The organism is Cupriavidus lacunae (genome assembly GCF_003353055.1).
Taxonomy (GTDB): Bacteria; Pseudomonadota; Gammaproteobacteria; order Burkholderiales; family Burkholderiaceae; genus Cupriavidus; species Cupriavidus lacunae.
Window position 1 is genome coordinate 55575 of record NZ_QKWJ01000013.1, and the last position, 87110, is coordinate 142684.

Here is an 87110-nt window from a genome sequence, read left to right on the forward strand (position 1 = left end):
CGGGGTCATTGGCATAGCCCGCGCGGATCTGCGCCATCAGTTCGGCGATGCGGGGCAGTGCCTTGTAGTACGGCTCCAGGTAGTTTTCCTTGCCGGTCAGCAGGAAGCCGCGCTGGCCGGCCTCGGCGTTGACCAGCTCGCCGTTGAGCGCGGCCAGCTCGGTCTGCAGGCGCTGCGAGCGGATCACATCGGTATAGCTTTCACGCAGGCGGATATTGCCGGTTTCCGACGCCATCAGCACCGCCAGCGTCAGCAAGATGCCGCCCGCCAGCAGCAGTGTGTGGGGAAGAAAGGACTGCTTGAACATGGGGCAATTCCTGTAGTGAAGGCGCGCCGCTCGCCCGCCGCAGCGCCAGGGAGCGCCCATGGAATCACATCGATCGCCATGGGTCAACCTGGAAACGGCGCCCGCGTGGGGCGTTGTCCGGGCGTTTGTAGGACTCGGCTGACAGCGGAATCGGCTCGCTGTCAGTATTGGTGCGCGGCCTGGCTTTCTACGATGAGGCTATGAGCTTGCACCCTTCGGCGCAAGCCCTCACATGGGCCCCGCCAGTGCGCCTGGCCTGGTCCGAAGTCTTCGGGAGCCTTGCCATGCTGCAATATGCACTCGTATTTTTCGTCATCGCCCTGATCGCCGCGATCTTTGGCTTCGGTGGCATTGCCGCCGGCGCCGTGGAAATCGCCAAGATCCTGTTCTTTATCTTCCTGGTCGTGGCGCTGGTCGCCGCGGTCATGGGCCTGGTGCGCAGGGGACGATAGCCGGCGCAAGCCGGCATTGCCCCGCACCGACCGAACCTGAGGAGACCGTATGCTGACGCAGAACCCGAAAGTCCGGAAGGAACTGAACCACCTGTCCGACAGTGCAGACAGTGCCATCCGTCATATCAGGCATGCCGCGCGCGACACGCGCGCTGCGGCAGCGCCGGTATCCAGCGAGGTCAAGGCACTGATAGCCCAGCTCGAGCACACCATCCAGGTGCTGGCACGCGAGGGCTCCGCCGAGAGCCTGCAAGCGGGCCAGCGCCTGCGCGATCGCGCCGGCGAGATGGCGCAGCGCCTGCGCGCCCAGACCACCGATAGCATGATGCGCGCCCGCGAGCGCATGGATGGTGCGGTAGAGCACGCCCAGCACCGTGTGGCGGAGTCGCCGCTGAAGGCGGTGGCGCTCGCCGCGGCCGTGGGTGCGCTGATCGGGCTGCTGCTGGCCAATGGCCGGAGCCGCTCAGAGGAGGAGTAGCCCGCCTGGCTAAAAGACGTTAAGACGTTACTGGGATCCGCCTGGCATGCCGGGCGGGTTCCGCAGGCATTTCCCCCTTTCCGGAATCCTCGTCCGGAAGCCCGGCAGCCTACTGCGGTGCCGGGCGTTTTTTTGGCGCGGCACGCATAGGAAAGGTGGCGTCAGTGCGGGTCAGACACCCCAGAGGATGTTGGCACCTTCGCGCTGCGAGGCACGCAGCATGTCCAGGAACGGGTAGGCGCGCTGGCCCAGGTGCAGCGGTTCCTCTTCTTCCTCGTCGGCGGGCTTTGTTTCGACAGCGGTGTCGGCGGGAGGGGCGCGGCGCGCATCGGCGACGGCCGCTTCCAGCTTGTGGATCGCGTGCGGCAGTTCTTCGACCGTGATCACCCCTCGTTCCCCGAGACGCTTGCCGATGATGCCCAGCAGCGTCACAGCCAGATCCCTCATCATGATCAGGTCCTGCGCAGCGTGGGATTTGAAGGTGATCAGCATGATGTTTTTCCTTTCACGGACGGCCGGTCTGGCCAGGATTTGTGGCCCGGATTGTGGTCCGCAGCCATCCTCGCGCATGATGTCAGCATAGCACCTGATAAAATTCGGCGTTCCCGATTCCCATGCCTGTCACGCGGCGCGGCGTTGATTTGCCGTCACTTGCCGTATTCCGGGCGCCGGCGCTGCCCCATGGGCTGCGCCTGAACTCCTTGCCCACAGGGCTTCCGACATCCATGCTGCCTGTTCAGACCTCCAATCTTGCCGCCGCGTTCACTGATGCGGTGCGCGCGCTCGCCCCGGCCGATGCCACCCTGCCCGCCGTCACCTTCGAGCGGCCCAAGGTGGCCGCCCACGGCGACCTTGCCTGCAATGTCGCCATGCAGGTCGCGCGTGCGCTCAAGAGCAATCCGCGCGAGCTGGCCCAGCGCATCGTCGATGCCGTGCAGACCGACGCCCGTGCGCAGGGCCTGGTCCAGGCCATGGAGATCGCCGGCCCCGGCTTCATCAACCTGCGCCTGACCCCGGCCGCCAAGGCCGACGTGCTGCGCGCGGTGCTGGCCGAGGGCGACCACTACGGCGCGCGCGAGCGCGGCGTGCATGGCCAGGTGCTGGTGGAGTTCGTCTCGGCCAACCCGACCGGCCCGCTGCACGTCGGCCACGGCCGCCAGGCGGCGCTGGGCGATGCGCTGGCCAACCTGCTGTCGTGGCAAGGCTGGCACGTGCACCGCGAGTTCTACTACAACGACGCCGGCGTGCAGATCCAGACCCTGGCGCTGTCGGTACAGGCGCGCGCGCGCGGCCTGAAGCCGGGCGACGCCAGCTGGCCCGAGGCCGCCTACAACGGCGACTACATCGCCGACATCGCCGCCGACTTCCTGGCCGGCAAGACCGTCAGCGCCTCGGACGGCGAGCCCGTGACCGCGTCGGGCAATGTCGAGGACATCGACTCGATCCGCAAGTTTGCCGTCACCTACCTGCGCAACGAGCAGGACATCGACCTGCAGGCCTTCGGTGTCAAGTTCGACCGCTACTATCTGGAATCGTCGCTGTACAGCGACGGCCGCGTCGAAGCCGCGGTGCAGTCGCTGATCGGCAAGGGCAAGACCTACGAGAGCGAGGGCGCGCTGTGGCTGCGCACCACCGACGACGGCGACGACAAGGACCGCGTGATGAAGAAGAGCGACGGCACCTATACGTACTTCGTGCCGGACGTGGCCTACCACACCACCAAGTGGGAGCGCGGCTTCACCAAGGTCATCAACGTGCAGGGCAGCGACCACCACGGCACCATCGCCCGCGTGCGCGCCGGCCTGCAGGGCCTGGACATGGGCATCCCGCAGGGCTACCCCGACTACGTGCTGCACAAGATGGTCACCGTGATGAAGAACGGCGAGGAGGTCAAGATCTCCAAGCGCGCCGGCTCCTATGTCACCGTGCGCGACCTGATCGAATGGTCCAATGGCGGCGATGAGACCATCCGCGGCTGCCTGGACGCCGGCGTGGCCGACTGGCCCGGGCACTTCACCCGCGGCCGCGACGCGGTGCGCTTCTTCCTGCTGTCGCGCAAGGCCGATACCGAGTTTGTGTTCGACGTCGACCTGGCGCTCAAGCAGAACGACGAGAACCCGGTGTATTACGTGCAGTACGCCCATGCCCGCATCTGCTCGATCTTCGAGTCGTGGGGCGGCGCGGACTGGGAAGCGCGCCTGGCCGAACTGGCCGGCGCCGACCTGTCCGCCGTGACCGGCCCCGAAGCCAGCGCCCAGGCGCAGGCGCTGGGACAGCGCCTGGCCGAGTTCCCGGACATGCTGTCTGCCGCCGCGACCGAACTGGCCCCGCACGCGGTGGCCTTCTACCTGCGCGACCTGGCCGGCGACTTCCACGCCTTCTACAACGCCGACCGCGTGCTGGTCGACGACGAGGCCGTCAAGCGCGCCCGGCTGGCGTTGCTGGCCGCCACGCGCCAGGTGCTGTGCAACGGCCTGGCGGTGATCGGCGTGTCCGCCCCGCGCCGCATGTAAGCAGGCGTGCGGTGTCCCCGCGCGGGACGCACGGGGCCATCCGGCCCCGGGGACGATGCCAGTGCGGCCGTTGGCGGCACTGGCCCTATAATCCCGGCATCACCGAAGAGGACTTCATGCAACAGCAACGCAAGCGCGAGTCGCGCAAGGTCCGCCGCAACCAGCAACGCGGCGGTACGTTCCTGGGCCTGGTGCTAGGGCTGATCGTCGGGCTGGCCATCGCCGTGGTGGTCGCCCTGTACATCACCAAGTCGCCGACCCCGTTCCATCAGAAGAACGCCCCGCGCCCGAGCGAGCCGGGCAACGTCGCCAGCCAGCTGCCGCCGCCGGCCCAGCGCGCCGAGGAGGGCCCGAGCGACCCCAACAAGCCGCTGTGGAGCAAGACCCCGGCCAAGCCGGTGGGCCAGCCGCCGGAGCCGGAACCGAAGCAGAACGGCCAGCCCCAGCCCCCGGTGGCGGTGGCCCGTCCGGCCGAGAAGCCGGCCGAGAAGCCTGTGGAAAAGCCCGTGGAGAAGCCGGCTGACAAGCCTGTCGCCAGCAAGCCGGCCGAGAAGCCGGCCGAAAAGCCGGTGGTCGACCCGATCGCCGAGATCGCCCAGGCCGACGCCCACAAGGTGGGCTACCTGCTGCAGGTGGGGGCGTTCCGCTCGTCGGACGACGCCGACCGCCAGAAGGCCAACCTGGCGATGCAGGGCTTCGAGGCCAAGATCACCGAGCGTGACGTGAACGGCGTCAAGATGTACCGGGTGCGCCTGGGGCCGTACAACCGCATCGACGACATGAACAAGGCGCGCGACCGGCTGCAGTCGTCGGGCTTCGAGTCCTCGGTGATCCGCTTTACCAAGCAGTAAGCCGGACCGCAGGGTCGGGCGTTATCCGGTTATCCCGGGCGGGCGCGGCGGATTGCCGCGTCGCTTAATACCCGGTAACCGCCGCAACACCGCCGCAACACGTTGTCACCAGACGCGGCCGGCGTTCCGCTGAACCGGACGCCGCCGCCGCTGTCATACGCTCATCGTCCAAACCGCAAGGCCGCACCAAGATGAAAAAACTCGCCGCACTGTTCGCCATGTTCGCCGCCGTGGGCGGCCTGCTGATGTCCGCCCCGTCCCAGGCGGCGCCCGCCGAGGGCAAGGAATACCAGGTGCTGAAGGCGCCCCAGCCGGTCGCCGCGGGCAAGATCGAGGTGACCGAATTCTTCTGGTACGGCTGCCCGCACTGCTTCGATTTCGAGCCGGAGCTGGAAGCCTGGGTCAAGAAGGAGGGTACTAACATCGTGTTCAAGCGCGTGCCGGTCGCGTTCCGTGAAGACCTGCTGCCGCACACCAAGATCTTCTATGCGCTGGAAGCCATCGGCAAGCTCGACGCCATGCACACCAAGGTCTTCAACGCCATCCACGTGGACCGCAAGCGCATGACGGACCCCAACGAGATCGCCGACTTCATGGCCAAGAACGGCGTGGACCGCAAGGCCTTCCTGGATGCCTACAACTCGTTCACGGTGACCACCAACTCGCAGCGTGCCAACAAGATCGCCGACGCCTACAAGATCGACGGCGTGCCGACCGTGGTGGTGCAGGGCAAGTACGTGACCTCGCCGTCGGTTGCCGGCAACAAGCAGGGCGCGATCCAGACCATGGATTACCTGGTTGAGCAGGTGAAGGCCAAGAAGATGTAATGGATGCCGGCGGCTTTGCACGGCCGCCGGTTTTCTCCCCTCTCCCGCTTGCGGGAGAGGGGCAGGGGGAGAGGGCAGGCGCAGGCATACCACCGGGCTGTACTTCGTGGACATTCCGGCCCTCTCCCCAACCCTCTCCCGCACGCGGGAGAGGGAGCCTTCCAGTGGTATTGTCAGGGTATCTGAACACTCTCCCCTCACCCCGACGATGCGTCCCCTCAAAGTCTTCCTCACCGGCGCCTCCAGCGGACTGGGCCAGGCCCTCGCGCGCGAGTACGCGGCGCAGGGCGCCATCCTCGGGCTGGTGGCGCGCCGCGAGGACGCGCTGCGCGAGTTCGTCGCCACGCTGCCCAACCCGGGCGCGGTGCGCGTCTACGGCGCCGATGTGCGCGACGCCGACGCCATGGCGCGCGCCGCGGAGGACTTCCTTGGCCATTTCGGCTGCCCGGACGTGGTGATCGCCAATGCCGGGGTCTCGGTCGGCACCGTTGCCAGCGAGCGCGAGGACCTCGACGCCTTCCGCTAGGTGATGGATACCAACTGGTTCGGCGTGCTGACCACCTTCCAGCCCTTCATGCACGCGATGCAGGCGCGCGAGCCCGGCCACTTCGGGCGCCGCGGCACGCTGGTCGGCCTTGCCAGCGTCGCCGGCGTGCGCGGCCTGCCGGGCGCGGGCGCCTACAGCGCGTCCAAGTCGGCGGTGATCAAGCTGCTGGAAAGCCTGCGGCTGGAGCAGCGGGGGTACGGCATCCGCGTGGTCACGATCGCGCCCGGCTATATCCGCACGCCAATGACCGCCCGCAACCCGTACCGCATGCCGTTCCTGACCGATGCCGACGTGTTCGCGCGCAAAGCCGTGCGCGTGATCGCGGCCGGCCGGCGTTTCCGCGTGATTCCGTGGCCGATGGGCGTGGTGGCGGCGCTGCTGCACGTCATGCCGCGCTGGCTCTACGACGCGCTGGCCGCGGGCGCGCCGCGCAAGCCGCGGCGCGTCGATCCGCCGCAGGGGGACTGAACATGTGGCGCGACGCCATCGGCCAGCAGCACGCCGCCGCCACCGGCGTGGTGCGGATCGCATCGCTGGTGCCGTCGGTGACGGAGTTGCTGTTCGCGCTCGGGCTGGCCCGGCAGATGGTGGCGCGCACCGGCTTCTGCATCCACCCGGAACCGGCCGTGCGCGCGCTGCCCAAGGTGGGCGGCACCAAGGACGTGAACGTGGCGCGGCTGCGCGAACTCGCGCCCACGCACATTGTGGTCAATATCGACGAGAACCGGCGCGAGACCGTGGATGAGATCCGTGCCTTCGTGCCCAATGTGATCGTCACCCATCCGTGCGCGCCGGAAGACAACCTCGGGCTGTACCAGCTGCTGGGCGGCATCTTCGGCTGCCATGCCGAGGCCGAGGCGCTGTGCACCGCGCTGCAGGTGCAGCTGGACGCGATCCGCGTGCGGCCCTGGCCGGTGCGCCGCGTGCTGTATGCGATCTGGCAGGACCCGTGGATGACGGTGTCGCGCGACACCTATATCAGCCGCATGCTGGCGCTGGCCAACTGGCAGACCTGGCCGGACGGCAGCGCTGCGTTGCAGGCCTGCGTCGACGGTGATTGCAGCCGCCCGAACGCGGCCGGCGAGCGCTATCCCACCTTCCGCTGGAGCGATGCGCTGGTGCGCGAGCTCGACCTGGTGCTGCTGTCGACCGAGCCCTACCGCTTCACCGAGGACCACGCCGACGCGCTCGAGCGCCAGCTCGGCAAGCCGGTGCTGCTGGTCGATGGCGAGATGCTGTCCTGGTACGGCAGCCGCGCCATCGACGGCGTGCGCTACCTGGCGGCGCTGGCGGCCGCCAACTAGCCAACCGGATCAGGCCGCGCGGAAGCGGACCACGCCGTCGTCGCCGGTTTCCCGCACTAGCTCGCCGCGGTGCCACAGGCAGTGCAGGTGGGCCAGCGACTCGCCCATGGCGAAGGTCATCTGATGGATGTCGAACTGGCGCTTGAAGATCACGCTGACAATGTCGTGCGCGCTGCAGGCCTTCTCGCGGCAGGCGTCGACCGTTTCGGCTAGGCGGTCGGCATGGTGCTCGCGCAGCTGCATGATGCGGGTATGCAGGTTGCGGAAGGGGCGGCCGTGCGAAGGCAGGATCAGCACGTCCTGCGGCAGCGGCTCATACTTGCCGAGCGAATCCAGGTAGAGCTGCAGCGAATTGCCCTCGGGCTCCATGTCGAACACGCTGACATTGGTCGAGATCCGCGGCAGCACCATGTCGCCGGAGATCAGCACATTGGTGGCTTCGTTATACAGCGCCACGTGCTCGGGCGAATGGCCGAAGCCGGTGATCACGCGCCAGGCCGAGGTGGCCGCATCGGTGCCGATCCGCACCGTGTCGCCCTCCATCATGCGGCGGTACTGCGCCGGCAGGTCCGGCACCAGCGAGGGGTAGTAGGTCTTGCGCGCGCGCAGCTTTTCCTGGCTGTCGGCATCGGTCAGGCCGTGCAGCGCGAAGTGCGCGGCGGCGGCGTCGCCGCCAGCGCTGGAGCCGGCACCGGTGCCGCTGCCCATCACGCGCGCGCTCATGTAGTCGCCCAGGCTCATCCACAGCCGCACGCCGAAGCGCTTGCACAGCCAGTGCGCCAGGCCGACGTGGTCGGGATGGCTGTGCGTGACCAGCACGCGCACCACCGGCAGGCCTTCCAGCTCATTGGCGAAGATGGTTTCCCAATGGCCCTTGATGATGTCGTTGGTGATGCCGCAATCGATGATGGTCCAGCCGTCGCGGCCGTCAAGGCGGTCGCGCAGCAGCCACAGGTTGATATGGTCGAGCGCGAACGGCAGCGGCATGCGCAGCCAATAGACGCCGGGGGCGACTTCCTGCTTGGAGCCGGGCTCGGGCATGGTGTCGCCGAACGGGTATTGGAGCTGGTGTTCGAGTGCGTTCATGAGGAGTCTCGTGGTCGAAGCCTGGCGCCAGGGCGCGGGCTTTCTCGTTCTGCCGCCACGCCGGTCTGCATGAGCAGGGGCGTGAAAGCACCGGTTGCCAGCCGTCCTGGTTGACGCTAACGTAAACGTCAATCATACGGCTCGTTTCCATCTTAAGCGAAAACTTGACTTCACAACGAACGACCGTTCACTTTCTTTGGGCAGGCTATGTCAGCGACGCCAGCGGCGGCTTCCGCCACTTACACCATCACCGACCTCGCGCGTGAATTCGACGTCACGCCGCGGGCCATCCGCTTCTATGAGGACCAGGGCCTGCTGGCGCCGGAACGCGAAGGGCCGGGCGGGCGCAAGCGCGTCTACAACGGCCGCGAGCGGACCCGCCTGAAGCTGACGCTGCGCGGCAAGAGGTTGGGGCTCACTCTCAATGAGATCCGCGAAATTCTTGACCTCTATGAGTCGCCGCGCGACACCGCCCCGCAACTGGAGCGCTTCCTGCACTCGCTGGCCGCGCACCGGAGCGCGCTGGAACGGCAAATGGAGGACCTGCAGGCGCAACTGGCCGAGATCGACCAGCATGAGCGCCAGTGCAAGGCCTTGCTGGCGGCGCAGACCGGCAAGCAGCCAGCGGACTCGGAAGGCGGCGATGCGCCGGCCCGGGCCACCGCCGCCTGAAGCGCCACTTCCGCTGGCATCCGTGCCGCTCGGGATTGACGTTTACGTAAACGTAAATAGAATAGCCGGACATCGCGCCAGGCTTGTGCGCTGCCCGGCAATCCAAGCTCTTCATCCGGAACCCTGCCATGACCCCATCCAACGCCAGTGCCGTACCCGCAGAACCGGAATCATTGTCCGCCGCGCGCGCCGACGCCATCGCCACCAGTTTTTCGCGCCAGGGGCTGATGACCACCTTTGGCGCCACCCTGCAGCGGGGGGACCGCGGTGAGGTTGAACTGGCGATGCCGTGGTCCGAGGGCGTGACCCAGCAGCACGGCTTCTTCCACGGCGGCGTGGTGGGCGCGCTGGCCGACAGCGCCTGCGGCTATGCCGCGCTGACGCTGGTGGGCGAGGATGAGGCGGGTCTGACCGCCGAGTACAAGATCAACCTGCTGTCCCCCGCCCAGGGCGAACGCCTGGTGGCGGTGGGGCGGGTCCTCAAGCCCGGGCGCACGCTGATCGTGGCGCAGGGCGATGTCTATGTCGAGCAGGACGGCCGCCGCAAGCAGGTGGCCACGATGCTGATGACGCTGTGCGTGGTCAAGACTCTGGGCCACGTCTGAACCGATTGATCCGGCAACCATCCGGAAAACCCGACACACACACCGATTCCTACAGGAGACCATCATGACCGAACTGCCAGGCCTGAGATTCGATCTGGGCGAAGACATTGAGATGCTGCGCAGCGCCGTGCGCGACTGGGCCCAGGCCGAACTGGCCCCGCGCGCCGCCGAGATCGACCGCACCGACCAGTTCCCGATGGACGCCTGGAAGAAGATGGGCGACCTGGGCGTGCTGGGCATCACCGTGGCCGAGGAATACGGCGGCGCCAACATGGGCTACCTCGCGCATATGATCGCGATGGAGGAAATCAGCCGCGCTTCGGCGTCGGTGGGCCTGTCCTATGGCGCCCACTCCAACCTGTGCGTGAACCAGATCCACCGCAACGGCACCGCCGCGCAGAAGGCCAAATACCTGCCCAAGCTGGTCTCGGGAGAATGGATCGGCGCGCTGGCGATGAGCGAGCCCAATGCCGGCTCCGACGTGGTCAGCATGAAGCTGCGCGCTGAATTCAAGGGCGACCGCTACGTGCTCAACGGCACCAAGATGTGGATCACCAACGGCCCGGACTGCGACGTGCTGGTGGTCTACGCCAAGACCGAGCCGGACCTGGGCGCGCGCGGCATGACCGCCTTTATCGTCGAAAAGGGCATGAAGGGCTTCTCGGTGGCGCAGAAGCTGGACAAGCTGGGCATGCGCGGCTCGCACACCGGCGAGCTGGTGTTCCAGGACGTGGAAGTGCCGGTGGAGAACATCCTGGGGGCCGAGAACGGCGGCGCCAGGGTGCTGATGAGCGGGCTGGACTATGAGCGCGCGGTGCTGTCGGGCGGCCCGGTCGGCATCATGCAGGCGTGCATGGATGTGGTCACCCCGTATATCCACGACCGCAAGCAGTTCGGCCAGAGCATCGGCGAATTCCAGCTGATCCAGGGCAAGGTGGCCGACATGTACACCACGCTGCAGGCGGCGCGCAGTTACCTGTACACGGTCGGCAAGAACCTGGACGCGCTCGGCACCGACCACGTGCGCCAGGTGCGCAAGGACTGCGCCGCGGTGATCCTGTACACCGCAGAGAAGGCCACCTGGATGGCGGGCGAGACCGTGCAGATCCTGGGCGGCAACGGCTATATCAACGAATACCCGGCCGGCCGCCTGTGGCGCGACGCCAAGCTGTACGAGATCGGCGCCGGCACCTCGGAGATCCGCCGCATGCTGATCGGCCGCGAGCTGTTCGCGGAAACCATGTAACGGCACCGCGGGGGCGCCGAAATCACCCGGAGCCCCCGCCCGAACCCCATTACAATCTCAGTACCCGTCGCAAGACCACTCGTTGTACTGCTCCCGGCTCCCGTCGACCCATGTCCCACTTCCCCAAACTGCTCTCCTCGCAGATTGCCTTCGATGTGGCGAGAACGATGCTCGACGGGTTCGACAAGCACTACCGCCTGTTCCGCGAGGTCAGCCACCAGGCCAAGCTGAAGTTCGAGGCCGGCGACTGGCACGGGCTGCAGCAGATCCAGCGCGACCGCATTGCGTTCTACAACGAGCGCGTGCGCGAATCCAGCGTGATCCTGGAAGACGAGTACGACGCCAAGAATATCGAGGACGAGATCTGGCAGCAGATCAAGCTGCACTACATCGGCCTCCTGACCAACCACCACCAGCCCGAGCTGGCCGAGACCTTCTTCAACTCGGTCTGCACGCGCATCCTGCACCGTTCGTACTTCAACAACGATTTCATCTTCGTGCGCCCGGCGATCTCGACCGAATACATCGAGAACGAGGAATCGCCCACGCGCCCGACCTTCCGCGCCTACTACCCGGGCAGCCGCGAGGGCATGGCCGCGTGCTTCGAGCGCGTCGTGCACAACTTCCAGCTGGAGCGCCCGTTCGAAGACCTGCAGCGCGATATCGGCTACGTGGTGCGCGCGGTCAGCGAGCATTTCGGCGACCTGCGCATCGCGCCGAATTTCCAGGTCCATACGCTGTCGTCGCTGTTCTTCCGCAACAAGTCGGCCTATATCATCGGCCGCATCCTGAACGGCGACCGCACCTTCCCGCTGGCGATCCCGATCCTGCATGGCCCCGGTGGCAAGCTGACGCTGGACACGGTGCTGCTGGAGAAGGAACAGCTGCTGATCCTGTTCTCGTTCACGCACTCCTACTTCATGGTCGACATGGAGATCCCGTCGGCCTACGTCACCTTCCTGCGCGACATCATGCCGCGCAAGCCGCGCGCGGAGATCTATACCTCGCTGGGTTTGCAGAAGCAGGGCAAGAACCTGTTCTACCGCGATTTCCTGCACCACCTGCAGCATTCGTCGGACAAGTTCATTGTCGCGCCCGGCATCCGCGGGCTGGTGATGCTGGTGTTCACGCTGCCGTCGTACCCGTACGTGTTCAAGGTCATCCGAGATTTTTTCCCGGCGCCCAAGGAAACCACCCGCGAGCTGGTCAAGTCCAAGTACCAGCTGGTCAAGCAGCACGACCGCGTGGGTCGCATGGCCGATACGCTGGAATATTCCGACGTGGCCTTCCCGCTGTCGCGCTTCGACGATGCGCTGGTGCGCGAGTTCGAGCAGCACGCGCCGTCGATGATCGAATACCAGCGCGGCAAGCAAGGCGGCGAAGAGATCGTGGTGCGCCATGTCTATATCGAGCGCCGCATGACGCCGCTGAACATCTACCTGACGGAGGGCTCCGACGCGCAGGTCGAGCATGGCGTGATGGAATACGGCAACACCGTCAAGGAACTGATTGCCGCGAACATCTTCCCGGGCGACATGCTGTACAAGAACTTCGGCGTCACGCGCCACGGGCGCGTGGTGTTCTACGACTACGACGAGATCGAATACCTGACCGACTGCAACATCCGCCACGTGCCGCAGCCTCGCAACGAGGAAGAGGAGATGTCGGGCGAGGTCTGGTACACGGTGCGTCCGCACGACATCTTTCCCGAAACCTACCGCACCTTCCTGCTGGGCGATCCGCGCGTGCGCGCGGCGTTCCTGCGCCACCATGCGGATTTTTTCGACCCTGCCATGTGGCAGAGTCACAAGGACCGGCTACTGGCCGGACACGTCCATGACTTCTTTGCCTATCACAGTTCACAGCGATTCATTCACCGCTACGGCGAACACGGCGCCGAGCCCACTGCTGTTTCCAAGCCTGGTCCTGAAAGGAGGGTCGCATGACTGACGCCATCGCCCAGCTGTTCCGCAACAACCGCGAGTGGGTCGACCGCGTCAATGCCGAAGACCCGACCTTCTTCATGCGCCTGGCCAACCAGCAGGCGCCCGAGTACCTGTGGATCGGCTGCTCCGATTCGCGCGTGCCGGCCAACCAGATCCTGGGCCTGGCCCCCGGCGAGGTGTTCGTCCATCGCAATATCGCCAACGTGATCGCGCACAGCGACCTGAACGCGCTGTCGGTGATCCAGTTCGCGGTGGAGGTGCTCAAGGTGCGCCATATCACCGTGGTGGGCCACTACGGCTGCGGCGGCGTCAAGGTCGCGCTCAAGCGCGAGCGCATCGGCCTGGCCGACAACTGGCTGCGCCATGTGCGCGACGTGGCCGACAAGCATGAGGCTTATCTGGGCACGCTGCTGCGCGAGGACGACGCCCATACCCGGCTGTGCGAGCTCAACGTGATCGAGCAAGTTAACAACGTCTGCCAGACCACCGTGATCCAGGACGCCTGGGACCGCGGCCAGGCCGTGACCGTGCATGGCTGGGTCTACGGCGTGTCCGACGGCCTGCTGCGCGACCTGGGCATGGCCGCCAGCAACAACAACGAGCTGCATGAACAGCTGGCCGCGGCCTACCGCCAGTACGGCGACCCGCCGCAAGCGTCGATCCGCTGACCGGCGCAGCACCGAACACCGCTTCCTCATACACCGATCCAGGAGACCCGACATGGAAGAGATCGTCATCGTTTCAGCCGCCCGCACGCCAATGGCTGCGTTCCAGGGCGAATTCGCCAGCGTCACCGCGCCGCAGCTCGGCGCCGTGGCCATCCGCGCCGCCGTCGAGCGCGCCGGCCTGAAGCCCGAGCAGGTGGAAGAAGTCGTGTTCGGCTGCGTGCTGCCCGCCGGCCAGGGCCAGGCCCCGGCGCGCCAGGCCGCGCTGGGCGCGGGCCTGCCGCTGGGCGTGGGCTGCACCACCGTCAATAAGATGTGCGGCTCGGGCATGCGCGCGGCCATGACCGTCTACGACGGCCTGATCGCGGGCTCGTTCGATATCGCGATCGCCGGCGGCATGGAGAGCATGACCAACGCGCCGTACCTGATCCCGAAGGGCCGCGGCGGCTACCGCATCGGCCACGGCATGATCTACGACCACATGATGCTGGACGGCCTGGAAGACGCCTATGACAAGGGCCGCGCCATGGGCACCTTCGGCGAGGACTGCGCCGCCAAGTACGGCTTCACGCGCGAGCAGCAGGACGAATTCGCGATGGACAGCGTGCGCCGCGCCCAGCAGGCTACGGAGAACGGCGACTTCCGCTGGGAAATCGCGCCGGTGACCGTGTCCGGCAGGGGGGGCGACACCGTGATCGACACCGATGAAGGCCCGCGCCGCATCAAGCTCGACAAGATCCCGTCGCTCAAGCCCGCGTTTGCAAAGGACGGCACCATCACCGCCGCCTCGTCGTCGTCGATCAACGACGGCGCCTCCGCGCTGGTGATGATGCGCGCCTCCACCGCGAAGCAACTGGGCCTGCAGCCGATCGCGCGCATGCTGGGCCACACCACCCACGCGCAGGCGCCGGGCTGGTTTACCACCGCGCCGGTCGAGGCCATCGCCAAGCTGTATCGCAAGCTGGACTGGACCACCGACAGCGTCGACCTGTTCGAGATCAACGAGGCCTTCGCCGTGGTGCCGATGGCGGCCATGCACGACCTCAAGATCCCGCGCGACAAGGTCAATATCCACGGCGGCGCCTGCGCGCTGGGCCACCCGATCGGCGCCTCGGGCGCGCGCATCATGACCACGCTGATCGGCGCGCTGCGCAAGACCGGCGGCAAGCGTGGCGTGGCCAGCCTGTGCATTGGCGGTGGTGAAGCCACGGCGGTGGGGATCGAGATCCTCTGACCTATCTCGTCCTACTTGTTTTCTCCCCTCTCCCGCCTGCGGGAGAGGGGCCGGGGGAGAGGGCAGGCACCGGCATACCGAACGCCTTACCTCGAGCCAGCGCCCGCCCTCTCCCCAACCCTCTCCCGCAAGCGGGAGAGGGAGCAAGACAGAGGCACTTTGCTTAACCCGCGGAGCACCACGTTCCGCCCGACAAAGGAGCACAGCCTTGCCAACCGTCCTGATCCTCGGTGCCTCGCGCGGCATCGGCCTTGAATTCGTGCGCCAGTACCGTGCCGACGGCTGGCGCGTCATCGCGGCGGCGCGCACGCCCGAAGGCGTCGGCGCGCTGCAGGCGCTGGGCGCCGAAACCCACCAGGCCGACCTGTCCGATGCCGGCGCGGTCGCTGGCCTGGGCTGGAAGCTCGATGGCGAGGCGCTCGACGTGGCGATCTACAACGCCGGCGTGCTGGGCCCCCGCACCGAAGGCGCACAGCCGGTCACGCCGCAGGAGTTCGACCAGGTCATGCATGTCAACGTGCTGGGCCCGATGATGGCGCTGCCGCTGCTGCTGCCCTATGTCGAAGCCGGCCAGTCCGGCCACGGCGGCGTGCTGGCGGTGCTGTCTTCGCGCATGGGCAGCATCACCGCGATGGAGCACAACGCCAGCTGGCTGTACCGCGTCAGCAAGGCCGGCGCCAACGCCGCGCTGCGCGCGGTCTCGCTCGATGCGCGTCACGCCACCTGCGTTGCGCTGCACCCGGGCTGGGTCAAGACCGACATGGGCGGACAGGAGGCCGACCTGACCGTGCAGCAGAGCGTCAAGGGCATGCGCCAGGTGCTGGCCAGCGTCAAGCGGCGCGACAACGGCACCTTCCACAATTACGACGGCACGCCCATCCCCTGGTAAGCGCGCCCGCACACCTCATCACCGAACCGACATGCTGCTGACCCCCGAACAGGAAATGATCCGCGACGCCGTGCGCCAGTTCGCGCAGGAAGTGATCGCGCCGCAGGCCGCGCAGTGGGACCGCGACAAGACCTTCCCCAAGGACGTGCACCGCGAACTGGCCGCGCTGGGCGCCTATGGCGTCGCGGTGCCGGAGGAATACGGCGGCGCCGGCCTCGACTACCTGTCGCTGGCGCTGATCCTGGAAGAGATCGCGGCTGGCGACGGCGGCACCTCCACCGTCATCAGCGTCAATAACTGCCCGGTATGCAGCATGCTGATGTCGTTCGCCAGCGAAGCGCAGAAGCAGCAGTGGCTGGTGCCGCTGGCGCGCGGCGAGATGCTGGGCGCATTCTGCCTGACCGAGCCGCACGTCGGTTCGGACGCGTCGGCGCTGCGCACCAGCGCGGTCCGCGACGGCGACCACTACGTGCTCAACGGCGTCAAGCAGTTCATCACCAGCGGCCAGAACGCCGACGTGGCGATCGTGCTGGCCGTGACCGACAAGGCCGCCGGCAAGCGCGGCATCAGCGCCTTCATCGTGCCGACCTCCACCCCGGGCTATGTGGTGGCGCGGCTGGAAGACAAGCTTGGCCAGCATTCGTCGGACACCGCGCAGATCCTGTTCGAGGACTGCCGCGTGCCGGCGGCCAACCTGCTGGGCGAGGAGGGCGGCGGCTACAAGATGGCACTGTCGGGCCTGGAAGGCGGGCGCATCGGCATCGCCTCGCAGAGCATCGGCATGGCGCGCGCCGCGTTCGAGGCGGCGCTGGCCTATGCCAAGGAACGCGAGAGTTTCGGCCAGCCGCTGTTCCAGCACCAGGCGGTGCAGTTCCGCCTGGCCGAGATGGCCACCCGCATCGACGTGGCGCGCCAGATGGTCTGGCACGCCGCCGCGCTGCGCGACGCCGGCCGCCCGTGCCTGAAGGAAGCGGCGATGGCCAAGCTCTTTGCCAGCGAGATGGCCGAGCGCGTGTGCTCGGATGCGATCCAGGTGTTCGGCGGCTACGGCTACGTCAGCGACTTCCCGGTGGAGCGCATCTACCGCGACGTGCGCGTTTGCCAGATCTACGAGGGCACCAGCGATATCCAGAAGATCCTGATCGCGCGCGCGCTGGCCTAGGCCAGGCCACTGGCATACAGCGAGCATTCACGCGTACGATGAGGGGGCGTGCCGCGTAAGCGTCACCCCTTCCCGAACCCGGACCTGCAACCACAAGAATAGGGCCCCGACATGACCGCAGCGATCGACTTCTACTTTGATTTCTCTTCGCCGTACGGCTACTTTGCCAGTACCCGCATCGACGACCTGGCGCAGAAGTACGGGCGCATCGTCGCCTGGCATCCCATCCTGCTGGGCGTGGTGTTCAAGACCACCGGCGCCTCGCCGCTGCCGCAGCTGCCGCTCAAGGGTGACTACTCGTGGCGCGACTTCGAGCGCACCGCGCGCTTCCACGGCATCGAATACAAGCGCCCCACGCACTTCCCGCTGCCCACCACGCACGCCGCGCGCGCCATGCTGTGGCTGCAGAACCACCATGGCGACGACATCGCCGCGGCCTTTGCCAGGTCGGTGTACCGCGCGCTGTTTGTCGACGACATCAATATCGCCGAGCCGGCCGAGATCATGAAGCTGGCCGAGCCGCTGGGCGTGGACGTGCAGGCGCTGGATGCCGGCGCCACCAGCTACCAGATCAAGGACCAGCTCAAGGCCGAGATCGACGTGGCGATGGCCAAGGGCGTATTCGGCTCGCCTTTTGTCATCGTCGACGGCGAGCCGTTCTGGGGCTTCGACCGTTTCGACCAGATCGAGGCCCACCTGAAGAGCCGTCGCCAGACCGAACTCCGGGCTGTGCCGAACCTGGTCACCAAGGAAAAGAAACCCGCATGACTGCAGTAACCCGTGGCCATTCCGGCCGATTCGATTGCGTGATCTTCGACTGCGACGGCGTGCTCGTCGACAGCGAGCCCATCGTCAACCGCGTGCTCAACCAGATGCTGAACGAGCTCGGCATCGAGATCTCGCTGGAAGACTCGACGCGCCTGTTCCTCGGCCGCGCCGTGCGCGAGGAGCTGGACATGATCGCGCGCATGCGCGGCGCGCCGCTGCCCGATAACTGGCTGTCGACCTGGCTGGCACGCCGCAACGCGGTGCTGGAAGAGGAAGTCGCGGCGGTGACGCATGTGCGCGAGGCAATCCGCGCGGTGGCCGCCACCGGCATGCCGGTGTGCGTGGCTTCCGGCGCGGACCGCGTCAAGGTCAAGCTGCAGCTGACCAAGACCGGGCTGGTGGAACTGTTCCAGCAGGATGAGCGCGAGCATATCTTCTCGGCCACCGAAGTGGCGCGCAGCAAGCCCGCGCCGGACGTGTACCTGCTGGCCGCGCGCACCATGGGCGTTGAGCCCGCACGCTGCGCCGTGGTGGAAGACAGCCCGACCGGCGTGACCGCCGGCGTGGCCGCCGGCATGACGGTGTTCGGCTACGCCGAGCGCAACGATGCCGCGCTGCTGCGCGAGGCCGGTGCGCGCATCATCTTCACCGATATGCGCGACCTGCCGGAGCTGGTGGGATGACGGCGAAGGCGGCACGCCGCCTGCCCAAGGCCGGTCCCGTGCCGTGCCCGTGCGGCAATGCGGACTATGCCGCCTGCTGCGGCCGCTTTCATCGCGGCGAGGCGCTGCCGCCCAATGCCGAGGCGCTGATGCGCTCGCGCTACAGCGCCTATGTGCTGAACGACATGGACTGGCTGCGGCAGACCTGGCATGCCTCCACCTGCCCGGCCGACCTGTTGCCCGATACGGCCACGCGCTGGCTGGGGCTGACGGTCAAGGCGCATGCGCAGCAGGACGGCACGCATGCCGAAGTGGAATTCGTGGCGCGCTACAAGGTAGGCGGGCGCGCCTGGCGGCTGCATGAGCGCAGCCGCTTTGTCTGCGAAGCGCGCGTGCCCGGCGAGGCGCCGCGCTGGCTTTATGTGGATGGTGACATGATCGGGGAGGCACCATGAGCGTCGAGAAGCGGAAAGAGCCTGAGTACCTGCTGTATTGCTTTGCCCAGTCCGGCAATGCCTACAAGGTGGCGCTGTTGCTGGAAACCGTCGGCGTGCAGCGCGGCCAGCAGCTGTGGCAGCCGCGCTTTGTCGATTTCTTCAACGGCGAAACCCGCACGCCCGAGTACCGCGCCATCAATGTGATGGGCGAGGTGCCAGTGCTGGAATTCGCCGGCCAGCGCCTGACGCAGTCCGGCGCCATCCTGGAAACGCTGGCCACGCGCCTCGATATCTACGGCCCGCGTGACGAGGCCGAGCGTGCCGAGGCGTTGCGCTGGCTGCTGTTCGACAACCACAAGTTCACCTCGTACACCGCCACCTATCGCTTCATGCGCAACTTCGCCAAGGCGCCGGACCCGGCCGTGCTGGAGTTCTTCCGCGCGCGCTGCGAAGGCGCGTGGAACGTACTCAACGCGCACCTGGCCGGGCGCGCGTTCCTGCTGGGCGAGCGCACCACCATCGCGGACTTCTCGCTGGCGGGCTACGTCTTCTTCGATGACGAGATTGGTGTGCACTGGCGCAAGGAGTATCCGCATATCCACGCCTGGACCGAGCGTATGCGTGCATTGCCGGGATGGAAGCATCCCTACGACCTGATGCCCGGGCATCCGTTGCCGAAGGCAGCAGGCTGAGTCCCGCCGCAGGCAGGACGGCATAAAGCGGCACAAACCAAATCTAGCAGGAAGACCGAGATGCCTACGCTGGAAACCAAACTCAACGCCCGCTCGGAATCCTTCAAGGCCAACGCCGAGGCGATGCAGGCCCTGGTGGCCGACCTCAAGGCCAGGATCGCTAAGCTGGCCGAAGGCGGCGGCGAAGACGCGCGTAACAAGCACCTGTCGCGCGGCAAGCTGCTGCCGCGCGAGCGCGTGCAGCAACTGCTCGATCCGGGCACGCCGTTCCTGGAGCTGTCGCAGCTGGCCGCGTACGACATGTACGACAATGCCGCGCCCGGCGCGGGCATCATCACCGGCATCGGCCGTGTGGCCGGGCAGGAATGCGTGATCGTCTGCAACGACGCCACCGTCAAGGGCGGCACCTACTACCCGATGACGGTCAAGAAGCATGTGCGCGCGCAGGAGATCGCCGAGGAGAACAACCTGCCGTGCATCTACCTGGTGGATTCCGGCGGCGCCAACCTGCCCAACCAGGACGACGTATTCCCCGACCGCGACCACTTCGGCCGCATCTTCTACAACCAGGCCAACCTGTCCAAGCAGGGCATCCCGCAGATCGCGGTGGTGATGGGCTCTTGCACCGCGGGCGGCGCCTATGTGCCGGCGATGAGCGATGAGTCCATCATCGTCAAGAACCAGGGCACCATCTTCCTGGGCGGCCCGCCGCTGGTGAAGGCAGCCACCGGCGAGGAAGTCAGCGCCGAGGACCTGGGCGGCGCCGACGTGCATACGCGCTTGTCGGGCGTGGCCGACTACTTCGCGCAGAACGACCACCATGCGCTGAGCCTGGCGCGCAATATCGTGCAGCACCTGAACCGCCGCAAGCCGGACCAGATCCGCCTGCACGAGCCGGTGGAGCCGCTGTACCCGGTGCAGGAGCTGTACGGCGTGATCCCCACCGACACGCGCAAGCCCTACGACGTGCGCGAGGTGATCGCGCGCCTGGTCGACGGCTCCGAGTTCGACGAGTTCAAGGCGCGTTACGGCACCACGCTGGTCTGCGGTTTCGCGCGCATCTGGGGCTACCCGGTCGGCATCGTCGCCAACAACGGCATTCTGTTCTCTGAATCGGCACTGAAGGGAGCGCACTTCATCGAGCTGTGCTGCCAGCGCAAGATCCCGCTGGTGTTCCTGCAGAACATCACCGGCTTCATGGTGGGCCGCAAGTACGAGAACGAAGGCATTGCCCGCAACGGCGCCAAGATGGTGACCGCGGTGGCCACCGCGCAGGTGCCCAAGTTCACGGTGATCATCGGCGGCTCGTTCGGCGCGGGCAACTACGGCATGTGCGGGCGCGCGTATTCGCCGCGCTTCCTGTGGATGTGGCCGAACGCGCGCATCTCGGTGATGGGCGGCGAGCAGGCGGCCAGTGTGCTGGCCACGGTGCGCCGCGATGGCATCGAGGGCAAGGGCGGCAAGTGGAGCGCAGAAGAGGAAGACGCCTTCAAGCAGCCGATCCGCGACCAGTATGAGCACCAGGGCCACCCGTACTACGCCAGCGCGCGCTTGTGGGACGACGGCGTGATTGACCCGGCGCAGACCCGCACGGTGCTGGGGCTAAGTCTTTCGGCCAGCCTCAATGCGCCGATCGACGACATGAAGTTCGGCGTGTTCCGCATGTAATTGCGGCCACGCCATTACTGCCTTCCACCCCATGCGCAGCGCCGCCCGCCTGCTTCGCAGCCTCGCCCTGGTCACGGCGCTCACCATGCTGGCGCCGCTGTGCGGGCATGCGCAGACGGCGAACGGCAATGGCCACGCGGCGCCGCGCATGCGCTTCCAGGAGCAGGTGGTGATGCTGCCCAAGGCGGCGATCCCGTCGCGCATCGACCTGGAGGCCACCGTGTTCAAGCCGGCCGGCGAAGGGCCGTTTCCGCTGGTGGTGATCAACCACGGCAAGGCCCCGGGCCGGCCCGGGGTGCAGGGGCGCGCGCGCTTTCCGGCGCAGAGCGTGGAATTCCTGCGCCGCGGCTACGTCGTGGTGCTGCCGATGCGGCAGGGCTTTGCGCGCTCGGGCGGCGCCTATGTGGGCGGCAGCTGCGACATCGAGAGCAACGGCATGATGCAGGCCGACGACGTCGTCGCCACGCTCGACTTCATGGCCACGCAGCCCTACGTGGACATGGAGCGCATTGTCGTGATCGGCCAGTCGCATGGCGGCCTGACCACGATGGCCTTCAGCACCATCGGCTATCCGGGGGTGCGGGGCGTGGTCAACTTTGCCGGCGGGCTGCGCAACCTGAACTGCCCGGACTGGGAAGAGCGCCTGGTCGATGCCTTTGCCGCCTACGGCAGCCTGGCGCGCTACCCGTCGCTGTGGGTCTACGGCGACAACGACAGTTACTGGCCGGTGCCATTGCCGAGCCGCATGTTCAACGCCTTCAAGGCGCGCGCCACGGGCCCCGCGGCCAGGGCCCGGCTCATCGACGTGGGCGAGTTCGGCGCCGACTCGCACCGGCTGTTCAGCGCGCGCGAAGGCATCCCGGTGTGGTTGCCGGAGGTCGGTAACTTCTTCCGCGCGCTGGGGATGCCGTTCGATACTGGCACCTGAGCGGCACCTGAGCGGGACCTGAACCGCACCACACAACTATCTGCCAACGGAGCGAACCATGGATTTCACTGCCCTGACCGTCAATATCGCCAGCCACGTTGCCACCGTCACGCTGAACCGGCCCGATGTGCGCAACGCCTTCAACGAGACCGTGATCGCCGAGCTGACTGGCGCCTTCCGTGCGCTGGGCGACATGGACGAGGTGCGCGCCATCGTCCTGGCGGGCAACGGCCCGGCCTTCTGCGCCGGCGCCGACCTGAACTGGATGAAGAAGATGGCCGGCTACTCCGACGACCAGAACCGCGCCGACGCGCTGACGCTGGCGCAGATGCTGCACACCATCTGGTCGTGCCCGCGCCCGGTGATCGCGCGCATCCAGGGCGACACCTACGCCGGCGGCGTGGGCCTGGTGGCCGCCTGCGATATCGCGGTGGCGGCCGAGCACGCGCACTTCTGCCTGTCGGAAGCGCGCCTGGGCCTGCTGCCCGCCACCATCAGCCCGTATGTGATCCGCGCGATGGGCGAGCAGGCCGCGCGCCGCTACTTCATTACTGCCGAACGCTTCGACGCGGCCGAGGCGCTGCGGCTGGGCTTTGTGCACACGGTGGTGCCGGCCGAGGCCCTGGACGCCAAGGTCGCCGAACTCGCGACCGCGCTGGTGACCAACAGCCCGAATGCCGTGCGCGAGAGCAAGCGGCTGGTGCAGGACATCGCGGGCCGTGTGATCGACAACGATTTGCTGGCCGATACCGCGGACCGGATTGCGAAGATCCGGGCGTCGGAAGAGGGGCGTGAAGGGGTGAAGTCGTTCCTGGAGAAGCGTACGCCGTCGTGGCGGCCGGCTTGATGTCTCTGGCTCGCCGCTGGTTTTCCCCCCTCTCCCGCAAGCGGGAGAGGGGGGGCTCCGCAGCAGCATGGGACAGCACACCGCACGGAAAAAAAGACTTTGCGTGGAGATCGCAGCACGCTAGCGACAAAAACAAAGCTTCATCCCGGTAACGTCAGTCAAGTTACGCTAAAGCGCCGCTAACCTGAAAATCCCGCCGTCATTGCCAACCTGGAAGATACCTTCCTAACATGACCCTCCCCAACCTGTCCGCCACCGTCGCACTGCCTGGCCTCGCCGGCAGTGGCGCCCGCGCGGACGGTCAACAAAGGAGGGCTATCTTGGATCACCTGTCCCTTTCCCAAGGCAGCGGCGCGCCGGCACTTGGCCAGCGCAGCCGCGACGCCGTCTGGCATCCGTGCACGCGCCTGCGCCCCGACGACGACGCCGTGCCACTGGCAATCGTGCGGGGCGTTGGCCCGTGGCTGCACGATGCCGACGGTCGCCGCTATTTCGACGCCACCAGCTCGTGGTGGGTCAACCTGTTCGGCCACGCCAACCCGCGCATCAACGCCGCGCTGGCAAACCAGCTGGAGACGCTGGAGCACGTGATGCTCGCCGGCTGCACCCACGCTCCGGCAGTGGAGCTGGCCGAGCGCCTGTCGGCGCTGACCGGCGGTGCGCTCGGCAATGTCTTCTATGCGTCGGACGGCGCCTCGGCGGTCGAGATCGCGCTGAAGATGAGCTTCCACTACTGGCGCAATACCGGCCTGCCGGCCAAGCGCGAGTTCGTCTGCCTGCGCCACGGCTATCACGGCGAAACCGTGGGCGCGCTGGCGGTGACCGATGTAGAAGTCTTCCGCGATGCCTACGATCCGCTGATCCGCCGCGCACATGTGGTGATGTCGCCGGATGCCCGCCAGGCGGCGCCCGGCGAGAGCGCCGCGGACGTAGCCGCGCGCGCGCTGGCCGAGCTGGAAACGCTGCTGCGCGAGCGCGCCGGCCAGATCGCCGCGCTGATCGTCGAGCCACTGGTGCAGGGCGCCGCCGGCATGGCGATGTATGACCCGTCGTATCTCGATGGCGCGCGCGCATTGTGCGACCGCTACCGCGTCCACCTGATCGCCGACGAGATCGCGGTCGGCTGCGGGCGCACCGGCACCTTCTTCGCGTGGGAGCAGTCGCGCGGCGAGGAAGCACCGCTGCCCGCGCACCTGTGGCCCGACTTCCTGTGCCTGTCCAAGGGCATCAGCGGCGGCTACCTGCCGTTGTCGCTGGTGCTGTCGCGCCCCGAGATCCAGCGCGCCTTCGTTGCCGACGACCTGGCGCGCAGCTTCCTGCATTCGCATTCGTACACCGGCAATCCGCTGGCCTGCCGCGCCGCGCTGGCCACGCTGGACCTGTTCGCGCAGGACGACGTGCTCGCGCGCAACCGCGAGCGCGCGCACTGGCTGGCCGACGGCATGGCCGCGCTGGCCGCCGACGCGCGGCTGCGGCACGTGCGCCAGCGGGGGCTGATCTGGGCCGCGGATGTGCGCGATGACATCGCCGGCGCTGACTTCGCCTCGCGCTTCCACCACGCCGCGCGCGCGCGCGAGCTGCTGGTGCGGCCGATCGGCAATACGCTGTATGTGATGCCGCCCTACATCTTCGATGCCGCGCAGGCGCGCTGGCTGGGCGAGCAACTGCTGGCCACGCTCGACGATGTGACCACCGATGTGACCACGAGCGGGGAGGTGCGCCATGCTGCTTGAACAACTGAAACAGGCCGCCGAACAGCGCCACGCGCTGGCCCTGACGCGCCGCCGCCGCATTGCGCACACCGCCTGCGCGCCGCACCAGGCCGTGGGCGAGGACGGGGCCGAGCCGGAATCGCTGCTGACCTTCTGCAGCAACGACTACATGGGGCTGGCCAACCACCCGGACGTGATCGCCGCGCTGGTGGAAGGCGCGCAGCGCTACGGCGCGGGCAGCGGTGCCTCGCACCTGGTCAGCGGCCATTCGCTCGCGCACGCGCAGCTGGAGACCGAGCTGGCGCGCTGGCTCGCGCCGCATATCCCGCACGCGCGCACGCTGTATTTCTGCACCGGCTACATGGCCAACATGGCGGTGCTGACCGCGCTGGGCACGGCGGGTGCGACGCTGTTCTGCGAATCGCTCAACCATGCCTCGCTGATCGATGGCGCAAGGCTGGCGCGCGCCGACGTGCAGCGCTACCCGCATTGCGACACCGCCGCGCTGGACGCGCTGCTGGCGGCCAGCACCAGCGAGCGCAAGCTGATCGTCACCGACAGCGTGTTCAGCATGGACGGCGACGTCGCGCCGCTGCGCAAGCTGCTGGAACTGGCCGAGCGCCATGACGCGTGGATCATCGTCGACGATGCCCACGGCTTCGGCGTGCTGGGCGAGCAGGGCCACGGCGTGCTGGAAGGGCTGGGGCTGTCGTCCGAACGCTTCATCTACATCGGCACGCTTGGCAAGGCCGCCGGCGTGGCGGGCGCCTTCGTTGCCGCGCACGAGACCATTATCGAACACCTGGTCAATACCGCGCGGCCCTATATCTACACCACGGCCGCGCCGCCGGCGGTCGCGCATGCGCTGCTGGCCAGCCTGGCCATCATCGAAGGAGCAGAGGGCAGGCAGCGCCGTGCACAACTGACGCGCTGCATCGCCAAGCTGCGCGAGGGGCTGGCCCAGCTCGCCGCGATTGCCGGCTGGACGCTGGGTGAGAGCCAGACCGCGATCCAGCCGCTGATCGTCGGCGACAACGGCGCGTCGCTGGCGTTGTCGGCCACGCTGGAGGCGGATGGCATCCGCGTCGGCGCGATCCGGCCGCCGACCGTGCCCGAGGGCACCGCGCGGCTGCGCATCACGCTGTCGGCGTCGCACACCGAAGCCGACGTGCGGCGCCTGCTGGATGCCCTGGGCGCCGCGGTGGCGCAGCGGGAGGCCGCATGAGCACGCGCGCGCCTTTCGCCTGCTTTGTCACCGGCACCGATACCGGCATCGGCAAGACCCACGCCAGCGCCACCCTGCTGCACGCGCTCTATGCCGCCGGCTACCGCACCGCGGGCATGAAGCCCGTGGCCAGCGGCAGTGATTGGCGCGACGGCCACTGGCACAACGACGACGTGGCACAGCTGCGCGCCGCCAGCTCGGTGGCGGTGCCGCTGGGGCAGACCTGCCCGTTCCTGCTGCGCACCCCGTGCTCGCCCCACCTGGCCGCCGCGCACGAGGGCGTGCGCATCACGCGCGCGCCGATCCGCATGGCCTTCGACGCGCTGCGCCGCCAGGCCGATGCCGTGGTGGTCGAGGGCGTGGGCGGTTTCAACGTGCCGCTCGACGCCGGCGCCGTGCGCTGGAACACCGCCGACCTGGCGGTGATGCTCGCGGTACCGGTGGTGATGGTGGTCGGTATCCGGCTCGGCTGCCTGAACCACGCCGTGCTGACCGCCGAGGCCATCCGCGCGCGCAGCCTGCCGCTGGCCGGCTGGATCGCCAACCGGGTCGACCCGGACATGCTGCTGGCCGACGAGAACATCGCCACGCTGCACGCGTCGCTGGACGCGCCTTGCCTGGGTGAACTGCCCTGGCAACTGGCGCCCGCCGCCGCCGCGGGCCGGCTCGACCTGGCGCCGCTGTTTGCCGCCGCCACCCAATACCAAGCCGAGGCCGCCGGCCTTGCAGCCTGAACCAGAATTCAATTGATCATGACCCAAGCTCACACCGTTACCACCATCTCCGCCGAATCGCTGCGCCAGACCGCGCGCCCGCATGCCCTGCCCGAAGACGCCGCATGGCGCGTCGACGACGTCGCCGCGCTGTTCGCGTTGCCATTCAACGACCTGCTGTTCCGCGCCCAGCAGGTGCACCGCGAGAACTTCGACGCCAACACTGTGCAGCTGTCCACGCTGCTGTCGATCAAGACCGGCGGCTGCGAAGAGGATTGCGGCTACTGCCCGCAGAGCGCGCACCATGACGCCGGCGTGAAGGCCGAGAAGCTGATGGCGCTGGACGAAGTGCTGGACGCCGCGCGCGCGGCCAAGGCCAACGGCGCCACGCGCTTCTGCATGGGCGCCGCCTGGCGCAGCCCCAAGGACCGTCACCTGGAGCCGGTGATGGACATGGTGCGGGAGGTCAAGGCCATGGGCCTGGAGACCTGCGTGACGCTGGGCATGCTCAAGGCCGAGCAGGCGCAGCAGCTGAAGGATGCCGGGCTGGACTACTACAACCACAACCTGGATACCTCGCCCGAGTTCTACGGCAAGATCATCACCACGCGCACCTACCAGGACCGGCTGGACACCATCGGCCATGTGCGCGACGCCGGCATCAACGTCTGCTGCGGCGGCATCGTGGGCATGGGCGAGTCGCGCGAGGCGCGTGCCGGCCTGATCGCGCAGCTCGCCAATATGGACCCGTATCCGGAGTCGGTGCCCATCAACAACCTGGTGCAGGTCGAGGGCACGCCGCTGGCGGGCACCGAGGCGCTGGACCCGTTCGAGTTCGTCCGCACCATCGCCGTGGCACGCATCACCATGCCGCGCGCCATGGTGCGCCTGTCCGCCGGCCGCGAGGCCATGGACGAAGCGTTGCAGGCGCTGTGCTTCATGGCGGGCGCCAATTCCATTTTCTACGGTGAAAAGCTGCTGACCACCGGCAACCCGCAGGCCGACCGCGATCGCGCCCTGCTGGCCCGCCTCGACATCCGCGCGGAGGGTTACGCCGGATGACGAAGTAGGAGATCGCCCGCTGGACAGCTCGCCGCCGTAAGATCCCGATAACAGGGATAACAAGGAGGGAGCTATGTTCAACAAGATCCTGATTGCCAACCGTGGCGAGATCGCCTGCCGCGTGGCCGCCACCTGCCGCCGGCTCGGCATCCGTACCGTCGGGGTGTACTCGGATGCCGACGCGGAAGCGCGCCACGTCGCCTTCTGCGACGAGGCCGTGCATATCGGCGGCGCGGCCGCGCGCGACAGCTACCTGCGCGCGGACCACATCATCGAGATGGCGAAGGAGGCCGGCGCCCAGGCCATCCACCCGGGCTACGGCTTCCTGTCCGAGAACGAAGCCTTTGCCGAGGCCTGCGCCGCGGCGGGGCTGGTCTTCATCGGCCCGCCCGCGTCGGCCATCCACGCGATGGGCAGCAAGAGCGCGGCCAAGCAGTTGATGGAAAAAGCCGTGGTGCCGCTGGTGCCGGGCTACCACGGCGAGGACCAGGATCCGGTGCTGCTGCGCCGCGAGGCCGACCGCATCGGCTACCCGGTGCTGCTCAAGGCCAGCGCGGGCGGCGGCGGCAAGGGCATGCGCGTGGTCGAGTCGGGCGACGGCTTCGAGGCCGCGCTGGCCGCGGTCAAGCGCGAGGCGTCGGCCAGCTTCGGCGACGACAAGGTGCTGGTGGAGAAGTACCTGACGCGCCCGCGCCACATCGAGATCCAGGTGTTTGCCGATACCCACGGCAACTGCGTCTACCTGTTCGAGCGCGACTGCTCGGTGCAGCGCCGCCACCAGAAGGTGCTGGAAGAAGCCCCGGCACCGGGCATGACCGAGGAGCGCCGCCGCGCCATGGGCGAAGCGGCCGTTGCCGCGGCCAAGGCGGTCGGCTATGTCGGCGCCGGCACGGTCGAGTTCATCGCCAACCAGGACGGTTCGTTCTATTTCATGGAGATGAACACGCGCCTGCAGGTGGAGCACCCGGTCACCGAGATGATCACCGGGCAGGACCTCGTCGAATGGCAGTTGCGCGTGGCCGCAGGCGAAGCGCTGCCGCTCACGCAGGAGCAGCTGCGCATCGACGGCCATGCGCTGGAAGCGCGCATCTACGCCGAGAATCCCGACAAGCAGTTCCTGCCGTCCACCGGCACGCTGCGCTTCCTGCGCACGCCGCCGGCGGTGCAGTTCATGCGCGGTGAGGATGCACACGGCCCGGCCGGGATCCGCATCGATGCCGGCGTGCGCGAGGGCGACACCATCAGCCCGTTCTACGACCCGATGATCGCCAAGCTGATCGTGTGGGGCAAGGACCGCGACGAGGCGCTGGCGCGCATGCGCCAGGCGCTGGCGGCCTACCACGTGGTGGGGCTGTCGACCAATGTGGCCTTCCTGCAGCGGCTGGTGTCGTCACAAGCCTTCCGCACCGCCGATCTCGACACCGGACTGATCGAGCGCAACGAGAAGGTCCTGTTCCCGCCGCCGGCGCCGGTCGGCATGGAGATCATTGCGCTGGCGGTGGCGGCGCTGATGGATCGCGAGACGCGCGAGCGCCGCATCGATGCCGCCGACCAGCATTCGCCGTGGACACATGGCGGGACGTGGCGGCTGAATGGTGGCGTGTCGCGTACGCTGCGGTTCGGCTATGGCGATCACGTGCTCGACGTGACGTTGAACACCAACGAACGCGGCAGCACACTGATCTATGCGGACCAGGCCACGCCTTTTGCCTGTACCTGCCAGGCCGACGATATCCGCATCAACCTTGGCACGCGGCGGGCGCATGGGCAAGTGCATGCGGATGGGGAGAACTTTCACGTCTTCTATGCCGGGCGGCATGTGAGCCTGGCTTGGCTCGATCCGCTGGCGCATGCCGGCGAGGCTGAAAGCGAGGGGGGCAAGCTGACTGCGCCGATGCCTGGGAAGGTGATTGCCGTGATGGTCGAGGCTGGCAGCGCGGTCACGCGCGGGACGCCGTTGCTGGTGATGGAGGCGATGAAGATGGAGCACACCATCAGTGCGCCGGTGGATGGGGTGGTTAGCGAGGTGTTGTTTGGGGTGGGGGAGCAGGTGGCTGAAGGGGCGCAGTTGTTGGCGTTTGAGGGGAAATAGGGGGTTGGGCTTCTTGCGCGTTAGCTTGGTTATGTAGGTCGGGTTCGATGTTGTCGTAGGTTTAAGCGCCTGGTTCCGCCCTGCTGGGCGGGTCACTTTTTGTCCGAGCGACAAAAAGTAACCAAAAAGCGCATCGCCTCTGGCGGCTGGCCACCAATTTGGCGGTGGGGGTGGTTCGGGCGGTGGTGATTTCAGTTCGATGGGGTTGGTGGTTCGGGCCTGCTACGCACCCTGTCTGTGCCCACATCGACGGACTATTGGACGAACCCGACTTTAGGCCGTTGGCAGCCTGCTAACCACCGCATCGGTCGGACGCCTTCGGCTGCGCTTCGCGCGGGCCCTAACGTGGCAGACGGACGGCCACGTTCAAATTTGTGCCTTTGGCCAGACATAACGACGGCGCCGTGCGAGCGCAGCGACGCACTCCGTGCCCGGGCACCCAACCTACGATACTGAGTGCGCGCAGCGCAGCCGAAGGCGTCCTACCGATGACCTGCTTAGCAGGCTGCCAATAGCCTAAAGTCGGGTTCGTCCAATAGTCCGTCGACGCAGGCACCGGACAGGGAGCGTAGCTGGGTCGAACGGCCAACCACGCAAAACGGAAATCACCGCCGTTTGAACCACCGACGCCGTGGAATGAATGGCCAGCCGCCAGAGGCGACGCGTTTTTTGGTTACTTTTTGTCGCTCGGACAAAAAGTGACCCGCCCAGCAGGGCGGAACCGGGCCGTCAAACCTACGACAACATCGAACCCGACCTACATAACCAAGCCAACGAGCAAGAAGCCCCGCCGGCTACGCCGGCGAAACCGCCCACACCCCCCAACCCCAACACCCATATCAACAAACGAATCCCCCATTCCTCTGCCAAAATACCCCTTTAACCCCCACCAGAAATCCCCCTGGAGACAAAATGAAGTTGCAGTTGTACGTCCCCGACGGCCGCTACGACCCTTGGATCGTAGGCTTCGCCGAGGCACTGCCCGAAGCCCAATGCGTGACCTGGGAGGACAGCCGTGGCGAACCGGCCGATTACGCCGTGGTCTGGCGCCCGCCGGTGGAGATGCTGCGTGGCCGGTCCGACCTCAAGGCGGTCTTCAACCTGGGCGCCGGGGTCGACGGCATCCTGCGCCTGCGCGATGAGGCCCCGGATGCCTTGCCCGCGGGCGTGCCGATCGTACGGCTGGATGATGCCGGCATGGCCGCGCAGATGGCGGAATACGTCTCCCATGCGGTGCTGCGCTATTTCCGCAAGCTCGATGCCTACGAGGGTCAGCAGCGCGCGGGCAACTGGAAGTTCCTCAAGCCGCATCGCCGCGCCGACTTCACCATCGGCGTGATGGGGGTGGGCACGCTCGGCACGCATATCGCCCGCACGCTGGCGGGCTTCGGCTTCCCGGTGCGCGGCTGGAGCCGTACCGCGCGGGCGATCGAAGGCGTGAGCGGCTTTTATGGCGATGCCGGGCAGGCGCCGTTCCTCGACGGCCTGCGCGTGCTGGTCAATGTGCTGCCGCTGACGCCGCAGACCGAGAACGTCCTCAATGCCGGGCTGTTCGCGCGGCTGGCAAAGGGTGCCTATGTGATCAACGTCGCGCGCGGGCAGCACCTGGTCGAGGAAGACCTGCTGGCCGCGGTGCAGTCGGGGCAGATCGGTGGCGCCACGCTCGACGTGTTCCGCACCGAGCCGCTGCCGGCCGAACACCCGTTCTGGCAGGAGCCGCGCATCACCATCACGCCGCATATCTCGGCGCTCACGCTGCGCGAGGACAGCATCACGCAGATCGCCGGCAAGATCCGCGCGCTGCGCGCGGGCCAGCCGATCGCGGGCGTGGTCGATGTGCAGCGGGGGTACTGAGCGCCCCGGCCAGAACGAACCAACACAGGAGACAACCATGACCATGCCGAACTACGTGAAGATCGTTGAAGTCGGCCCGCGCGACGGCCTGCAGAACGAGAAGGCGATGGTGCCGACCGAGGTCAAGGTCGAACTGATCAACCAGCTCACCGATGCCGGTTTCGTCAATATCGAGGCCGCATCGTTCGTGTCGCCCAAGTGGGTGCCGCAGATGGCCGACGGCGCCGAGGTGATGGCGCGCATCCAGCGCCGCGCGGGTACGCTGTATTCGGCGCTGACGCCGAACATGAAGGGATTCGAAGGCGCGATCGAGGCCGGTGCCGACGAGGTGGTGATCTTTGGCGCGGCCAGCGAGGCGTTTTCGCAGAAGAACATCAATTGCTCGATCGCCGAATCGATCGCGCGCTTTGCGCCGGTGGCCGCCGCCGCCAAGGAAAAGGGCGTGCGCCTGCGCGGCAGCATCTCGTGCGCGATGGGCTGCCCGTACCAGGGCGAGGTGCCGGTGCACGCGGTGGTCGACGTGGTGCGGCGCATGCGCGAGCTGGGCTGCGACGAGATCGATATCGCCGACACCATCGGCGTGGGCACCCCGGTGCGCGTGCAGGAAGTGATGCGCGCCGCGGCGGCGGAATTTGCAATGGACCGCCTGTCGGGCCATTTCCACGATACCTACGGGCAGGCGCTGTCCAATATCCTGGCCAGCCTGGAAGTGGGCATCTCGATCTTCCATGCGTCGGTGGCGGGGCTGGGCGGCTGCCCGTACGCCAAGGGCGCGACCGGCAACGTGGCGACCGAAGACGTGCTGTACATGCTGCACGGCATGGGCATCCACACCGGAATCGACCTGGAAGCGGTAGTGCGCACCGGCGACTATATCTCGCAGGCGATTGGCCGCGCCAACAGTTCGCGCGTGGGCAAGGCCCTGCTGACCAAATGGGCCGCCGCCGGCGATGCGGCGCCTGCCTGCGCGTGAGTGCGGATCAAGCGCGGGCCACACGACAAGGAGAAGCACGCATGGCGGTGAATGACGAAGCGCTGCCCGAGTCCGCGCAGCGCGTGGCGGACCTGCTGGCCGAACTCGGCCACGACCGGCCCGTGGTGATGCTGCCGGCCACCGGCAAGACCTCGGCCGAGGCCGCGGCGGGGCTGGGCTGCAGCGTGGCGGAGATCGCCAAGTCCATTATCTTCCGGCGCGTGGCCGATGATGCGCCGGTGCTGGTGATCGCCAGCGGCAGCAACCGTGTGGACGAAGCCAAGGTGGCCGCGCGCGTGGGCGCGCTGGGCAAGGCCGATGCGCGCTTCGTGCGCGAGAAGACCGGCTATGCCATCGGCGGCGTGTGCCCGATCGGCCATGCGGTGGCGCCGGTGATGCTGCTGGACCAGGACCTGTTCCGCTATGACAGCCTGTGGGCCGCGGCGGGGCATCCCCATGCCGTGTTCAACCTGACGCCGCACCAGCTGCAGCAGATGACGGGCGCTGAAGTGGCCGACGTCGCGGCAGGATCTGCGGCATGAGTCCCGACCTGCGCCCGGGCCTGACCTTCAGCTGGCAATACACGGTGCCGCCCAAGGCCACGGTGCCGCGCCTGTACGACGATATCCCGGGCTGCCCCGAGATGCCCGACGTGCTGGCCACCGGCTATCTGGTCGGCATCATGGAATGCGCCTGCCTGCAGATGCTGCGCGAGCACCTGGACTGGCCGCGCGAGCAGTCGCTCGGCACGCTGGTCAGCTTCTCGCACCTGGCGCCGACGCCGCCAGGCATGACGGTGACGGTCAGGGGCGAGCTGGTCGCGGTGGACGGGCGCCGGCTGCGCTTCCAGCTGAGCGCCTGGGACGGCGAGGACAAGATCTCCGAGGGCGTGCATGAGCGCCACCTGATCGACGCCGGCCGCTTCAACGAGAAAGTGGCCGCCAAGGCCGCGCGCGCGGCGGGCTGAATGGCAAGCGAGCGCAACGCCATGGCCCCGGCGCCCCCCACACCCATCACGCCTGCCTTGCTGGCTGCGGAACTGGCCGCGCAGGCTGAAACCGCGCTGCAGGCCTCGCCAGTGCCGTCGCCGTGCCGCAACGTCTGCCGCATGGACCCCGCCAGCGGCTATTGCGAGGGCTGCCTGCGCACCATCGAAGAGATTGCCGGCTGGTCGTCAGCCGGTGACGAAGACAAGCGCCGCATCTGGGCGCAACTGCCGCAGCGCGCCGCATGGCTGGCAGGCGAGGAGGCATCTCCTTGAGCGAACACCCGGTCCCGACGTTGCCGCCCGCCATGCGCGTATTCGAGCGCGGCTGGCTGTCGGCCAACAATATCCTGTTCGTGGAGGGCGACGATACGGTGCTGGTCGACACCGGCTACGTCACTCACGCGCCGCAGACCGTGGCGCTGGTGGCGGCGGCGCTGCAGAGGCGGCCGCTCGCGCGCATCGTCAATACCCACCTGCATTCCGACCACTGCGGCGGCAACGCCGCGCTGCAGGCGCGCTGGCAGCCGCGCACCGCGATCCCCGCGGCCGAGGCCGCAGCCGTTGCCGCGTGGGATACGGAAGCGCTCAGTTACAAGGCCACCGGCCAGCAGTGCGACCGCTTTACCTTTGACAGCGTGCTGAATGACGGCGACACGCTGCGCCTGGGTGGCATGGACTGGCAGGTGGTGGCCGCACCCGGCCATGACCCGCACGCGGTGATGCTGTTCGCGCCGGCCAAGTGCATCCTGATTTCCGGCGATGCGCTGTGGGAGAACGGTTTCGGCGTGATCTTCCCCGAGCTGGAGGGCGAGAGCGGCTTTGCCGAGCAGGCGGCGGTGCTGGAACGCATCGCGCAACTGGACGCGCGGCTGGTGATCCCCGGCCACGGCCGGATGTTCACCGATGTGGCGGCGGCGGTCGGGCGCGCGCAAGGGCGCCTGGGCTACCTGAGCGCCGATCCCGCGCGTAATGCCAGCCATGCGGTCAAGGTGCTGGTGAAGTTCAAGCTGCTGGAGCAGCAGCGCATGGCGCACGACGCGCTGGTGGCATGGATGGAGGCCGCGCCGCTGATGGTGCGCATGCGGCAGCGGTTCATGCCGGGGCTGGAGATGGCCGAGATCTGCGCGCAGACACTGCGCGCGCTGGCGGGGGTGAAGGCGCTGGCGGTGGAGGGGGAGTGGGTGGTGAATCGGGATTGATTCACCACGCCTGCCCTGCCTTCCTCCTTCCCTCAGAACGACGTCCTGAACCCCACCTTCACGCTGCGCCCCGCCAGCGGCGCGATATCCCGCAGGATCGACGCCGAATTGCGCGCATCCTGGTTGGTCAGGTTATCGCCGCGCAGGTACACCAGGGTCTGCGTGCCCGCCACCTTGAACTTGTAGGTCAGCGCCAGGCTCAGCAGCGTATAGGCGTCGGTCGGAGTGTCGTTGCTTGGCACGCGGGTTTGCTTGGCCGCGTAAGTCACGTCCACGCGCGCCCCCCACGGGCCCGCGCCATACACCAGGGCACCGCCCAGGCGCAGCGGCGCGAGGCGCGGCAGCGGTTCGCCGGTATTGCGGTTCTCGCCGCGCACGTAGTCGGCGCGCGCCTCGAAGTCGAGCGTGTCGCTGGTGGTCAGCATTTTCTGCAGCAGCCGGGTCTTGCCTTCCGCCTCGAAGCCATACAGCGTGGCCGGCACGCCCAGGTACTGGAATTCCGGCAGCGCACCCGGGCTGCCGGCGGCGACCACGTCGCCCGCGTCGTCGCGCGCGCGGCCGGTCGCGCTCAGCGCCAGGTAGTTGGCAAAGCGGCTGTAGTAGCCTGATACACCGGCGCTGTGCGCGCCGGACTTGAAGCGCACGCCCAGGTCGATCGAGGTGGCCCGTTCCTTGTTGGCGTTGGGGTCGCCCAGCTCCCAGGCGCCGGTGGCCACGTGGGGGCCGTTGGCATACAGCTCGTAGAAGGTCGGCGCGCGCTCGGTGTACGACAGGTTGCTGGTCAGCGACCACAGCGGGTTGACCTTGTAGAGCAGGCCCGCCGAGGCGCTGGTCGCGTTGAAGCTGCGGTTGGCGTCGGTAAAGCGGTCGTTGCCGTTGGCGCTGGCCTTGACGCTGCTGTGGTCCAGGCGCCCGCCCAGGTTCAGCTTGAAGTCGCCCGAGGCCGTCAGCGGCAGTTCCTCGAACACGAACAGCGCGGCGTTGTCGGTGTTGGTGCTGGGCACGAAGGCCTCGTCGCCCAGCGCCGAGAAGTCGGTATGGCCGAACTGCGTGCCGATCACACCGGTCATGTTGCCGATCTTCGCGTGCCTGGCCTCGAAGCGGGCATCCCAGCCCCGGTTCTTGAAGATCGTGCCGGTCTCGCCGTCCGTGATCTCCCTGTGCTCGTAATCGGTGTAGCTGAACTTGCCCTTGACCGATTCAAGCCAGCCGCCGGTGGTGCCGGCCAGGTTGCGCGCCTCGCCTTCCAGCGCAAAGCGGTCCTGGCGCATCTTCAGCCGCACGTCGTCCTCGGCGGGCGTGCCGTACTCATTGCGGTAGGTGCTGTAGTTGGCGCCGACAAAGCCGTCGGCCCAGGTGTAGGAGCCGCCCATCGAGCCCCCTTCCTGCTGCGCGCTGGTGTTGGGCAGGCGGCCGTAGGCCTCGGTCTCGCCAGCGGGCAGCGGCTCGGCCGCGCGCAGGCGGTCGCTGCGCGCAAAGCCGGGGATGCGCAGGTCGCTGGTCTTGCGCGCGAAGGCGTCGGCGTGCACGGCAAACTTGCCGTTGCCGGCCTCGATCAGCGCGCTGGCGTTGCGCGCCTGGTCGCCGCCCGCGGTGGCGCTGGCATCGACCGCGCCGCCGATGCCTTCGATCTGATCCTTCGGAATGCGGTTGTCGATCACGTTGACCACCCCGCCAATGGCGTTGCCGCCGTACATCAGCGCGGCCGGGCCGCGCACCACCTCGATGCGCTCGGCTACCAGCGGGTCCACCGGCACGGCGTGGTCATAGGACAGCGTGGAGGCGTCGACCGTGGTGCCGCCGTTCTGCAGCACCTTGATGCGGTCGCCGTCGAGGCCGCGGATCACCGGCCGGTTGGCATTGGGGCCGAAATAGCTGGACGAGACCCCGGGCAGCTTGTCGAGCGTGTCGCCCAGCGTGCTGCCCTGGCGCACGGCCAGCGCGTCGCCGCCCAGCGTCGATACCGGCGCCACCATGTCATTGAGTTCGCTGCCCAGCGGGTTGGCGGTGACGATGACTTCGCGCAGCGTGGCGGGAGCAGTGGCCGTGGCGGGTGCGGTATCGGCGGCCGGCGCCGTGACGGTCTGTGCCAGCGCGGCGGGTGCCACCAGGGCAGTGGCCATGGTGGCGGTGAGGGAGGCGGCAAGGGCCGCCAGCGGGGTCAGGCGCGGTGCCCTGGTTTGCGGGGTGTAACGGTTTTTCGACATGGCGCGCGGAGCGAGGCAATGGCAATCGGCCCGGCTGGCACGGCACTGCCTGGCAATGCGCCGGCCACCCGCGATGGGCGTGGCCGCGCTGCCGGAATGGGCAGGCGTTCAGCTCGGAATCGGTAAGACCGGGGGGCGGCGACGGCCGCGTCCCGGATCAGGCGAGGGCGATGGCCGGCGCCGGCGGCGCGCGCGATTGGAAGGGGTGGGCGGATGGCAGGTCGGGCCAGCGCCAGGCCAGGTTGGCCGGCTTGACCGGTTTGCCGAAGGCAAGCTGCGGCAGCGGCAGCTTGCCGCACAGGGTGTCGGCAATGGTGGCGCCATCGAACAGCACGCACGAGTGGCCGCTGAACTTCTGCGCCAGCGGGTGCAGGTCGGCGTCGGCGACTGCCTTGCCGTCGGCCGTTGCCGCGATGGCAGCCGTCGCGGCCGCCGGCGTGAGCAAGCCCCCATGCACGATGCGGTGGGTCAGCCCGGCATGCTGCGCCAGCAGCAGGCACAGCGCCAGCCACAGCGCGGAGCAGAGGCCCGGGCCGTGCGCGCGCAGGCGGACGAACCAGTCAGTGCGCATGCGGATGGTCGCCATGGTGGTGGTCGGGATCGCCGCAGCCGCAGTCGTTGCCATGGTCATGGTCGTGACCATGGGCATGATCGTGGTCGTCGTCGAATTCATCGACCCAGCCGGGGAAGGGGTCCGCGTAGGTGGCCCAGGCTTCTGCGCCCGCGGCCATCTCGGCATCGGTCAGCAGGCAGGCGTCGAGCCGGGCCTGCAGCGCTGCCTGGTTCATGTCCAGGCCGATCAGCACCAGTTCCTGGCGGCGGTCGCCGAAGGGCGCCGGGGCGCCGCCGATCTGCATATCGGCTTCCACTTCGGCGCGTTCGGCGGTGTCGGCCGGCCATTCGGCCGGATCCAGCGCCGCCCACCACGCGCCGGCGCCGCCATGGCGGCACACGCCGCCGGACTGGTTCCAGTCGCCCGCGGTGTCCATGCGGCTGGCCAGCCAGAACAGGCCCCTGGAGCGCAGCACGCTGCCGTGCTCGCGCAGCCATTCGGTATGGATCAGGTCGGCGAAGCGCTGGGGGTGGAACGGGCGGCGGCGGCGGTAGACCAGCGTGGAGACGCCGCTGGCGTTGTTGGTGGGCACCTCGCCGCGCAGCGCGGCAAGCCATCCCGGGGCATCCGCGGCGGCTTCAAAGTCGAAACGGCCGGTGCCCTGCACGCGCTCGGGCGGCACCTTGCCGAAGCTGGCTTGGACGATGTCGGCGCGCGGGTTCAGCGCCTGCAGCACGGCGTGCAGTTGCGCCAGGTCAGCGGCGCCGGCGAGGTCGGCCTTGTTCAGCACGATCACGTCGCAGCATTCGACCTGCGCCACCAGCAGTTCGGCCACGGTGCGGTCATCGTCCAGGCCCTCTGCCAGGCCGCGGTCGGCCAGGAACTCGGCCTCGTTGAGGTCGCGCAGGAAGGTGGCGGCATCGATCACCGTCACCAGGGTGTCGGGCTGCACTGCCGCCTCGGGCCCGGCGCCGTGCTCGGCCTCGAACAGGAAGCCTTCGGCAATGGCCAGGGGCTCGTCCAGGCCGTCGGCTTCCACCAGCAGGGCGTCGAAACGGCCTTCGGCGGCAAGCCGGGCGGTTTCGGCGAGCAGCGCCTCGGCCGACGGCAGCACGGTGGCCTCGCAGCCGGGCGGCAGCGGCGCCAGTGTCTGTCCACCCTGCGCGCCGCAGACCAGCACGCCGACACGGCCGCCGGCGCCATGCGCGAGCAGGTGGTTCAGCAGCGAGGTCTTGCCGGCGCCGGGGAAGCCGGACAACACGGTGACGGGCAGGCGATCAGCCATGGCAGGAAAGCAGGAAGGTTACGACGCTAAGGGGGCACAGCACGGCGCGCCTTGGCGGCGACGGCCCGTTGTTGCAACAAAGTTGCGAATTTACCAGAAAGGCCGGGTCGGCAACAGCCGGACGCGTCTCAATGGTAGGCCGTGGCAACGGCACGACAAAGCGTGCGCAGCCAGCCGAGGCGCGCGCGCCCACAAAAGCAAACGGCCCGGGTACCCGGGCCGTCACGTCACGCCTGCCACGCCGGCGGTGCCGGCGCGCGGCGCTTCAGTCGCCAAACAGCTTCTGGCGCAGTTCGCGGCGTTGCTGCGCTTCCAGCGACAGCGTGGCCGTGGGACGGGCCAGCAGGCGCGGCACGCCGATCGGCTCGCCGGTTTCCTCGCACCAGCCGTAGTCGCCGGACTCGATGCGCTGCAGCGACTGCTCCACCTTCTTCAGCAGCTTGCGCTCGCGGTCGCGCGTGCGCAGTTCCAGCGCATGCTCTTCCTCGATGGTGGCACGGTCGGCCGGATCCGGCACGATGACCGTTTCGCGCAGGTGTTCCGTGGTCTGGTCAGCGTTCTTCAGGATGTCGTCGCGCAGCTGCTCAAGGCGGTGCTTGAAGAAGGCGAGCTGCGCTTCGTTCATGTAATCCTTGTCGCTCATCTTCAGGATTTCAGCTTCAGTCAGAAGTTTGTTGCTGCTCATGGTTGCTGCTGATTCTCTTGTTGATGCGGCCGGCGGCGTCTGGGTCCGCTCGGGTGCGCTGTCCGCGCGCTTGCGCGCCTCGGTTGTTTCACTCTGGCTGGCTGCAGTCTTGCTGCTTCGCGGGCCTCCCTTCGTTGCGCCCGCTTCGGCGTTCGCCGTACTGCCGCGGGGAGCGGGCGCGGCCTTCACAGGCTGCGCCTTGAGCGTCTCTGCCGCGGCACTACCAGTCTTGCTGCGGCTTTCTTTCGTCTTCGTTGCGGCTGTCATGGGGACACCTCTCTCTCGCGTCAGTCAGTGACGGCGCGCGTCGGGGCACCCCAGGCGGAACAGGCAGTCTCCGCACGAAGCACTGCGACCGCACCTGCCGGCGGCCTGCCTCATGCTGACGACAACCGCCGCCTTGCAAGTCCACCTGCATTCGGTGGACCAGAATACCGGCGGCGGGAAAAAGGTGCGCCACCGGTATCAAATCCGGCCTATTGTACTTGAACAAATTTTTCCGAGATACGGGGAAAACCGGCTGACGCTTCGGTATTTCCCCGGTACCCCGAACGGGGGGCGGCCGCGGAGCGGTGTCTGGAGGGGTGCCGCCCATGGGGCGGCTGGTGCACTCAGGCCAGGCAGTTCTCCAGGCCCTTGAGGATGGCGTCGCGGGGCAGGTCCACGCCGATGAACACCATGCGCGTGCCCGGGGTCTCGTCTTCCCACTTGGCGCCGATATCGCTGCCCATCAGCTGGTGGACACCCTGGAACACCACTTTGCGGTCCACACCCTCCATATATAGTACGCCCTTGTAGCGCAACAGTTTTTCCCCGTACACGGCCAGGATGCCGGACAGGAATTCCTCCAGCTTGCCGTAGTGGAAGGGCTTGTCGCTGCGGAAGACGAACGACGCGATGCGGTCGGTATGGTTGTGGTGATGGTGGTGGTCGTGCGCGTGGCCATGGCCGTGGTCATGATCGTGACCGCAGTCGTCGCCGCAGTGCTCGCCGTGCTCGTGGTCATGATCGTGCTCATGCTCGTCGGCGCGCAGGAATTCCGGGTCGATCTCCAGCTTGGCGTTCAGGTTGAAGCCGCGCAGGTCGAAGATGGTGTCGATCGGCGCCTCGCCAAAGTTGACCAGGCGGATCGGCGCGCGCGGGTTCATGTGCAGCAGGCGGTGGCGCAGCTCGGCCACGTCGGCTTCGGTCACCAGGTCTGACTTGGTGATGAAGATGGCGTCGGCAAAGCCCACCTGGCGCTGCGCCTCTTCCTGCTGGTCCAGCTGCAGGTGGGCGTGCTTGGCATCGACCAGCGTGATCACCGCGTCGAGCAGGTAGCGCGAGGCGATTTCCTCGTCCATGAAGAAGGTCTGCGCGACCGGGCCCGGGTTGGCCACGCCGGTGGTCTCGATCACCACGCGGTCGAAACCGATCTCGCCGGCGTCGCGGCGCGTCAGCAGCGTTGACAGGGCCTGCACCAGGTCGCCGCGGATGGTGCAGCAGATGCAGCCGTTGCTCATCTGCACGATCTGCTCGCGGCCGTCCTGCACCAGGATTTCGTTGTCGATGTTCTCTTCGCCGAACTCGTTCTCGATGACGGCGATCTTCATGCCGTGCTGCTCGTTCAGGATGCGCTTGAGCAGGGTGGTCTTGCCGCTGCCGAGGAAGCCGGTCAGGATCGTGACCGGAATCAGTTTGGACATTGTTGTTCTCCGGGTATGTGAGAAAGCTGTTCTGTAAGCCGCTCAGTGCGCCGTTCAGTGCGAGGCACCGCCAGGCGCGGCGGGCGCACGCTTGCCGCACTCGGCGCAGACGCCGTTCACGGTCAGTTCGACATGTTCGATGGCAAAGCCGCTGGGCACGCGCGGCGCGGCCGGCTGCAGCGGGGCGCTGGCATCGTCCAGGCAGAAGGTGCGGTCGCAGCGCGTGCAGTGGAAATGGCTGTGCTGGCGGTGCTCCTGCGCGCGCGCGGCCTCATGCTCGACCAGGCTGAAGCGGAACACCCGGTCGTTGCCGGCGCGCTTCTGCGCCATGCCCTGGTCCACCAGCCAGTCCAGCACGCGATAGACGGTGACGCGGTCGATGGTCTCGCCCGCTTCGGGCAGGCGGTCGATCACGGCCTGGTGGGTCAGCGCCTCGTCGCTGCCGATCAGGCAGGCCAGGATGCACAGCCGCGGCTGGGTCACGCGCGCGCCCAGCTGGCGCAGGCGTTCACGGGCGGCCTCCAGGGCCGCCGGGGTCGGGATTGCCGGTTCCGGCGCCATGGCCGGCCGGTCCGGACTGGGACGGGTCATGGCCGGATTTAACCATAGGCCTCCGGTTGATGCAATTCAGTTGCGTCAGCCGGGGCGGCAGTTTGCGCCTATGATCGGCACAGGACCACCCCAAAAGCGGAGACCACCCATGCTGAACGACGCCAGCGCGCTGCTGTTCCCGAATTTCGAACCCTTCCGTCAGCATGTCGGCGAGGTCGAGATCGCCGGCGTGCGCGGCGGTTCGGGGCCGCCGCTGCTACTGTTGCACGGACACCCGCAGAGCCACCTGATCTGGCACCGGGTGGCGCCGGCGCTAGCCGACCACTTCACTGTGATCGCCACCGACCTGCGCGGCTACGGCAGCAGTTCGGCCCCGCCGGGCAACGCCGGCCATGAGCACTACAGCAAGCGCACCATGGCGCAGGACCAGGTGGCGCTGATGGCGGCCTTCGGCTTCGAGCGCTTTGCGCTGTGCGGCCACGACCGCGGTGCCCGCGTCTCGCACCGGCTGTGCATGGACCATCCGGAGGCGGTCAGCCGCGCCATGCTGCTGGACATCGCGCCCACCCTGGCGATGTACGAGCGCACCAGCATGGCCTTTGCCGCCGCCTACTGGCACTGGTTCTTCCTGATCCAGCCGGCGCCGTTCCCCGAGACGCTGATCAATGCCGAGCCGGACTTCTACATCCAGAAGCTGATGGGCCTGCGTCACGCCGGCCTGGCGGCCTTTGCCCCCGACGCGATGGCTGCCTACACCGCGGCGATGCGCGACCCGGCCCGCGTGCACGCCATGTGCGAGGACTACCGCGCCGCCGCCACCATCGACCTGGAGCACGACCGCGCCGACCGCGAGGCCGGGCGCAGGTTGGCGCTGCCGCTGCGCGTGCTGTGGGGCGAGCACGGCGTGGTGGCGCGCTGCTTCGAGCCGCTGGTGCTGTGGCAAGAGGTGTCCGCCGAAGTCAGCGGCCGCGCGCTGCCCTGCGGGCATTACATCCCGGAAGAGGCCCCTGAACCGCTGCTCGAGGAAATGCTCGGTTTCTTCCGTTAGGCAGTGGGGCTGGTGTCACAAACGCAGCCCTTTGTAGCCGATCTCTGCCATATCTTCCCTCTTTCCCGCCATATGCGGCTGATTGCAGGCGGGTTAGCCCCTATACCTGCCTATTGTCTGCTGTTGCTAACATCAACCCCCTCCCTTGCCGTTTACGGCAGGGGCAGCGGAGCCGGCCGGCATGGTCCGGGAGCGCGGCCAGAAAGACCGCGCCAGAAGCGCCCCCGCACCAGCGGGGGGCGGGCCGGCGGCAACGCATTGCAGACGGGTATGACAGGGAACCAGGAGAAGAAAGCATGAAACGAGTGGCAAAGATGGTCGCGGCCGCGCTGGCAGTCAGCGCGATGGGCGTGGCGGCGGGCGCGCATGCCCAGGAATATCCGGGCGGCAAGCCGGTCTCGGCCGTAGTGCCGTTCGCGGCGGGCGGCCCCACCGACAAGGTCGCGCGCGAGCTGACCGCGATCATGTCCAAGCATCTGGGCACGACCATCGTGATCGAAAACCTGGGCGGCGCCGGCGGCACCATCGGTGCCAAGAAGGTGGCCCAGTCCAAGAATGACGGCCACACCGTGCTGATCCACCATATCGGCATGGCCACGGCCCCGGCGCTGTACCGCAACCTGGGCTTCGATCCGCTCAAGGACTTCGAGATGGTCGGCGAAATCGCTGACGTGCCGATGATCCTGGTCGGCAGCAAGCAGCTGCCGCCGAACAACTTCAAGGACCTGGTGCCGTATATCAAGGCCAATGCCAGCAAGCTGTCGCTGGCCAATGCCGGCATCGGCTCGGCCTCGCACCTGTGCGGCCTGCTGTTCCAGAGCGCGATCCAGACCGAGCTGACCACCGTGCCGTACAAAGGGGCTGCGCCGGCACTGACCGATATTCTGGGTGGCCAGGTCAACCTGCTGTGCGACCAGACCACCAACCTCGCCGGCCATCTCAAGGCCAGCTCGGTCAAGCCGTACGCGGCCATGCAGGCACGCCGCGTGGAAGCGTTCAAGGATGTCCCGACCGCGGCCGAGCAGGGCATGCCGGGCGTGGAAGTGAAGGTCTGGCACGCCATGTACGCGCCCAAGGGCACGCCCAAGCCGGTGATCGACAAGCTGTCGGCCGCGCTGCAGAAGGCCGTGGCCGACCCGACCTTCCGCGCCAAGATGGCTGAGCTGGGCGCCGAGGCCGTGCCGGCACAGCGCGCGACGCCGGATTCGCTGCGCACCTACCTGAGCGCCGAGATCAACAAGTGGACCCCGGTGATCAAGAAGGCCGGCGTGTACGCCGACTGATCAGGTGGAGTGATGCGTGAGGCGCGCTGGCCACAGGCCCGCGCGTTGCGGACAAGGGCCATGCGGCAGCGCATGGCCCTTTTTGCTTTCTGATGGGGCGCCCGGCAGCCTGCCGGCGGGCGTCCTATATTTGGTCAGACCGGGCGGCGCTTCGCGGCGCGCGCGAAAGGCCTTGAAACCGGCCGGGGGCGTCGCCAACTACGGTCCTGACATATTCACGGAAGCCACCATGGAACAGTATCACGGCACTACCATCGTCAGCGTCCGCCGCGGCAATCAGGTCGCGCTTGGCGGTGATGGCCAGGTCACGCTCGGCAATATCGTGATGAAGGGCACCGCGCGCAAGGTACGCCGCATCTACAACGGCAAGGTGCTGGTCGGGTTTGCCGGCAGCACCGCCGATGCATTCTCGCTGCTGGACCGCTTCGAGGCCAAGCTGGAAAAGCACCAGGGCAATCTCACCCGCGCCGCGGTGGACCTCGCCAAGGACTGGCGTTCGGACCGTGCGCTGCGCCGGCTGGAGGCCATGCTGATCATTGCCGACCGCGACACCACGCTGGTCCTCACCGGCAACGGCGACGTGCTGGACCCCGAAGGCGGCATCGCCGCGATCGGCTCTGGTGGCGCGTATGCCCAGTCGGCCGCCAAGGCGCTGATCGAGAACACGGACCTGGCGCCCAGGGACGTGGTCGAGAAGTCGCTGGGCATCGCCGGCGAGCTCTGCATCTACACCAATACCAACTTCGTCATCGAGACGCTGGAATGAGCGATGGCCGGCCGCCGCGCAGGCAGCCGGCACGCCCCACTGAACGGATACCATGTCGCACACCATGACCCCGTCGGAAATCGTTTCCGAACTCGACAAGCACATCATCGGCCAGAACAAGGCCAAGAAGGCCGTGGCGGTGGCGCTGCGCAACCGCTGGCGCCGCCAGCAGGTGACCGAGCCGCTGCGCCAGGAAATCACCCCCAAGAACATCCTGATGATCGGCCCGACCGGCGTCGGCAAGACCGAGATCGCGCGCCGCCTGGCCAAGCTGGCCGACGCGCCCTTCATCAAGATCGAAGCCACCAAGTTCACCGAGGTGGGCTACGTCGGCCGCGACGTCGACACCATCGTGCGCGACCTGGCCGAGATGGCGATCAAGCAGACGCGCGAATCCGAGATGAAGAAGGTGCGCACCAAGGCCGAGGACGCGGCCGAGGACCGCCTGCTCGACGTGCTGCTGCCGCCGCCGCGCGACATCGGCTTCTCGCAGCCGGAAGAGAAGGATTCCAACACCCGCCAGGTGTTCCGCAAGAAGTTGCGCGAAGGCCTGCTCGACGACAAGGACATCGAGCTGGAAGTCTCCGCCGGCATGCCGAGCATGGACATCATGGGCCCGCCGGGCATGGAAGACATGACCGAGCAGATCCGCACCATGTTTGCCGGGCTGGGCCAGGGCAAGAAGGCGCGCCGCAAGATGAAGGTCAGGGAAGCCTTCAAGCTGCTGATCGACGAAGAGGCCGCCAAGCTCGTCAACGACGAGGAGCTCAAGCACAAGGCCATCGCCAATGTCGAGCAGAACGGCATCGTGTTCCTGGACGAGATCGACAAGATCGCCAGCCGCAGCGAAATCGGCGGCGGCGAGGTCTCGCGCCAGGGCGTGCAGCGCGACCTGCTGCCGCTGGTCGAAGGCACCACGGTGAGCACCAAGTACGGCATGATCAAGACCGACCACATCCTGTTCATTGCCTCGGGCGCGTTCCACCTGTCCAAGCCGAGCGACCTGATCCCCGAGCTGCAGGGCCGCTTCCCGATCCGGGTCGAACTGGATTCGCTGTCCGTGCAGGACTTCGAGGCCATCCTGACGCAGACCGATGCCAGCCTGACCAAGCAGTACCAGGCGCTGCTGAGCACCGAAGCGGTCAACCTGGTGTTCGCGCCGGACGGCATCCGCCGGCTGGCCGAGATCGCCTTCTCGGTCAACGAGAAGGTCGAGAACATCGGCGCGCGGCGCCTGTACACGGTGATGGAGCGGCTGCTGGAGGACCTGTCCTTCCACGCTACCCGGTCGTCGGGCGAGACCGTGACGATCGATGCGGCGTATGTCGACGAGCGTCTCGGCGACCTCGCTGGCAATGAGGATCTGTCGCGCTACGTGCTGTAAATCCAGCGCGGTCATGGCATGAGGGGCGCACCACGGTGCGCCCTTTTTGCTGGCTTCCTCGCCAAGGCCACGTGCCCCGCGCAGGGTTCACACGGCCGAGTCACCTGCACGGACGGGATTTTGATGTCAGTGCGTTTCCACCTGCCACACCCCGGTAACCATCGTAAGCATTGGTAAGCCCGCTGGCGCGCCCCTGCCGGGCGATGCGACCCTTGCGCACCTTGACGGTCGATTGACCGGTGCGGGAGCCACCGCATCCCCATCAACTCACTGGCAGGAGAAATCAGATGGTCATCTACAAGACCCGCCGGGTTGTACTCGCCACGGGCGGCCTGCTGGCCGCGCTGGCCGCGGCAACCGCGTTCCTGTGCATCCGCCCGGCCATCCCGGCCGCCGAAGCAGCGCAATCGGGCACCATCGGCGCGGCCGCTGCCGCGGCGGCGACGCTGGCGCTGGATTCGGGCGCGTTGGTCACGCTGGCGGACCGCCATGCCGGCGATGCCATGCGCATCGCCGAAGACAGCACGGTACCGGACGGTGCCGAGGGCCTGGACTGGGACTACGTGCAGCTGCGCCTGTAATCCGGCGCCGTCGGCGCCAACCAGCAGCAAAAGGCCGCGCTGATGCGCGGCCTTTTGCTTTCCTGCGGAAGGTTCAGCGCGATACCGGCCGCTTGCCCAGCTTGCGCTGCAAGGTGCGCCGGTGCATGTTCAGCGCCCGCGCGGTGGCCGAGATATTGCCGCCATGCTCGGCCAGCACGCGCTGGATATGCTCCCATTCCAGCCGCGCCACCGACAGCGGCATCGGCTCTTCCAGCGCGGCCTGCGCCGCATCTTCAGACACGCCCGCCATCAGCGCGGTCAGGATCGAATCGACATTGGCCGGCTTGGCCAGGTATTCGTCCGCGCCTTGCTTGACCGCCGCCACCGCGGTGGCAATGCTGGCGTAGCCGGTCAGGATCAGGATGCGCGCGTCGGGCAAAGCCTGGCGCAGCGGCGACACCAGTTGCAGCCCCGATTCGGCGGGCGCGGTGCTGCCGGCTTCCGGCGGCGGTTCCAGGTGCAGGTCCAGCGTGACGTAGGCAAATTCGGTGCGCGCTGCCAGCGCGAGCGCGGTGCGGCTGTCGTGCGCCACCTCCACGGCATAGCCGCGGCGCGTGAGCGCGCGCGCCAGCGTGCCGGCAAAGACTTCGTCGTCGTCGATGACCAGGAAGGGCGTGCCAGCCGGTGCGGTGGCTTCGGGTACCGGGGTGAAGGTGTCGGTCATGGGGTGGGTTGCGCGGTGGCGGCGGTGGCCGCGGATGCGGGAAAGGTGGAGAGCGCGGGCAGGCGCAGCTCGGCGACGGTGCCGCCGCCGGGGCGGTCATGCCAGGCCAGTTCGCCGCCCATCTGCCGGGCGGCGCTTTGCGCCAGGTACAGGCCGATGCCCTGGCCGCCGTGCTGGCTGGCCACCGGGGTTTCGCCCAGCTGGCCGCGCAGCGCTTCGGGAATGCCGTCGCCGTGGTCGGCGACGCGGAATGACAGCCACGGCGCGGTATTGCCCGGCGCCATGGCGATCTGCAGCTGCAGCGGCTGCGTGCCGCGGCCGGCGGCCTGCTGGCTGCGCGCGGCGTTGTCCAGCAGGATGGTCAGGATCTGGCCCACGCGCGCGGTTTCCACCGCCTGCGCGGCGGCGCCGGGTGTGGCGATGGCCTGCAGGCTGGCGTTGGGGTGGCGCAGCTGCCAGCGCTCGGCAAACGCCGGCAGCCAGCCGTCGATGCGCTGCGGCGCCAGCGTGGCCGGGTCTTCGCGCAGCCGCGCCAGCGTCGAGCGGCACAGCGCCAGCTGCTGTTCCATGGTCTGCAGGTCGGGCAGGTAGGCGTGGATCGCGGTGGCGCCGCGGCCCGGCTCGGACGCATCGGCACGCAGCTCGCCGGCGATCACCGCCAGCGTGGCCAGCGGCGTGCCGATCTCATGCGCGACCGCGGCAGCCTGGCCGTTCAGGTCCTCCACGCGCGCTTCGCGCAGCAACTGCTCGCGCGCCAGGTTCAGCTGCGCCTCGCGCTGGCGCAGCACGCCGGACAGGCGCGCCACGAACAGTGCGATCATCACCGCGCTGGCGACAAAGTTCAGCCACATGCCGGCCAGGTGGTAGTTCACCGCGTTGTCCGGGTTGTGCAGGTCCAGCGGCACATATTCGATCAGCAGCACCGTGTAGCAGGCCAGCGCATACAGCGCCAGGACAATCACCTGGCGCCACGGCAGGATGGCTGCGGCAATGGCGAGCCCCGGCAGGTAGAACGAGACGAACGGGTTGGTTGCGCCGCCGGTGTAGAACAGGATGGCGGACAGGGCCGTCAGGTCCACCAGCAGCTGCCCCATCAGTTCGGCCTCGCCGGGAGCGCTGTTGCGCCGCGTGTGCTGGCGCAGGCGCAGGCCGGTCAGCAGGTTGAACAGTGCCTGCAGCCCGAACACCACCATGAGCGGCCCGTAAGGCAGGCGGATGCCGGCGATGGGTTCGCAGCTCAGCACCGTCAGCGCCTGGCCAGCCAGCAGCGCCCAGCGCAGCCAGAACAGCCGGCGCAGCGTCACCTGGCCATGGCGGGCGGAGGTGGCGGCCGGCAATGGCGACAGGAAGGGGAGGTCGGGCAAGCGGGTCACGGCTGCGGCAGTGGTCATGGCGCGAGTGTATCAATGCGGCCGCGGGGCACCCGTGCGTGCGACACCTTGCCGCATTGGCGCGGCGCCGCGCGGGCTGCCAGACTAGCCTGTTGTGTAGCCGATTACGTGCCGCACGGCAGCCATGCCAGGCGCATGCACGGGCGGGCCTTGCCATGGTCTAATGTCTGCTTTCAGGAGAGCCTTTCATGCAAGCCAAATTCCGCTCGGCCACGCTGGCCGCATCGATCGCCCTCGCAGCCGCGCTGGCATCCGGCGCCGCCCTGGCCCAGGTCGATGTCAGCAATGCCTGGGTGCGTGGCACGGTGCCGACCCAGACCGCTTCCGGCGCCTTCATGGTGCTGCACGCCCACGACAACGCCAAGCTGGTCGGCGTGTCGTCGCCGGTGGCCGTGGCCGAACTGCACGAGATGAAGATGGAAGGCAACGTGATGCGCATGCGCCAGGTCAAGTCGCTGGACCTGCCCAAGATGCAGGACGTCGAACTGAAGCCGCGCGGCTACCACGTGATGCTGATGGGCCTGAAGTCGCAGCTCAAGGCAGGCGACACCGTGCCGATCACGCTGACGATCGAGCAGGGCGGCAAGGTGGTCGAGCAGAAGGTCACGGCCGAAGTGCGCGACATGGTGCCGGCTGCCGCCAGCGGCGGCCACGGCGACCACAAGCACTGAGCGGCCCGGCCGCCAGCGCCGGGCTGATCCCATCCGACATCATGGCCAACAAGCAGCACGGTACCCGGCAGAAGCTGGTCTTTCGCGGCCAGTCGGGGACCGGCAAGCCACCTGCCAGCCCCGCGCCGCGCCGTGAGTCACGGCCGCCGGCGCGGGCCCAGCCAACGGTGCGCCGTCAGCCGCGCAAGCTGATCGGTTCTTCCGATTCCTGACTGGCCGCCGCGGCCAGCACGCGCTCGCGCAGCCACGTGTGGGCGGGATCGGCCTCGGTGCGCTCGTGCCAGATCATGCTGAAGGTGAAGTCTTCCAGCGCGAACGGCGGGGCGAACACGGCGTAGCGCGGGTCGTCTTCGAGGGCGGCCAGGCTGCGCCGCGCCGTGGTCAGCACCAGGTTGGTCCCGGCGATCAGCGCCGGCGCCACGCTCCAGTGCGGCACCACGCAGGCGATCTTGCGCCGTCCTCCCAGCTTGGCCACGGCGGTGTCGATCGCGTCCATGCGTTCGCTGTGCGTGGCGACCAGCACGTGCGAGCGCGCCAGGTAGGCCACCTGGTCGAGGCGGCCGGTGTCGCGCACGGTGGCGGCGTCCACGGCGCACGCATAGCTCTCGCGGAACAGTTCGGCCGACTTCACGTCTTCGGGCTGGTGGGTGAACACCCCCAGCGCCATGTCGATCTCGCCGTCGGCCACCTGCGCGGTCATGCCTTCGCGGCTGGCCTGCGACACCACCAGGTCAATATTGGGCGCGGCCTTGCGCACCGCGCGCAGCAGCCGCGGCAGCACCACCAGCGCGCCGTAGTCGGACATCGCCAGCCGGAAGCTGCGCCGCGCGGTGGACGGCTGGAAGCCGCTGGGCCCCAGCAGGATGCGCACCTGCGCCAGCGCCTCGGCCAGCGGGCCGGACAGCTCATGCGCGCGCGCGCTCAGCACCAGGCCGCCCTTGCCGCGCACCAGGATGGGATCGTCGAGCAGCTGCCGCAGGCGCCCGAGCGCGTGGCTCACCGCCGGCTGGCTCAGGTGCAGCCGCAGCGCGGCGCGGGAGATATGGCGCTCGGCCAGCAGTGCTTCCAGCACCACCAGCAGGTTGAGGTCGATTCCGCGTAGGCTATTCATTCGGCGAATAATAAACGTACGAAAGCAGAATTGGAAATTCGCATTGCGATATTTCAAACTGCTGGCATCGCATCTTGCCCTATGGAGCGCGCTATGTCAGGCACCCAGCTGCCCTTTTCGATCCCTGTTTCAATCTGGCTGCCGCTTGGCACCGCCGTGCTGGCCGGCGCGGCGATCCCGTTCCAGGCGGGCGCCAACGCCACCCTCGGGCGCACGCTCGGGCATCCGCTGTCGGCCACGCTGGTCTCGTTGCTGGTCAGCCTGGCGGCGCTGCTGCCCGTGCTGTGGCTGATGCGCGTGCCGCTGCCCGCGCCGGCGGCACTGGCGCGCGCGCCGGGCTGGCTCTGGAGCGGCGGGGTGCTGGGGGTCTTTTATATCTCGGCCGCGCTGATGATGGCGCCGAAGCTGGGCGCCGCCGGCTTTATCGCCGCGGTGGTGGCAGGGCAGGTGCTGGCCGCGTTGCTGGTGGACCAGTTCGGGCTGGCCGGCTTTGCGGTGCGCATGCTGACGCCGGCGCGGCTGGCGGGCGCGGCCTTGATCGTGGTGGGCATGGTGGTGATGCAGTGGGGCGGTGCGGCGGCGCCGGCGGCACCTCAGCCAGTGGCGGGATCGGGCTCCTGAGCTGCCTGGCGGCGCGCCGCCAGGCAGGTGGGGCACAGGCAGTGCTGGCCCGGCACGATCCGCCGCGCCGGCAGCAATGGCTGTCTGGCGCACCAGCACTCGGGCAGCCCTGCCGCGTAGCCGCAGACAAAGCCCGCGCCGCAGCGGCTGCAATGCTCGACCGGGCGCAGCTGGCCGGTCAGCACGGCCGAGGCGTCGCTCATGGACGGCTCCCGGGCGCTTGCGGGAATGCGGGGATTCGGGCCGGCGGCATGCGGTTGGCTTCGGGCATGATGGTCAGGACTGGGGAACGCTGTGCCAGGACGTTGGCCAAACGGTTCAGGCGACAGCGTTGTTGCGCGGACGGAACGCCGGCACGCTGCCTGGTGCCCCGTGGGGCGCTTGCAGGCCGCTTGCAGGCCATTCACGGGGCCGTGTTCAGCCGGTGGACTCGCGCCCCGCGCGGTTTCTTGTAAAATCGGCGCCTGCCGTGGCCGGATGGCGCACTTTCGGGCGATCCCCGTTGGTTATCCCCGGGTACGCGGCCGATTAGCCATCATACCTGTTGATTCTCACGGATGTCCCCCATGAACGCCGACAACCCCGGGCCTGCCGCAACCACGGTGGCCGCCATTGCTCCCGCGCTGAAAGCCGAGATCCTCGCCGAGGCCCTGCCGTATATCCGCAAGTTCCACGGCAAGACCATTGTGGTCAAGTACGGTGGCAATGCCATGACCGAAGAGAAGCTCAAGCACGGCTTCGCGCGCGATGTGATCCTGCTGAAGCTGGTCGGCATGAATCCGGTGGTGGTGCACGGCGGCGGCCCGCAGATCGACGAGGCGCTGAAGAAGGTCGGCAAGGTCGGCACCTTCGTGCAGGGCATGCGCGTCACCGACGAAGAGACCATGGAAGTGGTCGAGTGGGTGCTGGGCGGTGAAGTCCAGCAGGACATCGTGATGCTGATCAACCAGTACGGCGGCCAGGCCGTGGGCCTGACCGGCAAGGACGGCGGCCTGATCCGCGCCAAGCGCCTGCAGATGCCGGACCGCGAGAACCCGGGCGCCTTCATCGATATCGGCTACGTCGGCGACATCGAGGCGATCAACCCGGCGGTGGTCAAGGCGCTGCAGGACGACGCCTTCATCCCGGTGATCTCGCCGATCGGCTTCTCCGACGACGGCCAGGCCTACAACATCAACGCCGACGTGGTCGCCGGCAAGATGGCCGAGATCCTGAAGGCCGAGAAGCTGGTGATGATGACCAACATCCCGGGCGTGATGGACAAGAAGGGCAACCTGCTGACCGACCTGTCCGCGCGCGAGATCGAAGAACTGTTCGCCGACGGCACCATCTCGGGCGGCATGCTGCCGAAGATCTCGTCGGCACTGGACGCGGCCAAGAGCGGCGTGCACTCGGTGCACATTATCGACGGCCGCATCGAGCATTCGCTGCTGCTGGAAATCCTGACCGAGCAGGCCTTCGGCACCATGATCCGCTCGCACTGAGCGGAGCCCCGGGGCGGCGCTGGCCACGGCCAGCCGCCCCGGAATATCCCATCATCCTCCGAGTTGCCCGGCGTGCCTTCCAGTCTTCCTCATCCGCGCCGTGTCCGCGCTCGCCTCTGCCGCCGCCCCGCTGGCAATACCTCTGGCGATACGGTCTGGCTGTTCGATCTCGACAACACCCTGCACGACGCCTCGCACGCGATCTTCCCGGCGATCAACCGGCTGATGACCGCCTACGTGGCGCGCGTGCTCGGCTGCGACGAGGCCACCGCCAGCCGCGTGCGCGTGGACTACTGGCAGCGCTATGGCGCCACGCTGCTCGGCATGATCCGGCACCACGGCGTGGACCCGGCTGACTTCCTGCGTGCCGCGCATGAATTCCCGGAGCTGGCCGACATGGTGCGGGTGCGGCGCGGGCTGGCCGCGCACCTGCGGCGCCTGCCCGGGCGCAAGATCCTGGTCACCAACGCCCCGCAGGACTACGCGCGCGCGGTGCTGGAGATCGCCGGCATCACGCATTGCTTCGAGCGCGTGGTGGCGATCGAGCAGATGTGGGTCCATGGCCACCTGCGGCCCAAGCCGGACCGCCGCATGCTGCGCCGGCTGCTGGTGCAGGCGCGCATCGCGCCGCATCGCGCGGTGCTGGTGGAAGACACGGTGTCGCACCTCAAGCGCTACGCCGGCACCGGCATCCGTACCGCGTGGGTGACGGGCTACCTGCGCACGATCGCGCCATCGCGCCCGCACGATGTGCCTGCCGGATCCACCGCGCTACGCGACGACGGCAGCCGGCGCGATGCCGCGGTACGCTCGACGCTGGACGCGGAGGACCGCCGCCATGTCGGCCACGCCGCGCAGGAGCAGTCGGTTACGCTGGTGGCCGCCGAGTCCCAGGCGCCGCAGGCGCAGCCCGACAATGTGCCGCGCGTGCGCGCCCGCGTGCCGAACCGGCCAGCCTATGTGGACATAAAAGTACAATCGATGCATCAACTCCAACGACGAATGCGGAGAATCGGGTCATGACGCAAAGCAACGGGCGCGAACCAGAGGCGGTCATTACAGGCAGTGCACAGGACGCGCAAGACGGCGGCCAGCCGGCACGCAAGCGCCCGCGCCCGGGCGAGCGCCGCGTCCAGATCCTGCAGACGCTGGCCACCATGCTGGAGCACCCGCGCCGGGAGAAGATCACCACCGCCGCGCTGGCCGCGCGCCTGAGCGTGTCCGAGGCGGCGCTGTACCGGCACTTCGCCAGCAAGGCGCAGATGTATGAGGGCCTGATCGGCTTTATCGAGCAGACCGTATTCGGCCTGATCAACCAGATCACCGACAAGGAAGAACACGGCCTGCGCCAGGCCCACGCGATCGTGCGCATGCTGCTGTCGTTTGCCGAGAAAAACCCGGGCATGACGCGCGTGCTGACCGGCGAGGCGCTGGTGGGCGAGCATGAGCGACTGCAGGAGCGCATCAACCAGGTGGTGGACCGCATCGAGGCGTCGCTGCGCCAGTGCCTGAAGATGGCGGTGACGCAAGCCGCGTTCCCGGCGGATGCCGATATCCCCGCGCGCGCCGCGCTGATCATGGCGGCGGTGCAGGGCCAGTGGCACCGCTATGCCAAGAGCGGCTTCCGCAAGTCGCCTTCGGACCATGCCGAGGCGCACCTGCGGGTCTTGCTGGGCTAAGAACCCATTTGGGTTCTAATTCAACACGCCGGGCCGATTGCTCTATAATTGCCCGGTCGCGCCGATTTGATGACTGGCTTGCGGGCGCGCGGCAGCCACGGGACCAAGGACCGGAGGCTTGCCACTATAAATGCGGCTAAAGAGGTTGGGTCGGCGCCCCATGCCACCACGGTAGTGGATGGCGCCGGCACGCGGAATCCCGCAAGGAATCCAGCGAATCCCGACTTGGCTGCGACGCTTGATACGCAAATGCCGGTCGGCTTTTTTTATGCCCGTTCGCCACGGGCCGGATTCCATGACTGATGTCGCACTGCCGACCGCCGCGCCTGCCGCGTTCGACCTGCCGCCCGATTCGGTCGGCGTGGTCGCGCCGCAGCGCATGCACTTTGCCGAGCCGCTGAAGCTGCGCAACGGCTCGTCCATTGCCGGCTACGACCTGATGGTCGAGACCTATGGCACGCTCAATGCGGCCCGCTCCAACGCGGTGCTGGTGTGCCACGCGCTCAATGCCTCGCACCATGTGGCGGGCGTCTATGCCGAGGATCCGCGCGACGTGGGCTGGTGGGACAACATGGTCGGTCCCGGCAAACCGCTCGATACCAACCGCTTCTTCGTCATCGGCGTGAACAACCTCGGTTCGTGCTTCGGCTCGACCGGGCCGATGAGCACCAACCCGGCTACCGGCGCGCCCTACGGCGCGGCGTTCCCGGTGGTGACGGTGGAAGACTGGGTCAATGCGCAGGCGCGTGTGGCCGATGCGTTCGGCATCACGCAGTTCGCCGCGGTGATGGGCGGCAGCCTCGGCGGCATGCAGGCGGTGGCCTGGAGCCTGATGTATCCGGAGCGCCTGCGCCATTGCATCGTGGTCGCGTCCACGCCCAAGCTGTCGGCGCAGAACATCGCCTTCAACGAGGTGGCGCGCAGCGCCATCCTGTCCGACCCCGACTTCCACGGCGGCAACTATTACGCGCATGGCGTCAAGCCCAAGCGCGGCCTGCGCGTGGCGCGCATGATCGGCCATATCACCTACCTGTCGGACGAGGACATGGCGGAGAAATTCGGCCGCGAACTCAAGAGCGAGGACATCCGCTTCTCGTTCGATGTCGAATTCCAGGTCGAGAGCTACCTGCGCTACCAGGGCGACAAGTTCGCCGAATATTTCGACGCCAACACCTACCTGCTGATCACGCGCGCGCTCGACTACTTTGACCCGGCGCTGGCCTACGGCGGCGACCTGACGCGCGCGATGGCGCAGACCCAGGCCAGCTTCCTGGTGGCCAGCTTCGGCACCGACTGGCGCTTTGCGCCCAGCCGCAGCCGCGAGCTGGTCAAGGCGCTGCTGGACAACAAGCGCCCGGTCTCGTACGCCGAGATCGACGCGCCGCACGGCCACGATGCCTTCCTGCTCGACGACCCGCGCTATCACAACCTGATGCGCGCCTACTACGACCGCATCGCAGAGGAGATCGGCGCATGAACGCCCCGGCCAATCCCAATATCCTGGCGCTGCGCCCCGACTTCCGCGCGATCGCGCGCTGGATCGAACCCAATTCGACCGTGCTCGACCTGGGCTGCGGCGACGGCAGCCTGCTGCGCGTGCTGCAGGACGAGCTGGACGTGCAGGCCTACGGCATCGAGATCCGCGACGAAGGCGTGCTGGCGTGCGCGCAGAAGGGCGTCCATGTCATCCAGCAGAACCTGGAAGGCGGCCTGGCGCTGTTCGAGGACAAGAGCTTCGACACCGTGATCCTGTCGCAGACGCTGCAGACCATCCACAACACCGCGCAGGTGCTGCGCGACACGCTGCGGGTGGGGCGCGAGTGCATCGTGTCGTTTCCCAACTTCGGCTACTGGCCGCACCGGCTGTCGGTGTTCCGCGGCCGCATGCCGGTGTCGGAGGCGTTGCCCTACCAGTGGTACAACACGCCCAACGTGCGCGTGCTGACCATCAGCGACTTCGAAGCACTGGCGCCCAAGGTCGGGCTGCGCGTGATCGACCGCGTGGTGATGCACGAAGGCGTGACCGTCAACTGGGGCGGCAACTGGCGCGGCAGCCTGGCGGTGTACCGGGTCTGCGCGGCCTGATCAGGGGGACGCATCGCCCCCGGTCGCGGCCAGGTGGTCGACAAACGCCCGCACCTTGGGCGGCACGTGCCGCGTAGGCGTGTAGACCGCGTAGGCCGTGCCGATGTAGGGCTCGAGGATGTCCCAGTCGGCCAGCACGGTGACGACGCGGCCATGGTCCAGGGCATCGCCCAATGAGAAATCCGGCACCAGCCCGATGCCGGCATCGCGCTCCACCATGCTCATGATCGCCAGGCTGTTGTTCAGCGTCAGACGCGGCGGGATGCGCACCTCCACTTTCTCGCCGCCGGCCTGGTGACGCATGGTCCAGCGCTCGCCGAAGTTGCCATAGCCCAGGTACAGGCAGCGTGCGGCCGGCAGGTCGCCGGGCGTGGCCGGCGTGCCGTGGCGGGCCAGGTAGCCGGGCGAGGCCACCAGCCGGTAGCGCACCTCGCGCAGCGGCCGTGCCGCCAGCCCTGGCGCCAGCTCGCGCGCGATGCGCACGGCCACGTCCAGGCCTTCTTCGACCAGGTCGACCATGCGGTCGGCCAGCGTCAGCTGCAGATCCAGTCCCGGGTACTTCGCCAGCAGCGCTGGCAGCCGCGGTGCCAGCCAGGCCTGGCCGAACGAGACCGGCGCACTGACGCGCAGCACGCCGTGCGGCGTGCCGCCGTGCTCGCCGGCCAGCGCGGTGACCTCGCGCGCGGCGGCGGTCATGCGGGCGCAGGCGGCGTAGACCGACTGGCCCAGTTCGGTCAGCGCAAAGGCGCGCGTGGTCCGCTGCAGCAGGCTCGCGCCGAGCGTGGTTTCCAGCCGGGAGACGTGCCGGCTGACTGCCGAAGGCGTCATGCCCAGGTCCTGCGCGGCGGCCGAGAAGCTGCCGCACTCGACCACGCGCGCAAACACGGCCATCGCATTAAGTGGCATATCCGGCATTGCACATCCCCAATCTTTGACTCCAGATCAAATACTAATTGAGTGGGGATGGGATTGTTGAGCAGATCGCATGGTGGAACAATGCGCCCATTGTCTGACCGGAGTCCTTCATGTCCTCCCAACAACCGTTGCCAGGCGGCGCCTGGCGCATGGTCGCGGCCATGCTGCTGTCTGGCACTATCGGCTGGTTCGTGGTCACCAGCGGCCAGCCGCCGCTCGATGTGGTCTTCTTCCGCTGCCTGTTCGGCGGCGCGGCGCTGCTGGGCGCGCTGACGCTGCAGCGCGGCTGGGTGCGGATGACCCGTGCGCAGCTTGGCTGGCTGGCGCTGGGCGGCGTCACGCTGGTGCTCAACTGGCTGGCCCTGTTCTCGGCCTACGCATACAGCGGCATTGCCATTGCTACCGTGGTCTATCACACCCAGCCGTTCTACCTGCTGCTGCTGACCTCGGTGATCCAGCGCGAGCCGTTCCCGTTCGCGCGGCTGCCATGGCTGGTGCTGGCCTTTGCCGGGGTGATGCTGATCACGGGGCTTGAACACGGCCCCACCGGGACGGCGATGCTGGCCGGGATCGGCCTGGGCTTGCTGGCGGCACTGCTGTATGCGGTGACGACCCTGGCCACGCGCCGGCTGCAGGGGATCCCGCCGGGCCAGATCGCCGGGCTGCAGATGGTGCTGGGGGTGCTGATGCTGGCACCGCTGGCCCATCCCGCCGCCGGCAGCTATGGCACCGGCACCTGGGCCACGCTGCTGGCGCTCGGGCTGGTGCATACCGGTGTGATGTACACGCTGCTGTATGGCGCATTCCAGCGGCTCAACGTGGTGTCGATCGCCACGCTGTCCTTTATCTACCCGCTGGTGGCGATCGTGATCGACGTGATGGTGTTCGGCGTGGTGCTGGGGCCGCTGCAGATCGCCGGCATGGCGCTGGTGCTGCTGGGCGTGGTGGCGAACCAGCTGGGCTGGAGCCTGCCGCTGCGGCGGCGGGCGCAGGGCTGATGCTGCACCGGGCTGGCAGCTTCGCATTCTGGTGTATTGACCCGAACGCTGACTACGGTTAGTGTAGGCAGAAGATCGAACGATCGTGCTATTCCCTGCGTGCCAACCACCCACACCAGCCATGTCCACTGCGCCCCAGATCCAGGCGGCCACTGCCGCCAGCTTGCTCCATCCCTTTGACGACGCGCTGGCGCTGGAGCCGGCCGGCGAACACCACTTCCTGGGCCGCACCACCCCGGCGTACTGGAACATGATCGGCCCCTTCGGCGGCATCACCGCCGCCACGCTGCTGCAGGCCGCGCTGGACCATCCGCAGCGCCTGGGCGACCCGGTTTCGCTGACGGTCAACTTTGCCGGGCCGATCGCGGAAGGGCCGTTCGAGATCGAGGCGCGCCCGGTGCGCACCAACCGCTCGACCCAGCACTGGACGCTGGAACTGCGCCAGGGCGATGCCGTGGCCACCACCGCCACCGCCATGTTTGCCGTGCGGCGCGAGACCTGGGCCTGTGGCGAAGCGGTGATGCCGGAGGTGCCGGCCGCCGACACCCTGCCGGCCATGGGCGGGTTTGCGCCGGTGCGCTGGCTCAAATCCTACGACATGCGTCCGGTGCGCGGCGCCAAGCCGACCGCCGAGGCCGGCACCCATCACCCGGACAGCCTGACGCAGTTCTGGCTGCGCGACGCGCCGGCGCGCACGCCGGACTTTGCCGCGGTGGCAGCCTGGGCCGACAGCTTCTACCCGCGCATCTTTCTCAAGCGCGCGGGCTTCGTGCCGGCCGGCACGGTGTCGATGACTACGTATTTCCATGCCGACGCGGACACGCTGGCCGCGCTGGGCGACAGCCACGTGCTGGCCAGCGCGCAGGCGCAGGTGTTCAGGCAGGGCTTCTTCGACCAGCGCGCGCAGCTGTGGAGCGCGGCTGGCGAGCTGATCGCCAGTTCGCACCAGATCGTCTACTACAAGGAATAAGTCCGGCCGGAACAAGTCCGGCCCGGCTCAGGCGACGGCTTCACGCGCCTGGGCCTCGTAGCGGTGCACGGTGTGACGCATCGCCCAGAGCAGCAGCACGCCAGGCAGCGCCACCACCACGGTGCCCAGGTAGAACGGCGCCCAGCCCCAGGCCTCGACCATATAGCCCGAGGTGGGCCCCACATAGACCCGGCCCACCGACGCCAGCGCCGACAGCAGCGCGTACTGCGTGGCCGAGAACGAGCGGTTGCACAGTGTCATCAGCAGTGCGACAAAGGCCGCCGTGCCCATGCCGCCGCACAGGTTCTCGATCGCGATGGCCGTCCCCATGGTCCACAGGTGCGGCGGCGTCACCGCCAGGATCCAGTAACCCAGGTTCGACACCGCCTGCAGCACGCCGAACAGCATCAATGAACGGTACAGGCCCAGGCGCACCATCAGCGTGCCGCCGAACAGCGCGCCGACGATGGTCGCGGCCAGGCCCAGGGTCTTGTTGACGATGCCCACCTCGCCCGCCGAGAAGCCTACGCCGCGGATCAGGAAGGTGGTCGACAGGCTGCCAGCAAAGGCGTCGCCAAGCTTGTACAGCACGATCAGCAGCAGCAGCCACCATGCGCCCGGGCGTGCAAAGAAGTCGCGCAGCGGGCCCACCACCGCCTCTTCGAGCGAGCGTGGCACGCGGGCCGGCACGTCAGGCTCAGGCGCCCACAGCAGCGTGACGATGCCTACGCCCATCAGCCCAGCCATCAGCAGGTAGGTCTGCTGCCAGCCCAGCACGCGGTCGGCCAGCCACAGCGCCAGGCCGCCCGAGACCAGCATCGCCAGCCGGTAGCCCAGCACCTTGACCGCGGCGCCGGCGCCGCGCTCGGGCGGGCGCAGCACGTCGGTACTGTAGGCGTCGAAGACGATGTCCTGCGAGGCCGACAGGAAGGCCACCAGCGTGGCCAGCGCCGCCAGTGTCCACAGCGCCTCTCGCGGCGGGCAGAAGGCCATGCCGGCGATGCCCAGCACCAGCCCGATCTGCGTCACCAGCAGCCAGCCGCGCCGGCGCCCCATCAGCGGCGGCGTGTAGCGGTCCATCAGCGGCGCCCACAGGAACTTGAAGATATAGGCCTGGCCGACCAGCGAGAAGAAGCCGATGGTCTTGATATCCAGACCCTCGACCGTCATCCATGCCTGCAAGGTGCCCGACGTCAGCGCCAGCGGCAGCCCGGAGGCGAAGCCCAGCGCCAGCATGGCGCCGATGCGGCGGTTGCGGAAGATGTCTAGATAGGTCTGGAAATTCATGAATGGGGCAGCCGAATGCCGCCGCGCGGCTGCGCGGGTGCCGTGTATTATTGCATCACCTGTTTGCCCACTCCCCGATTGCGTCCAAGGAATCGCACATGCTCCGCCGCCCGCAAGGTGTTCAGCGTCCCACCCGGCTCCGGCTGGCCCGCGCGCTGGCGCTGGCCGCGGCAGCGTTGCCGCTCGGCTGGGGCTTGCCGGCGCAGGCACAGGACAGCGATGCCGACGGTATACGGCTGAATCCCGGCGGTTCGGCGGTGCGCACCATCGTGCCGGTCGAGGCCATCGAGCAGCAGGCCGCGCAGGAATATGAGCAGCTCAAGCAGGAGGCCATCGCCAAGCGCGCCCTGGCCGCCGACAACAACCCGCAGCTGATCCGCCTGCGCGCCATCGGCAAGCGGCTGCTGCCGCAGACCGCGCGCTGGAACGAGCGCGCGCGGCAGTGGCAGTGGGAAATCAACCTGATTGGCTCCAAACAGGTCAATGCCTTCTGCATGCCCGGCGGCAAGATCGCCTTCTACACCGGGTTGCTCGACCAGCTCAATCTGACCGACGACGAGACCGCCATGGCGATGGGCCACGAGATCGCCCACGCGCTGCGGGAGCATGCGCGCGAGCGCGCCGCCAAGTCCGAGATCACCAACCTGGGCGCCAACGTGATCTCGCAGCTGTTCGGCTTCGGCAACCTCGGCAACATGGCGCTGGGCACCGGCGCTCACCTGCTGACGCTGCGCTTCTCGCGCGCGGATGAGTCCGAGGCGGACCTGATCGGCATGGATATCGCCGCGCGCGCCGGCTACGATCCGCGCGCCGCGGTGTCGCTGTGGCAGAAGATGGGCAAGGTCACGCAGTCCGGCGCCGAGTTCCTGTCGACGCACCCTTCCGGGCGCAGCCGCATCGCCGACCTGGAAAAGCACCTGCCCGAGGTGCTGCCGCTGTACGCGCGCGCGACCAACACCACGGTGGACAAGCTGCCGCCATACCGCGCCAATGTGGCGGGGCTGGGCGGCGCGCCGGTGGACAGCGGCGACGACGACAGGCAGAAGCCGCTGCAGCGCTGAGCGGCCTGCAGGCGCAAAAGAAAGAAGCCGGCAGCGCCGGCTTCTTTGCGTTCAGGAACGGGCGCTGTCAGGCACGCAGCCCCGTGGCCTCGTCGGCGCCCACATGCACGTTCATGCATTGCACCGCCGCGCCGGCCGCGCCCTTGCCAAGGTTGTCCAGGCGCGCCACCAGGTTCAGGCGCTCAGCATTGCCGAACACGAACAGGTCGACACGGTTGGTGTCGTTGTTGGCCTGCACGTCGAAGAAACCGCCGTCGAGATTGTCGGCGCTGTTGTACGGCATCACGCGCACGAACTGCTCGCCTTCATAGTGCTTGCGGTAGATCTCGACGATCTGCTCGGGGCTGACCTTGCGCGCCAGCCGGTCGGCGAACACGGGCACCGTCACCGCCAGGCCCTTCAGGAAGTTGCCGACGATGGGGTTGAAGACCGGCGCCTGCGCCAGGCCGGCCTGCACGCGCATTTCCGGCAGGTGCTTGTGTTCCAGGCCCAGCGCGTACGGCCGCGGGCTGTCCAGCTTCGGGTTACCGCCGGCTTCGAACTCGGCAATCATCGACTTGCCGCCGCCGCTGTAGCCGGTCAGGGAGAACGCCGAAACCGGGTAGTCGGCCGCCAGCACGCCGGCGTCCACCAGCGGGCGCACCGCCAGCACGAAGGCGCTGGCGTGGCAGCCCGGCACCGCGATGCGCTTGCTGGCGCGGATCTTCTCGCGCTGGCCGTGCACCAGCTCGGGCAGGCCGTAGGCCCAGCTATCGGTGGTGCGGAACGCCGTGCTGGCGTCGATCACGCAGGTATTCGGGTTGGTCACCAGCGATACCGCCTCGCGCGAGGCCACATCGGGCAGGCACAGGAAGGCGACGTCGGCGGCGTTCAGGAATCGTGCTCGTTCTGCCGGGTCCTTGCGCTTGTCATCGGCAATGCGCAGCAGTTCCACGTCGGAACGACCGGAAAGATAGTCAAGCAGCCGGAGACCGGTGGTGCCTTCCTGACCATCGACGAACACTTTGAAAACCATGGCTGACTCACTCAATGGGGTGCGGGAAATGCGAAATGTCCCCTGCCGCATGGGGTAGGGAACCTGCATTGTAACGGGGATGGGGGCGGGTCGCAGGGGTTTGTACCGATGGGCTTATTGCGATCTCGCACAGTTCCGGGCTTGCCGGATATAACCAAGTAGGTTAATTTTCGTGGAAAAGGGGACGGCGCATTACCCGCTCTGGCGGGTCAGGGAGCTGATTGGAGCAAAGCGGGTGCGCGTCACCCGATGCGCGCGCGATGGCGCCACGGCACTCGGCTTCGACATGGCCGGGCTGGCGCAGGTGGTCGCGGGCCTGACCAGTGCCGACTTCTACAAGAGCATGACCGCCTACGCCGACCACACCGTCTGGCAGGACGTCTACCGCCCGGTGACACCGTACGGTGGGGTGTACCTGAAGCCGACCGTAACTGAAGGCCTGCTGGTCGTGTCGTTCAAGGCACGATGAAAGGAGCTGAGCAAAATGAAATGCCCTGTGTGCGGCGCGGCTGAACTGGTGGCCGACGTGCGCGATGTCCCCTATACCTACCGTGGCGAATCCACGGTCCTGGAATCCGTGCGCGGCGAGTTCTGCCCGGAATGTGGCGAATCCGTGACCGACTGGCAGGAGAGCGATCGCGTGATGAAACTGATGAACGCGTTCAATCGGCAGGTCAACGCCGCGTTTATCGAGCCTGCCTACATCACAGGCGTGCGCAAGAAACTCCACCTCGACCAGCGCGAGGCCGCCGAGATCTTCGGCGGCGGGGTCAATGCGTTCTCACGCTACGAGACCGGGCGGACCAAGCCCCCGCTGGCGCTGGTCAAGCTGCTCAAGCTGCTGGACCGCCACCCGGAACTGCTCGAAGAGGTCCGGGCGGCGTAGGCACCTGATTCAGAGCGGGAAGTCGTAGTCGATCGACAGCGGCGCGTGGTCGCTGAACTTCTCGTCCTTGTAGATCGAGCACAGGTGCGCGGTGTCGGCGATCTTCGGCGTGGCCAGGTGGTAGTCGATGCGCCAGCCGACGTTCTTGGCGTAGGCCTGGCCGCGGTTGCTCCACCAGGTGTACTGCTCGGGGCGCGGGTCCAGCTTGCGGAACACGTCGACATAGCCGTGGGTGTCGAACAGCTCGCCGATCCAGGCGCGCTCTTCCGGCAGGAAGCCTGAGTTCTTCAGGTTGCCCTTCCAGTTCTTGATGTCGATTTCCTTGTGCGCGATGTTGACGTCGCCGCACAGCACGATCTCGCGCCCGCTTGCCTTCAGTTGCAGCAGGTGCGGCAGGAAGGCCTCCATGAAGCGGAATTTGGCCTGCTGGCGTTCCTCGCCGCTGGAGCCGGATGGCACGTACACCGAGATCACCGCCAGGTGCGGGTACTGCACTTCCACATAGCGGCCTTCGTTGTCGAACTCGGGGATGCCGAAGCCGGTGACCACGCGCTCGGGCTTATGGCGAGTGTAGAGGCCTACCCCGCTGTAGCCCTTCTTCTCGGCGTAATGGAAATAGCCGTGGTAGCCATGTGGCGCAAGGAACGCTTCCGTCATGTCGGCGGCCTGCGCCTTCAGTTCCTGCACGCAGACCATGTCTGCGTCCTGCTTGCCCATCCAGTCGAAAAAGCCCTTTTTCGACGCGGAGCGGATGCCGTTGAGGTTGGCGCTGATAATCCGTAACATTCGGGGAAATTTTGAATTCAGAGAGAAATGATGACGCAGCAGAATCCGCCCGCGGGTACCGATCTCAGCCAGACCTTTATCCGCTTTGCGCTCGATGCGGGCGTGCTGTCGTTTGGCGAGTTCGTCACCAAGGCCGGCCGCAAATCGCCCTACTTCTTCAACGCCGGCCTGTTCAACCAGGGCGCGATGCTGGGTCAGGTGGCGCAATTCTATGCCAAAACCCTGCTGGCCTCGGGCGTGCAGTTCGACGTGCTGTTCGGGCCGGCCTACAAGGGCATCACGCTGGCGTCGGCCACCGCGGTGGCGCTGGCTGGCATGGGACGTGACGTCGGCTTCGCCTACAACCGCAAGGAAGCCAAGGATCACGGCGAAGGCGGCACCCTGGTCGGGGCAAAGCTGCAGGGCAAGGTCGTCATCATCGACGACGTGATTTCCGCCGGCACCTCGGTACGCGAATCGGTGAACATGATCCGCGCGGCCGGCGCCGAGCCGGCCGCGGTGCTGATCGCCCTGGACCGCATGGAAAAGAGCGGCACCGCCGAGCAGGTCGGCACGCATTCCGCCGTGCAGGACGTGCAGCGCGAATTCGGCATCCCCGTGATCGCGATCGCCAGCCTGAAGGACCTGCTGGCGTATCTCGATGCCTCGCAGGACCCGGCGCTGGGGGCTTCGCGCGAGGCCGTGGCGGCCTATCGTCAGCGCTACGGCGTCTGAAACCGTTGATGACGGTGGGCGCTGCCAGCCAGCGCCCCAACTCCGCACATTCCGCGTGCAGCGGACAGGCGGCTGACTTTCAGACCGGGAGGGAGCGCGGCGTGGCGGCAAAAGAGCGGCAGGAGCAGGCAGGGCGGCAGGCAGCACAGGCTGCGCCGGCGGATTCACTGGCAGAGCGCGGCGCCCAGATCAAGCCATGCGAGCCAGTACGCAAGGCCGCGAAAGGGCCCGACCGCCCGCCGCATGAGGCCTACGCCGTGCGGGCGCTGGTGCTGCAGGGCGGAGGCGCCCTGGGCGCATACCAGGCGGGCGTCTACCAGGGCCTGGCCGAGGGCGGCGTCTATCCGAACTGGGTTGCCGGCATATCAATTGGTGCGCTCAACGCGGCAGTGATCGCCGGCAATCCGCCCGAGCGCCGCGTCGAGCAGTTGCGCGCGTTCTGGGAGTACATCTGCGCGCAACCCTGGCTGCCCAGCCTGTCGCATTCGTGGCTGACCGACAGCGCCGAAAGCTGGCCGGAACCGCTGCGCGTCTGGTTCGATGGCCTGCAAGCCGCGCGGGCGATGTTCGAGGGCCAGCGCGGCTTCTTCCAGCCGCGCAGCTGGCTGGAGCTGGTCTCGCGCTACACCGACCCGAGCCGGGCCAGCTACTACGACACCACGCCGCTCAGGGCCACGCTCGAGCGCTTTGCCGACTTCGACCTGATCAACCATCGGCCGCAGGAAATGCGGGTGTCGGTTGGCGCGGTCAACGTGCGCACCGGCAACTTTGCCTATTTCGACAACACCCGCGAGACGCTCAGGCCCGAGCACTTCATGGCCTCGGGCGCATTGCCGCCAGGCTTTCCGGCCGTGGAGATCGACGGCGAGTACTACTGGGATGGCGGCCTGGTCTCGAACACGCCGCTGGCCGAAGTGCTGACGGCACAGCCGCGGCGCGATGCGCTGATCTTCCAGGTAGACCTGTGGAGCGCGCGCGGCAAGCTGCCGCACGACCTGATCGACGTGGCCGAGCGCCAGAAGGACATCCAGTACTCCAGCCGCACCCGTGCCATTACCGACTACATGCGCGAGCAGCAGAATTTCCGCCGCATGCTCAATGAAGTGATGGCGCTGGTGCCGCAGTCAAAGCGCGACAACAACTGGTATCGCCGCGCCGCCGAGCACGCCTGCGACGCGCGGCGCAACGTGATCCAGCTGATCTACCGCGACAAGGCGTTCGAGAACCTCGCCAAGGACTACCAGTTCGGCTCGCTGACCATGCACGAGCACTGGACCAGCGGGCTGGACGATATCCGCCAGACGCTGAAGCATCCGCACTGGCTGGCCATGCCCGGGCCCGAGCATCCCTTCGTGACGCACGACGTGCACCGCGGCAACGGCGAATAACTAATCGACCTTCAGCTTTTCCAGTTCCGGGCGCGGCGGTGGATAGGCGGGTTTGAGCCTGGCGAACACGTGCGCCATGATCTCCGCCACCATCAGGTTGCGATGTGTTTTGGAGTCGGCCGGTACGATGTACCACGGGCATTCCTGCGTGCTGGTGGCTGTGATGGCAGCCTCGTAGGCGTCCATGTACGCTTTCCAGTGCTTGCGCTCGGCCAGGTCGGTGGCATCGAACTTCCAGTGCTTCTGCGGATCGGCAAGGCGGGCCTCGAGCCGTGCCTTTTGCTCATCTTTCGAAATGTGCAGGAAGCACTTGACGATGGTGGTGCCGGTCTCGGTCAGCATCGACTCGAAGTCCCGGATCTGGCGGAAGCGCCGCTCGCATTCGGCGGCGTCGATCCAGTCGTGCACGCGCGTGATCAGGACGTCTTCATAGTGGCTGCGGTTGAAGACCACGATCTCGCCTGACTTCGGCACCTGCAGGTGGACGCGCCACAAGTAGTCGCGCGCCAGCTCCTCCGGTGACGGCGACTTGAAGCCCACCACGCGGATGCCCAGCGGGTCGAAGCTGCGGAACACCGATCGCACCGTGCCGTCCTTGCCGCTGGTATCCATGCCCTGCAGCACGACCAGCAGCTTGCGGCGGTGCTCGGCGTAGAAGATGTCCTGCTCGGCGTCGAGCTCGGTGCTCAGTTGCGTAATGCGCGCGAGGTCGGCCTGCTTGTTTTCGCCCGACATCGGTTTGCTGCCGGGGTCAAAGTTGGCAAGCTGAAAATCCTTGCCTGAAGTGATGCGGAAATCGTCCAGCGGCATGTGCACTCCATCGGTCTGACCTGCATGATCAACTTGGGGCGGCCCCGCCGCTGTGGGAGAAGAAGCCGGGGCAAAGCGGGGCGCGCAGCCCCTATGGTCAGGCCGGCAGGGCCGAGAGGTCAATGCTGCCCTCGAACACCGTGGTGGCCGGGCCGGTCATGCGCACCGGTTCCGCGCCGCCGTCCCAGGCAATGTTCAGCTCGCCGCCGTGGGTGTGGACCCGCACCGGCGAGTCCAGCAGGCCGCGCCGGATGCCGGCCACCACGGCCGCGCAGGCGCCGGTGCCGCAGGCCAGGGTCTCGCCGGCGCCGCGCTCGTAGACGCGCAGGCGGATGGCGTGGCGGTCTGCCACCTGCATGAAACCGGCGTTGACGCGGTTCGGGAAGGCGGGGTGGTATTCCACCACCGGGCCGTCCTGCAGGACCGGGAAATTCTCCACGTCGTCCACCACCTGCACCGCGTGCGGGTTGCCCATCGACACCGCCGAGATCCATTCGGTGCGGCCGTTCACCTCCAGGCCGTACAGCGTGTCGGCGCCTTCGGTGCGGGTCGGCAGGCCCTGCGCGCGGAACGGCACGCGCGCCGGTTCCAGCTCGGGCGCGCCCATGTCCACCGTGACCTGGCCATCGTCCTGCAGCGTCAGCGTGATCACGCCGTTCATCACCTCCACGCGCACCGAGCGCTTGTCGGTCATGCCCTTGTCCGTGACAAAGCGCACGAAGCAGCGCGCGCCGTTGCCGCAGTGCTCCACCTCGCTGCCGTCGGCATTGACGATGCGGTAGCGGAAGTCGACGTCCGGGCGGGTCGGCTTCTCGACGATCAGGATCTGGTCCGCGCCCACGCCGAAATGCCGGCTGGCAAGGGCACGCCACTGCGCCGGGGTCAGGTCGATCTGCTGGTGGATGCCGTCGAGCACGACAAAGTCGTTGCCCGCGCCGTGCATCTTGGTGAACTGGAGTTTCATGGTGGGGATTGTAGCTGCGGGGCGCCGGACGCGTTGGACGTGCCGGCCACGCTCAGTAGATCGCGGGCTCGCCCGGCATGCGGTTCTTGAAGCGCTTGTGCACCCAGTAGTACTCGGGCACGCGCGGGCGGATGCAGTCCTCGAAAAAGGCATTCATGCGGCGCGTGTCTTCGGTCACGCTCGCGCCCGGGTAGTGCTGCCAGGCGGGCAGTACGCGCAGCACATAGCCCTGGTAGTCGGGCAGCATCTCGGTATAGATCGGCACCACCTTGGCCCCGGTCAGCCGCGCCAGCCGCGATACCGAAGTCAGGGTCAGCGCCTGCACGCCGAAGAACGGCACGAACTCCGAATCGCGCTCGCCGAAGTCCATGTCGGCGATCAGCTGCATCGCCTCGCCCTTTTTCAGGCCGCGCAGGATGTCGCGCGCGCTGTCGTTGCGCGAGATCATGTTGGCGCCAAAACGCCCGCGGGCCCGCTTCAGGAAGCTGTCGAACAGGGCGTTCTTCTGTGTCGTGTAGAGCGAGGCGCCGGAGCGGCCGACATGCTCGCGCAGGTGGATGGTGAGCCGGATCGCGCCGGCCTCCACGCCCGACAGGTGCAGCGTCACCAGGATATGCGGGGTGCCGTCCAGTGCCACCAGGTCGGCCTGGTCGTCGATCTGCACCCAGCGGCGCATCTGTGCCTCGCTGCCGGTCCAGAAGATGCCGCGCTCGGAAAAGCTGCGGAACAGGATGCGGAAGCTCTGGTGCGAGAGCGCGTCGATCTCGGCCTCGGTGCGCTCCGGGAAGCACAGGCGTAGGTTGGCCTGCACCACGCGGCGCCGCTCGCTGGGCAAACGGTACAGCAGGCTGCCAAGCGCCTCGCCGAAGCGCGCGACGAACGGATATGGCAGTTTGCCTAGCACCGTCAGCAGGCCGATGCCGAGCCAGGTGAACACACGGCTCATGAAATCGATTGATCAGTGACCGGCTCGGTGTCGTTGCCCGGGGTGCCCGGCGCATCCGGGCTGCCCGCTCCGGCGGGTTGCTTGTAGCGGTTGTAGCCCCACAGATACTGGGTGGGGGACAGGCGCACCAGTTCTTCGATGGTCCGGTTGATGGCCGCGGCGGCGGTGGCAGGATCGTCCGGCAGCATGCCGCCGTCGTTGATCACGCGCAGATGGCCGCGATAGCCGGCGCCGCGCGGCAGGCGCTCGGCAAAGACCGCCACTACCGGCGCGCCGGTCAGTTGCTGCAGCCGGTGCACCAGCGCCATCGTATAGGCGGGCTTGCCGAAGAACGGCGCCCAGTTGCCTTCGCCGCCGCTGGGCACCTGGTCGGGCAGGATGCCTACGGCCTGGCCACGCTTGAGCGCCTTCACCAGCATGCGCACGCCGCGCGGCGTGGCCGGCGCCATATGCATGTTGGGGCGGGTGCGCATTTTCTCGATCCACTCGCGCAGCCAGGGTTGGTGCGGCGGCTTGAACAGCGCGGTGACCGGACGATGCAGTGCGTGGGACTGCGGCAGCACTTCAAAGCAGCCCAGGTGCGGGGTCAGGATGATAATGCCCTTGCCGCGCGCCTGCAGCTTCCCGAGCTCGGGCCACAGGTAGTCGTCAAAGCCGTGCAGCTTTGCGCCGATCCTGCTGCGGCTCCAGAAGTAAGGCATCTCGATGATCATGCGCCCGGTCGAGCGGGCGGCTTCGTCGATCATCGCCTCGGTGGCATCAGGGAACGCCAGGCGGAAGTTTTCCCGCAGGCGCTGGCCATAGCGGCCGGGCAGGCGTGCGATCAGCAGGCCGAGGGCGCCGCCCACGGCTTGCAGCAGCCGCAGGGGGAGTCGGGAGATCAGCCAGAATAAAAAGGTCATCAGGCGCGAAAAACAGATCTGTCGCGGGTCCGTGCCGGGAACAGACGGGCGAGCAGGCGTTTTTTTCGATGCGGTGTTCAGTTCCGCACGCCGCGTGCCGTCAACAGGGACCAGCACGGGCACAGCGCCCCGGCGTGCCGGCAAGGTGTTGTACCGCACCATTGGCGCGCTGCAACGAAGCCGGCAGGCGCGTATAATAGCGTGTATCGCCGAGTTAACTGACAACTTGCGGGGCGATGCGGCTCTAAACGGGCTGCCTGAAATACCGCTAAAGCGTCGCCGCCATGAACCGAACAGGCTGGCACGCAATAGCCAACCTGGAGAATAAGTTCGTGGCAAACGACTTCCTTTTTACTTCGGAATCCGTCTCCGAAGGCCATCCCGACAAGGTCGCTGACCAGATTTCCGACGCCGTCCTGGACGCCATCCTGGCCCAGGACAAGTATGCGCGTGTGGCAGCTGAGACGCTTTGCAACACCGGTCTGGTGGTGCTGGCCGGGGAAATCACCACGACCGCCAATGTCGACTATATCCAGATCGCGCGCGACACCATCAAGCGCATCGGGTACGACAACACCGAATACGGCATCGACTACAAGGGCTGCGCCGTGCTGGTGGCCTATGACAAGCAGTCGCCCGACATCGCCCAGGGCGTCGACCGCGCCTCCGACGACTACCTGAACCAGGGTGCCGGCGACCAGGGCCTGATGTTCGGCTACGCCTGCGACGAGACCCCGGAACTGATGCCGTTCCCGATCTACTACGCCCACCGCCTGGTCGAGCGCCAGTCGCAGCTGCGCCGCGACGGCCGCCTGCCCTGGCTGCGCCCGGACGCCAAGTCGCAGGTCACGGTGCGTTATGTCGACGGCAAGCCGCACAGCGTGGACACCGTGGTGCTGTCGACCCAGCACGCGCCGGACATCGCCCAGGCCCAGATCCGCGAAGCCGTGATCGAGGACATCATCAAGGCGGTGCTGCCGGCCGAGATGCTCAAGGAAACCAAGTACCTGGTCAACCCGACCGGGCGCTTCGTGATCGGCGGCCCGCAGGGCGACTGCGGCCTGACCGGGCGCAAGATCATCGTCGACACCTACGGCGGTGCTTCGCCCCATGGTGGCGGCGCGTTCTCGGGCAAGGACCCGTCCAAGGTCGACCGCTCGGCCGCCTACGCCGCGCGCTACGTGGCCAAGAACGTGGTGGCCTCGGGCCTGGCGCGCCAGTGCCAGGTGCAGGTCAGCTATGCCATCGGCGTGGCCCGCCCGATCAACGTGACGGTCTACACCGAAGGCACCGGCAAGATCCCCGACGCCAAGATCGCCGAACTGGTGCAGGAGCATTTCGACCTGCGTCCGAAGGGCATCGTGCAGATGCTGGACCTGCTGCGCCCGATTTACGAGAAGACTGCCGCCTATGGCCATTTCGGCCGTGAAGAGCCGGAATTCTCGTGGGAAGCTACTGACAAGGCGGCTGCCTTGCGTGCTGCTGCGGGGCTGTAAGCATCTGGCTGGAGTCGGCAGTTGCTATGGGATGCCCTGTGGGCTCGGAAGGGTCTGCGGGGTTTTTTTTATGGTTCTTTGGCTATGTGGTGTCGTGGCGTGCTTTGCGTGGCTGATTCGCCGGCTACGCCGGCGAAACAGCCCACGCCCGCCAAGCACGACAACCAACCGCATACCATCACAACCAATCCAACGAAAGCCCCCCTCCGACTCCCCGCGTGACCCCAGCGCCACCACTGACGACAGGGAGTAAAATCCCCCATCCCCAGCCGCCACGCCTGCGGCCGACCGTTTTCCAGAGGATGCCATGTCCGAAGCGCCTGTCCTTGCCCCGTCGACCTCAACCCAGCCGCCCGCCGCCGGCCAGCTCAACCTGATCCGCCCGCAGCCGTATACGGACTGGGCCCCCCAGGTCACGGCCGAAGAACGCGCCACGCTGCGCCGCGAGCTGGAGCAGGGCGCCGTGCTGTACTTCCCGAACCTGAATTTCCGGTTCCAGCCAGGTGAAGAGCGCTTCCTGGACAGCCGCTATTCCGACGGCAAGTCCAAGAACATCAACCTGCGCGCCGATGACACCGCGGTGCGCGGCGCCCAGGGCAGCCCGCAGGACCTGGCAGGCCTGTACGCGCTGATCCGCCGCTATGCCGACAACAGCGAGACGCTGGTGCGCACGCTGTTCCCGGAATACATCCCGCACATGATGCGCGCCGGCACGTCGCTGCGGCCCAGCGAGATCGCCGGGCGCCCGGTCAGCTGGCGCAAGGACGACACCCGCCTGCATGTCGACTCGTTCCCGTCCAACCCGATGCTGGGCAAGCGCCTGTTGCGCGTGTTCCACAATATCGACCCGGCCGCGCCGCGCGTGTGGCGCGTGGGCGAGCCGTTCGGTGATTTTGCGCGGAAGTTCGTGCCCAAGACCCATGGCATGTGGCCGGGGCAGGCGTCGTTGATGAAGCTGCTGCATATCACCAAGCGCAAGCGCTCGGAATACGACCACCGCATGCTGCAGCTGCATGACCTGGCCAAGGCCGACCTGGATTACCAGGCCAACGTGCCGCAGCAGGAATTCCAGTTCCCGCCGGGCTCGACCTGGATCGTCTTCAGCGACCAGCTGCTGCACGCCGCCATGCGCGGGCGCGCGATGATGGAGCAGACCATCTACCTGGCACCGCAGGCGATTTCCGACCACACCCACTCGCCCGAGGCAGTGCTGTCGCGCATGCTCGGGCGCCCGATGCTGGTCTCCTGATCAACGCAGGAGCAGCTGCAGCATCGTTTCGAAGGTTTTGCCGTAAGGCGGCTTGAGCAGGCCGGCGCCGTTCAGGCTGGCCTGGTGGAACACCGGCTTCACCTTGGAGAAGGTGTCGAAGCCCGCCTGGCCGTGATACGCGCCCATGCCGCTGGCACCGACGCCGCCAAACGGCAGGCCGTCCTGGGCAATATGGAACAGGGTGTCGTTGACGGTGACGCCGCCGGCGACGGTCTGCTTCATCACATGGCCGATGGCGCCGCGGTCGCGCTCGAACACGTACAGCGCCAGCGGACGCGGGCGCGCGTTGATGTAGTCCACCGCCTCATCCAGCGTGCGGTACGTCACCACCGGCAGCACCGGCCCGAAGATTTCCTCGCGCATGGCCGCGACGCCTTCGGGCACATCCAGCAGCAGCACCGGCGGCAGGCGCCGCGCCTGCGCATCTGGCTGCGCATCGGACAGCGGCACCACCGTCGCGCCCTGCGCGGCGGCCTCGTCGACCAGCCCTGCCAGCCGCGCGAAATGCCGCGGGCTGATGATGCTGGTGTAGTCCCCGTTGCGCGCCAGGTCGGGATAGAGCCGCCCCACGCACTGGCGCGCCGCTGCCACCAGCTGCCCGCGCAGGTCTTCCGGCACCAGCACGTAGTCCGGCGCGATGCATGTCTGCCCGGCATTCATCAGCTTGCCGACCAGGATGCGCTCCACCGCACGCGGCAGGTCGGCCCCGGCGCCGATGATGGCCGGCGACTTGCCGCCCAGTTCCAGCGTCACCGGGGTCAGGTTGGCGGCCGCCGCGCGCATCACATGGTGGCCGACCGCGGTCGAGCCGGTGAACAGCAGGTGGTCGAACGGCAGCGCGGTAAAGGCGCTGGCCACGTCGGCATCGCCATTGATCACCACGATCTCGTCTGGCGCAAAGTGCCGCGGCACCAGTTGCGCGAACAAGGCCGCAAAGCGCGGCGTGTATTCCGACAGCTTCACCATGGCGCGGTTGCCCGCCGCCAGCGCACCGGCCAGCGGCCCCACCGTCAGGTATAGCGGGTAGTTCCAGGGCACCACGATGCCCACCACGCCCAGTGGCTGCGGCACCAGCCGCGAGCGCCCGGGGCGGAACCAGAGGCCGGTGGGGGCGCGGCGCACGCGCATCCAGCGCTTGCCATGGCGCAGGGCATCGTCGATGCCGGCCAGGCTCGGGAACACCTCCAGCAGCGCGGTTTCCTGGCGCGGGCGGTTGGTGAAGTCAGCGTGGATGGCGGCGGCAATTTCGGACTGGTTTTCGGTCACCAGCTGGCGCAGGCGTTGCAGGCGGTCGGCGCGCACGGTCCAGGCGGGCAACTGATCGCGCCGTGACGCGGCATGCATCGCACCGAAGACGGACGACAGGTCGGGGACATCTCGCATTGCTGCGCTCCTGGGACAAAGGGCGTGCGGGGAAAAATGGGAAGCGGATCGCGTCGGGTGACGAGGCAGCGGCCCGCGTGTTCCCGCGCACGATAAGTTAGCGCGCCGGCCATGGCAATGGAAGTTTCCTACCAGAAGGGCAATTCAAACGCCCGTCCGGCGCGCTCGCGCACGTCCCTTGCCGCCATCCTTCTCCACCCATCGGCTCAGCGCCTACACTGAATCTCACGGCTTGCCATCCGCTGGACGGACAGGGGCGTGCGCACCGGCGCAGCCCGGCTCACGCATGCGCGCCGCCTGCGGACTCGCGGGGAGACAGATGGAAACCACCTATGACTACGTCATCGTCGGCGCGGGCTCGGCTGGCTGTGCGCTGGCGGGGCGGCTTGCCGACAGCGGCGACGACACCATCGCGCTGGTCGAGGCCGGGCACCACGATCACCATGTGCTGGTACGCACACCCGCCGGGCTGGCCGCGATGCTGCCGCGTACCGGGGCACGCAACTATGGCTTCCAGACGGTGCCGCAGCCGGGCCTGAACGGCCGCCGCGGCTACCAGCCGCGCGGGCGCGGGCTGGGCGGCAGCTCTTCGATCAACGCCATGATCTACACCCGCGGCCGGCCCGCCGACTACGACGCCTGGGCCGACGCCGGCTGCGACGGCTGGTCATGGGACGACGTGCTGCCTTACTTCCGCCGTGCGGAATGCAATGAACGCCTGGCGGGCAGCGACGAGGATCCGCTGCACGGCGGCAACGGTCCGCTCCATGTCAGCGACCTGCGCACCCCCAACCCCTTTGCCGAACGCTTTATCGAGGCCGCGCAGCAGGCCGGCTATCCGCGCAACGACGATTTCAACGGCGAAGAGCAGGAGGGCGTGGGCTGGTACCAGGTCACGCAGCATGCGGGCGAGCGCTGGAATGCCGCGCGTGCCTACCTGCACGGCGGCAACGTGCGCGATCGCGCCTGCAATGGCGGCCGTGCGCGGCTGCACGTGCTGACCGATACGCAGGCGCTGCGCATCGTCTTCGAAGGCCGCCACGCCGCCGGTGTGCTGGTGATGCGTGACGGCCGCCAGCAGCTGCTGCGCGCGCGCCGCGACGTGATCGTGTGCGCGGGCACGTTCGGCTCGCCGCAGCTGCTGATGGTCTCGGGGGTCGGCCCTGGCGCGCAGTTGCGCGAGCACGGCATCGGCGTGGTGCACGACCTGCCCGGCGTGGGCGCGAACTTGCAGGATCATCTCGACATCGTGCTGCACAAGCGCACCGCCGTGCCCGAGCTGTACGGGGTGTCGTTCGGCGGCCTCGCGCGGCTGGTGTCCGAAATGCTGCGCTACCGGCGCGAGCGCACCGGCATGCTGTCGAGCAACTTTGCCGAGGCGGGCGGCTTCCTGCGCAGCCGGCCGGAACTGCCCGAACCCGACCTGCAGCTGCATTTCGTGGTCGGCATGGCAGACGACCACATGCGCCGGCTGAACTTCGGCCATGGTTATGGATGCCATGTCTGCGTGCTGCGCCCGCGCAGCCGCGGCGAGGTGCGGCTGGCCTCGGCCGATGTCCGGCGCGCGCCGCTGATCGATCCGAAATACCTGAGCGATATGCGCGACCTGGACGATCTGGTCGCCGGCGTGCGCATCGTGCGCAGCATCCTTGTGCAGCCGCAGCTGGCGTGCTTTGGCGGGCGCGAGCTCTATTCGGCTGGCCTGCGCGCCGACGGCAGCGACGATGCCGCCGTGCGCGAGCTGATCCGCGAGCACGCCGACACCATCTACCACCCGGTCGGCACCTGCCGCATGGGCATGGATGCGATGGCGGTGGTGGACCCGCAACTGCGCGTGCGTGGCGTGGAGGGCTTGCGCGTGGTCGACGCGTCAGTGATGCCGACCCTGATCGGCGGCAACACCAATGCGCCCGCGATCATGATCGGCGAGCGCGCGCACGACCTGATCCGCTATGCGCCGCGCGTGATGCTACGGGTGCTGGAATCGATGGAGGCCTGATTCGTTAGCCTTCGAAGCCGCGCGAAAACACGCGCTTGAGCACGTCGGCATCCGCATCCAGCGTGCCGAACACACGCCCGTGCTGCCGTCCCAGCCGGCTGGCGACGAACAGTTCCGCACTCTCGGTATCGGCGTGCGCCAGCATCAGCGCGGCCTGCGCGGTCAGCACCAGTCCCTGCGCAAAGCGGCGCGCGTTGGCTTCCAGCAGTTCGGCGGGCTCGCGCAGCAATGCCTGCAGCGAGGCCAGTTCCGCGCGCACCGCGGGATGGCCACCGGCGCGGCGCGACAGGTCCTGCAGCAAGCGCGCGGCATCGTCGGGATTGCGCTGGATCGCGCGCAACACGTCCAGGCACATGATGTTGCCCGAGCCTTCCCAGATCGAGTTGACCGGCGCCTCGCGATACAGCCGCGCCATCGGGCTTTCTTCGACGTAGCCGTTGCCGCCCCAGACTTCCATCGCTTCGCCGGTGGCTTCCAGCGTGCGCTTGCAGACCCAGAACTTGGCCGCGGGCGTGACCACGCGCTTCCAGGCCGCCGCGAGCGGATCGTCCTCGGCATGCTCGAAGGCATGGCCCAGTTCCATCATCAGCAGCGTGGCCGCTTCGGATTCCAGCGCCAGGTCGGCCAGCACGTTGCGCATCAGCGGCTGGTCGGCCAGCAGGCGTCCGAAGGCGCTGCGGTGGCGTGTATGGTGCAGCGCCTGGACGAAGGCCGCGCGCAGGATCGCGGCGCTGCCGATCACGCAGTCCAGCCGCGTGCTGGTGGCCATCTCGATGATGGTGGGGATGCCGCGGCCTTCCTCGCCGATCAGGATGCCGGTGGCATCGCGGAACTCCACCTCGCTGCTGGCGTTGGAGCGGTTGCCGAGCTTGTCCTTCAGGCGCTGGATCTGCACCGCGTTCTTGCTGCCGTCGTCGCGAAAGCGCGGCACGAAGAAGCACGACAGCGGGCCGTCTTCGGCGCCCATGCGCGCGACCACCAGGTGCGCATCGCACATCGGCGCGGAGTAGAACCACTTGTGGCCGGTCAGCGCATATTCCGCGCCGCGGCCTTCGCCGCGCAGCGCGCGCGCCACGGTGGTGTTGGCGCGCACGTCCGAGCCGCCCTGCTTCTCGGTCATGCCCATGCCGATCATGATCGCGGTCTTGCTGCGCCAGGGCAGGTCGCGCGCATCGTGCCCGGTCGCGTACAGGCGCGGCTCCAGTTCGGCAAACAGCGCAGTTTCCTTGCGCAACACGGGGATGCTGGCAAAGGTCATGGTCGGCGGGCACAGCGAGCCGGACTCCACTTGTGCCTGCAGGAAATACCCGGCCGTGCGCGCCGCCCACGCACCCGCGCGCGGCTGCGCGAAGGGCAGGGCCTGCAGTTGCTGGCTGCGCAACAGGCCCAGCAGCGCGTGCCAGCCCGGGTGAAAGTCCACCACGTCGATGCGCTCGCCGGTGCGGCTGTGGGTGTGCAACTCTGGTGTATGGCGGTTGGCGTCGGCCGCCCATTGCTGCACTTCAGGCTCGCCTAGCCGCGCGCCGAACTGCCCGAGCGCGTCGGCATGCCAGCCGCCGCCAAGGCGTTCCAGCGCGCCGCGCACGGCGCGGTCGCAGCCAAACAGGTTGTAGTGCGCGAGATCCGGCACCTGGTTGAAGACGCGGTGCGTGGCGGCGTCGGTCATGATGTCTCCTGGATCGGTGCTTGCCGTTTGCTTGCATGGTAGATCACGTACACGGTGTTTGAGTGCACCGTTGTCCCCTTGCCGGTGATTTTGCGGCGCAGCATGCGCGATTCGATACCTTTTTGCACAGGTGTGGCACCACAATCGGCAGGGAACTGGCACTGGCGCCCACCGGCACCTTGTGCTTAAATTCACCCCGTTGGATGAAACAGGGGTGCCGTACGGATGGGCCGTGCGGCTGAGAGAGTCCCTTCGAACCCGATCCGGCTAGTACCGGCGTGGGAAGTTTCACAAGACCGAGTCTCCAGTCCCTCCGGGACTCGCCGCCTCAGGCCTCAGGCCCCAGGCAGCGCTCACAAGGCTCCTGGTTTCGTCCACCCCCGCAAGAGAGAGGACGACACCCATGGCCCGTACTGCCCCCGCTGCATCCTTCGAATCGCTCGAAAGCGACCTCGACCAGAAATTCGCCTATCCGGCTTCCAGCAAGACCTACCTGACGGGCAGCCGCCCCGACATCCGAGTGCCGCTGCGCACGATCCTGCAGACCTCGACCCGCACCGACAAGGGCGAGATGTCCAATCCGCCGATCCCCGTTTACGACACTTCGGGCCCGTACAGCGACCCGGACGTGCATATCGACCTGAAGGCCGGCCTGCCGGCCCTGCGCGCCAAGTGGATCGACGAGCGCGGCGATACCGAACTGCTGAAGGGCCTGTCGTCGGAATACGGCCGCGACCGTGCCAACGACCCCGCCACCGCACACCTGCGCTTTGCCCAGCTGACCAATCCACGCCGCGCCAAGGCCGGCGCCAACGTGTCGCAGATGCACTATGCGCGCAAGGGCATCATCACGCCGGAAATGGAATACGTGGCGCTGCGCGAGTCGCTGAACCTGCAGGCGCTGTACGACAAGCCCGAATACAAGGCGCTGCTGCGCCAGCACCCCGGCAACGCGCTGGGCGCCGGCCTGCCGCTGCGTCCGGAAGACATCACGCCGGAATTCGTGCGCCAGGAGATCGCCTCGGGCCGCGCCATCATCCCCGCCAACATCAACCACACCGAACTGGAGCCGATGGCGATCGGGCGCAATTTCCGCGTCAAGATCAATGGCAACCTGGGCAACTCGGCGGTGACCTCGTCGCTGGCCGAGGAAGTGGAAAAGATGGTGTGGTCGATCCGCTGGGGCGCCGACACCATCATGGACCTGTCCACCGGCAAGCACATCCATGAAACCCGCGAATGGATCCTGCGCAATTCGCCGGTGCCCATCGGCACGGTGCCGATCTACCAGGCGCTGGACAAGACCGGCGGCATCGCCGAGGACCTGACCTGGGAGATGTTCCGCGACACGCTGATCGAGCAGGCCGAGCAGGGCGTCGACTACTTCACCATCCACGCCGGCGTGCTGCTGCGCTATGTGCCGCTGACCGCCGACCGCGTCACGGGCATCGTTTCGCGCGGCGGTTCGATCATGGCCAAGTGGTGCCTGGCGCACCACAAGGAAAACTTCCTGTACACGCACTTCGACGAGATCTGCGAAATCATGAAGGCCTATGACGTGTCGTTCAGCCTCGGCGACGGCCTGCGTCCGGGCTGCATCGCGGACTCGAACGACGACGCCCAGTTCGGCGAACTGCGCACGCTGGGCGAGCTGACCGCCAAGGCGTGGCAGCACGACGTGCAGGTGATGATCGAAGGCCCGGGCCACGTGCCGCTGCAGCGCATCCAGGCCAATATGGATGAAGAGCTGAAGCACTGCTACGAAGCGCCGTTCTACACGCTCGGACCGCTGGTGACGGATATCGCCCCCGGCTACGACCACATCACCAGCGGTATCGGCGCGGCCAATATTGGCTGGATGGGCACCGCCATGCTGTGCTACGTCACGCCCAAGGAGCACCTGGGCCTGCCGGACAAGGAAGACGTGCGCGAAGGCATCATCACCTACAAGATCGCCGCGCACGCCGCCGATCTTGCCAAGGGCTGGCCGGGCGCGCAGCTGCGCGACAACGCGCTGTCCAAGGCGCGCTTCGAATTCCGCTGGGAAGACCAGTTCAACCTGGGCCTGGACCCGGAACGCGCGCGTTCGTACCACGATGCCACGCTGCCTGCCGAAGGCGCCAAGATCGCCCACTTCTGCTCGATGTGCGGACCGAAGTTCTGCTCGATGAAGATCACGCAGGAAGTGCGCGACTACGCGGCATCGCTGCCCAAGGAAGCGCAGCAGGGCATGGAAGAAAAGTCGATCGAGTTCCTGAAGAAGGGCAGCAAGATCTACTCGTAAGGCAGTGACAGGTAGTACGGGCATGGCCTCGCAACCCATGCCCGCGCATGATCCGCCGCCGCGCAGCGCCCCGCGCGGCGGCACCGATAACAGGAGGCCGGACGCGGCCACAGTCGCGTCCGGCACAACACCCCTCATGACAGCAGCGCAGTCGTTTGACGTCGCCATCCTCGGGGCCGGTCTTGCCGGCCGCCTGGCCGCCTGGCAACTGGTCCGCAGCGGCGCCCGCGTGGCGCTGGTGGAGCGGGCCGGCCCGGACGGCGCGGGCTCGGCCGCCTACGTGGCCGCCGCCATGCTGGCGCCGCTGGCCGAATCGGCCATTGCCGAGCGCCGCATCGTCGACCTGGGCATCGCCAGCGTTGACCTGTGGCGCGCCTGGCTGGCCGAATTGCCGGAGCCGGTCTTCTTCCAGGAAGACGGCACGCTGGTGGTCTGGCATGCGCGCGACCGCGCCGAGATGTCGCTGTTCACCAGCCGCGTGCGTGCGGTGGCGCCGCCGGAGCTGGTGGCGCAGCGGCTGCGCACGCTCGACGCCAACGGCGTGGGCGAGGTCGAGCCCGCGCTCTCGGGCCGCTTCCCGCAAGGCCTGCTGCTGGCCGGCGAAGGCCAGCTCGACAACCGTGGCGCGCTGCGCGCGCTGCTGTCGTGCGCGGTCAGCGAAGGCGTGCATTGCGTCTGGGAGGCCGGCGAAGTCGATGCCGGCTCGCTGCCGGCGCTGGGCATCCGCGCCGACGTGGTGCTGGACTGCCGCGGCCTGGGTGCGCGCAGCGCATGGCCGGCGCAACCGGGTGGTACCCAGCCGGGGCTGCGTGGCCTGCGCGGCGAAGTGGTGCGCGTGCATGCCCCCGACGTCAAGCTGCACCGGCCGGTACGGCTGCTGCATCCGCGCTATCCGATCTATATCGCGCCCAAGCCCAACGACCTGTACGTAATCGGCGCCACCGAGCTGGAAAGCGAGGATGATTCGCCGATGAGCGTGCGTTCCGCGCTGGAGCTGCTGTCGGCGGCGCATTCGCTGCATCCCGCCTTCGGCGAGGCGCGCGTACTAGAACTGAACGTGCAGCGCCGCCCGACACGCCCCGACCATCTACCCGCGATCCGCGTGGACCAGCGCGCGCGCGTGGTGCGCGTCAACGGGCTGTACCGGCATGGCTTCCTGATCGCGCCGGCGGTGACCGAGGCCGCATGCGCGGTGGTGGGCGCGCTGCTCAAGGGCGATCCCGCGGCTCATGCGGTGCCGGCCGCGTTGCGCTGGCCTGGCATGATCGAGGCCGTGACCGAAGCGCCCGCCGCCACCATGGTCGCCCCTGGCGGGCTGCTGCACTAACGCATGAACGACATGGAAATCCTGCTCAACGGCCGACCGCTCGCCCTTGCCGAATCCGCCACGCTGGCGGACGCGGTGAGCGCGGCGCAGATCGCGCCCCCCTTTGCCGCGGCGGTCAACGGTCAGTTCGTGCCGCGCGGCGCCCACGCCAACACCCCCCTTGCGGCCGGCGACCGCATCGACCTCGTGCAACCCGTGACGGGAGGCTGACCCATGACCTTCGAACCCTCCGAAACCTTGCGCGACCCGTTCGTGCTGTATGGCGAGTCGTTTGACTCGCGCCTGCTGCTGGGCACCGCGCGCTACCCGTCGCCGGCCACGCTGGAGGCGGCCGTGCAGGCCTCGAAGCCCGCCATGATCACCGTCGCGCTGCGCCGCCAGGGCGCGGTCGGCGACGGCGAGGGCGGCCAGGCCTTCTGGCAGATGCTCAGGGCCATGGGCGTGCCAGTGCTGCCCAATACCGCCGGCTGCTTCACCGCGCAGGAAGTGATCACCACCGCGATGATGGCGCGCGAGGTCTTCGAAACGCCCTGGATCAAGCTTGAGCTGATCGGCGACGACTACACGCTGCAGCCCGATACGCTGAACCTGCCGGCCGTGGCCGAGACCCTGATCAAGGAAGGTTTCAAGGTGCTGCCCTACTGCACCGAAGACCTGGTGCTGTGCCGCCGCCTGCTCGACGTGGGCTGCCAGGCGCTGATGCCGTGGGCCGCCCCGATCGGCACCGGCCGCGGTGCGGTCAACCCGCATGCCATGCGCGTGCTGCGCGAGCGCCTGCCCGACACGCCGCTGATCGTCGATGCCGGCCTGGGCCTGCCGTCGCACGCGGCGCAGGTGCTGGAGTGGGGCTACGACGGCGTGCTGCTCAATACCGCGGTGGCGCAGGCTGCCTACCCGGTCAATATGGCACGCGCCTTTGCGCAGGCCGTCGAGGCCGGCCGCACCGCCTACCTGGCCGGGCCGATGCCCGAGCGCGAGGTGGCGCAGGCCAGCACGCCTGTCGTCGGCATGCCGTTCTGGCACGCCGACAACACGGAGCAGCGCGCATGACCCGCCGCGCCGTGCATGCCGCCAGCGACGGCCCCCTGCGCCTGGCTGTGCTGGAACACTATGGCGAGACCTTCGGCGTCGATGACAAGCCGTGGCAGGCCTGGCGCCTGGCCGACGCGCCGGCGCAACCCGGCACCCACGATGTGCTGATGTCCGACGGCGAAGCCGACGAAGCCGTGATCGCGCGTGTTGCCGCCGCGGGCGCCACGCTGATCGAGACCGACCGCGAGGGCGGCCAGTGGATCGACACCGTGCGCTCGCCGATGGGCACGTGGGTATTCTCCGTGGCCGCCGACACCGACCAGCCGCATTCACCCGCCTTCGTCGCGGTGCTGCTGGCCTGCATGTCGCTGCATTTCCCCGCGCACGACGCGCTGTGCCTGGCACGTGCCTGGGAACCCGCCTCGGCCGACTGGCCGTCCGACTTCGCGCGCTTCCCGCACGTGCGGCACGCCGCGCTGGTGGCGCCCGAGCAGGGCGCGGCGCCGTTCGCGCCGTGCCCCGCGCTGGGCCTGTACGTGGTGGTGCCGAGCGCCGATTGGATCGAGCGCCTGGCGCCGCTGAACGTGCCGACGGTGCAACTGCGCTTCAAGTCCGACGACCCGGCCGCGGTGCGCGCCGAGATCGCACGCGCGGCGAAGGCCATGCAGGGCTCGTCTTCGCGCCTGTTCATCAACGACCACTGGCAGGCCGCGATCGACTACCGCGCCGCCAACGGGGGCGAGCAGAGCGGCATCTACGGCATCCACCTCGGCCAGGAAGACCTGGACGACGCCGACCTCGATGCGATCCGCGCGTCGGGGCTGCGCCTGGGTGTCTCCACCCACGGCTATGCCGAAATGCTGCGGGTGGCCGCGATCCGCCCCAGCTATCTGGCGCTGGGCGCGATCTTCCCGACGACCACCAAGGCGATGCCGACCCAGCCGCAAGGCATGGGCCGCTTCCGCGCCTATGTGAAGCTGATGCAGCCGGTGATCCCGTCGCTGGTGGGCATCGGCGGCGTCAACGCCGCCAATATGCGCGAGGTGCTGGCCGTCGGCGTCGGCAGTGCCGCCGTGGTGCGCGCGGTGACCGAGGCAGGCGACGTGCCGGCCGCGGTGGCCCACCTGGTCAGCCTGTTCCCCACCGCCTGAGCGTGGCCCCGGCCATGGCATCGTCCGCCGCCGCGCGCATCCGCCTGGCAGCGGCGGACGAGGTGCCGCGGCTGGCCGATATCGAACTGGCCGCCGCGGCGCTGTTCCCTGACGCCGACCTGCCGGCGCTGCTGCGCCTGGTCAGCACGCCCGTGCCGGTGCTGGCCACCGCGCAGCGCGAAGCGCGCCTGTGGGTGGCCGAGCGCAACGGCGAACTGGCCGGCTTTGCGCTGGCCAGCCGCAACGGCGAGTACGCCTATCTCGATGAAATGGATGTGCATCCCGACCACGGGCGCCGCGGCATCGGGCGGGCGCTGGTCGGGGCGGTGCAGGGCTGGGCGCGGGCGGGGGGCTCGCACTCGCTCAACCTGACCACCTTCGCGCATCTGCCCTGGAACGCGCCGTTCTATGCGTCGCTCGGGTTTCGCGAGTTGCGTGACGACGAACTATGTCCGTTGCTGGCCGATGCGCTGGCGGCGCAGCGTGCTGCCGGGCTGCGGCAGCGGGTGGCGATGCGGCAGGTGCTCTGAAGGGCGCGCGCGGTGCCAAGATTTGTGCGACATTCGCCCAGCCTCGGGAACCGAACGGGACCCCGCCGCTATGATGTTGGGCAGCATTCCCCGCCAACCTTCCGCATCCCCCATCATGTCCAGCCAGACTGCCCCCGAAATCGTCCCCGCCGCACCCGGCACGCCCGACAAGCCCTACTTCGGCATCGACATTCCGCTGATGCGTTATTTCGGCCTGCAGCCGGTGCATATCGAGGAAGGCCTGTGCCGCACCCGGCTGCCCGCGCATCCGTCGCTGGTCAACAGCCGCGGCGATGTGCATGGCGGCACGCTGATGGCGACGCTGGATTTCACCCTGAGCGGCGCCGCGCGCTCGCATGCGCCGCTGGAAACGGGCGTGATCACCATCGACATGTCCACGCATTTCCTGGCGGCGGCGCGCGGCGAGCTGACGCTGGAGGCGCGCTGCCTGCGCCGCGGCGCGCGCATTGCGTTTTGCGAGGGCGAGGTCAGGGATGCGGCCGGCACCGTGGTGTGCGTGGCACGGGCCGCGTTCAAGCTGGTGCCGCTGTCGAGCGGCGGCAACTGAAGACCCGAGGCCGCTCAGTCCTGCAGCGGCCGGTACACCTGTTCGAAGCGTGCGCGCTCGGTGATGCCATAGTCGCCGGGCGCGTATTGCATCAGCCAGTCGCCCGGCTTGCCGTGCAGGACGTCGCCGCCGGCGGTGCGCGCAACGCTGAAGGGCTCGTGCATTTCCCTGGCCAGCACCGGGATCGGCTTGTTCCGGTAGGCGCCGTCCTGGCCATGTGCGAGCGGCGGCACCGCTTCGTACTTGGGGTCGAAGCGGTCGCGCGAGACGCACCAGCGGTCGCCGCCGCGGCTGGTGATCAGCGCATCGCCAGGCTGGTAGCGGTTGGGCCCCTCGCGGCTGATCAGCTCGCCGGGCCCGGTGGCGAACACCACGTCGACGACTTCATGCTTGAGGTAGAACGTGGCAGCCGGGTCGCTGCGCAGGTCGATATCGGTCAGCATCGTCATGTTCGTCAACCCAGCGCGCGCGGCGCGAAAAAGTGGTTCAGCGGCCCGTTGCCGGCGCCCAGCCGCAGCCCCGCGCCCGCCGCGATGGCCTGCGCCACATAGTCCAGCGCCGTGCCCACGGCCACCTCCAGCGCATCGCCGCGCGCCAGTTGCGCGGCGATCGCGGCGGCCAGCGTGCAGCCGGTGCCGTGCAGGTTGCGGGTATCGACACGCGGATGCGTAAACACGCGCACGCTGCCGTCGGCCAGCATCAGCAGGTCGTCCAGGCCGCCGGCGCCGGCGTCGTCTTCGAGGTGGCCGCCCTTGAGCAGCACGGCGGGGCAGCCCATGGCGATCAGGTCGGCCGCGGCCCGCTCCATCTCGGCGCGATGCGCAATCTTGCGTCCCAGCAGGTACGAGGCTTCGGGCAGGTTGGGGGTGACCAGCAGCGCGCGCGGGAACAGCAGCCGCACCATGGCCTGCGTGGTGGCGTCGTCGGACAGCGTCGCGCCCGAGGTCGAGATCATCACCGGGTCCACCACTAGGTTGCGGATGCCGTGCCGGTCGGCCGCGGCGGCCACGGCCTCGACGATGGCGGCGGTGCCCAGCATGCCGGTCTTGGCCGCGTCCACGCCGATATCGCCGGCCACGGCGTCGATCTGCGCAGTCACCATGTCGGCCGGAATGGCGTGCACGCCGGTTACGCCCAGCGTGTTCTGGGCGGTGATCGCGGTGATGGCGCTCATGCCGAAGCAGCCCAGCGCGGAAAAGGTCTTCAGGTCGGCCTGGATGCCGGCGCCGCCGCCGGAGTCGGAGCCGGCGATGGTCAGGGTGCGGGGTGGCGTTGGAATCATCTGTGCAGGAATCGGAGGGATCCGGTGCGCAAGGCGCCCGGGCACGCTACAATACCGCCACTCGTGCGACACGCACTCTCGTGTCCGGGTAGCTCCAACGTAAGGAGCATCGACCTTTGTTGGGACAAGGTGGCGGCCTCGGCTGGCACCGTCCAATCCCAACCATTTTTTGCTTAGACAAGCCGAGCCGAAAGGTGAGGTAAGTCGATACTGGTGCAATGCCTGCCGGATTTTCGGTAGGGATTGTAGCTTGCTTTTGCTGGTCAACAGCCAGCCATCGCCCAAGGCGGGGACACTCGCCTTTGGGCGAATTCGCCTTGATACCTTCCCCAGTGGGAAGGCGTCTGCGCTCGTCTCTGTTGCATAACTGCCACACGATTTAAACCGATCTATTGGGTCGGCATCGCGTCTTGGACCGACTGCAGCCACTGCGCTCGCACGTCGGTAAGCGCTTGCCTTTGCGGGAGCACATAAGTAAGGACTGAGGCCCGGAGCGTAAAGCTCTACGCGTTATGGTTCGGTCGACCACGTCCGCGAGGGCGCCTTGATAGAGAACCCGCTATGCGACTAGCGGTAGCCTAGGGGGACATGCGTCACTGGTAACGGTGGGGTGTGAAGCTTCCCTGACAATGTAGCCCCCGTAAGGGTGTCAATGGATCGTGAGGTCCGTGGGCAGCAAACCGAAGCAGCATCGGTTGAGGAGCTAGGCTGGCTGGTATGGGCAACACATGTGAACTGCTGATAAACGTCGTGAGTATTACGGTGCCAAAGCTGATGATAGGCACTAACCAAAAGGTACGTGGCTGGATACTCCGTTGAGTGGTCGGAGTACGTCGTCGTTAAGCCATCGGCGAAGAGGCAGGCCCTAACCCAGTCGTGTAACGCGTGGGGGACGTGGTAAGCCCGTATGGCTGCCCGAGTGCAGTTTGGCTCAGGCAGGCGAACCGCAAGGAACGCTGTTGGCTGTGCGGGTATGGGAGGTTGGAAAAAGCGAATGCGGACGTGTCAGGAATTTTGTGTGCTGAGGTCGGTTAAAGTTAAACGGATCTCAGCGTAGGGCGTTGGTGAAGCGGTCGCCAAAGAGGATGGCGAACTGGTTGGCCGCTTGCTTCCAGGTGAT

The 87110-nt window shown here is 67.8% G+C and carries 86 protein-coding genes, 1 pseudogene and 1 riboswitch (1 of these 88 only partly in view); of the genes and pseudogenes, 62 read left to right on the top strand and 25 right to left on the bottom strand.

Going from position 1 to position 87110, the window contains the following annotated elements; genetic code table 11:
- Positions 1-307: the 5' portion of a sensor histidine kinase gene (locus DN412_RS13255; RefSeq protein WP_115212060.1), read on the bottom strand. The gene continues 1097 nt to the left of window position 1, outside the view; only the first 307 of its 1404 coding nucleotides appear in the window; its start codon is at positions 305-307; its stop codon lies beyond the left edge, outside the window.
- 284 nt (positions 308-591) lie between these two features.
- Here DN412_RS13255 and DN412_RS13260 point away from each other — a divergent pair, with 284 nt between their 5' ends.
- Both DN412_RS13260 and DN412_RS13265 read left to right on the top strand, forming a co-directional pair.
- Positions 592-759 carry a DUF1328 domain-containing protein gene (locus DN412_RS13260; protein WP_010812883.1) on the top strand — a complete coding sequence of 56 codons (168 nt, stop codon included), beginning with the start codon at positions 592-594 and terminating at the stop codon, positions 757-759.
- Positions 760-808: 49 nt separating this feature from the next.
- Entirely contained in the window at positions 809-1237 is a 429-nt protein-coding gene (locus tag DN412_RS13265) for a DUF883 family protein (protein ID WP_115212061.1), read from the top strand.
- A gap of 171 nt (positions 1238-1408) precedes the next feature.
- On the opposite strand, the gene DN412_RS13270 is transcribed toward DN412_RS13265, so the two are convergent.
- Positions 1409-1729: a DUF1840 domain-containing protein gene (locus DN412_RS13270; protein WP_115212062.1), complete on the bottom strand. Its 321-nt coding sequence runs from the start codon at positions 1727-1729 to the stop codon at positions 1409-1411.
- Between the two features lie 233 nt (positions 1730-1962).
- Between DN412_RS13270 and argS the strand changes: the two genes are divergently transcribed.
- The 5 genes and pseudogenes from argS to DN412_RS13295 all read left to right on the top strand — a co-directional run bounded on the left by argS (position 1963) and on the right by DN412_RS13295 (position 7279).
- On the top strand, positions 1963-3750 hold the full coding sequence (gene argS, locus DN412_RS13275; protein WP_115212063.1) for an arginine--tRNA ligase: 1788 nt from the start codon (positions 1963-1965) through the stop codon (positions 3748-3750).
- A 116-nt stretch (positions 3751-3866) separates the two neighbouring features.
- Complete coding sequence (locus tag DN412_RS13280; protein ID WP_115212064.1) at positions 3867-4601, top strand: SPOR domain-containing protein; 735 nt, start codon at positions 3867-3869, stop codon at positions 4599-4601.
- Between the two features lie 191 nt (positions 4602-4792).
- Positions 4793-5428, top strand: coding sequence for a thiol:disulfide interchange protein DsbA/DsbL (locus DN412_RS13285; RefSeq protein ID WP_115212065.1), 636 nt, complete (start codon positions 4793-4795; stop codon positions 5426-5428).
- Between the two features lie 208 nt (positions 5429-5636).
- Positions 5637-6443: pseudogene (locus DN412_RS13290) on the top strand (SDR family oxidoreductase).
- 2 nt (positions 6444-6445) lie between these two features.
- Complete coding sequence (locus DN412_RS13295) at positions 6446-7279, top strand: helical backbone metal receptor (RefSeq protein ID WP_115212066.1); 834 nt, start codon at positions 6446-6448, stop codon at positions 7277-7279.
- Between the two features lie 9 nt (positions 7280-7288).
- Here the strand turns inward: DN412_RS13295 and DN412_RS13300 are convergent, their stop codons facing one another.
- Positions 7289-8365 (bottom strand): MBL fold metallo-hydrolase, encoded by a 1077-nt coding sequence (locus tag DN412_RS13300; RefSeq protein ID WP_115212067.1) that lies wholly within the window; start codon positions 8363-8365, stop codon positions 7289-7291.
- A gap of 207 nt (positions 8366-8572) precedes the next feature.
- Between DN412_RS13300 and DN412_RS13305 the strand changes: the two genes are divergently transcribed.
- The 26 genes from DN412_RS13305 (at position 8573) to DN412_RS13430 (ending at position 34604) form a co-directional block, all read left to right on the top strand.
- A complete protein-coding gene (locus DN412_RS13305) occupies positions 8573-9037 on the top strand; it encodes a MerR family transcriptional regulator (protein ID WP_115212068.1) in 465 nt (154 codons plus the stop codon).
- Positions 9038-9165: 128 nt separating this feature from the next.
- Positions 9166-9642 carry a PaaI family thioesterase gene (locus tag DN412_RS13310; protein ID WP_115212069.1) on the top strand — a complete coding sequence of 159 codons (477 nt, stop codon included), beginning with the start codon at positions 9166-9168 and terminating at the stop codon, positions 9640-9642.
- Between the two features lie 64 nt (positions 9643-9706).
- Entirely contained in the window at positions 9707-10888 is a 1182-nt protein-coding gene (locus DN412_RS13315; RefSeq protein ID WP_115212070.1) for an isovaleryl-CoA dehydrogenase, read from the top strand.
- A 110-nt stretch (positions 10889-10998) separates the two neighbouring features.
- Positions 10999-12834, top strand: a complete 1836-nt coding sequence (gene aceK / locus DN412_RS13320; RefSeq protein WP_115212071.1) for a bifunctional isocitrate dehydrogenase kinase/phosphatase — start codon at positions 10999-11001, stop codon at positions 12832-12834.
- Complete coding sequence (gene can / locus DN412_RS13325; RefSeq protein WP_115212072.1) at positions 12831-13502, top strand: carbonate dehydratase; 672 nt, start codon at positions 12831-12833, stop codon at positions 13500-13502. The genes aceK and can overlap by 4 nt, the downstream gene beginning before the upstream one ends.
- A 52-nt stretch (positions 13503-13554) precedes the next feature.
- On the top strand, positions 13555-14733 hold the full coding sequence (locus DN412_RS13330) for an acetyl-CoA C-acetyltransferase (RefSeq protein WP_115212073.1): 1179 nt from the start codon (positions 13555-13557) through the stop codon (positions 14731-14733).
- A gap of 208 nt (positions 14734-14941) precedes the next feature.
- Positions 14942-15622 (top strand): SDR family oxidoreductase, encoded by a 681-nt coding sequence (locus DN412_RS13335; RefSeq protein ID WP_115212074.1) that lies wholly within the window; start codon positions 14942-14944, stop codon positions 15620-15622.
- 31 nt (positions 15623-15653) lie between these two features.
- A complete protein-coding gene (locus DN412_RS13340; protein ID WP_115212075.1) occupies positions 15654-16784 on the top strand; it encodes an acyl-CoA dehydrogenase family protein in 1131 nt (376 codons plus the stop codon).
- Positions 16785-16895: 111 nt separating this feature from the next.
- Positions 16896-17552 carry a 2-hydroxychromene-2-carboxylate isomerase gene (locus DN412_RS13345; RefSeq protein WP_115212076.1) on the top strand — a complete coding sequence of 219 codons (657 nt, stop codon included), beginning with the start codon at positions 16896-16898 and terminating at the stop codon, positions 17550-17552.
- Positions 17549-18235: an HAD family hydrolase gene (locus DN412_RS13350; protein WP_115212077.1), complete on the top strand. Its 687-nt coding sequence runs from the start codon at positions 17549-17551 to the stop codon at positions 18233-18235. Before DN412_RS13345 ends, DN412_RS13350 begins: the two co-directional genes overlap by 4 nt.
- Positions 18232-18669 (top strand): YchJ family protein, encoded by a 438-nt coding sequence (locus tag DN412_RS13355; protein ID WP_078194775.1) that lies wholly within the window; start codon positions 18232-18234, stop codon positions 18667-18669. The genes DN412_RS13350 and DN412_RS13355 overlap by 4 nt, the downstream gene beginning before the upstream one ends.
- On the top strand, positions 18666-19343 hold the full coding sequence (locus DN412_RS13360) for a glutathione S-transferase family protein (RefSeq protein ID WP_115212078.1): 678 nt from the start codon (positions 18666-18668) through the stop codon (positions 19341-19343). Before DN412_RS13355 ends, DN412_RS13360 begins: the two co-directional genes overlap by 4 nt.
- 60 nt (positions 19344-19403) lie before the next feature.
- A complete protein-coding gene (locus DN412_RS13365) occupies positions 19404-21011 on the top strand; it encodes a carboxyl transferase domain-containing protein (RefSeq protein ID WP_115212079.1) in 1608 nt (535 codons plus the stop codon).
- A gap of 31 nt (positions 21012-21042) precedes the next feature.
- Entirely contained in the window at positions 21043-21939 is an 897-nt protein-coding gene (locus tag DN412_RS13370) for a dienelactone hydrolase family protein (protein ID WP_115212080.1), read from the top strand.
- A 58-nt stretch (positions 21940-21997) separates the two neighbouring features.
- Entirely contained in the window at positions 21998-22786 is a 789-nt protein-coding gene (locus DN412_RS13375; protein WP_115212081.1) for an enoyl-CoA hydratase/isomerase family protein, read from the top strand.
- 320 nt (positions 22787-23106) lie between these two features.
- The gene (gene bioA, locus DN412_RS13380; RefSeq protein WP_208647605.1) at positions 23107-24519 is read left to right on the top strand and encodes an adenosylmethionine--8-amino-7-oxononanoate transaminase; all 1413 of its coding nucleotides are present in this window, start codon (positions 23107-23109) and stop codon (positions 24517-24519) included.
- Positions 24509-25723, top strand: coding sequence for an 8-amino-7-oxononanoate synthase (gene bioF, locus DN412_RS13385; protein ID WP_115212083.1), 1215 nt, complete (start codon positions 24509-24511; stop codon positions 25721-25723). The genes bioA and bioF overlap by 11 nt, the downstream gene beginning before the upstream one ends.
- Positions 25720-26457 carry a dethiobiotin synthase gene (gene bioD / locus DN412_RS13390; protein ID WP_115212084.1) on the top strand — a complete coding sequence of 246 codons (738 nt, stop codon included), beginning with the start codon at positions 25720-25722 and terminating at the stop codon, positions 26455-26457. Before bioF ends, bioD begins: the two co-directional genes overlap by 4 nt.
- 18 nt (positions 26458-26475) lie before the next feature.
- Positions 26476-27498, top strand: a complete 1023-nt coding sequence (gene bioB / locus DN412_RS13395) for a biotin synthase BioB (protein WP_115212085.1) — start codon at positions 26476-26478, stop codon at positions 27496-27498.
- Between the two features lie 73 nt (positions 27499-27571).
- Positions 27572-29590 (top strand): acetyl/propionyl/methylcrotonyl-CoA carboxylase subunit alpha, encoded by a 2019-nt coding sequence (locus tag DN412_RS13400; RefSeq protein WP_115212086.1) that lies wholly within the window; start codon positions 27572-27574, stop codon positions 29588-29590.
- Positions 29591-30502: 912 nt separating this feature from the next.
- Positions 30503-31444, top strand: a complete 942-nt coding sequence (locus DN412_RS13405) for a 2-hydroxyacid dehydrogenase (protein ID WP_115212087.1) — start codon at positions 30503-30505, stop codon at positions 31442-31444.
- Positions 31445-31481: 37 nt separating this feature from the next.
- Entirely contained in the window at positions 31482-32417 is a 936-nt protein-coding gene (locus tag DN412_RS13410) for a hydroxymethylglutaryl-CoA lyase (protein ID WP_115212088.1), read from the top strand.
- A 41-nt stretch (positions 32418-32458) separates the two neighbouring features.
- On the top strand, positions 32459-32959 hold the full coding sequence (locus DN412_RS13415; RefSeq protein WP_115212089.1) for a YbaK/EbsC family protein: 501 nt from the start codon (positions 32459-32461) through the stop codon (positions 32957-32959).
- Positions 32956-33384 carry a thioesterase family protein gene (locus tag DN412_RS13420; RefSeq protein ID WP_078194800.1) on the top strand — a complete coding sequence of 143 codons (429 nt, stop codon included), beginning with the start codon at positions 32956-32958 and terminating at the stop codon, positions 33382-33384. The genes DN412_RS13415 and DN412_RS13420 overlap by 4 nt, the downstream gene beginning before the upstream one ends.
- Positions 33385-33678, top strand: coding sequence for a DUF1289 domain-containing protein (locus DN412_RS13425; RefSeq protein ID WP_115212090.1), 294 nt, complete (start codon positions 33385-33387; stop codon positions 33676-33678).
- The gene (locus DN412_RS13430) at positions 33648-34604 is read left to right on the top strand and encodes an MBL fold metallo-hydrolase (protein ID WP_115212091.1); all 957 of its coding nucleotides are present in this window, start codon (positions 33648-33650) and stop codon (positions 34602-34604) included. The genes DN412_RS13425 and DN412_RS13430 overlap by 31 nt, the downstream gene beginning before the upstream one ends.
- Before the next feature lie 32 nt (positions 34605-34636).
- Here the strand turns inward: DN412_RS13430 and DN412_RS13435 are convergent, their stop codons facing one another.
- From DN412_RS13435 to DN412_RS13460, 6 genes are all read right to left on the bottom strand, one after another.
- The gene (locus DN412_RS13435; RefSeq protein ID WP_115212092.1) at positions 34637-36811 is read right to left on the bottom strand and encodes a TonB-dependent receptor; all 2175 of its coding nucleotides are present in this window, start codon (positions 36809-36811) and stop codon (positions 34637-34639) included.
- Between the two features lie 157 nt (positions 36812-36968).
- A complete protein-coding gene (locus tag DN412_RS13440; protein WP_115212132.1) occupies positions 36969-37442 on the bottom strand; it encodes a hypothetical protein in 474 nt (157 codons plus the stop codon).
- The gene (locus DN412_RS13445) at positions 37372-38649 is read right to left on the bottom strand and encodes a GTP-binding protein (protein ID WP_115212093.1); all 1278 of its coding nucleotides are present in this window, start codon (positions 38647-38649) and stop codon (positions 37372-37374) included. The genes DN412_RS13440 and DN412_RS13445 overlap by 71 nt, the downstream gene beginning before the upstream one ends.
- Before the next feature lie 265 nt (positions 38650-38914).
- Positions 38915-39334, bottom strand: coding sequence for an RNA polymerase-binding protein DksA (dksA, locus tag DN412_RS13450; protein WP_078194821.1), 420 nt, complete (start codon positions 39332-39334; stop codon positions 38915-38917).
- Between the two features lie 611 nt (positions 39335-39945).
- Positions 39946-41019: a CobW family GTP-binding protein gene (locus tag DN412_RS13455; RefSeq protein ID WP_115212094.1), complete on the bottom strand. Its 1074-nt coding sequence runs from the start codon at positions 41017-41019 to the stop codon at positions 39946-39948.
- Between the two features lie 54 nt (positions 41020-41073).
- Positions 41074-41610 carry a Fur family transcriptional regulator gene (locus DN412_RS13460; protein ID WP_115212095.1) on the bottom strand — a complete coding sequence of 179 codons (537 nt, stop codon included), beginning with the start codon at positions 41608-41610 and terminating at the stop codon, positions 41074-41076.
- A gap of 109 nt (positions 41611-41719) precedes the next feature.
- Here DN412_RS13460 and DN412_RS13465 point away from each other — a divergent pair, with 109 nt between their 5' ends.
- The 5 genes from DN412_RS13465 to DN412_RS13485 all read left to right on the top strand — a co-directional run bounded on the left by DN412_RS13465 (position 41720) and on the right by DN412_RS13485 (position 46633).
- The gene (locus DN412_RS13465; protein WP_115212096.1) at positions 41720-42619 is read left to right on the top strand and encodes an alpha/beta fold hydrolase; all 900 of its coding nucleotides are present in this window, start codon (positions 41720-41722) and stop codon (positions 42617-42619) included.
- A gap of 296 nt (positions 42620-42915) precedes the next feature.
- A complete protein-coding gene (locus DN412_RS13470; protein WP_115212097.1) occupies positions 42916-43902 on the top strand; it encodes a tripartite tricarboxylate transporter substrate-binding protein in 987 nt (328 codons plus the stop codon).
- Positions 43903-44131: 229 nt separating this feature from the next.
- Positions 44132-44668 (top strand): ATP-dependent protease subunit HslV, encoded by a 537-nt coding sequence (hslV, locus tag DN412_RS13475; RefSeq protein ID WP_078194830.1) that lies wholly within the window; start codon positions 44132-44134, stop codon positions 44666-44668.
- 52 nt (positions 44669-44720) lie between these two features.
- Complete coding sequence (gene hslU, locus DN412_RS13480) at positions 44721-46052, top strand: ATP-dependent protease ATPase subunit HslU (RefSeq protein WP_115212098.1); 1332 nt, start codon at positions 44721-44723, stop codon at positions 46050-46052.
- A gap of 287 nt (positions 46053-46339) precedes the next feature.
- On the top strand, positions 46340-46633 hold the full coding sequence (locus DN412_RS13485) for a hypothetical protein (protein WP_115212099.1): 294 nt from the start codon (positions 46340-46342) through the stop codon (positions 46631-46633).
- A gap of 73 nt (positions 46634-46706) precedes the next feature.
- Here the strand turns inward: DN412_RS13485 and DN412_RS13490 are convergent, their stop codons facing one another.
- Complete coding sequence (locus DN412_RS13490) at positions 46707-47318, bottom strand: response regulator transcription factor (protein ID WP_115212100.1); 612 nt, start codon at positions 47316-47318, stop codon at positions 46707-46709.
- Positions 47315-48709 (bottom strand): ATP-binding protein, encoded by a 1395-nt coding sequence (locus tag DN412_RS13495; RefSeq protein WP_115212101.1) that lies wholly within the window; start codon positions 48707-48709, stop codon positions 47315-47317. Before DN412_RS13495 ends, DN412_RS13490 begins: the two co-directional genes overlap by 4 nt.
- Before the next feature lie 188 nt (positions 48710-48897).
- Between DN412_RS13495 and DN412_RS13500 the strand changes: the two genes are divergently transcribed.
- Positions 48898-49380 carry a copper chaperone PCu(A)C gene (locus DN412_RS13500; protein ID WP_115212102.1) on the top strand — a complete coding sequence of 161 codons (483 nt, stop codon included), beginning with the start codon at positions 48898-48900 and terminating at the stop codon, positions 49378-49380.
- A gap of 175 nt (positions 49381-49555) precedes the next feature.
- On the opposite strand, the gene DN412_RS13505 is transcribed toward DN412_RS13500, so the two are convergent.
- Positions 49556-50491 (bottom strand): LysR family transcriptional regulator, encoded by a 936-nt coding sequence (locus tag DN412_RS13505; RefSeq protein ID WP_115212103.1) that lies wholly within the window; start codon positions 50489-50491, stop codon positions 49556-49558.
- A gap of 93 nt (positions 50492-50584) precedes the next feature.
- On the opposite strand from DN412_RS13505, the gene DN412_RS13510 reads away from it, so the two are divergent.
- Positions 50585-51112, top strand: a complete 528-nt coding sequence (locus tag DN412_RS13510; protein WP_115212104.1) for a DMT family transporter — start codon at positions 50585-50587, stop codon at positions 51110-51112.
- On the opposite strand, the gene DN412_RS13515 is transcribed toward DN412_RS13510, so the two are convergent.
- Positions 51085-51315 carry a cysteine-rich CWC family protein gene (locus tag DN412_RS13515; protein ID WP_115212105.1) on the bottom strand — a complete coding sequence of 77 codons (231 nt, stop codon included), beginning with the start codon at positions 51313-51315 and terminating at the stop codon, positions 51085-51087. The two genes, DN412_RS13510 and DN412_RS13515, sit on opposite strands and share 28 nt — an antisense overlap.
- Before the next feature lie 363 nt (positions 51316-51678).
- Here DN412_RS13515 and argB point away from each other — a divergent pair, with 363 nt between their 5' ends.
- The 5 genes from argB to metW all read left to right on the top strand — a co-directional run bounded on the left by argB (position 51679) and on the right by metW (position 56360).
- Positions 51679-52596 carry an acetylglutamate kinase gene (gene argB / locus DN412_RS13520; RefSeq protein WP_010813296.1) on the top strand — a complete coding sequence of 306 codons (918 nt, stop codon included), beginning with the start codon at positions 51679-51681 and terminating at the stop codon, positions 52594-52596.
- 72 nt (positions 52597-52668) lie between these two features.
- The gene (locus DN412_RS13525; RefSeq protein WP_115212133.1) at positions 52669-53619 is read left to right on the top strand and encodes a pyrimidine 5'-nucleotidase; all 951 of its coding nucleotides are present in this window, start codon (positions 52669-52671) and stop codon (positions 53617-53619) included.
- Complete coding sequence (gene slmA / locus DN412_RS13530) at positions 53616-54275, top strand: nucleoid occlusion factor SlmA (protein WP_115212106.1); 660 nt, start codon at positions 53616-53618, stop codon at positions 54273-54275. The genes DN412_RS13525 and slmA overlap by 4 nt, the downstream gene beginning before the upstream one ends.
- A gap of 295 nt (positions 54276-54570) precedes the next feature.
- Complete coding sequence (metX, locus tag DN412_RS13535; RefSeq protein WP_115212107.1) at positions 54571-55752, top strand: homoserine O-succinyltransferase MetX; 1182 nt, start codon at positions 54571-54573, stop codon at positions 55750-55752.
- Positions 55749-56360 (top strand): methionine biosynthesis protein MetW, encoded by a 612-nt coding sequence (gene metW, locus DN412_RS13540; protein WP_115212108.1) that lies wholly within the window; start codon positions 55749-55751, stop codon positions 56358-56360. Before metX ends, metW begins: the two co-directional genes overlap by 4 nt.
- On the opposite strand, the gene DN412_RS13545 is transcribed toward metW, so the two are convergent.
- A complete protein-coding gene (locus DN412_RS13545; RefSeq protein ID WP_115212109.1) occupies positions 56361-57275 on the bottom strand; it encodes a LysR family transcriptional regulator in 915 nt (304 codons plus the stop codon). It lies immediately after the preceding gene.
- A gap of 110 nt (positions 57276-57385) precedes the next feature.
- Between DN412_RS13545 and DN412_RS13550 the strand changes: the two genes are divergently transcribed.
- Together DN412_RS13550 and DN412_RS13555 are read left to right on the top strand one after the other, a co-directional pair.
- Positions 57386-58273 (top strand): DMT family transporter, encoded by an 888-nt coding sequence (locus DN412_RS13550; RefSeq protein WP_115212110.1) that lies wholly within the window; start codon positions 57386-57388, stop codon positions 58271-58273.
- A 121-nt stretch (positions 58274-58394) separates the two neighbouring features.
- A complete protein-coding gene (locus DN412_RS13555) occupies positions 58395-59243 on the top strand; it encodes an acyl-CoA thioesterase (protein WP_115212111.1) in 849 nt (282 codons plus the stop codon).
- Between the two features lie 27 nt (positions 59244-59270).
- On the opposite strand, the gene DN412_RS13560 is transcribed toward DN412_RS13555, so the two are convergent.
- A complete protein-coding gene (locus DN412_RS13560) occupies positions 59271-60530 on the bottom strand; it encodes a muropeptide transporter (protein ID WP_115212112.1) in 1260 nt (419 codons plus the stop codon).
- Positions 60531-60628: 98 nt separating this feature from the next.
- Here DN412_RS13560 and DN412_RS13565 point away from each other — a divergent pair, with 98 nt between their 5' ends.
- Positions 60629-61591, top strand: a complete 963-nt coding sequence (locus DN412_RS13565; RefSeq protein ID WP_115212134.1) for a M48 family metallopeptidase — start codon at positions 60629-60631, stop codon at positions 61589-61591.
- A gap of 67 nt (positions 61592-61658) precedes the next feature.
- On the opposite strand, the gene argC is transcribed toward DN412_RS13565, so the two are convergent.
- A complete protein-coding gene (argC, locus tag DN412_RS13570; RefSeq protein WP_115212113.1) occupies positions 61659-62606 on the bottom strand; it encodes an N-acetyl-gamma-glutamyl-phosphate reductase in 948 nt (315 codons plus the stop codon).
- Between the two features lie 172 nt (positions 62607-62778).
- On the opposite strand from argC, the gene DN412_RS13575 reads away from it, so the two are divergent.
- On the top strand, positions 62779-63075 hold the full coding sequence (locus tag DN412_RS13575; RefSeq protein WP_115212114.1) for a type II toxin-antitoxin system MqsR family toxin: 297 nt from the start codon (positions 62779-62781) through the stop codon (positions 63073-63075).
- 15 nt (positions 63076-63090) lie between these two features.
- Entirely contained in the window at positions 63091-63492 is a 402-nt protein-coding gene (locus tag DN412_RS13580) for a type II toxin-antitoxin system MqsA family antitoxin (protein WP_115212115.1), read from the top strand.
- Between the two features lie 9 nt (positions 63493-63501).
- Here DN412_RS13580 and DN412_RS13585 read toward each other — a convergent pair whose 3' ends face one another.
- Positions 63502-64278, bottom strand: a complete 777-nt coding sequence (locus DN412_RS13585; RefSeq protein WP_115212116.1) for an exodeoxyribonuclease III — start codon at positions 64276-64278, stop codon at positions 63502-63504.
- Positions 64279-64305: 27 nt separating this feature from the next.
- Here DN412_RS13585 and pyrE point away from each other — a divergent pair, with 27 nt between their 5' ends.
- Both pyrE and DN412_RS13595 read left to right on the top strand, forming a co-directional pair.
- Positions 64306-64992: an orotate phosphoribosyltransferase gene (gene pyrE, locus DN412_RS13590; RefSeq protein WP_106061998.1), complete on the top strand. Its 687-nt coding sequence runs from the start codon at positions 64306-64308 to the stop codon at positions 64990-64992.
- Positions 64993-65093: 101 nt separating this feature from the next.
- On the top strand, positions 65094-66380 hold the full coding sequence (locus DN412_RS13595; RefSeq protein ID WP_115212135.1) for a DUF3734 domain-containing protein: 1287 nt from the start codon (positions 65094-65096) through the stop codon (positions 66378-66380).
- Here DN412_RS13595 and DN412_RS13600 read toward each other — a convergent pair whose 3' ends face one another.
- From DN412_RS13600 to DN412_RS13615, 4 genes are all read right to left on the bottom strand, one after another.
- Complete coding sequence (locus tag DN412_RS13600) at positions 66381-67190, bottom strand: polyphosphate kinase 2 family protein (protein ID WP_115212117.1); 810 nt, start codon at positions 67188-67190, stop codon at positions 66381-66383.
- 97 nt (positions 67191-67287) lie between these two features.
- The gene (gene dapF / locus DN412_RS13605; RefSeq protein ID WP_078194875.1) at positions 67288-68154 is read right to left on the bottom strand and encodes a diaminopimelate epimerase; all 867 of its coding nucleotides are present in this window, start codon (positions 68152-68154) and stop codon (positions 67288-67290) included.
- 52 nt (positions 68155-68206) lie between these two features.
- Positions 68207-69100 carry a lipid A biosynthesis lauroyl acyltransferase gene (locus tag DN412_RS13610; RefSeq protein WP_115212118.1) on the bottom strand — a complete coding sequence of 298 codons (894 nt, stop codon included), beginning with the start codon at positions 69098-69100 and terminating at the stop codon, positions 68207-68209.
- Positions 69097-70002 (bottom strand): lysophospholipid acyltransferase family protein, encoded by a 906-nt coding sequence (locus DN412_RS13615; RefSeq protein ID WP_115212136.1) that lies wholly within the window; start codon positions 70000-70002, stop codon positions 69097-69099. The genes DN412_RS13610 and DN412_RS13615 overlap by 4 nt, the downstream gene beginning before the upstream one ends.
- A 332-nt stretch (positions 70003-70334) precedes the next feature.
- Here DN412_RS13615 and metK point away from each other — a divergent pair, with 332 nt between their 5' ends.
- Together metK and kdoO are read left to right on the top strand one after the other, a co-directional pair.
- Positions 70335-71498, top strand: a complete 1164-nt coding sequence (gene metK / locus DN412_RS13620; protein WP_115212137.1) for a methionine adenosyltransferase — start codon at positions 70335-70337, stop codon at positions 71496-71498.
- A 307-nt stretch (positions 71499-71805) separates the two neighbouring features.
- Positions 71806-72747 carry a Kdo hydroxylase KdoO gene (kdoO, locus tag DN412_RS13625; protein ID WP_115212119.1) on the top strand — a complete coding sequence of 314 codons (942 nt, stop codon included), beginning with the start codon at positions 71806-71808 and terminating at the stop codon, positions 72745-72747.
- On the opposite strand, the gene DN412_RS13630 is transcribed toward kdoO, so the two are convergent.
- Positions 72748-74151 (bottom strand): coniferyl aldehyde dehydrogenase, encoded by a 1404-nt coding sequence (locus DN412_RS13630; protein WP_115212120.1) that lies wholly within the window; start codon positions 74149-74151, stop codon positions 72748-72750.
- 319 nt (positions 74152-74470) lie between these two features.
- Here DN412_RS13630 and DN412_RS13635 point away from each other — a divergent pair, with 319 nt between their 5' ends.
- Complete coding sequence (locus DN412_RS13635) at positions 74471-76150, top strand: GMC family oxidoreductase (RefSeq protein ID WP_115212121.1); 1680 nt, start codon at positions 74471-74473, stop codon at positions 76148-76150.
- Positions 76151-76154: 4 nt separating this feature from the next.
- Here the strand turns inward: DN412_RS13635 and DN412_RS13640 are convergent, their stop codons facing one another.
- Positions 76155-77816 carry an acyl-CoA dehydrogenase family protein gene (locus DN412_RS13640; RefSeq protein WP_115212122.1) on the bottom strand — a complete coding sequence of 554 codons (1662 nt, stop codon included), beginning with the start codon at positions 77814-77816 and terminating at the stop codon, positions 76155-76157.
- Positions 77817-78016: 200 nt separating this feature from the next.
- A riboswitch (TPP riboswitch) is annotated at positions 78017-78118 on the top strand.
- A 101-nt stretch (positions 78119-78219) separates the two neighbouring features.
- Between DN412_RS13640 and thiC the strand changes: the two genes are divergently transcribed.
- The 7 genes from thiC (at position 78220) to DN412_RS13675 (ending at position 84708) form a co-directional block, all read left to right on the top strand.
- The gene (gene thiC, locus DN412_RS13645; RefSeq protein ID WP_115212123.1) at positions 78220-80100 is read left to right on the top strand and encodes a phosphomethylpyrimidine synthase ThiC; all 1881 of its coding nucleotides are present in this window, start codon (positions 78220-78222) and stop codon (positions 80098-80100) included.
- 136 nt (positions 80101-80236) lie between these two features.
- The gene (locus tag DN412_RS13650; protein WP_115212124.1) at positions 80237-81427 is read left to right on the top strand and encodes an FAD-dependent oxidoreductase; all 1191 of its coding nucleotides are present in this window, start codon (positions 80237-80239) and stop codon (positions 81425-81427) included.
- 12 nt (positions 81428-81439) lie between these two features.
- Positions 81440-81637 carry a sulfur carrier protein ThiS gene (gene thiS, locus DN412_RS13655; protein WP_115212138.1) on the top strand — a complete coding sequence of 66 codons (198 nt, stop codon included), beginning with the start codon at positions 81440-81442 and terminating at the stop codon, positions 81635-81637.
- A 3-nt stretch (positions 81638-81640) separates the two neighbouring features.
- Positions 81641-82477, top strand: a complete 837-nt coding sequence (locus DN412_RS13660) for a thiazole synthase (RefSeq protein ID WP_115212125.1) — start codon at positions 81641-81643, stop codon at positions 82475-82477.
- Positions 82474-83610: a thiamine phosphate synthase gene (locus DN412_RS13665; RefSeq protein ID WP_115212126.1), complete on the top strand. Its 1137-nt coding sequence runs from the start codon at positions 82474-82476 to the stop codon at positions 83608-83610. The genes DN412_RS13660 and DN412_RS13665 overlap by 4 nt, the downstream gene beginning before the upstream one ends.
- 14 nt (positions 83611-83624) lie before the next feature.
- Positions 83625-84140: a GNAT family N-acetyltransferase gene (locus DN412_RS13670; RefSeq protein ID WP_115212127.1), complete on the top strand. Its 516-nt coding sequence runs from the start codon at positions 83625-83627 to the stop codon at positions 84138-84140.
- 115 nt (positions 84141-84255) lie between these two features.
- The gene (locus DN412_RS13675; RefSeq protein WP_115212128.1) at positions 84256-84708 is read left to right on the top strand and encodes a PaaI family thioesterase; all 453 of its coding nucleotides are present in this window, start codon (positions 84256-84258) and stop codon (positions 84706-84708) included.
- A gap of 14 nt (positions 84709-84722) precedes the next feature.
- Here DN412_RS13675 and DN412_RS13680 read toward each other — a convergent pair whose 3' ends face one another.
- Both DN412_RS13680 and thiD read right to left on the bottom strand, forming a co-directional pair.
- Positions 84723-85157 (bottom strand): PGDYG domain-containing protein, encoded by a 435-nt coding sequence (locus tag DN412_RS13680; RefSeq protein ID WP_115212139.1) that lies wholly within the window; start codon positions 85155-85157, stop codon positions 84723-84725.
- Positions 85158-85162: 5 nt separating this feature from the next.
- Positions 85163-85990 carry a bifunctional hydroxymethylpyrimidine kinase/phosphomethylpyrimidine kinase gene (gene thiD, locus DN412_RS13685; RefSeq protein WP_167471090.1) on the bottom strand — a complete coding sequence of 276 codons (828 nt, stop codon included), beginning with the start codon at positions 85988-85990 and terminating at the stop codon, positions 85163-85165.
- Between the last annotated feature and the right edge of the window lie 1120 nt (positions 85991-87110).

Excerpts from the sequence above, each read along its gene's own strand:
- DN412_RS13430 (WP_115212091.1), top strand. The coding sequence starts at position 33,648 with ATGGCTGGCAGGCGAGGAGGCATCTCCTTGAGCGAACACCCGGTCCCG.
- bioD (WP_115212084.1), top strand. The coding sequence starts at position 25,720 with ATGAGCACGCGCGCGCCTTTCGCCTGCTTTGTCACCGGCACCGATACC.
- DN412_RS13635 (WP_115212121.1), top strand. The coding sequence starts at position 74,471 with ATGGAAACCACCTATGACTACGTCATCGTCGGCGCGGGCTCGGCTGGC.
- metW (WP_115212108.1), top strand. The coding sequence starts at position 55,749 with ATGAACGCCCCGGCCAATCCCAATATCCTGGCGCTGCGCCCCGACTTC.
- DN412_RS13585 (WP_115212116.1), bottom strand. The coding sequence starts at position 64,278 with ATGTTACGGATTATCAGCGCCAACCTCAACGGCATCCGCTCCGCGTCG.
- DN412_RS13280 (WP_115212064.1), top strand. The coding sequence starts at position 3,867 with ATGCAACAGCAACGCAAGCGCGAGTCGCGCAAGGTCCGCCGCAACCAG.
- DN412_RS13420 (WP_078194800.1), top strand. The coding sequence starts at position 32,956 with ATGAGTCCCGACCTGCGCCCGGGCCTGACCTTCAGCTGGCAATACACG.
- DN412_RS13505 (WP_115212103.1), bottom strand. The coding sequence starts at position 50,491 with ATGAATAGCCTACGCGGAATCGACCTCAACCTGCTGGTGGTGCTGGAA.
- DN412_RS13640 (WP_115212122.1), bottom strand. The coding sequence starts at position 77,816 with ATGACCGACGCCGCCACGCACCGCGTCTTCAACCAGGTGCCGGATCTC.
- DN412_RS13330 (WP_115212073.1), top strand. The coding sequence starts at position 13,555 with ATGGAAGAGATCGTCATCGTTTCAGCCGCCCGCACGCCAATGGCTGCG.
- dksA (WP_078194821.1), bottom strand. The coding sequence starts at position 39,334 with ATGAGCAGCAACAAACTTCTGACTGAAGCTGAAATCCTGAAGATGAGC.
- DN412_RS13315 (WP_115212070.1), top strand. The coding sequence starts at position 9,707 with ATGACCGAACTGCCAGGCCTGAGATTCGATCTGGGCGAAGACATTGAG.
- slmA (WP_115212106.1), top strand. The coding sequence starts at position 53,616 with ATGACGCAAAGCAACGGGCGCGAACCAGAGGCGGTCATTACAGGCAGT.
- DN412_RS13565 (WP_115212134.1), top strand. The coding sequence starts at position 60,629 with ATGCTCCGCCGCCCGCAAGGTGTTCAGCGTCCCACCCGGCTCCGGCTG.
- DN412_RS13350 (WP_115212077.1), top strand. The coding sequence starts at position 17,549 with ATGACTGCAGTAACCCGTGGCCATTCCGGCCGATTCGATTGCGTGATC.
- thiC (WP_115212123.1), top strand. The coding sequence starts at position 78,220 with ATGGCCCGTACTGCCCCCGCTGCATCCTTCGAATCGCTCGAAAGCGAC.
- DN412_RS13345 (WP_115212076.1), top strand. The coding sequence starts at position 16,896 with ATGACCGCAGCGATCGACTTCTACTTTGATTTCTCTTCGCCGTACGGC.
- DN412_RS13360 (WP_115212078.1), top strand. The coding sequence starts at position 18,666 with ATGAGCGTCGAGAAGCGGAAAGAGCCTGAGTACCTGCTGTATTGCTTT.
- kdoO (WP_115212119.1), top strand. The coding sequence starts at position 71,806 with ATGTCCGAAGCGCCTGTCCTTGCCCCGTCGACCTCAACCCAGCCGCCC.
- DN412_RS13445 (WP_115212093.1), bottom strand. The coding sequence starts at position 38,649 with ATGGCTGATCGCCTGCCCGTCACCGTGTTGTCCGGCTTCCCCGGCGCC.
- DN412_RS13410 (WP_115212088.1), top strand. The coding sequence starts at position 31,482 with ATGACCATGCCGAACTACGTGAAGATCGTTGAAGTCGGCCCGCGCGAC.
- DN412_RS13680 (WP_115212139.1), bottom strand. The coding sequence starts at position 85,157 with ATGACGATGCTGACCGATATCGACCTGCGCAGCGACCCGGCTGCCACG.
- DN412_RS13555 (WP_115212111.1), top strand. The coding sequence starts at position 58,395 with ATGTCCACTGCGCCCCAGATCCAGGCGGCCACTGCCGCCAGCTTGCTC.
- DN412_RS13435 (WP_115212092.1), bottom strand. The coding sequence starts at position 36,811 with ATGTCGAAAAACCGTTACACCCCGCAAACCAGGGCACCGCGCCTGACC.
- DN412_RS13560 (WP_115212112.1), bottom strand. The coding sequence starts at position 60,530 with ATGAATTTCCAGACCTATCTAGACATCTTCCGCAACCGCCGCATCGGC.
- DN412_RS13615 (WP_115212136.1), bottom strand. The coding sequence starts at position 70,002 with ATGACCTTTTTATTCTGGCTGATCTCCCGACTCCCCCTGCGGCTGCTG.
- thiS (WP_115212138.1), top strand. The coding sequence starts at position 81,440 with ATGGAAATCCTGCTCAACGGCCGACCGCTCGCCCTTGCCGAATCCGCC.
- DN412_RS13545 (WP_115212109.1), bottom strand. The coding sequence starts at position 57,275 with ATGCCGGATATGCCACTTAATGCGATGGCCGTGTTTGCGCGCGTGGTC.
- DN412_RS13370 (WP_115212080.1), top strand. The coding sequence starts at position 21,043 with ATGCGCAGCGCCGCCCGCCTGCTTCGCAGCCTCGCCCTGGTCACGGCG.
- hslU (WP_115212098.1), top strand. The coding sequence starts at position 44,721 with ATGTCGCACACCATGACCCCGTCGGAAATCGTTTCCGAACTCGACAAG.
- DN412_RS13355 (WP_078194775.1), top strand. The coding sequence starts at position 18,232 with ATGACGGCGAAGGCGGCACGCCGCCTGCCCAAGGCCGGTCCCGTGCCG.
- DN412_RS13310 (WP_115212069.1), top strand. The coding sequence starts at position 9,166 with ATGACCCCATCCAACGCCAGTGCCGTACCCGCAGAACCGGAATCATTG.
- DN412_RS13295 (WP_115212066.1), top strand. The coding sequence starts at position 6,446 with ATGTGGCGCGACGCCATCGGCCAGCAGCACGCCGCCGCCACCGGCGTG.
- DN412_RS13515 (WP_115212105.1), bottom strand. The coding sequence starts at position 51,315 with ATGAGCGACGCCTCGGCCGTGCTGACCGGCCAGCTGCGCCCGGTCGAG.
- DN412_RS13495 (WP_115212101.1), bottom strand. The coding sequence starts at position 48,709 with ATGACCACTGCCGCAGCCGTGACCCGCTTGCCCGACCTCCCCTTCCTG.
- DN412_RS13665 (WP_115212126.1), top strand. The coding sequence starts at position 82,474 with ATGACCCGCCGCGCCGTGCATGCCGCCAGCGACGGCCCCCTGCGCCTG.
- DN412_RS13270 (WP_115212062.1), bottom strand. The coding sequence starts at position 1,729 with ATGCTGATCACCTTCAAATCCCACGCTGCGCAGGACCTGATCATGATG.
- thiD (WP_167471090.1), bottom strand. The coding sequence starts at position 85,990 with ATGATTCCAACGCCACCCCGCACCCTGACCATCGCCGGCTCCGACTCC.
- DN412_RS13300 (WP_115212067.1), bottom strand. The coding sequence starts at position 8,365 with ATGAACGCACTCGAACACCAGCTCCAATACCCGTTCGGCGACACCATG.
- DN412_RS13660 (WP_115212125.1), top strand. The coding sequence starts at position 81,641 with ATGACCTTCGAACCCTCCGAAACCTTGCGCGACCCGTTCGTGCTGTAT.
- aceK (WP_115212071.1), top strand. The coding sequence starts at position 10,999 with ATGTCCCACTTCCCCAAACTGCTCTCCTCGCAGATTGCCTTCGATGTG.
- pyrE (WP_106061998.1), top strand. The coding sequence starts at position 64,306 with ATGATGACGCAGCAGAATCCGCCCGCGGGTACCGATCTCAGCCAGACC.
- bioB (WP_115212085.1), top strand. The coding sequence starts at position 26,476 with ATGACCCAAGCTCACACCGTTACCACCATCTCCGCCGAATCGCTGCGC.
- argS (WP_115212063.1), top strand. The coding sequence starts at position 1,963 with ATGCTGCCTGTTCAGACCTCCAATCTTGCCGCCGCGTTCACTGATGCG.
- hslV (WP_078194830.1), top strand. The coding sequence starts at position 44,132 with ATGGAACAGTATCACGGCACTACCATCGTCAGCGTCCGCCGCGGCAAT.
- DN412_RS13305 (WP_115212068.1), top strand. The coding sequence starts at position 8,573 with ATGTCAGCGACGCCAGCGGCGGCTTCCGCCACTTACACCATCACCGAC.
- argC (WP_115212113.1), bottom strand. The coding sequence starts at position 62,606 with ATGGTTTTCAAAGTGTTCGTCGATGGTCAGGAAGGCACCACCGGTCTC.
- DN412_RS13365 (WP_115212079.1), top strand. The coding sequence starts at position 19,404 with ATGCCTACGCTGGAAACCAAACTCAACGCCCGCTCGGAATCCTTCAAG.
- bioF (WP_115212083.1), top strand. The coding sequence starts at position 24,509 with ATGCTGCTTGAACAACTGAAACAGGCCGCCGAACAGCGCCACGCGCTG.
- DN412_RS13490 (WP_115212100.1), bottom strand. The coding sequence starts at position 47,318 with ATGACCGACACCTTCACCCCGGTACCCGAAGCCACCGCACCGGCTGGC.
- DN412_RS13440 (WP_115212132.1), bottom strand. The coding sequence starts at position 37,442 with ATGACCATGGCAACGACTGCGGCTGCGGCGATCCCGACCACCACCATG.
- DN412_RS13470 (WP_115212097.1), top strand. The coding sequence starts at position 42,916 with ATGAAACGAGTGGCAAAGATGGTCGCGGCCGCGCTGGCAGTCAGCGCG.
- DN412_RS13260 (WP_010812883.1), top strand. The coding sequence starts at position 592 with ATGCTGCAATATGCACTCGTATTTTTCGTCATCGCCCTGATCGCCGCG.
- argB (WP_010813296.1), top strand. The coding sequence starts at position 51,679 with ATGAACGCCGACAACCCCGGGCCTGCCGCAACCACGGTGGCCGCCATT.
- DN412_RS13500 (WP_115212102.1), top strand. The coding sequence starts at position 48,898 with ATGCAAGCCAAATTCCGCTCGGCCACGCTGGCCGCATCGATCGCCCTC.
- DN412_RS13485 (WP_115212099.1), top strand. The coding sequence starts at position 46,340 with ATGGTCATCTACAAGACCCGCCGGGTTGTACTCGCCACGGGCGGCCTG.
- can (WP_115212072.1), top strand. The coding sequence starts at position 12,831 with ATGACTGACGCCATCGCCCAGCTGTTCCGCAACAACCGCGAGTGGGTC.
- DN412_RS13375 (WP_115212081.1), top strand. The coding sequence starts at position 21,998 with ATGGATTTCACTGCCCTGACCGTCAATATCGCCAGCCACGTTGCCACC.
- metX (WP_115212107.1), top strand. The coding sequence starts at position 54,571 with ATGACTGATGTCGCACTGCCGACCGCCGCGCCTGCCGCGTTCGACCTG.
- dapF (WP_078194875.1), bottom strand. The coding sequence starts at position 68,154 with ATGAAACTCCAGTTCACCAAGATGCACGGCGCGGGCAACGACTTTGTC.
- DN412_RS13285 (WP_115212065.1), top strand. The coding sequence starts at position 4,793 with ATGAAAAAACTCGCCGCACTGTTCGCCATGTTCGCCGCCGTGGGCGGC.
- DN412_RS13580 (WP_115212115.1), top strand. The coding sequence starts at position 63,091 with ATGAAATGCCCTGTGTGCGGCGCGGCTGAACTGGTGGCCGACGTGCGC.
- DN412_RS13405 (WP_115212087.1), top strand. The coding sequence starts at position 30,503 with ATGAAGTTGCAGTTGTACGTCCCCGACGGCCGCTACGACCCTTGGATC.
- DN412_RS13630 (WP_115212120.1), bottom strand. The coding sequence starts at position 74,151 with ATGCGAGATGTCCCCGACCTGTCGTCCGTCTTCGGTGCGATGCATGCC.
- DN412_RS13550 (WP_115212110.1), top strand. The coding sequence starts at position 57,386 with ATGTCCTCCCAACAACCGTTGCCAGGCGGCGCCTGGCGCATGGTCGCG.
- DN412_RS13425 (WP_115212090.1), top strand. The coding sequence starts at position 33,385 with ATGGCAAGCGAGCGCAACGCCATGGCCCCGGCGCCCCCCACACCCATC.
- DN412_RS13670 (WP_115212127.1), top strand. The coding sequence starts at position 83,625 with ATGGCATCGTCCGCCGCCGCGCGCATCCGCCTGGCAGCGGCGGACGAG.
- DN412_RS13510 (WP_115212104.1), top strand. The coding sequence starts at position 50,585 with ATGTCAGGCACCCAGCTGCCCTTTTCGATCCCTGTTTCAATCTGGCTG.
- DN412_RS13610 (WP_115212118.1), bottom strand. The coding sequence starts at position 69,100 with ATGAGCCGTGTGTTCACCTGGCTCGGCATCGGCCTGCTGACGGTGCTA.
- DN412_RS13455 (WP_115212094.1), bottom strand. The coding sequence starts at position 41,019 with ATGTCCAAACTGATTCCGGTCACGATCCTGACCGGCTTCCTCGGCAGC.
- DN412_RS13675 (WP_115212128.1), top strand. The coding sequence starts at position 84,256 with ATGTCCAGCCAGACTGCCCCCGAAATCGTCCCCGCCGCACCCGGCACG.
- DN412_RS13600 (WP_115212117.1), bottom strand. The coding sequence starts at position 67,190 with ATGCCGCTGGACGATTTCCGCATCACTTCAGGCAAGGATTTTCAGCTT.
- DN412_RS13415 (WP_115212089.1), top strand. The coding sequence starts at position 32,459 with ATGGCGGTGAATGACGAAGCGCTGCCCGAGTCCGCGCAGCGCGTGGCG.
- DN412_RS13400 (WP_115212086.1), top strand. The coding sequence starts at position 27,572 with ATGTTCAACAAGATCCTGATTGCCAACCGTGGCGAGATCGCCTGCCGC.
- DN412_RS13340 (WP_115212075.1), top strand. The coding sequence starts at position 15,654 with ATGCTGCTGACCCCCGAACAGGAAATGATCCGCGACGCCGTGCGCCAG.
- DN412_RS13460 (WP_115212095.1), bottom strand. The coding sequence starts at position 41,610 with ATGACCCGTCCCAGTCCGGACCGGCCGGCCATGGCGCCGGAACCGGCA.
- DN412_RS13650 (WP_115212124.1), top strand. The coding sequence starts at position 80,237 with ATGACAGCAGCGCAGTCGTTTGACGTCGCCATCCTCGGGGCCGGTCTT.
- DN412_RS13465 (WP_115212096.1), top strand. The coding sequence starts at position 41,720 with ATGCTGAACGACGCCAGCGCGCTGCTGTTCCCGAATTTCGAACCCTTC.
- DN412_RS13265 (WP_115212061.1), top strand. The coding sequence starts at position 809 with ATGCTGACGCAGAACCCGAAAGTCCGGAAGGAACTGAACCACCTGTCC.